This window comes from Mycolicibacterium canariasense (genome assembly GCF_002101555.1).
GTDB classification, from domain to species: domain Bacteria; phylum Actinomycetota; class Actinomycetes; order Mycobacteriales; family Mycobacteriaceae; genus Mycobacterium; species Mycobacterium canariasense.
The window spans coordinates 1-113,156 of record NZ_LQOL01000079.1; the positions used below are offsets into that span (position 1 = coordinate 1).

A 113,156-nucleotide genomic window follows, 5' to 3' on the forward strand; every position below is an offset into this window, starting at 1 on the left:
CACTCACCCCAAGCCCACCAGCTCAGATGAGGACATTTAGAACCCCGAACTGGTTAGTTATCTCAGAAACGGCGCGACCATTACGGGTGTTCAACCCTAAACGGTAGGGGAAAACACCCCCAACAAACCCACCCCCCGGTGAATGCTAGGCCGCCAATCTGTCAGAGCACCGCAGTAAAATCGGGGGATGGTCCCGACAGTTGTTCGCAGTCACGCGCAGGCGTTTCGGACGGCGGTGAAGTTCTACAAGATGAGCCTTATGGCGCAGCGGCAGCGCGCAGCGTGGCGCGCGAAACACGGTGACGTCAGCATCGTTTATCACGAGTCTGAAAGCGCTGTCTTGGAAGACCGCGAGCTGTACAACGCGACCCTAACCGGCCTGGCTGAGTTCGCCGCCGGACAGCGCGTTTCCAGCGACTGGTTGTTCGACGAAGACGAGGGGAGCGAACCAATGTTCGACGAAGAGGAGGAATGAAACGCTACCCCGACCCGCTGAACCCAATGCGTGGACCGCTCGCCAACTCGGGGTTAGGATCTAAGCAATTACCGGATCTATCCATCCGGTAAGCCCGATAAGGGGTCAGGTCTCCCAGATAGGTTTGTTGGCCGGATGGTCGACTACCGCGGGGTCGGACAGGACACCCATAGGGCACGAAGATGAACCGCCCCCGGTCTCGCGGCTGGGGGCGGTTCGGCGCTTCATGGTTCCAACAATTCGCTGACCGTCGCCCACTTACCGGACACCTGACAGCCGTACGTCACCCGAACCGGTGCATTGAACCCATTCACCGTCTTCACAACACCACGCACCTCAGCCGCCGAATCCCCCGACGAACGCCGATACAAAACGTGGTCGAAGTCGGCGACATCGGGATGCTTGAGCCGCGCCTTGACCGCATCCTCACACGCCATCTCGGCCTCGGTCTGCTGCGAAATGTCGTCCCAGCTTCTGCCGCTTGAACCGAAGAGAAGCCCCATGCATCCGCCGACGAGAAGCACGGGTGCCGCGACGATCAGGATCTTCTGCCATGTCGGGCGCGGCGGTGCCGGTTTTACTTCTAGCCACTGGTTGCCGTCCCAGTAGCGTTTGTCTGGTCCCCCGGAGGGGTCTGGGTACCATCCAGCTGGTGCGACCCCGTTACCACCCATGGATTGATGGTAATTGCCGCAGACGGAAGTCGGCAGGCGCTTCACAGATGGTGCACGGCCATGTACTCCGAACAAACGATAGAGGCGGTGCCAGCGGTTTGTGTACAGTTATGTGTACACCTGAACCGCCGGTACCGCCTCTGACCAGTGCGCCGTCAGGGTTTCGAACCCCGGACCCGCTGATTAAGAGTCAGCTGCTCTACCAACTGAGCTAACGGCGCGCGTGTGGAACAATAACAGGCCCCACCGCGCGAGGTGAAATCCGCATGAAGGACGGGGTGCGCACGCCGTCTGAGCGCCGGTCTCAGCGGGTGCGCCGACGTTCCCCAATTCCCCTAGAATGCTGGCAAGTTGCTGCGAACGTGTGGCGGTGATGGGTGGAGTGAGGGTAATGGTGCAGGTCACACCGTGGGGCGGGGTGCGTCGGGGCGCGACCTTGGCGGCCGTGCTGGCCGTGGCTGCCGCCGCCGTGCTGGCGGGCTGCTCCAGCAACCAACCGCCGGCGGCGCCGCAGACCATCACCGACAAGGGCACCCCGTTCGGCGACCTGCTGGTGCCCAAGCTCAACGCGTCGGTGACCGACGGCGCGGTCGGGGTGACCGTCGATGCCCCGGTGACCGTCAGCGCCGAGGGCGGAGTGCTGGGCGCGGTCAGCATGGTCGATTCGTCGGGCGCGGCGGTGGCGGGCAAGTTCACCCCTGACGGCTTGACGTGGGCGACGACGGACCCGCTCGACTACAACACCCGCTACACTCTGACCGCGCGGTCCCTGGGCCTCGGTGGTGAGACGAGCCGGGAGATGACCTTCGAGACGCATTCGCCCGAGAACCTGACCATGCCGTACGTGCTGCCCAACGACGGCGAGGTCGTCGGGATCGGGCAGCCGGTGGCCGTCCGGTTCGACGAGAACATCCCCGACCGCCTCGCGGCGCAGAAGGCGATCAAGGTCACCACCAAACCGCATGTCGAGGGCGCCTTCTACTGGCTGAGCAATCGCGAAGTTCGTTGGCGCCCAGCCGAATACTGGAAGCCCGGAACCGATGTCAAGGTCGAGGTCAACACCTACGGGGTGGACTTGGGCGGCGGTCTGATGGGGCAGGAGAACGTATCCACCCACTTCACCATCGGTGATCAGGTCATCGCCACCGCCGACGACGCGACCAAGACGCTGACGGTGCGCCGCAACGGTGAGGTGGTCAAGACCATGCCGATCTCGATGGGCAAGAACAGTACGCCCACCAACAACGGCACCTACATCATCGGCGACCGGTACTCACACCTGATCATGGATTCGTCGACCTACGGCGTTCCGGTCAACTCGCCCAACGGTTATCGCACCGAGGTGGATTACGCCACGCAGATGTCCTACAGCGGCATCTACGTGCACGCCGCGCCGTGGTCGGTGGGCAGCCAGGGCTACAGCAACGTCAGCCACGGCTGCCTCAACGTCAGCACCAGCAATGCGCAGTGGTTCTACGAGAACACCAGGCGCGGTGACATCGTGGAAGTTGTCGGCACCGTCGGGTCGCCGCTGCCGGGTACCGACGGTCTGGGGGACTGGAACATCCCGTGGCCGCAGTGGAAGGCCGGCAACGCCAACGACTGAGCGGTTACCTCCCGGGTAATCGACAATGCGCGGCCGTGCAGTGAATCTGGTTGTGTCCAGCTTCATTCCACGACAGAAAGCGCCGACCATGACCGATATCGTGTCCGCCTACCTCGACACCTGGAACGCCACCGATGCGCCGACGCGCAAGGCCCTGCTGGACCAGCACTGGGCCACGGATGCCACCTACGTCGATCCGCTCGCCGAGGTCGGCGGTCACGACGGGATCTTCGCCGCGATCGACGCCGTGCACGGCCAGTTCCCCGGATTTGTCTTCACCTTGGTCAGTGGACCGGACAGCCACCACGCGCACACCCGGTTCCAGTGGGGCCTCGGACCCCGCGACGCCGAGCCGGTGATCGTCGGGTTCGACGTGCTGTTCACCGACGAGGACGGCCGCATCCGGGCCGTGGTCGGCTTCCTGGACAAGGTGCCAGGCTAGGCCTGGGTGAGTGAACGTTCCAGGGTGGCAAGCGATTCGCCGATGAAGTCGACCGGGAACGGCGGCATGCCGCCGATCGCATCGGCGAACTCCTGCGGGGTGGCCGTCCAGTCGTAGGTGAGCGTGACGTCGGTGCCGTCGCCGTTGGGGGTCAGGTCATAGCGCCACCACCAGCCGCCCAGCGCCACCTCGCCGGACTCGTCGAGCTGACCGGGCTTCCAACCGATGGTGCGGTTCGGCACGAATTCGTCGACCACGTTGTGCATGACGTAATGGCCGCCGGCCTGCTCCAGGAACATGTTGATCGCGAACACCTGGCCCGCACCGGTGATCGGTTGCGGATCGACGGCATCGCGCACCCAGTCCCCGGGCTCGGTGTCGCGATGCCGTGCCGGATCGCTGAGTAGGGCGAACACTCTGGATGGCGGTGCCGGGATGGTGCGGGTGACGACGTAGCGCTGATCGGTCATGCGAGTTCCTCTCCATAGATGCGAGCGACGTCCGGGCTGTCCAGCCAGCCCGAATAGGTGGGCCGGGACGGCCAGCCGTCCGGGGAGTCCTGCCATTCCTCCTGACGGCCGTAGGGCAGCAGGTCGATGAGCGCGAAGCTGTGGCTGAGTTGTTCGGTGCCGCGGCCGTTGGTGTGCCAAGTCCGGTACACCGTTTCCCCTTCCCGCAGAAAGACATTCACCGCGAAGCCGCCACCGGGTGGCGCATCGATGTCGGCGCCGAAGGTGGAGCCCGCCGACGAGTACCAGGTCATCTTGTTGCCCACCTTCTTCCGGTAGGCCAGTGCCTCGTCGATGGGCCCGTTGGTGACGACGACGAAACGGGCGTCGTAGTTGTCCAGGAAGTCCAGTCTGGTGAACTGCGACGTGAAGCCGGTGCAGCCGCCGCATTGCCACTCCGCGCCGTCGGTCCACATGTGGTGGTAGGTGATCAACTGGGAGCGGCCGCCGAACACCTCGGCCAGGCACACCGGCCCGTCCGCCCCGGTGAGCACGTACTTGGGCATCTCGACCATCGGCAGCCGCCGGCGGGCGGCCGCGATGGCATCCAGTTCGCGGGTGGCCGCCTTTTCCCGGACGCGCAGATCGTCGAGGGCGGCGCGCCAGGTGTGGTGGTCGACCACCGGAGGTTTGGCTGAAGTCGTCATGATGGTGTTGACTCCGAGCGTTCCCGAAAGTCATCGCGCGGGGTGCTGGCCGCGCCTCGGTGAAAGCAGGCGTCGACGGCTAACTGAGGCTGTCGTCCGGAGCGAGCATCACTTACGGATGTAAGTGATGCTGACCGGGAGCGCACCTTCGGGTCTGCGCTTCGGCTTCGTCGTCGCCCCGGATGCCCATCGCGATGTGGTGATCCGGGCGTTGCGCCCGGCGTTGCGGGAGGTCCGGGATCTGGTGACGTGGTGACGAAAAAGGTCAGGGGCCCTGAACGGGCCCCTGACCTATCGGGGTGGCTGACGGGACTCGAACCCGCGACAGCCAGGATCACAACCTGGTGCTCTACCAACTGAACTACAGCCACCATTGCCGCGCGAGCGGCGTTGTAGATACTAGCGGCTCACTGCTCCACAACCGAATCGGTTTCTCCGGTGTCGGCCTGCGGCGGACCCAGCTCGGCCGCCACCGCGGCGATCTCGCTGGTAGACGGACCGGGGGCGGGCACGAAGGCGGTGCTGCGGTAGTACTTCAGCTCGCGGATGGACTCGTGGATGTCGGCCAGCGCGCGGTGTGCCAGGCCCTTGGCCGGCTGCCCGAAGTAGATCCGCGGGTACCAGCGCCGGCACAGTTCCTTGATGGAGCTGACGTCGATCATCCGGTAATGCAGGTACTCGTCGAGCAAGGGCATGTCGCGCGCGATGAAACCGCGGTCGGTGGCGATCGAGTTGCCGCACAGCGGTGCCGTTTTGGCCTGTTTGACGTGGCTGCGGATGTAGTCGAGCACCATCTTCTCGGCGGTCGCGAGGTCGATGTCCGACGCCAGCACCTCTTTGTCGAGGCCGGAGCTGGCGTGCATCCGGGCGACCACGTCGACCATGCCGGACAAGGCCTCCTCGTCGGCATGGATCACCACGTCGATGCCGTCGCCGAGGATGTTCAGGTCGGCGTCGGTCACCAGGGCCGCAATCTCGATGAGCCGGTCGGACTTGAGGTCCAGCCCGGTCATCTCACAGTCGATCCAGACCAGTTCTTCACGCACAGCGATCCACAGTATTCGCACCCTCGCTAATTAGCTGCCCGCACCCACCCAAATAGGTGGTCGTTCAGTAGGGTCTGGCCATGACCTCAGAATCGACCGCGACCCCCGCTCAGCAGATCGCCGCAGGTTACGCCGTTGAGGGACAGGCCTTGGAGCTGGGCACCGTGGTGGTCGACGGTGTCGTCGACCCCGGCGCGTCGGTGCGTATCCCGCTGGCCACCGTCAATCGCCACGGTCTGATCGCGGGCGCCACCGGCACCGGCAAGACGAAGTCACTGCAGGTGATGGCCGAGCAACTGTCGGCGGCCGGGGTGCCGGTGCTGATGGCCGACGTGAAGGGCGATCTGTCCGGTCTGTCGCGGCCCGGGGAGCCGGGGGACAAGACCGCCCAGCGCGCCAAGGACACCGGTGACGACTGGACACCGACGGCGTTCCCGGTGGAGTTCCTGTCGCTGGGTACCGAGGGCATCGGTGTGCCGGTGCGGGCCACCATCACCAGTTTCGGGCCCATTCTGTTGTCGAAAGTCTTGGGACTCAATGCTACTCAGGAATCCACCCTCGGCCTGATCTTCCACTGGGCCGACCAGAAGGGGCTGTCGCTGCTGGACCTGAAGGACCTGCGAGCCGTCATCCAGTACCTGACCAGCGACGAGGGCAAGCCCGAACTCAAGAACCTGGGCGCGGTGTCGCCGACCACCGCCGGGGTGATCCTGCGGGCCCTGGTGAATCTGGAGGCCGAAGGGGCCGACACCTTCTTCGGTGAACCCGAGCTGGAACCCAAGGACCTGATCCGCTTCGACGCACAGGGTCGCGGCGTCATCTCGCTGCTGGAACTGGGTGCCCAGGCGGCGCGGCCGGTGATGTTCTCCACCTTCCTGATGTGGGTGCTGGCCGACCTGTTCACCACGCTGCCCGAGGTCGGGGACGTCGACAAGCCCAAGTTGGTGTTCTTCTTCGACGAGGCGCACCTGCTGTTCGCCGACGCGTCCAAGGCGTTCCTGGAGCAGGTCGAGCAGACGGTCAAGCTGATCCGCTCCAAGGGGGTCGGCGTATTTTTCTGCACCCAGTTGCCCACCGACGTACCCAACGACGTGCTGTCCCAGCTGGGTGCGCGGGTGCAGCACGCGCTGCGGGCCTTCACCCCCGATGACCAGAAGGCGCTCACCAAGACGGTGCGGACGTACCCGAAGACGACGGTGTACGACCTGGAGTCGGCGCTGACGTCGCTGGGCATCGGCGAGGCGATCGTCACGGTGCTGTCCGAGCGTGGGGCTCCGACGCCGGTCGCCTGGACCCGAATGCGGGCGCCGCGATCGCTGATGGACACCATCGGCCCGGACGCGATCAAGGCGGCCGCGGCGGCCAGTCCGCTGCAGGCCACCTACGGGCAGACCATCGACCGGGAATCGGCCTACGAGAAGCTCAACGCCAAGCTGGCGCCACCGCCGGCTCCTGTCGATCAGCTGCCTCCGCCGGTGAGCACCGGTGGCGCCGAGATCGAGGGCACGGCGACAGCGCGCAACGCCGCCGAGCCCGGGTTCTTGGAGAAGATGGTGGAGAGCCCGGCGTTCAAGAGCGCGATGCGCTCGGCCGGCACGGTGATCGGCCGCGAGATCACCCGCAGCATCTTCGGGACGGGCCGCCGACGCCGGTAGACGTCGAATGTCCACTCAGGGCACGCGTCTGCTGGAAGACCGTGTCCCAAGCGGACAATCGGAGCCGAATCAGTCGCCGCCGAGCTTCTTGTACACCGCACCGACGATCGGCGTGACGATGGCGCGCGGCGCGTACCCGCTGGCCACCGACATCGCCTTGGACGTCAGCCCGGGCACGATGCGCATCTTGTTGTGCTCCAACCCGTCCAGCGACAGCTTCGCGGTGTACTCGGTGTTGATCCACAGGAAGTCCGGGATCAGCTTCTCCACCAGCGAGCGCTCATCCGCATCCGGCAGATCGGTGCGCACCGGGCCGGGCGCCAGCAACGTGACGTGCACGCCGGTGCCCTTGAGTTCGCCGCGCAGCGACTCACTGAAGGTGTTCGCGAAGGCCTTGGTGGCCGCGTAGGTGGCGTTGTTCGGGATCGGCGAATTGCCCGCCGCCGAGCCGGAGATCAGGATGCCACCGGCCTTGCGTTCGATCATCCCGGGCAGCACAGCCAGGCACAGATCATGCACGGCAATGGCATTCAGTTGGACCTGTGCCTTCTCGCCGGCCGGGTCCAGCTTGGCCACCGGACCGAAGGTGGCGGTGCCGGCGTTGGCGCACAGGATCGAGATGTTGCGGCCGGCCAGCTCCTGGCAGAGCACATCACGGGCGGCCGGATCGGCCAGGTCCACGGCGCGCACCTCCACGGTCACGCCGTACGTATCGGTGAGCCGGGTAGCGAGCTCGGTCAGCACCTCGCCCCGGCGGGCCGTGATGATCAGATGGTGGCCCCGGGAGGCCAGGTCCGCGGCGAGGGCTTCACCGATGCCCTGGGAGGCGCCGGTGACAACAGCGCGGGCGTCGGGGTGGGGTGCGGGTACAGGCATGCCGAAATCGTAAGGACTTATAGGGTGGCGGCCATGAGCAGCCCCGTGTCGGAGTCGCGCGGGGCGCGGCGTTCGCAAGTGTTGTCGTGGGTTCTGTACGACTGCGGTGCCACCGGCGTCAACGCCATCGTCGTGACCTTCGTCTTCTCCGTCTACCTGACCAGTGCCGTCGGAAAGGACCTGCCAGGGGACACGACGCCGGCGAGCTGGCTGGGCCGGGCGCTGACCGTCGCCGGCATCGTCGTCGCGGTGTTGGCACCGGTCACCGGCATCTGGGTGGACGCCGCGCACCGGCGCCGCCGGGCGCTGGTCACGCTCACCGTGGTCGCGGCGGCGCTGGTCGCGTCCACGACCCTGATCCGCTCCGACTACCACTACCTGTGGGCCGGGCTGGCCCTGCTGGCGATGATCGCGGCGTGCAATGACCTGGCGACCGTCCCGTACAACGCGATGCTGGCGCAGCTGACCACGCCGAAGAACTCCGGCCGGGTGTCCGGCGCGGGCCTGGCGGTCGGGTACGGCGGCAGCGTGGCGTTGCTGCTCATCGTCTACCTCGGCTTCATCGTCGGCGACGGCGGGCTGCTGGGCCTACCCACCGATGACGGCCAGAACGTCCGGGCCGCCATGGTGCTGACGTCGGTGTGGCTGCTGGTGTTCGCGCTGCCGCTGCTGCTCACCGCGCCGGCGCCACCCGCCGATCCCGCGCACCGCCCGGTCCGCATCGCGGCGGCCTACCGCACGCTGTGGGCCGAGGTGCAAGCGGAATGGCGACGCGACCGCAACGTCGTCTACTACCTGATCGCCAGTGCGGTGTTCCGCGACGGGCTGACCGGGGTGTTCACCTTCGGCGCGGTGCTCGGCGTCAACGTGTACGGCATCTCGCCGGCGACGGTGCTGTTGTTCGGTGTGGCGGCCTGCCTGGTGGCCGCCGCGGGCGCAGTGGCCGGCGGCTGGCTGGACGACCGCATCGGCGCCAAGCCGGTGATCATCGGGGCGCTGAGCCTGATGATCGTGGTGGGGCTGACGCTGATGACGCTGTCCGGTCCGCTCGCGTTCTGGGTGTGCGGGCTGCTGCTGTGCCTGTTCGTGGGGCCGACCCTGTCGGCGGCGCGCACGCAGATGCTGCGCATCTCCAACGAGGGCAAGGAAGGCGTGGCTTTCGGCCTGTACACCATGACCGGACGGGCAGCGACCTTCCTGGCACCGGCGCTGTTCGCGTTGTTCATCGACGTGTTCCACAGCGACCGCGCCGGGATGGGCGGGTTGTGCGTGGTGTTGATCCTCGGTCTGCTGCTGATGCTCGGGGTGAAGACCCCGCGCGGGTCAGCCGATCGGGCTGCAGATCGTCAGGCCTGACCCGCTGCGCTGCTGCACCTGCGCGCCGTCGATGGTGATCGAGCAGCTGACCTGCCGCCCGACATTGATGATGCTGACGCTGGCCGAACCCTTGGCCGGTTTGGTCAGGTCCACTTGCTTGCTCCACGGCAGCAGCACGTTGAACTCGGTCTGCAGCACGCCGCCGGTGTCGACGTAGGTGATGTTGATGGCGCGGCCGGTGCCCGAGACGTCGTACACCACGGTCTCGGTGGCGCTCGGATCGGCGCCGGGTACGCCCGGTGTGGTGGGGGTGGTGGGCGACGAGGACGGTACCGGCGCCGGGACGGTGGAGGTGGTCGGCCGGCGTGTGGTGGTCGGCGCGGTGGTGGTCGGTTCGGTCAGCGAGGGCACCGGGGCGACCACGGTGTCCTGCTGGGAGCTGTTGACGATCACCAGCGCGATGACCAACGCGAGCACCGCGACGATGGCGATGGCCGCCAGGAACCACAGCCAGCGGGGTGGGCGCGGGCCGTCCGGGGGCGCCGGGTCACCGGGCAGCGGCGGTTGCTGGGGCGGTGCCCCGTAGGGACCGGCCGCATAGGCCGGGTCGTAGGCCGGATAGGCGGGTAGCGGTTCGGTGGGCCGTGTGCCGTAGGGGCCCTGACCGGCGTACGCGGGGTCGGAGTAACCCGGATAGCCGGGATGGCCGGGATAAGCGTCGCCGTAGCCGCCGTCAAGGCGCTGGGTCGGCTCATCGCCGCGTGGTGAATTGGTCATGCCCACCTCATGGCTGCAGGGTACCCGCGCGGCCCGGCGATGCGGCGCCGTGCGGTCACACTGCCCTGCCCGCGGCAGCTACGGCGTGGCGGCCAGCGCGGCGACCGTCATCGCCCGCAGTACCGCCCGCGAGCTGTGGGTGAGCGTGGGTGCCTTGACGCTGTGCGGGGTCGAGTTGAGCAATCCGAACACGGCCTGAGATTTGAGCCGGGCGTCGGCCTCGTCCAGGGTGTCGTCGAGCCGGCGCAGCACGTCGACCCAGATCTCCACGTACTGCCGCTGTGCCTTGCGGACCTGGCGTTTGGCCTGCGCGGGCAGATGCGCGAGATCGCGGTCCTGGATGCGGATCAGGTCGGATTCGCCGAGCGCGAAGTCGAGGTGAAAGTCGATGAGCCCATCGAGTGCCTGGCGGGCATCGTCGGCGGCCGCGACGACCTCGGTGGCGCCGCTGAGCAGCCGCGTGCTGATCCCGACCAGGAGTTCGGTCAGCAACGCTTCTTTGTTGGGGAAGTGCCGGTAGATGGCGGGACCGCTGACACCCGCGGCCGACCCGATGTCCTCCAGCCGCACCGCCAGGTAGCCATGTTCGGCGATGAGGCGTTCGGCGGCGGCGATCAGTTGATCGCGGCGGTCGGATTTGGCCTTGCTGCGCGGGGTTTGCATCGTCATGCGCGGCCTCCGTCCGGCTGTAGACATTTCGGTTAGTCGTGATTAACATACCACGAGTTAGTCGTCATTAACTCAACTGAAATGGGTTCTGCGATGGCACATCGCGACGCACACGTCGCCCTGGTGGACGAGTTGCGCACCAAACTGGCCGAGGTCGCCCTCGGTGGACCGGAGAAGGCACGCGACCGCCACGTCAGCCGGGGCAAGCTGCTTCCGCGGGACCGGGTCGACGGGCTGCTCGACACCGGCAGCCCCTTCCTGGACATCGCGCCGCTGGCCGCCCACGGCATGTACGACGGGGACTGCCCGGGTGCGGGCCTGATCGCCGGTATCGGCCGGGTGTCCGGACGCGAATGCATGATCGTGGCCAACGACGCCACCGTCAAAGGCGGCACGTATTACCCGATCACCGTCAAGAAACACCTACGCGCACAAGAGATCGCCGCGCAGAACCGGCTGCCGTGCATCTACCTGGTGGACTCCGGTGGCGCCTTCCTGCCCCGTCAGGACGAGGTGTTCCCCGACCGCGAACACTTCGGCCGCATCTTCTACAACCAGGCGACCATGAGCGCGCAGGGCATCCCGCAGATCGCCGCGGTGCTCGGCTCGTGCACCGCCGGCGGCGCGTACGTACCCGCCATGAGCGACGAGGCCGTCATCGTGCGCAACCAGGGCACCATCTTCCTGGGCGGACCACCGCTGGTGAAGGCCGCCACCGGCGAGGTCGTCACGGCCGAGGAACTGGGCGGCGGCGACCTGCATTCCAAGATCTCCGGTGTGACAGACCATCTGGCCCGCGACGACCGCGACGCCCTGCGCATCGTGCGGCGCATCGTGTCCACCCTCGGCCCGCGGTGCGATCCGCCGTGGGAGGTGGTGCCCACCGTCGACCCGGTGGCCGACCAGACCGAGCTCTACGACGTCGTGCCGACCGACGCCCGCGTCCCCTACGACGTACACGAGGTGATCACCCGCATCGTCGATGGCCCTTCCCCCGTCGCTCCGCTCGCCCCCGGGGCTGGTGAGTTCGCGGAATTCAAGGCCGAATACGGCACCACACTGGTCACCGGTTTCGCGCGCATCCACGGCCACCCGGTGGGCATCATCGCCAACAACGGTGTGCTGTTCGGGGAATCCGCGGTCAAGGGCGCCCACTTCATCGAGCTGTGCGACAAGCGCAACACCCCGTTGTTGTTCCTGCAGAACATCTCCGGATTCATGGTCGGCCGTGACTACGAGGCCGGCGGCATCGCCAAACACGGCGCCAAGATGGTCACCGCCGTGGCCTGTGCACGGGTGCCCAAGCTCACCGTCGTGATCGGCGGCTCCTACGGTGCCGGCAACTACTCCATGTGCGGGCGCGCGTATTCGCCCCGGTTCCTGTGGATGTGGCCCAACGCGCGGATCTCGGTGATGGGCGGTGAGCAGGCCGCCTCGGTGCTGGCCACCGTGCGCGGTGAGATGACGTCCGAGGAGGAAGAGGCGTTCAAGGCGCCGATCCGGGCCCAGTACGAGGCGCAGGGCAATCCGTACTACTCCACCGCACGCCTGTGGGACGACGGCGTCATCGACCCCGCCGACACCAGAACCGTTGTCGGTTTGGCCCTTTCGGTTGTCGCACAGGCCCCGCTGGAGCCGGTGTCTTATGGCGTCTTCAGGATGTGATCAGATGACTGTCCGACGCTTCGATACCGTCCTCGTGGCCAACCGCGGCGAGATCGCCGTCCGGGTGATCCGCACGCTGCGCGCCATGGGCATCCGCGCGGTCGCCGTCTACAGCGACGCCGACGACGGGGCCCGCCATGTCGCCGAGGCCGACGTCGCGGTACGCATCGGTCCGGCCTCCGCCCGGCAGAGCTACCTCGACATCAAAGCCATCGTGGGAGCCGCGGCCCGCACCGGCGCGCAGGCCGTGCACCCCGGTTACGGCTTCTTGGCCGAGAACGCCGAATTCGCGGCCGCTCTGCACGCCGCGGGCATCGTGTTCATCGGCCCGCCGGTGCCCGCGATCGGCACCATGGGTGACAAGATCGCCGCCAAGGCCGCGGTATCGGCGTTCGGGGTGCCGGTGGTTCCCGGCATCTCCCGGCCCGGCCTGACCGACGACGACCTGATTGCCGGGGCCCCCGAGGTGGGCTTCCCCGTGCTGGTCAAACCGTCGGCGGGCGGTGGAGGCAAGGGCATGCGGGTGGTGCACTCGGCCGACGAACTGCCTGCGGCATTGGTTAGCGCCCGGCGCGAGGCGGCCTCGGCATTCGGCGACGACACTCTGTTCCTGGAACGATTCGTGTTGCGGCCCAGGCATATCGAGGTGCAGGTGCTCGCCGACGGGCACGGCAACGTCATCCACCTCGGTGAGCGGGAATGCAGCCTGCAACGGCGGCACCAGAAGGTCATCGAGGAGGCTCCGTCGCCGCTGCTGGACGCCGCGACCCGCGCCCGCATCGGTGAGGCGGCCTGCAACACCGCCCGCAGCGTGGACTACACCGGCGCGGGCACCGTCGAGTTCATCGTCTCCGCGGACAAGCCCGACGAGTTCTTCTTCATGGAGATGAACACGCGTCTGCAGGTGGAACATCCAGTCACCGAACTGGTCACCGGCGTCGACCTGGTGGAGTTGCAGGTGCGGGTCGCGGCGGGGGAGCCGCTGCCCATACGCCAGGAGGATGTCACGCTCGACGGGCACGCCATCGAGGCCCGGGTGTACGCCGAGGACCCGGCCAACGGCTTCCTGCCGACCGGCGGGACGGTACTCGACGTGGTCGAACCCGAACGGGTGCGCGTCGATTCGGGAATCTATCCGGGCACCGTCGTCGGCAGCGACTACGACCCGATGCTCGCCAAGATCATCGCGTACGCCGACAACCGGTCGGGCGCGCTGCGCGGTCTGGACCGAGCCCTGGCCCAGACCGCCGTGCTGGGTGTCACCACCAATATCGACTTCCTGCGGTTCCTGCTGGCCGACCCGGATGTCATTGCCGGCCAACTGGATACCGGCCTGCTCGATCGCCGGCTACCGGATTACACCACTGCACCGGTCGCCGACGAAGATCTCGTCGCCGCGGCCGCTTACCGGTGGCTGCAGTGCTGGGCCGCCGCCGACGACAACCTGTGGTCGGCACCGTCGGGCTGGCGCACCGGACAGCGGGCGCCGAGCACGTTCCGGCTGCAGGCCGGTGAGCGTGTCGACCACGTACGGATCACCGGCAGCCCCGACACTGCGGTCGCGACCGTAGAAGACGGCGGAACATATTCGCTGACAGCACGATTGGACGGCCGCGATCTCACCGTCGCCGTGGACGGCCTGCGCACCGACTACATCGTCGCGTCCGACGGTCCGCATATCTGGCTGGCCGGGCCGCACGGCACCGTCGCGGTACACGAGGTGCGCGAAGCGCCGGTGCGCCCCGACGACGAGCACTCCGGGGACGCCGAACTGGTCAGCCCCATGCCCGGGGCGGTGGTCGCCGTCGGCGTCACCGACGGCGCCACCGTCGCAACCGGTGCCGTTGTCGTCACCGTCGAGGCCATGAAGATGGAACACACGCTGTCCTCGCCGGTCGGCGGCGTGGTCGAACTTCTCGTCGCCGTCGGCGACCAGGTCAAGGTGGGTCAGCCGCTGGCCCGAATCACCGCCGCAACCAAGGAGACCCAACAATGAGCGACTTCCTGTCCACGGGCACGCTGCCCGACGACTACGCGCAGCTGGCCAAGACCGTCCGCGACTTCGCACAGAGCGTCGTAGCCCCGGTGGCCGCCAAACACGATGAGGAGCATTCGTTCCCGTACGAGGTTGTCTCCGGGATGGCCGATATGGGCCTGTTCGGTCTGCCGTTCCCCGAGGAGTACGGCGGCATGGGCGGGGACTATTTCGCGCTGTGCCTGGCTTTGGAGGAACTCGGCAAGGTCGACCAGAGCGTGGCGATCACCCTGGAAGCCGGTGTGTCACTGGGCGCGATGCCGGTGTACCGGTTCGGTAACGAGGCGCAGAAGCAGGAGTGGTTGCCCCTGCTGGCCAGCGGCAAGGCGCTGGGCGCCTTCGGATTGACCGAAGCCGGCGGCGGCAGCGACGCCGGGGCCACCAAGACCACCGCCAAACTCGACGGTGACACCTGGGTGATCAACGGCTCGAAGCAGTTCATCACCAATTCCGGCACCGATATCACCAAGCTGGTCACCGTCACCGCGGTGACGGGCGAAGGCCCCGACGGTAGGAAGGAGATCTCGTCGATCCTGGTGCCGGTGCCGACCGCGGGGTTCACCGCCGAACCCGCCTACAACAAGGTCGGCTGGAATGCCTCGGACACCCATCCGCTCAGCTTCGACGACGTCCGGGTGCCCGCCGAGAACCTGCTCGGTGACCGCGGCCGTGGCTACGCCAACTTCCTGCGCATCCTGGACGAGGGGCGCATCGCCATCGCCGCGCTGTCGGTCGGTGCGGCGCAGGGCTGCGTCGACGAATGCGTGAAGTACGCCAAGGAGCGCGAAGCGTTCGGCGCCAAGATCGGGACGTATCAGGCCATCGCCTTCAAGATCGCCCGGATGGAGGCCCGCGCACATGCCGCGCGGACCGCGTACTACGACGCAGCCGCGCTGATGTTGTCGGGCAAGCCGTTCAAGAAGGCGGCCTCGGTGGCCAAGCTGGTGTCCAGCGAGGCCGCGATGGACAACGCCCGGGACGCCACCCAGATCTTCGGCGGGTACGGCTTCATGAACGAGTATCCGGTGTCCCGGCATTACCGGGACAGTAAGATCCTCGAAATCGGCGAGGGCACAACCGAAGTGCAGCTGATGCTGATCGGGCGGGAACTGGGTCTATGACCAAGAGAACCGTCGAGCAGCGCGGGCTGTGGTACGAGGAGTTCGAGACCGGCGTGCTGTATCTGCACCGGCCCGGGCGCACCATCACCGAGGCCGACAACGTCCTGTTCACCACCTTGACGATGAACACCCAGGCGCTGCACCTGGACGCGGCATTCTCCGACGCGTTGCCGCCATTCCATCAGCGGCTGGTGAACTCGATGTTCACCCTGTCCACACTGGTCGGATTGTCGGTGGCTCAGCTCACCCAGGGCACCATCGTGGGCAACCTCGGATTCTCCGAGATCGCCTTCCCCAAGCCGTTGTTCCACGGCGACACGCTGTACGCCGAATCCGAGGTCATCGAGAAGCGCGAATCCAAGAGCCGGCCCGGGGAGGGCATCGTCACCTTCGCCCACACCGGCCGCAACCAGCACGGCGACATCGTGGCGACCGCCACCCGCAAGACCATGGTGCGCAAGAAACCCCAGGAGGCCTAGTGTCGCTCGCCAACCCCGGCCCCGGCTGGCTGTTCTGCCCGGCCGACCGTCCGGAGCGGTTCCAAAAGGCCGCTGCGGCAGCCGATATCGTGATCCTGGACCTGGAGGACGGGGTGGCCGCCCATGACCGCGAAGCCGCGCGGGAGGCGTTGATCGGCACCCCACTGGACCCCTCCCGCACGGTGGTGCGGGTCAATCCGGCGGGCACCCCCGATCACGAGCTCGATCTGCGGGCGCTGGCGCGCACCGAGTACACGACGGTGATGCTGGCCAAGACCGAACACGCCGACCAGGTGCGGGCGCTGGCACCGTTGCAGGTCGTGGTCCTGATCGAAACCCCGCTGGCCGCGCTCAACGTCGTCGAACTGGTGCGGCCCGACAACACCCTGGCCGTGATGTGGGGTGCCGAGGATCTGTTCGCGGTGCTCGGCGGCACCGCCAACCGCCGGCCGGACGGCAGCTACCGCGACGTCGCCCAGCACGTCCGGTCACAGACCCTGTTGGCGGCCAAGGCCTACGGGCGGATGGCGCTGGATTCGGTGTACCTGGACATCAAGAATCTCGACGGGCTGCGGGCGGAGTGCGATGACGCGGTCGCCGTCGGCTTCGACGCCAAGGTCGCCATCCATCCCACCCAGGTGGCCGTGATCCGCGACGCCTACGCGCCGAGCGAGCAAGAGGTGCGGTGGGCCCGGGCCGTGCTCGAGGAAGCCGGCAGGCAGCGCGGGGTGTTCCAGTACGAGGGTCTGATGGTCGACGCGCCGGTGTTGCGACGCGCGGAACGCATCGTGGCTCTCGCGCCCCGCTGACCCGGGCAGGGCGAGACCGTACGCCGGGTCAAGGCCGCCTGATCTGCGACACGCAGCCAACTCGTGACCACCGTTCACCATGGGCGCGCCCGATTCGAGGGCATACTGGGAAGTGCCCCAGTACTGCGACGGGCAGCACGGATCGTCGCGCTGGCTCCACACCCGGGTAGCCAGCCGGCACCCCCGCACCAGGGGATCGGGCCGACCGTCACGGCGCTGAGCACCTCGCGGACTGACGGCCGAACATGCCGTCACCTGAAGGAGGCGGTATGGCTGAGGTTTTCGAGCCCGTGCGGCTGGTGGCTGCCGATGGCTCACCCACCCCCGAGACCCGTTATCGGCGTGACCTGCCGCCGGAGACGCTGGCCTGGCTCTACGAACTGATGGTGCTGACGCGCGAGCTCGATATCGAGTTCGTGAACCTGCAGCGCCAAGGCGAGCTGGCCCTCTACGCGTCGTGCCGGGGCCAGGAGGCCGCCCAGGTGGGTGCCGCGGCCTGCCTGCGTAAGACCGACTGGCTGTTCCCGCAGTACCGCGAGCTGGGGGCGTTTCTCACCCGCGGCATCGCCCCCGCCCAAATGGGGGCGGTGTGGCGGGGATCGTGGCACGGCGGCCTGTCGTTCACCGAGAAATGCTGCGCGCCGATCTCCATCCAGATCGGCACCCACGGACTGCACGCCGTGGGTGCGGCGATGGCCGCGCAACGCCTCGGGGAGGACTCGGTGACCATCGCCTTCATGGGCGACGGTGCCACCTCCGAAGGTGACGCCCACGAGGCGCTCAACCTGGCCGCGGTGTTCGCGGTCCCGACCATCTTCTTCATCCAGAACAACCAGTTCGCCATCTCCACCCCGGTCAGCCATCAGCACGCCGCATCGTCGCTGGCCGAGCGGGCGGCCGGGTACGGCATGCCGGCCGTGCGGGTGGACGGCAACGACGTGTTGGCCTGTTTCGCGGTGGTGGCCGAGGCCGCGCAACGGGCCCGCAGCGGTGGCGGTCCGACGTTCGTCGAGGCCATCACCTACCGGATGGGCCCGCACACCACCTCCGACGACCCCACCCGGTATCGCGCCGCGGCGGACGTCGAGCGCTGGGCGGCACGTGATCCCATCGCCCGGTACACCGCGTACCTGCAGTCAACCGGGGTGCTCACCGAACGCCTGACCGAGCGGGTCGCGGCCAAGGCCGCGCGGCTGCGCGCGGAGTTGCGCGACGCCATCGTCGATGCACCCGACCCTGGTATCGCGGAGGTGTTCGACGCCGTCTATCACGACATCACCCCCGAACTCGCCCGGCAACGCGACGAGATGCTCATCGAACTGGGAAAGGAGGCCTGACATGACGCAGATCATCGAGCGCCCACCCGTGGGCGATTTCCCGGAGCCGCGACCCTCGTTGCTCACCATGACGATGGCGCAGGCCATCAACCAGGGGCTACACGACGCGATGGCGGCCGACGACCGCGTGTTGGTGTTCGGCGAGGACGTCGCCACCCTGGGCGGTGTGTTCCGGGTGACCGATGGCTTGGCCGAGACCTTCGGTGTACCAAGGTGTTTCGACACCCCGCTGGCCGAGTCGGCGATCATCGGCATCGCCATCGGGATGGCGGTGCGCGGGCTGGTGCCGGTTCCGGAGATCCAGTTCGACGGCTTCTCCGCGCCGGCATTCGACCAGATGGTCAGCCACCTGGCCAAATACCGCACCCGCACCCACGGTGATATCGACATGCCGGTCACCGTGCGCATCCCGTCGTTCGGCGGTATCGGTGCGGTGGAACACCATTCGGAATCCACCGAAAGTTACTGGTTGCACACCGCGGGTTTGAAGGTGGTGGTGCCGTCGACCCCTGCGGATGCGTATTGGTTGCTGCGGCAGTCCATCACGTGCCCTGACCCGGTGATCTACCTGGAACCAAAGCGGCGGTACTGGACCCGGGGCACCGTCGACACCGAGACGCCGGTGCTGCCGTTCGGGCGGGCGGCGGTGCGCCGCAACGGTACCGACATCACGGTGCTCACCTACGGCGGGCTGGTCGACACCGCGTGCAACGCTGCCGGCATCGTCGCCGACCAGGGCGTCAGCGTTGAGGTGGTGGACCTACGCACCCTGAATCCACTGGACTTCGAGACCGTGGCCGACTCGGTGCGGCGCACCGGCCGCTGCGTGGTGATGCATGAGGGACCGCGGACGCTCGGATTCGGAGCCGAACTGGCCGCCCGGATCTCCGAGGACCTGTTCTACGACCTGGAGGCGCCGGTGTTGCGGGCCACCGGTTTCGACACGCCGTATCCGCCGGCCCGGTTGGAGAAACTGTGGCTGCCCGGGGTGGACCGGCTGCTGGACTGTATCGAGAAGGCGATGGCGCAGTGACGAATTCACAGCTTCTCGAATTCCGGGTGCCCGACCTCGGCGAGGGGCTGGAGGACGCCACCATCACCGGCTGGTCGGTCGACGTGGGTGACACGGTGGAACTGAACCAGGTGGTGTGCACGCTGGAGACGAACAAGGCCGAGGTGGAGATTCCCAGTCCGTATGCCGGGCGTATCGCCGAACTCGGCGGGGCGGTGGGGGAGACGTTGGCGGTCGGGGCGGTGTTGGTGCGGGTCGAGGGACCGTCCAGCACCGAGGGATCGGGCACCGGCGAGCGCAGCGACGGGGGATCAGGCACCGACGAGCGCAGCGACGGGGGATCAGGCACGGGCGAGCGCAGCGACGGGGCGTCCGGCGCGGTGCTGGTGGGCTACGGCGCCGACGAGCGGATGGACGGATCGCGGCGCGCCAGGGCCAAGCCGTCGATCCGAAAGTTGGCTCGCGCCAACGGGGTGGACCTGACCGCGCTGACCCCGACGGGGCCGGACGGAATCGTCACCCGCGATGATGTATTGGCTGCCTCGGCGACGTCGGATCTGGTGCCGCTCACCGGCGTGCAAGCCGAGATGGCCAAGCGAATGTCGATGTCGCGCAGCAGAATTCCGGATGCTCATGCCTCCGTGATCGCCGACGGAACCAACCTGCAGGCGTTGGCGCACCGATTGCAGATGACGCCATTCGTGTTGACCTTGCGACTGTTGACGCTGGCCTTGCAGCATCACCCACTGTTGAACTCGACATGGGTGGACACCCCGGAAGGGCCACGAATACACCACCATTCGTCGATTCATCTGGGCATCGGCGTGGCCACGGCGCGCGGACTGTTGGTGCCGGTGGTGGTCGATGCGCACGCCCGCACCACCCGTGCGCTGGCGGACGAGGTGACACGGCTGGTCGAGGGTGCGCGTGGTGGCGGCTTGCGTCCGGCCGAGTTGATGGGCTCGACCTTCACGGTGTCGAACTTCGGTGCGCTCGGGCTGGACGACGGGGTGCCGGTGATCAACTATCCGGAGGCGGCCATCCTCGGGATGGGATCGTTGAAACCGCGCGCGGTGGTGGTCGACGGTGCCGTCGTGGCGCGCGCGACGATGTCGTTGACCTGCGCGTTCGACCACCGCATCGCCGATGGTGCCCAGGCTGCCGAGTTTCTCTGTGAACTGAGGGATCTGATCGAGACGCCGGAGCTGGCGTTGGCCGATCTCTAGTCACCTGTTCTTCGCCGCGGCGAGCCGGCTCTGGAATTCGGGTGACTCGATGGAGCGGGCCTGCGGGGTGATCTCGATGTCGACGGCGAGCGCGTGCTGTTCGTTGTCCAGGAAGCCGGGGTTGGCCGTGGCGCGCATCGACTTCTTGGTGGCCAACACCACATCCCGAGGTGCGCCCGCCGGCCCGGCCGCGAGTTCACGGGCGGCAGCCACCGGGTCGCCGGCCACGTCGAGTGCCAGGCCGTAACGCACTGCCTCCTGGGCGTCGAAGCGCTTGCCGAAAAGCAATGCGGCCCGGGCAACTTGGGGCCCGACGCCGCGCTGCAGCATCCACGTGGCGCCGCCGCCGGGATGGATACCCAGTTTCTGGAAGCGTGGATCGAACAGCGCCGCGGGGCCGGCGATGCGGACGTCGGCGGCCAGCGCGAGGTTGAGCCCGGCTCCGACCGCGGCGCCGTTGACCGCGGCGATGGTGGGCAGGGCGCAGTTCGCGACCGCGAGGAAGCCGTCGTAGATCACCCGCAGACCGTCCTCGGCAGCTTCGCCCAGGGCGGTCAGATCCGCGCCCGCGCAGAAGGCCTTGCCGGCACCGGTGACGATCACCGCATGCACTCCCGGATCGGCTTCGGTGGCCTCGACTGCGGCGCGTAGGGCGCGAGAGATGTCGGCGGTCACCGCGTTGCGGCGGTCCGGGTCGTTGACGGTGATGGTGGCGACGCGGTCGGCGATGTCGACGAGCACGAGATCGGTCATGGGCCCAGGCTACGACCGCGCTGACCGGCGATTTCCGTGGGGTTTCGGCGGTACTTGCCCAGCTCTGTCACAGCGTCGGCTCGCCTTCGTATCGGATCGATAACCGTCGAATCTGTCGAACGCGGAAATTACACAGATGGGACTTACCTTCAACCCTGACTCGGGCGTCAATAAGCACATGGGGAGAACATGCGTAGTAAGTCGAATCGGCTGGCCGTCAGCATCGTCGCGACGGCCGCGTTGTGCTCGCCCGCGCTGGCGCTCAGCGCGGCCGCGGAGGCGCAGCCGGTGTTCAAAGCCAGCCCGGGTGTGCCCTGTGTCGGCATGGTGCAGCAGGCGGCAGCGGCACCTCCTGCGGGAGGGCAGGGCGGCGGCGGATTGGCGGCGCCGTTCACCGGTGCCGCCGCTCAACCTGTGGTGATCCCGCCGGCCGGCGCCGCGAACGGCGTGGCGAGCACCGCGCCGATCGCCGGCGCCGCGGGCGGCAGTGGCGGTGGCGCTGCTGCCGGTGGTGGAGGTGGCGCGGGTGGCGGCGGTGCCGCGGGCGGTGGTGCTGCCGCGGCCGGAGGCGCGGGTGCCGGTGGTGCCGGCGGTGGAGCGGCCGGCGGTGCGGGCGCACCGGTCGGGTTGGCTGCGGGAGCCCCGGGTGCCGGTGGCGCACCGGTCGCCGCGCCGATTGCGGATGCCGCGGGCGGTGCACCGGCTGCCGCGCCGATTGCCGACGCCGCGGGCGGTGCGCCGGCGGGTGCTCCGATCGCTGATGCCGCGGGCGTTCCGGCGGGGGCGCCGTTCGGCGGTGCCGAGGGCGCCGGTGACGCGGCAGCGGGGGCCCTCCATGGTGAGGTTTTGCAGGCGGCCGCGGTTGCGGGTCCTGATCCGGTCGGTGCGCCGATCGCCGACGCCGGCGCAGTGGTGCCCCCGGCCGGTGCGGCCGGTGCGCCCGTCGCCGAAGCGATGGTGCCTGCCGCTGTGGGAGGCGACGCTGTCGCCCCGGCGGCGGCCGTCGTCGGTGGTGAGGGCGCCGGTGCTGGTGGCGCCGCACCCGTGGCCGCAGTCGGGGGTGGTGAAGGTGCCGGTGGCGGCGGTGGCGCGGCCGGTGGTGGCGGCGGAGGTGCTGGTGCCGGAGGTGGTGCCGCTGGAGCCGGTGGCGGCGGTGCGGCCGGCGGGGAAGCCGGTGGCGGCGGTGCCGGTGGTGGTGCCGCGGTGCCTGCGGCCGCCGTCGTCGAGGGCGATGCCGGCGGTGGTGGCGGTGCAGCAGGAGGCGGTGCGGCCGGCGGAGGTGGTGCCGGTGGTGGGACCGCGGGAGCCATTGCGGTTCCGGCCGAAGTTGCGGTGGCGGCCCCGCCCGTAGAGGTCGCGCTCCCACCGGTTGAGGTCGCGGCCCCGCCGATCGAGGTGGCCGCTCCTGCGGTCGAGGTCGGCGGCGGTGCACCGGGCGCTGCGGCTGCCGCTGTTCCGGCTGCGGTCGCCGCGGCCGTGCCGGGCGCCATTGCCGGCGGTGCCGCGGGCGGTGCGGTAGGGGCTGCCGGTGGTGCGGTGGCCGGCGGTGCTGCGGGCGCGGGCACGGGAGCGGCGATAGCGGCGGCACCCTTGGCTGCTGCGGCGGCCGGGGCTGCGGGTGCTGGAGCTCCTGCGGTGGCGGTCGGTGGGGAAAGCGTTGCGGCGCCGGCGGTTGTCGGCGCACCGATCGAAGCCGCGGCGGGGGTTCCCGCGGTCGGTGGAAGTGGTGGTGCTGCGGGCGGCGGTGCCGGCGGTGGTGGAGCCGCCGGTGGCGGCGGTACCGGTGCTGCCGGTGGTGGTGCCGGTGGAGCCGGAGCGGGTGCTGAAGGCGCGGCCGGTGGCGGTGGTGCAGGAGGTGCCGGCGCAGGTGGTGCCGGTGGAGCCGGTGGCGGTGCCGCGGGTGCTGAAGGCGCCGGCGGTGCGGGTGCGGGAGGCGCCGGTGGCGCTGGTGGAGCGGGCGGCGCTGGAGGTGCCGGTGGAGCCGGCGCGGGCGGTGGCGGCGGTGGCGGTGGTGCTGGTGCCGCACCGATCGTGGGCGAGATGCCGGCCGGGGCGGCCGCTCCGGCAGAGGCCGGTGCTCCGGTGTTGTTGGATTCCGGGTCGGTCGGCCCATTGATGGCGACGACCGGACTCAACTCGGCGGCGGTTCCGGAAGCCGCGGTCGGCGCGCCGGGTGCTGGTGCGGGTGCACCGGGAGCGGGCGCTCCCGCCGCGGGTGTCGTCGACGCGGCGGCAGCGGTGACGGATGCCGCCGGTGCGGGTGGCCCGGCAGCGGCAGCGGTACAGGATGCCGCCGCGGTGGCGATTCCCGGTGGAGCGCCGGCGGTCGGCGGCGGCGAGGCTGCCGTGCCTGCGGCCGCGATCGTCGGCGGTGAAGGTGCCGGCGGTGGCGGCGGCGCTGGGGGCGGCGGTGCCGGTGGCGGTGGCGCCGGCGGTGGTGCCGGCGGTGGCGGTGGTGCAGGTGCCGGTGGCGGTGGCGCGGCCGGTGGAGCCGAAGCCGGCGGTGCTGGTGGTGGCGGTGCAGGTGGTGCCGGAGCCGGTGGAGCGGGTGGCGGTGGCGCGGCCGGTGGTGGCGGTGGCGCGGCGGGTGCCGCCGGTGGCGGTGGTGCCGCGGGCGGTGCGGGCGGTGGCGGTGGCGCGGCATCGGGTGGTCTGACCACCGGTGCGGTGGGCCCGCTGATGGCCAGCACCGGGGCGCTCGGTGCCGTGCAGACGATCACGGCGCCCGCGGTCAACGCCGGCGCGGTGGGTGGTGGTGCTCCGGCCGGCGCCCTGGCAGCGCTGCCGGGAGCCATGATCGCCGGGGCGGTGCCCGGAGCCGTCGCGGGTGCCGTTCCCGGTGCGGTGGCGGGTGCGATTCCCGGTGCGATCGCAGGCGCGGTCCCCGGGTTGCTGATGGCTCCGATGGCCGGGGCCGCCGGTCTGGCGGCCGATTTCGTCCCGCAGCCGTCCCTGGCTCCGCCGACCGGAACCGGCGGCCTGACCGGTTTCCTGCCGACGCCGCAACTGAACATGCCGGCCCTCAGCGGTTTCGGGGTTCCGGTGCCGACGCAGGTTTCGATGCCGACCGACCTGGTGTGCGAGGGTCTCGGCTGGTCGGCTTCGACGCCGGGCACGACGGGCAACACGGGCTTGAGCCTGATGCCCGACGCGGCTGGAATCATCCGGCACGACCGGTGGTGAGCACCGGTCAGACGTTGCGCCAACGCAACAGGTAGCGGTAGTACACGCCGCGGCGGATGGATACGCCCGGCAGGATCTGCGTGGCGGTACGCCGGATCTCGCTCAACGACTCGCGGGGTTCGGCGACCACCACGCCGATGTCACGGGTCTCGCCGTGCAGCACGCCGGCGACCCGGGCAAACGGCATGCGCAGTCCGTCGGCGATCCAGTCACCGACGGTGCGGTTGGCGGCCACCCCGACAACGGCGAGGGTGCCGCCCGGTGTCAACAGATCCCGTGCCTTCGTCAGCGACGCGCGCAGGTCCATGTGATGCAGGGTGGCCACAAAGGTGATGAGCCCGAACCGTTGTGGGCCCGGATCGAAGGACGTGAACGATGCCTCGGCCACGGTGACATTCGGCAGCGCTGCGACGCGGGCACGGGCTCGGCGGACCGCGGCAGCGTCGGGATCGATCGCGGTCACGGTCCGCGACACGCGCGCCAGCCGCCGGGCCAGCAGGCCCTCACCGCAGCCGACGTCGAGCACATCCCCGGGGTGTTCGGCCGCGATGCCGAGCAGCCGGCGGTGGTACGCGGTGTTGTGATTCCAGTAGTCCTTTTCAGGCACGCGTCAACCGATCCGGCGGCACCGCCGCCAGCAAGTCGCGGGTGTACTGGTGTTCGGGAGCGGCGAACAGCTCTGCGGCGGGACGGTATTCGACCGACTCACCCGCCCGCAGCACCAGTACATCGTGGCTCAACCGCTCGATGATCGCCAGATCGTGTGCGATGAACAGGTAGGTCAACCCGAGCTCGCGCTGCAGGTCGCGCAGCAGGTCGAGCACCTTGGCCTGCACCGACACATCCAACGACGCGGTGGCCTCGTCGAGGATCAGCAGGTCGGGCTGCACGGCCAGCGCCCGCGCGATGTTCACCCGCTGGCGTTGTCCACCGGACAGCTCGTGCGGGTAGCGGGATGCGAACGACCCCGACAACCCGACCGCGTCGAGCAGCTCACCGACGCGGTCGGACCGTACTCCGCGATCGACCAGGCGATGCACCACCAACGGCTCGGATATCGAGACCCCCACCGGCATCCGCGGGTTCAGAGCGGCGAACGGGTCTTGCATCACCAGGCTGATTCGCCGGCGTACCGCCCGCTGCCGGTCACGCCGCACATGCAGCACATCGGTGCCGTCCAGCCGTGCAGCACCGGAGTCGGGCATCAGCTGGCCGGTGAGCGCCGCGGCAACCGTCGATTTGCCCGAACCGGATTCGCCCACCAGGCCCAGGGTGGTGCCGCGCCGGATCCGGAACGACAGATCCTTGACCGCATGCACCACCGACCGGCCGACGGGTGTGCTCACCGGAAACCGGACGTCGAGGCGGTCGACCTCCAACAACACCTCCGCGTCGGCGGGTGCCGGCGGGGGGCCGCCGGCACCCAATACCGGACGGGCACTGAGTAGTTCACGGGTGTACGGCTCGCGTGGATCGGTGAAGATCCCATCCACACTCGCCCGCTCGACCACCGCCCCATCCCGCAGCACGGTGACGGTGTCCGCCACCTCGCCGATGACGCCCAGGTCATGGCTGATCCACACCACCGCGGTACCGAAATCCCGCTGCAGGTCCCGCACCAACGCGATGATCTGGGCCTGTGTCGTGACATCCAGCGCGGTGGTCGGCTCGTCGGCGATCAGCAATTCCGGATCGCAGGCCAGCGCGATGGCGACCATCACACGCTGACGCTGCCCGCCGGAAAGCTGGTGCGGGTAGCTGCGCAACCGGTTCTGCGGTTCGGGCAGGCCGACCGCCTCCAGGAGCTCGAGCGCCCGCGCCCGGGCATGGCGGCGGGTGTGACGCTTATGGGTCTCCAGCGTCTCGGTGATCTGCCGTTCCACGGTCAGCAACGGATTCAGTGACGTCCCGGGGTCTTGGAAGACGAAACCGATCCGGCCGCCGTGGACTTGCCGCAGCGTCCGCGCCGACGCCCCGACCAATTCTTGTTGCCCGGCAAGGACACTGGAGCCGCTGACCACGGCGCCGGGCGCATCGAGCAGGCCGGTGGCCGCCAGCACGGTCATCGATTTGCCCGAGCCGGATTCGCCGACGATGCCGAGGGTCTGCTCCCGCTGCACCTCGAACGACACCCGGCGCACGATCTCGCGGCGGCCGATCCGCACCGCCAGGTCGTCGACGGCCAGCACTGGATCTGTCATCGTCGCCTCCGGGCCTCGATCATGGTGCGCTGTTTGGGATCGAGCACGTCGCGCAGGCCGTCGCCGAACAGGTTGAACGCCAACACGATCACGAAGATGGCCGCGCCGGGGAACACGGCCATCCACCACGCCAGCGTCACGAAGCCTTGTGAGTCGAAGATCATCCGGCCCAGTGACGGCCGCGGCGGCTGTAAGCCCAGCCCGAGGAAGGACAGCGCCGCCTCGGACAGGATCGCGAACGCCAACGACAACGAGGTCTGCACGATGAGCGGGCCGGTGATGTTCGGCAAGATGTGCCGGGCCAGGATGTAGCCCGAGCCGGTGCCCATGGTGCGCGATACCGCGACGTACGGTTCCACCCGCACCGACAGCGTGCTGGCCCGGGAAACCCGCGCGAAAATCGGCGTGTACACCACGCCGATCGCCAAAATCGTTGTGCCCAAACCCGGTCCGAGGATGGCGACGATGGCCAGCGCCAGGAGCAACACCGGGAACGCGAACAGCACGTCGACCACGCGCATCACCGCGGTGTCCAGCCATCCGCCGCGATACCCCGCCAGCACCCCCACGGTCACCCCGGCGACCGCGGCGAAGGCCACGCTGACCACCGCCACCGTCATCGAGGCCTGGACGGCAACCAGCACCCGCGACAAGACATCCCGGCCCAGCTCGTCGGTGCCCAACCAGTGAGAGCCACTGGGTGGGCGCAGCGCCTGCGGTACGTCGACGTCGTTGACGCCGTACGGCGCGATCCACGCGGCCGTCAGGGCGATGGCGACGACGCCGGCCAGCACGGCGGCGCTGACCACGGTCACGGGGTTGGCCGCCAGCAGGCGCCAGGACTTGACCCGTTGGTCGCTCATGACAGCCTGATCCGCGGGTCGGCGATCGCGTAGAGCAGATCGACCAGCAGGTTGACCGCCAGAAACAGCACCGCGATCAGCAGGACGGCGCCCTGGATGACCGGGTAGTCGCGGGCCGCCACCGAGTTGTACACCAGCCGGCCCAGTCCCGGCCAGGCGAACACCACTTCTACGACGATGACCCCACCCAGGATGGTGGCCAATTGGATACCGGTGATGGTCAGGATCGGTACCAGCGCGTTGCGGACGGTGTGACGCAGCGTCACCACGCGGGGCGGAAGGCCTTTCGAGCGGGCCGTGCGGACATAACCCATCGCGGTCACCTCCAGTACCGCCGACCGGACATAGCGCGTCATGATCGCCGCGGCCACCAACCCGACGGTGAGCCCCGGCAGGATGACATGACGCAACCAACCGCCCGGGTCGTCGAACAACGGTCGATACCCCGACGTCGGCAACCAGCCCAGCACCGACGAGAACAGCGAGATCAGCAGGATGCCCAGCCAGAAGTCGGGCACCGATACCCCGAATTGGCTTGTGGCCCGGACGATCGCGTCACTGATCCGGCCCTCCCGTAAGGCCGCGTAGATGCCGGCGGGCAGCGCGATCACCAGGGCCAGCACGATTCCGACGACGGCCAAGGACACCGTGGCCGGCAACCGCTCGAGCAGGACCTGCGTCACCGGGTCACCGTTGCGGAAGCTGACGCCGAGATTTCCGGTGGCAGCATGGCCGAGGTAACTGGCGAACTGGGCGGCCAGCGGTCGGTCCAAGCCGCTGGCCTGACGCAGTGCCTGGTAGGCCTCGGGGGTGTAGCGGGTGCCGAGCGCGATCCGGACCGGGTCTCCGGGTACCAGGTGCACCAACGCGAACACCACGATCAGCACACCGACCAGCACCACCAGCGAGTACGCCAGCCGGCGAGCCAGGAATTTGAGTACCGTCACCGATTCTCACCGCCGGCCTGCAATACCGCATCGCGGAACCGGATCGCCTTGTCGCGGCGCGCCTGATAGCCATCCAGGTTGGGCGACCAGGCCTGGATGACCGCCGGGTTGTAGAGATAGATGTAGCTCACCTCGTCGGCGATCAGGGTGGCAGCGCGCGCGTAATCGTCCTTGCGTGCTTGCTGACCGGTCTGCGTGCGGCCGGCGTCGAGCAGCGCGTCGACGCGCGGGTCGGAGAACTTCTGGGCATTGCTGGCACCACCGGTGTGATGCTGGGCGTAGTAGAAATCGTCGGGGTCGATGTTGCCCAGCCAGCCCATCATCAGCAGGTCGAAATGTCCGCTGTTCTGTTCGTCGAGCCAGGTGGCGAAGTCCACCGTGCGGATGTTGGCGGTGATACCCAGCGGCGCAAGGTTGTCCGCGATCACCTGTGCGGCGGTGACGGTCTGTGGGTACTCGGTGGTGACCAGCACGTCCATGGTCTTCGGCGCCGCGCCGGCCTGCTGCAACAGGTGCCGCGAGGTGTCGATGTCGCGGCGGTAGCGGTCATACGGCACGAACCACGGATTCCCTTCCGGGATGGCGAGCTGATTGGCTTGCGCCGTACCGTAACTGGTGGCCTGCACGATCGAGGGCCGGTCGATGGCGTAGGCGATCGCCTGGCGTACGCGCACGTCGTTCCACGGTGCGCGGGCCTGGTTGAGGGCCAGATACCAATAGTCGTTACTGGGTGTCACCGCCAGGTGCAGGGAGTCGTCGTTGCGCAACTGGGCGACGCGCTGTGCGGGAACCGCATCGGTCCAGTCGATTTCACCGGCCTGCAACGCCGACAGTGCCGTCGACGGTTCACTGATGAAGCGGAACGTCACCCCGGGGATCTTCGGGGCACCGGCCCAGTACCTGGCGTTGGCGCGCAGCGTGATCGAATCGCCGCTCTTGCGTGCGACGAAGGCGAACGGGCCGGTGCCGATCGGGTGGGTGGCGATCTGCCCGTCCTCGACGTTGCGGCGCTGCACGATCGCCATGCCTTTGAAACCGCCGAGATTGGTCAGCAGGTTCGGCGTCGGGTGCGCCACGGTGATCCGCACGGTGTACTCGTCTGGGGCGCTGACATCGGTGACGGCACTGAGTTTGTCGGCATTGGCCAGTTTTTCGTCGATGATGCGGCGGTAGGAGTACACGACGTCGGCCGCGGTCAGCGGGCTGCCGTCATGGAAGGTGACGCCACGGCGTAACCGGAACGTCCACACCAGTTGGTCCGGGGAGGTCTCCCAGGATTCGGCCAGCGCGGGACGCATGGTGAGGTCGGCGCCCGGTTCCACCAGGGTGTCGAACACGTTTTCCAGCACTTCGAAGGAGAAGTACGCGCTGGTCTTCTGCGGGTCGAGTTGGTCGGGCTCACCGGCGATGGCGGCGATCAGATTGCCGGCGTCCGACCCGAGGTCGACGCGTTCACCGGGCGAGCAGGCCGTGGAAGCCAGGACGACCACGGCGGTCAGCACGGCCGCAACCAGGCGCATATCCATCACTTTCCGGCAGGGCCGCGGCCCGGGCGGGCGTCGGCAGACTGGACACTGGCCTGTACCCACATCGCCGCCCGGCTACACCTGGTGATCTATTCGGCCAGATCGCAGGGCTGTCAACTGCGTCTGAAGGTGCTGTGCACCCGGTGACGCCGGTGCGGGCGGCACTAATCTGCAGGGGATGAGCACCCAGGCCGACCCGGTGGATATGCGGCGACGGCTCGAGGAGCGCTACCGGCGCCTGGCAGAGCTGCGCCAGCTGCGTCTGGTGGCCGCTGTCATCGCCCGGTTCACCGAGATCGACGGCGGCACCCTCGGGGCTGTTGTGTCGGTGCAGTTGTTCACCACCGTCATCCCGTTGATGATTCTCGGCTTCAGTTACCTGACCGGCTTCGCCGACAACGCGAGCCCGGGCACCGTCGTCAGCCGCCAGCTCGGCCTGGTGTCCCCGATGACAGAGCATGTGCGGGCCGTGTTCGGCGCGGCGTCGGGGTTGCGGTCGAGCTGGTCGTTCCTCGGCGTCGCCGGCTTCCTGGTGTGGGGCATCCCGATGTCGATGACCATCGCCGGCATCTTCGCGAAGGCTTGGCGTCGTGAGCAGTTCGGGTGGGTGGCCAAGTTGGGCCGCGGCGTTCTGTGGTTCGCGCTGTATCTGGCGGTGATCATCGTCCGGGAACGGATCGCGTTCGGCGGTCACCATCATCTGGGTTTGCGCACACTGCGGTTTCTCGCGTCGCTGGTGCCGGTGTGGATCTTCTGGACTGCAACCCCTGCGCTGTTGGTGCGTGATGGTGGCCGGGGTCGCAAGTATCTGATCCTGGCCGGTCTGGCCGGTGTGGTGATCGACGGCACGGTGGTGCCGCTGGCGGCGCGAATGTTCTTCCCGCCCTTGCTCGATGGCTGGGATGCGTTCGGTCCGATCGGGGTGGCGATGGCATTGCTCACCTGGTGTGGGGTGATCGGCACCGGCTGGGTGCTGACGGCGTGCGTGGGGGCGGTGCTGTGGGAGCGCAACGCCCCGCCGGAGACGGTGCTCGCGTCGGAGACCGAGGAACCCGCCGCCGCGCCCTGAGCCGGCTTACTTGCGGTGCGCGCCGGCGCCGTGGCCGTCCTTGGCGGCGGTCTGGTGCGGCGGTTTCGGTGTGAGGTTCTTGACCAGGTTGTGCACGGCGTTGCGCAGGTTCGACGCGGCGTCCTGCACCGGGTTGGGCCGTGCCGGTTTGGTGCCCGTGGACGGCGTGCTCGTGGACGGCGTGCTCGTGGACGGCGCGGTCGCGGACGTAGCCGACGTAGCAGTGGTGTCGGGCTTGTCGGTGTCGGACGTGGTGGAGTCGGGCTTGGTGGAGTCGGACTTGGTGGAGTCGGACTTGGCGGTGGGCGCGTCGTCGCGTTGTGAGGCCGTGGCGGTGACCGCTTTGGGCGTCGTGACCGCCACGGTCTTCGGCGTCGGCGCCGTCAATGCCTTCGAAGCCTTCGAAGTCGTTGTGGAAGTCGTCGCGGAAGTCATGGTCGCTGTCGTGCCGGGATCGGGCTTCGGTAATGACCGGCTGGTGCTGGCCGGCTGCCCGGCCGCGGCAGCGCGGACATCGTCGACCGCGGTCGCTACGGCCTGGGCGACCACCTTGCCTGCCGCCGCCGCCAACCCGGCCGCCGTTCTGATCCCCGCGGCCAGCGCACTGACCGGATTACCGGAGGCCGCGAGTTCCCGCGCCACTGCATCGGGTACCTGGAAGATGCCGGACAGGAAGTCGTTGAAGGCCGGAAAGATCACGGCCGCAGCCACATTGATGGCGCCGACCACGGCGACCTGAAACACACCGTGCGGCATCACCGTCGGGGTGGGGTTGGGCGTAAACGGCAGATTGAGCGCGTCGAAGGTGTCCTGCCGGGCCTTCTGCAGCGCCGCTGCGATCCCGGGCAAACCATCCTGGATGGCGGGCAGCACGTTCAGCAGGCCCACCACGCCGACCTCGAACGCGTTGAGCGCCCGCTGGGCCGGGATCTCGGCATCGGCATCGATGGCCTTCTGCGCGGCGGTCTCGGTCGGTCCGGTCACCGAAGCGGCCGCCGCCCCGATGGCCTTGAGCACATCACCGGCCGACAGCGCGGCGAGGAAAGTCCCCGGCGCCTGCAGGGCAGTGGTCGCCGCCGTCACGCCGGCCTGGGCGATCAAAGGACAGATGATCGAGCAGTAGACCGTCTGGTTGTGCAGGATGCTGGTGATCAGCCCGCCCGGTGGGACAGCTGCGGCCAGTCGGACCTCCCGCACCACCGCCGGCGGTGAGGACGCCACCGTGACCGGCACGAGTGGTGCGGCCACCACCGCGGCGGCGGTGACGGCGGCCATCCCGGCCATGGCGAAATCGGTTCGCATGCTGATGGTTCGCTGCATGGGCTTGCCCCCTACTGTGTCGCGTGGATGTAGGGGACACGGTGCGCGGTGCCGATCGGTTCAATGGGCGCCGGGATCGGTCAGCGGCCGGCTGCCCGGGGCAGCGATCGCTCAGATGTCGCTGGTGACGTACCGGGTCTTGACCGGTGGCGCCGCCACCAGCGCGGGCACCTCGGTCAACTTGCCTTCACCGGCGCGGAATGCGCGGTAGGCCTCGTCAGCCTCCACCGACTCCCACAGCTCGTAGATCACCCAGTGGCCTTCGTCGGCCTCGTCGATCAGCACATCGGTCCGCATGTTGCCGGGGAAGGCCCGGGTGTCCTTGAGCGCGCGGCTGAACACTTCCCGCGCGGTTGCCACGGATTCGGGCTTGAAGTGCATTTCGAGGATCACGGTGACCGCCATGGAGGTCAACATACTCGCGCCGTGCCGCGTCGGTCATGACCGGTACACGGTGACGACGGTGACGTCGTCCTCGGTGTCGTGCGGAGCCACCGCGGTCGAAATGCCCGCCGCCGAGTGCAAGGTGGCACCGCTCAACGCCTGGGCGAGTCGGCCCACACCGTCATCGATGGTCGCACCGCGGCGCTCCACCAAGCCGTCGGAGTACATCACCAGGCCCCGGCCGCGGTCGATGGTGAAGGTGCTCGCCGCGTAGGCGGCGCCGCGGACACCGATCGGTGGCGACAGTCGGATCGGAGCCATGCCGGTCACCGGACCGGTGTGAAAGGGCATCAGGTGTCCGGCGGAGGCGGCTTCGACCCGACCGGAATCGACTTCGATCCGGGCCACGACCACGGTTGCAAAGGCACGCGGCATCAAGTGCACACCGAACGCATTGAGCCGGCTCAATGCCTCGGCCGGGGTCGTCCCGCCGAACAGCTGCGAGCGCAAGGCGTTTCGCAGTTGGGCCATGGCGCCTGCCGCACTCAGGCCGTGCCCCGCGACGTCACCGACCAGTACCACCAGTCGTCCGTCCGGTAGTTGGAACGCGTCGTACCAGTCGCCACCCACCCGGCCGCCGGCGGCGGGCCGATAGTCGGCGGACAGCTCCCAGCCCGCGACGGTCGGGATCGACGCCGGAAGCAGGCTGCGCTGCATGACCTCGGCCAGAAGTAATGCGCCGCGCGTGCGCCGGTACAACTCCTCGACCAGAGTCCGCCGCAGCGCTTCGGCGGACTCGATCTGGATCGATGTCCACGGTTCGCTGCACTTGTCCACGATCTCGCGCCAGCGGTCGAAGGATTTGCGCGGGCTGAGCCGAATTCCGTCACCTTCCCGCACGGCGATGGCCTTGTTGTGCGGATCGCCGCCCCAATCCACCGACCGCACCGCCTCGTGCCGGAACCAGATGACGTGCTGACCGTCGGGCAGGTTCAGGGCCAGTACGCCGGCCGCCACCGCCGGATCCAGCTCCAGTGTCGGGAGTTCACCGGACAGACAGTCGGTGGCGGCCACTTCCGCGGCGCCGCCACGCGCCCAAGCGGCCACGGCGCTCACGACCTCGGGTGGCGGAACCGTCCCGAGCACACGGTATTTGCCGCCGACGCGGACGGCGACACCGGCGGCGGGTACCAGGTCGAGCAGGCTGGGCGAGCCGAGCAGGGTGGCCGCCACGGGTTCGCCGTCGTTACGCGATGCGTTGGTCAACGTCGTGAGCGTCGACTGTGCCGCCAACCGCTCACGCAGCTGATCCTCGTCGAAGCGGTCGACGAGCCGCAGGGAGAGGGTGGATCCCAGGAACTCTGCCGCCGCGCGAGCGCCGTACGGCGGCAGATGCGGGCCCGCGTAGTGATGACAGGCGATCAGGCCCCACAACTTGCCATGGCGCAGAAGGGAAATCGACATGGATGCCTGTACGCCCATGTTCTGCAGATACTCGATGTGAATGGGTGAGACGCTGCGCAGCGTGGCGTGCGTGAGATCGACCGGGGTGCCGCTGTCGGGGTCCAACGCAGGCACGAGCGGGGCCGGCGTATAGCTCACATCCGAGATCAGCCGCAGCCAGTTCTTCTCGTACATCGCCCTGGCCTGCGCGGGGATGTCGCTGGCCGGATAGTGCAGGCCCAGGAACGAATTCAGGTCGTCGCGTTTGCATTCGGCGACGACCTCGCCGTTGTAGTCCTGGTCGTAGCGGTAAACCATCACCCGGTCGAAGCCGGTCAGGTCGCGGACGGCGCGGGCAGTGGCGTCGTACAGTTCGGCGATCGAATGGGTCCGGTTGAGTTCTTCGACCGAGCTGCGCACCGCTTGATACGTGTTCGGGAAGGAGAACGGCCTCTCGCCGTAGGCGATTTCGAGTTCGACGAGCAACACCCCGCCCGGCTCGCGGTGCAGCAAGGCGTCGAACGCGCGTGGTCGGCCCGCCACCTCGATCTCGAGTTCCAACGGGTTGCGCTGACGGAGGTCACCGAACGCGGCGGCCGCCTGTTGGATCTGGGCCGCCTGGTCGGCGCCGATGAGGGTGGCCAGGTGGTGGCCGAGGACCTCCGGCACCGACTTGCCGAGCACGTCGGCGACGTTGGCGCTGACCTGACGGATCTGGAAGCCCGGCTCGAGGACCACCGCGAGCACCCCGCGCGGCTGAATGCTCCCGGGGATGTGGATGGGTTCGCGGGCACAGTTGTCCAGGTCGATCGGTGTTCCGACGGGCACCAGGCCGTCGGCGTCGGTGCCGCCGATGTTGGGATACGAGATGAGGAACCCCCAGGTTGTCTCCGTGCGAATGGGCTCGAGACTGCCAGGCTGCGGCCGGCCGATCGCATCGGGCACAGAAGTTGCGATAGGCTCGCAACGAGTCGGCGTTCAAGCTTGTTCGGTTCAGACAAAAGCCCGCGAGACATTGCGCCCCGAACCAACGCTTGGCGAGGTTTTCGATGCCCGACCTTACGTCCGACGTTTCGTCCGACCACTTCGAACGTAGCCCGTCGCCGTTCATGTGTGCCCAGACCTGGCACGACACGACGGTGGTGATCGGCTGCTCCGGTGTCGTCGACATGCTGACGGTGCCCGATTTCAACCAGGTCATCGCGACGGCCCTGGACAAGCAGCCGTCCGCGGTGATCATCGATCTGACCGAGATCACCTTCTTCGCCTCGTGCGGGATGGCCACCTTGGTGAACACGCAGGATCAGGTGCCGTCCGACGTCGCGCTCATCGTCGTCGCGGATGGACCGGTGACCCGCCGTCCGCTGGAGCTCGTGGGCCTGGCGGCCGTGCTGACGATCCGCCCGACCCTCGACGATGCGTTCGAGCAGCTGCCGGCCGGTCAGGCTTGAGCACGGCGGGGCGCGTTCACCAGTCGCTCGGCCGGTAATCCTTCAGGAAGCAGCCATACAGGTCTTCGCCGGCCTCGCCGCGCACGATCGGGTCGTAGACCCGGGCAGCGCCGTCGACCAGATCCAGCGGTGCGTGGAAGCCTTCGTCGGCAAGCCGCAACTTGGTGGGGTGCGGACGTTCGTCGGTGATCCAGCCGGTGTCGACGGCGGTCATCAGGATGCCGTCCTGCTCCAGCATCTCCTTGGCGCTGGTGCGGGTGAGCATGTTCAACGCGGCCTTGGCCATGTTGGTGTGCGGGTGACCCGGCCCCTTGTACTTGCGGCCGAACTGCCCCTCCATGGCCGACACGTTCACGACGTACTTGCGCCGGGCAGGGGAAGCGGCCATCGCCGGACGCAGTCGGCTCACCAGGATGAACGGGGCGGTCTGGTTGCACAGCTGCACCTCGAGCAGCTCCATCGCGTCGACCTCGTGCACGCGTTGGGTCCAGCTGTTGATCGATGCCGTGTCCGGCAGCAGGCCGCCGGCGTCGATCGCGACACCGGCCGCGATCCGTTCCGGGGAGGCGCTGCGGGCCGTCAAGGCCAGTTCGGCCAGCGCGTGCGGCGTCTGATGCTCGGCCAGGCTGCCGGCCAGCGCCGCCGGGTGGGCGTCGCTGACGCGGTCGAAGCTGACGACGTCCACCTGCGCCAGTTCGGCCGGCGGGGTGCGTTCGGCCTCGACCAGGGCGGAGTATGAGCCCGGGGCCCGGCGCACCGTCTGTGCCGCGTTGTTGATCAGGATGTCCAAGGGCCCCTGGGCGGCGACGGTGTCGGCAAGCGCCACCACCTGCGCGGGGTCGCGCAGGTCGATGCCGATGATCCGCAGCCGGTGCAGCCAGTCGGCGCTGTCGGGCATCGCGGCGAAACGCCGCACCGCGTCGTTGGGGAAGCGGGTGGTGATGGTGGTGTGCGCGCCGTCGCGCAGCAGCCGCAGCGCGATGTACATACCGATCTTGGCGCGGCCGCCGGTCAGCAGCGCCGTGCGGCCGGTGAGGTCGGTGCGGGCGTCCCGCTTGGCATGGCTGAACGCCGCGCAGTCGGGGCAGAGCTGGTGGTAGAAGGCGTCGACGACGGTGTGCTGCTTTTTACAGATGTAGCAGGCGCGCGAGCGGATCAGGGTGCCTGCGGTGGCCCCGGTGGCCGCCGATACCAGCGGTAGACCGGCGGTCTCGTCGTCGATCCGGCCCGGGGCGCCGGTGGCGGTAGCCGCGATGACGGCCTTGTCGGCGTCGGCGACGGCCTGGCGTGCGGCGGTGCGGCGGGCCTTGCGTACCGCCTTGAAGATGCCCGCGGTCGCGCGCCGCACGGCAACCGCGTCGGGGTGCTCGGGTGGCAACGATTCGACCTCGGCGAGCACCTGCAGGCAGGTGCGTAGTTTTTCCGGATCGATCGCGGTCACCGTGAAAGGGTGCCAGGCGGCCCGAATGCTCGGCAAATCGGCTCCGAGGGCCCGGGTCACACCCGAGCGGCAATGAAACCGGCAGCTTGACCGGGGTAAGGCGGCGCCTCGTAGTTGCTGTGGGCTGCGCGGTCCCTGGAACCGGACGAGCAGATCGGGTCACCGGCGCTGCACAGGTCGATCGCCCGGCCCGCAAACTGCCCGCTGCCGGACAGCGGGGTGCCGAACCGTGCGCCCGGATTGCCGAACACCGCGACCGCCGCCACGGTGCCGGCCAGCCCGGGATCGAGGGCGGGCGCCGAACCGATGCTGCCGATCCGGTCACCGACCGGCGGGACACCGGCGAGCATCGACACCGCCGCCGCACCTTGCGAGAAGCCGCCGAGCACGATTCGGGTGCCGGGGCATTGACCGGCCATCCAGGCGATGTGGCCGCGGGCGTCGTCGGCGCCCACACCGGTGGTCAGAAAGTTGTAGCTGGCAGGGTAATTCACCGCGTACGCGCCCAGGGTGCGGCCGCCGAGCATCGGCTGCAGTGCGGCGAACAGCGCGTCGCCCACCCGGCCCATCCCGGGTGGTTCGGCGGTGCCGCGCGCGAAGACGAGCTCGACGTCGGGGCAGTCGTCGGCGGCCGCCACGGGGATGGGGACCGCCGCGAGCATGGCGGCAGGGAGGGCCGCGGCAACGATCAGCTGAGCCGCCATGGCACGGGCATTCACGAAGTCAGGGTGACATATCGGGAATGGCAGTCTGCGCCGAAACGGATTTGTCGGACCCACGAGCTATGGTGCGGTCACTGGGAAACGGCACCGACATTGATCGAGATTGGTACCCCCGACAGGATTCGAACCTGCAACCTACCGGGTAGAAGCCGGCTGCGCTATCCGTTGCGCCACGGGGGCAGAACACGGACGCACCGTAATTTACACGCCGCGGACGCCGTATCTCACCACCCGCCGCCCGCTTTGCGGTCGCGCGCCGAATCCGACGGAAAGACACGGAAAGACGTGGATGGCTCGACACCACACCAAAGACAAAGGTGATCTCGGCGTCGCCAAAGCGCACGCCGACCTCGTCGCCAAGGGATTCGACGTGCTGTTCCCTGCCACCGAGCATGCGCCGTTCGACCTCGTCGCACACTCCGACGGGGTCTTCCACCGCATCCAGGTGAAATACCGGTCGGCGCGCTCTGGCGTCCTGAACGTCAACCTCCGGTCCACCTGGTCCGACCGCCACGGGGTACACAGCACACCGATCGACAAGGCCTCCATCGACACCATCTGCATCTACTGCCCGGAGACCGACCAGTGCTACTACCTCCGGCCGGCCGACCACAACGCGTCCGTCACACTCCGGATCACGCCGGTCAAGAATGGTCAGCAGAAGCGGATCCTGAACGCGGCGGATTACCGCGAGCTGCCGGGGACCGACGAACATCGCGCCTCGGCCTGACGCCGGTGCGGTGCCCCAGTTACAGCTACGAAAGCCCCGCCGCGCCACCGCGGCGCGGACTAGCGTGGACGCTGCATGGCGCCCGACGGGAGAGCGCCGTGCAGGAGGAGTGCGCGCGATGAGCAACGTGCCGTTGGATGCGGCGGGGCTGCCCCAGAAACTGAACGGCGTCGACACACTGCTGCACCGCGGCGAGGCCAATCCACGAACCCGCTCGGGAATCATGGGTGTCGAACTGCTTGACCTCACCCCCGATTGGGAGCAGTTCCGCGCGGTGTTCGAGCAGGCCTCGCGCAAGGTGCTGCGGCTACGCCAGAAAGTGGTCATGCCTACCTTGCCGACGGCATCACCGCGGTGGGTGGTGGACCCCGACTTCAACCTGGACTTCCACGTGCGTCGGGTCCGGGCCCCCGAGCCCGGCACCCTGCGCGAGGTTCTCGACCTGGCCGAGGTCGCGCTGCAGACACCGATGGACATCACCCGGCCGTTGTGGACCGCGACCCTCGTGGAGGGCTTGGCCGACGGCCGGGCCGCGACCATCTTGCACCTCAGCCATGCCGTCGCCGACGGGGTCGGCACCGTCGAGATGTTCGCCAACATCTACAGCCTGGAGCGGGATACCCCGATCGGCGAGCTTGCGCCCCTGCCGATTCCGCAGGATCTGTCGTCCAACGACCTGATGAAGATGGGTATCAACCGGCTACCCATGAAGATCACCAACAGCGTGCTGGGCCTGATCGGGGGTGCGGTACACGCGGTCACCAACGTCGTGCGCGACCCGGCCGCCACGGTCAGCGGCGTCGTCGACTATGCGCTGTCGACCGCCCGGGTATCGCGGTCGGTGGCCGATCACTCACCGTTGCTGCGGCGGCGCAGCCTGTCCTCCCGCAGCGAGGCCATCGACATCGTCTTCTCCGACTTCCACCGGGCGGCCAAGGCTGCCGGCGGTTCCATCAACGATGCCTACCTGGCCGGGTTGTGCGGCGCCCTGCGGCACTACCACGAGGCCAAGGGCATCCCGATCGACACGCTGCCGATGGCGGTCCCGGTGAACTTGCGCGCCGAGGACGACCCGGCCGGCGGAAACCGTTTTGCCGGAATCAATCTCGCGGCGCCGGTAGGTGTCGCCGACCCCGAGCGGCGGATCAAGGCGATCCGTTCGCAGATGACCGACAAGCGCGAGGAACGGGCCATGGACATGGTCGGTACGCTCGCGCCGTTCATCAGTTTCCTGCCCGACGCCGTCCTCGAGTCGGCGGCCGGGTCGGTGGTCAACTCCGACGTGCAGGCCAGCAATGTGCCGGTGTACCCCGGCGACACCTTCATCGCGGGGGCAAAGGTGTTGCGGCACTACGGACTCGGTCCGCTACCCGGCGTGGCGATGATGGCGGTGCTGGTGTCGCGCGGCGGTTTCATCACGGTCACCACCCGCTATGACCGGGCCGCCTTCGTCGACGACGAGTTGTGGGCCCGCTGCCTGCTGCGGGGTTTCGACGAGATCCTGGCCCTCGGTGGGGACGGACGCGCCGTGGCGGCATCCTTCACCGCGCCGGAAACCGTGTCGTCGAACGGAAGTGCCGATAAATGACCGAGGCACGCCTGCCCGGCACCGTCGCCGAGATCGAGGCCAGCCCGCCGGGGCCCGAGGTCGGCGCGTTCTTCGACCTGGACGGCACCCTGGTGGCTGGGTTCACCGGGGTATTGATGACCCAGGACCGACTGCGCCGCGGGCAGATGAGCGTCGGTGAGTTCATCGGCATGGTGCAGGCCGGGCTCAACCATCAACATGGCCGTTCGGAGTTCGAGGACCTGATCGGCAAGGGCGCGCGGATGTTGCGCGGCAACTCGCTCTCGGATCTGGACGAACTGGGCGAGCGGCTGTTCGTCCAGCACGTGCGTAACCGCATGTATCCCGAGATGCGGGCGATCATCAGGGCGCACATGGCACGCGGGCACACCGTGGTGCTGAGTTCCTCGGCGCTGACCGTGCAGGTGGAACCCGTCGCTCGCTTCCTCGGCATCGACAATGTGCTGTGCAACGAGTTCGAGGTGGACGACGACGGACTGATCACCGGCGAGGTGCGGCAGCCGATCATCTGGGGTCCGGGTAAAGCGCATGCGGTGCAACGCTTTTCGGCCGCCAACGGGGTGGATCTGACCAAGAGCTACTTCTATGCCGACGGCGACGAGGACGTCGCGCTGATGTACGTGGTCGGCAATCCGCGGCCGACCAACCCCGGCGGCAAACTGGCCGCCGTCGCCCTCAAGCGCGGCTGGCCGATCCTGCGATTCCGCAGCCGCAGCGGCAGCAGCCCGGTCGCGCAGTTGCGCACGCTGGCCGGCCTGGCCACCATCCCGACGGTGGCGGCCGGCGCGATCGGGTTGGGCCTGCTCAACCGCGACAAGCGCACCGGCGTCAACTTCTTCACCTCGAACTGGAGCAAGCTGCTGATGTTGACCATCGGCATCGAGCTCAACGTGCTGGGGGAGGAGAACCTCACCGCACAACGGCCGGCCGTGTTCATCTTCAACCACCGCAACCAGGCCGACCCGTTCATTGCCGGCAGGTTGGTCCGGGACAACTTCACCAGCGTGGGGAAAAAAGAGCTCGAGCGCAACCCGCTGATGGGGCCACTGGGCAAGGTGATGGATGCCGCGTTCATCGACCGTGACGACACCCAAGCCGCGGTCGAAGGCCTGCGCAAGGTCGAAGAGCTTGCACGTAAAGGGATTTCGATCATGATCGCCCCGGAGGGCACCCGGCTGGACACCACCGAGGTCGGCCCGTTCAAGAAGGGTCCGTTCCGCATCGCGATGGCGGCCGGCATCCCGATCGTGCCGATCGTGATCCGTAATGCGGAGGTCATCGCCGCGCGGGATTCCAGCATCTTCAACGCCGGCACGGTCGACGTCGCGGTGTTTCCGCCCATCTCCACCGCCGACTGGACCCAGGAAAACCTGACCGAGCGCATCGCCGAGGTCCGCCAGCTTTATCTCGACACCCTGTCGTCCTGGCCGCGTGATCAGCTGCCCGAGGTTCCGCTGTACAAGCGCGGTGCCGACGCCCCGGAAGACCGCTCATGACAAGGCTTTCGGCCGATATCGAGGGCTTCAGCCCGACGGGTGACACCTTGGTACTCGCCTCGGTCGGGTCGCCGGCCGAGCAGGAGTTGCTCAGGGACTGGGTGGCGCAGCAGCGCCGGGAGCGGCCGGAGGCCCGCGTCGAGGTGCTGCACCTACCGGACTCCGACGAGCCGCCACCGACGGTGCTGGCCCAGCTGGTCGACAAGTTGTCCGCCGACCCGGACCGATCGGTGGTGCCGGTGCGGGTGTTCTGGGTGCCGGGCGGACTGCCCACCCGATCCAAGGTGGTGGCGCTCATCTCCGGCCGGGACACCTACCGTCCGCCGGAAATGCTGCAGCGCCGCATCCTGCGCAAGGACGCGTCACGGGCTCGGGTGGTCGCCGGTGAACCGGCCAAGGTGTCCGAACTGCGTCAACAGTGGAACGACACCACCACCGCCGAGAACCCGCGTGAATTCGCCCGCTTCGTGATCCGGCGGGCCATCCTGGCCATCGAGCGGGTGGAGCTGCGGCTGCTGGGCCCGGAGTACAAGTCACCGCGGCTGGTCAAACCGGAGATGTTGGCATCGGCCCGTTTTCGCGAGGGGTTGGACAAGATCCCGGGGGCGACCGTGGACAGGGCCGGCGAGATGCTCGACGAACTGTCCACCGGGTGGAGCCGGTTCTCGGTGGACCTCATCCCGACCTTGGGCCGGGCCATCTTCAGCCGTGGCTTCGACCCGAACATCGACTACGACCGCGACGAGATCGAGGTCATGCGTCGCGCCCTCGAAGTCCACCCGGCCGTCCTGTTGTTCTCGCATCGCTCCTATCTGGACGGGGTGATCGTCCCGGTCGCCATGCAGGAGAACCGGCTACCACCGGTGCACACCTTCGCCGGGATCAACCTGTCGTTCGGGGTGATGGGCCCGCTGATGCGGCACTCGGGCGTGATCTTCCTGCGCCGCAAGCTCGACGACCCGTTGTACAAGTACGTGCTGCGACAGTACGTCGGCTACATCGTGGAGAAGCGTTTCAACCTGAACTGGTCCATCGAGGGCACCCGGTCGCGTACCGGGAAGATGTTGCCGCCCAAGCTCGGCCTGCTGTCCTATGTCGCCGACGCCTATCTGGACGGCCGCAGTGAGGACATCTTGCTGCAGCCGGTGTCCATCAGTTTCGACCAGCTGCACGAGACCCAGGAGTACGCGGCCTACGCCCGCGGCGGCGAGAAGACACCCGAGGGTCTGAGCTGGCTGTACAACTTCGTCAAGGCCCAGGGCGAGCGTAATTACGGCAAGATCTACGTGCGCTTCCCCGAGGCGGTTTCGATGCGCCAGTACCTGGGGGAGCCGGGCGGCGCGATGAACGCCCACCCGGACGCCAAACGTCTGGCGATGCAGAAGATGGCGTTCGAGGTGGCCTGGCGTATCCAGCAGGTCACGCCGGTGAACGCCACCGGTCTGGTATCGGCACTGCTGCTCACCACTCGCGGTGTTGCGCTGACCTTGGGGCAGCTGCACCGCACCTTCGGCGACTCGCTGGATTACCTTGAGCGCAAGGGTATTCCGATGACGAACAGTGCCCTGCGGTTGCGCACCGTCGACGGGGTCCGGGCCGCCGTCGACGCGTTGTCCGGCGGGCATCCGGTGACCCGGATCGACGGCGGCCGCGAGCCGGTGTGGCGGATCGCGCCGGAGAACGAACACGAGGCGGCCTTCTACCGCAACACCCTCATCGCGTCCTTCCTGGAAACCTCGATCATCGAACTGGCTCTGGCGCACGCGGCTCGCGCCGAATCCGATCACCTGGAGGTGTTCTGGGCGCAGACGGCACGGTTACGGGATCTGCTGAAGTTCGAGTTCTACTTCGCCGATTCGGCGACGTTCCGCGACAACCTGACCAAGGAGATGTCGTGGACGCAGGATTGGGAGGAGCAGATCGCCTCCGGCCGCGACGGTATCGAGGCGCTGCTGCGCGCCAAACGGCCGCTGCTCGGCTCGGCCATGTTGCGTCCGTTCGTGGAGGCCTACGAGATCGTCGCCGACGTGCTGCGCGACGCCCCGGCGGATATCTCGGAAAAGGAGCTGACGAAGTTGGCGCTCGGAGTCGGTCGCCAGCAGGTGGCCCAGGGCAGGGTGCGCAGCAACGAGTCGGTGTCGGCGTTGTTGTTCGCGACCGCTCGTCAGGTGGCGGCCGACCAGAACCTGCTCGGGCGGGCACCCGACCTGTCCCAGCGGCGCGCCGATTTCCTGCGGGAACTGCGGGACATCCTGACCGATATGGACACCGTCGAGGCCGGATCGCGTGCCCAGTTCTACGAGCGCGAGAAAGCGGCCCAGCACGCCGCTGAGGTCTGACGGCCACCCCATACCCTGGGGGGATGACGTCCATCCAGCGAGGAGCCGACAGCGGACCCCGCGCGAGGCCCGCGCCACCCGGCGCCGTATGGCCCGTTCTGTTCGGTGTCGCGATGCTGGCCGGTGCCGTGGCGGCCGGGCTGGGCGGGTTGTCGCTGGCCGATGCCCTGACCGCCACCGGTCTGCCTGATCCGGGTCCGGTCACCACCTACGGTCTGCCGTTCGTCCGGGCCGTGGGGGAGATCGCTGCCGCCGTCGCCGTCGGTTCGTTCCTGCTGGCCGCGTTCCTGGTGCCGCCGCAGGCCAGCGGCGTGCTCGACGTCGCGGGGTACCGCGCCCTGCGGGCGGGCACCCTGGCGTCGGGCATCTGGACGGTGTGCGCGGTGCTGCTGGTGCCCCTGACGGTGTCCGATATCACCGGCCAGCCGTTGCTCAGCAAGCTCGGTTTGGCCGACATCTGGTCGGTGGCCGGCCTGGTCGAGACCGCGGGCACCTGGCGGTGGACCGCCCTGTTCGCCGCGGTGGTTACCGTCGTGAGCATTCCGGTGCTGCGGTGGTCGTGGACGCCGGTGCTGTGCGCGGGGGCCGTGTTCACCCTGGTGCCGCTGGCGTTGTCGGGACATTCCTCGGCCGGTGGTTCCCACGACCTGGCCACCAACAGCCTGTTCATCCACCTGGTCGCCGGGGTGGTGTGGGCCGGCGGACTGATGGCGCTGTGGGCGCTGGCGATCCGTGGCGGCGCACACACCGATCTGGCCGCGCGCCGGTTCTCGGCGATCGCCCTGTGCTGTTTCGTGGCGATGGGGTTCTCCGGCGTCATCAACGCCTTCGTCCGGCTGCGCCCGGGCGACCTGCTGCACAGCAGCTACGGCTGGCTGATCATCGGCAAGGTGGTCGCCCTGCTCGTGCTCGGGGCGCTCGGGTTCTGGCAGCGGCGCACCGCGGTGCGGGCATTGGCCGTCGACCCGCAGAACCGACGACCCCTGATCAGGCTGGCCCTGGTCGAGTCGCTGGTGTTCGGTGTCACCTTCGGCATCGCCGTCGCGCTGGGCCGCACGCCGCCGCCACCGCCACCGGTGGCCAACCCGTCGGTCACCGCGGTGGAGATCGGCTACGACCTGGCCGGCCCGCCGACGGTGGCGCGAATCCTGTTCGACTGGCGTTTCGACCTGATCTTCGGCACCGCAGCCATCCTGTTCGCCGCCTTCTATGTGGCCGGGGTGATCCGGCTGCGCCGGCGCGGTGACGCCTGGCCCGTCGGCCGGACCATCGCCTGGCTGTGCGGCTGCGCGGTGCTGCTGTTCGCCACGTCGTCGGGGTTGGGCCGGTACATGCCGGCCATGTTCAGCATGCACATGGGTGCGCACATGCTGCTGTCGATGCTCTCACCCGTGCTCCTGGTGCTCGGGGCTCCGGTGACGCTGGCGCTGCGCGCGCTGCCGACGGCCGGCCGCGGCGCCCCGCCGGGCATGCGGGAATGGTTGCTGGCCGCGCTGCACAGCCGGGTATCGCAGGTGCTCACCAACCCGATCGTGGCCACGGCCTTGTTCGTCGGCGGCTTCTACGGCCTGTACTTCGGTGGCATCTTCGACGCGGTGGCCGGGATTCATGCCGCCCACGTGGCGATGAACCTGCACTTCCTGCTGTCCGGCTACCTGTTCTACTGGGTGGTCATCGGGATCGATCCGACCCCACGGCCCCTACCGGCGCTGGGCAAGCTGGCCATGGTGTTCGGCTCGCTGCCCCTGCACGCATTCTTCGGCGTCGTGTTGATGGGCACCCAGACCGTGATGGCCGAGGGCTTCTACAAATCACTGCAGCTGGACTGGCACACCGACCTGCTCGGCGACCAGCGTCTCGGCGGCGGAATCGCCTGGTCGGCCGGTGAGGTGCCGCTGGTGCTGGTCATGTTGGCGCTGTTGATCCAGTGGCGGCGCAGCGACGACCGCACCGCCAAGCGACTCGATCGGGCCGCCGACCGCGATGAGGACGCCGACCTGACCGCCTACAACGCGATGCTGGCAAAGCTGGCCGAGCAGGAGTCCGGTCGAGGTTAGCCGGGCAGGCCCTGCTCCTCGGTGGGCAGCGGCGCCGGGCCGGTGATCTGCGGTGCCGCGCTCATCATCGGCGGGCGCACCTCGGCCGGCGCACCCGGGGTGTTCGTAACGGTCACACCGGTCTCCATGCCCGCCGCCGAATGCATATCCGGCGAGGACAGCGCGGCGGTGCCGGCCAACGCGGCCAGCGCCACTGCGCTGGCGGCCGCACCGATCAAGGACGCGAGAGTCAGACCCTTCATATTCGTTCCCCTATGTATTTTTTGCGTCAATTCCCGTGGGCCGGGGCGGTCAAAACCGCCGTTTACTGGCCCTTTCTTATACAAGAAGTTATATAGGGTAACGATCAGAAAGTCCAACAGCGGGCTGCCGTTTCCTTTTGTGGGCCAAAGATCACTGCCGCAGGGCTTTTCGTCGCTCCGGTGACGGTGGCCTTTGTATGCGCAGGCCTATGCAAAGGTGGCCGACATCACGCCTGCGGACTCAGGAGCCGTAGTTCACCGTGATGGCGCCGTCGCGGTTCACCGGAACACCGGGCGCCGGGTCCTGCTGCACCACCTTGTTACGGTTCTGCGGGCCTGCGTCGATATCCGGTCCCTTGTCCAGCCGCCCGACGAACCCGAAGCTCGCCAGGTATGCGACCAGGTCGTTGTAGAAAAAGTTGGTCACGACGGGCATCGGGAACTGGTTGCCCCGCGAAACCTTGACGGTGATCGGCGCGTCCGAGGCCACCGAAGCGCCCGCGGGCGGATCGGTGCTCGCCACCTGCCCTACCGGCAGGGTGCTGTCGGCGTCGGTGCGCAAAATGGTGGTGAAGCCCGCGGTGCCCAGGTTCTGCCTGGCCTGGTCCTCGGTCTGGCCGGTCACGTCGGGCACCTGACGTGTCGCCGGGCCGGAACCGACGACGATGACGATCTCATTGCTGGTGGCCGAATCCTGCTGCGCCGCAGGGATGGTCTCGACCACGCGGTCCTTCTGCTCGGCTTTGGACGCCTGCGACGTGCGCCGGACGTTGTCGAATCCGGCATCGCGCAAGGTGCGTACCGCGTCGTCGTAGGTCAGCGTCGAGACGTCGGGGATGCGGCGCTGCTCGGGACCGGTCGATACGTTCACGGTCACATCGCTGCCCGAGGCCACCGGGGCGTCGGCGGCCGGATCGGTGTCGATCACCCGCCCGGCTTCCACCGACCCGTCCGGTTTGGTGTCCACCTGCGGGGTCAGGCCCCGGTCCTGCAACCGGCTCACCGCGTCCTGGCGGGTCAGCCCGTGCACGTCGGGCACCTGCACCCGGTTCATGGTGCCCACGACGTACACCCCGGCGAGCACCAGCAGCGTCACCGCCGCGAGCGCACCGGTGATCAGCCAGCGTCGCGATGAGCCGCGGCGCTCCTGCACCGGCAGCTGCAACGTGTGTGGGTGCGGATCGCCGATCGCGGGCGTCTCGTCGGTGTCGGCCGGCGGCTGCGCCGGCGCCTCCGGCGCCTTCCCGCTGCCGACCCGCAGCAGGTCGGCATGCATTTCGGCGGCGCTCTGGTAACGCTTGTCGGGTTTCTTCGCCAGCGCCTTGAGCACCACCGCATCGAGTTCGGGGGAGATGCCCGCGCGCCGTTGCGACGGCGGCACCGGCCGCTCTCGGACATGCTGGTAGGCCACCGCCAATGGGGTGTCGCCGGTGAAAAGCGCTTGACCGGTGAGCATTTCGTACAGCACGCAGCCGAGCGAGTAGACATCGGTGCGGGCGTCGACCTCCTGGCCGCGGGCCTGCTCCGGGGAGAAGTACTGGGCGGTGCCCACGACGGCCGACGTCGCGGTCAGCCGGTCGCCGGTGGTGGCGTTCATGGCGTGCGCGATCCCGAAGTCCATCACCTTCACCGCTCCGGTGGGGGTGATCATGATGTTCGCCGGCTTGATGTCGCGGTGGACGATTCCCCGGTTGTGGCTGAACTCCAGCGCCGTACACACCTCGGCGATGATCGAGATCGCCCGGTGCGGGGCCATCGCACCGTGCTGCTGGATCAGCTTGCCGACCGTCTGCCCCTCGACAAACTCCATGACCAGGAAAGGCAGCTTCCCGGTCGGGGTGTCTGCCTCCCCGGTGTCGAACACCGCCACGATCGACGGGTGGTTGAGCGCGGCGGTGTGCTTGGCCTCGCGGCGAAAGCGCTGAGAGAAACTCGGGTCGCGGACCAGGTCGGCACGCAAGATCTTGATGGCCACGTCACGGTGCAGCCGCACGTCGCGCGCCCGATGCACCTCCGACATTCCGCCGAAACCGAGGATTTCGCCCAGCTCGTAGCGGTCGGTCAACTGCTGCGGCACCGTCATCGCAGTGTCTCGCTCACGCTGTTGCCGTCACGTCCCACGCCCTTGATCATCTCTCAACATGGACGCGGCGGGTCCGACACCCCGGTCAGACCCGCCGCGACCTGTGCACTAGCCCTGAACGGGCAGCGTCTCGGTGTCGGCGTCGCGGGACGGTGGCCGCTTCGGCCGGTACGGCACGAACTGGTAGTCACCGCGCGGGTAGACCACCTGCGGCCACCAGAACCAGCGGCCCAGCATGGTGGCGATGGACGGCATGAGCAGCGACCGCACGATGAACGTGTCGATCAGCAGGCCGATGGCGATGGTCGACCCCATCTGGGCCAGCACGATCAACTTGCTGGCCATCATCCCGGCCATGGTGGCCGCGAACACCAGACCCGCCGAGGTCACCACCCCACCGGTGCCGGCCATCGATCGGATGATGCCCGTCTTCAAGCCGGCGTGGATCTCGTCCTTGAACCGCGAGACCAACAGCAGGTTGTAGTCCGAGCCCACCGCCAACAGGATGATCACCGACATCAGCATGACCAGCCACTGCACCTGGATCCCGAACAGGTCCTGCCACAACAGCACCGAGATGCCGAACGACGCCGCGATGGAGCTGCCCGCCGTCCCGACAATCACGAGTGCGGCCACCGCGCTGCGGGTCAGGATGAGCATGATCATGAAGATCAGCGTCAGCGACGACACCACGGCGATCATCAGGTCATAGCGTGCGCCGTCGGCCATGTCCTTATAGGTCGCCGCGACGCCACCGAGATAGATCCTGGCTTCCGACAGCGACGACATCTTCAGAGCTTCCTGCGCGGCCTTGCGCTCGGATTCCACCCGGGCGATACCCTCCACCGTGGCCGGATCGGTCTGGTGGGTGATGAACATCCGCGCCGACTTGCCGTCCGGCGACAGGAACATCTTCAGGCCGCGTTCGAAATCGGGATTCTGGAAGGCCTCCGGGGGCAGGTAGAACAGGTCGTCGTTCTTGGCGCCGTCGAAGGCCGCACCCATGGACAGTGCGGTGTCGTTCATCGCCTGCATCTGGTCGATCAGCGCCTTCTGCGAGTTGTAGGACGCCAGCGACAGATCCCGGCTGGTCTCCATCGACGCGATCGTCTGCGGCAACAACGCGGTCAGCTTCGGGGCGAGGTCGGCCAGTTTGTCGGTGTTGACCTGAACCTCTCCGGTCTTGTCCGTCAGTTGGTCGATCCCGTCGAGGGCGTCGAACACCGAACGGGCAGCGGCGCACATCGGGATGTCGAAACAGTGCGGTTCCCAGTAGAAGTAGTTACGCAGCGGGCGGAACTGGTCGTCGAAATTCGCGATGTTGTCGCGCACCTGCTCGGTGACCTGCAGCAGTTCCTGCGATTTGGCGGCCGAGGCCTGGGTGAGCTGGGTCTGCTCGAGCGACAGCGCGTACTGCTTCTTCAGGATGTCGATCGAGACGTTGGTCGCGTCGATCATCCTCCGCTGGTCTTCCAGCTGCTTGCGCTGGAACGGCAGATTCAGGTTACTGGTCTGCCCCGAGATGCTGGTCTGGAACGGAATCGAGCTGTGCTGGATGGGGATTCCCAGCGGCCGGGTGATGTTCTGCACCATGGCAATGCCTTCGACATGCATCACGTTGCTGGAAATCTTGTTCAGCACCAGCATGTCCGCGGGATTGCGCATATCGTGGTCGGCCTCCACCATCAGGATGTCCGGGTTCATCCTGGCTTGTGAGAAGTGCCGTTCGGCGGCCGCGAAGCCGATGTTCACCGGGGCGTCCTTGGGCAGGTAGTACTGGTCGTTGTACGCCGGCTTGTAGCCGGGGATGGCCACGATGCCGATCAGCACCACGAACAGGCTGGCGACGAAAATCGGTGCGGGCCAACGCACCACTGCCGTTCCGACCTTGCGCCAGAACGTGCTCTGTGGTGGCCGCTTGGACTCGTACAGCCCGACACGGCTGCCGAGGTAGAGCACGGCGGGCCCCAGCGTCGCCGCGATCACGACCACCACCACCATGCCGATCGCGACCGGGGCGCCCATGGTGGAGAAGTACGGCAGGCGGCAGAAGCTCAGGCAGTACGTCGCGCCCGCGATGGTCAGCCCGGAACCGACGATCACCGGCGCCACGGACTTGAAGGTGGCGTAGTAGGACTCGTCGCGGTCCAGGCCAAGGCCACGGTCTTCGCGATACCGGCCGAAGATGAAGATGCCGTAGTCGGTGGCTGCGGCGATCGCCAGCATGGTCAGGATGTTGCCCGCGAAGGTGGTCAGCCCGAACACGTTGTGGGTGGCCAACACCGACACCACACCGCGCGCGGTGAGCAGGGCCAGGAAGGTCAGGAACAACTGGACCAGCGTGGTCCTGATCGAGCGGTAGACCACCAGCAGCATGGCGGCGATCGCGACGAGGGTGATCAGGGTGATCTCGGCCAGGCTCGCGTTGCCGATGACGTGCAGGTCGTCGGTCAAGGCGGCCGGGCCGGCGACGTACGCCTGTACTCCCGGCGGGGCCTTGGTCTCCTCGATGACCTTGCGGACGGCGTCCACGCCCTCGTTGGCCAGGGTCATGCCCTGTTCGCCGGCGAGGTTGATCATCACGTAAGACGCCTTGCCGTCGGCGCTTTGGGCTCCGGCCGCCGTCAGCGTGTCACCCCAGAAGTCCTGGATGTGCTGGATGTGTTCGGGATCCTGCTCCAGTTTGTGGATGATCTCGTCGTAGTACTTGTGCGCATCCGGCCCCAGCGGCTGCTGGCCTTCGATGACGACCATGATGGTGCTGTTGGAATTGAACTCCTTGAAGTTCCCGCCCATCAGCTTCATCGCCTGCATGGACGGCGCGTCCTCGGGAGCCATTGGCGCGGCGTGCAATTCGCCGACCACCTCCAGCTGGGGTGCGATCACGTTCACCACGACGGCGATCACGATCCAGGCCAGCACGATCGGCCAGGCCAGGATGCGGATCAGGCGGGGAAAGGCGGCCCGCTTCGGCGTGCCGGTGGATTCGGTTGTGGTCGTGGTCATGCGGATTTCACCAAGCAGTAGGTCTGGGCGTTGACACCATTGGCGCTCTGCTCCTCACGGACAATGCCGTTGACGGTGACCCGGCAGCCGATCGCGTCGCTGCTGGACTCGCTGTCGCTGCGCGCCATCAGGTTGGCGCTGACGGTCGGCAGCGTGGTGGACAAGGTGACCGACCAGGGCAGTGGCGCACTGACCGAATGCACGTTGGCGTCCGGGTCGAAATAGCTGATCTCGGCCGAGCTTCCAGGTGGCCCGTACACCTCGTAGACCAGTATCTTCGGGTTGAACTGGACGATCTCGATACCCGCGCCGGCGTTTGCGTTCAGGTCCTGCGACCCGAACATCTTGTGCAGCCGCGAGACCACCAGGCCCGAGACGGCCAGCACGATGACCAGGACCACCGGGATCCACGCCTTCTTCAGCGCGCGACCAACTGGAACTTTCTTCACCCCAACCTCTTTCACCGTTCAACCGGTTACGCACCCCGCGGTCATGTCGTCGTCGCCTCAGTCGGGCGCGGCGTCCTCCGTGTCCGCCGCGGCGGCGAGCTTGGCCAGCAGCGGTGCGGCGACGCGCGCCGCGAGCCACAGTGTGTCCGCCTCGTCCGGGTCCAATGTCTGCAGAAGGTCGCGCAGCCGCTGGCGGCGTAGCCGCCGACGATCGTCGAGCAGAGCCTGGCCATGCTCGGTGATCCCGATGAGGCAGGCGCGTCCGTCCTCCGGATCGGGCACCCGGCCGACCAGATCGGCGCGCGCCAGGCGCTGCATCAACTGTGTCATCGACGGTTGGCTCACGCCTTCCTTGGCGGCCAGCACGGTCAGCCGGATCGGTCCTTCCCGGGAAACCCGATGCATGGCGTAGGCCGCGGAGGCGCTCAGCTCGGCCCGATCCGAGAGAAAACGCGCGGTCAGGTCCGTTGCATCGTCGAGCAACTGGCCGATGCTCTCCCGTGCATGGTCGTCGGGCCGGGGCGATTCCACACCGTATCTATATCACGAAGCTTATCTAATCGATAGCTGAGTCACAGGATCGAGCTGTGGACATGCTGTCAGTGTCGTCATCCGCGGGGAAACTTGATGCGGTGCGTGATGTAGTGCGTGCGGCCCGGCTCAGCGCACGAGGCGCTCGGCGATGTCTGCGTAGAGTTCGCCGAGCTTGACCGCGTCGTGGTGCTTCTTGGAGGGGAACCAGCGGCACACGTCGACGCACAGCGAGGAGATCGCCATGGCGATCTCGTCGACACTGTCGACGCCGAATTCGCCGGCGCGGACGCCGCCGGCGATGATGTCGGTCAGCACCGCGGTCACGTCGTGCCGCAGTGGCGCGATCTTGCGGTAGTGGGCGGTGGTCAGGCCGTGTAGTTCGTACTGCACGACGCGGGCCTGCTTGTGATTCTCCGCGTGCCAGCGCGCGAACGCGGCGACGACCGCACGGAGACGCTCGCTGAAGTTCGGGGTCGACGGGTCCGCCTGCTTGAGGGCGGCCAGCAGGCTGCTGTGGCCCTCCAGTGCGATGGCGAAGAGCAGCTCCTCTTTCGACCGGTAGTGCGGGTACATGGCCGTCGCGCTCATGTTGAGGCGTTTGGCGATCTGGCGGGTGGAGCTGCCCCCGTACCCCGACTCGGCGAACGCCTCGATGGCAGCCCGCCGCATGCGTTCTGCCGCAGCTGAATCCGAAGATCGGTCGATGGCCATGACGATGGGTGATCTTACACACAATTGACATCGGCGGCGCCGGCGGCGGAATATTAGCGAACGCTCATCAAATGAGCGATCGCTAATATCTGTCGATCCGAAAGGCGCCACCATGGCCGACTTTCTCTCTCGTCGCGACATCGACTTCCTGCTGCACGAGTGGCTCGATGTCACCGCGCTGACCAAGCGTGATCATTTCGCCGAACACTCCAGGGACACGTTCGACGCCGTACTCGATCTTTCTGCCGACATCGCAGCCAAACTCTTTGCTCCCCACAACAAAAAGGGCGACCAGATCCAGCCGGTCGTGGGGTCCGACGGTTCGGTTGTGCTGATCGACGAGATCAAGGAAGCGCTGGACGCGTTCAGTGCCGCGGGGTTGATGGCGGGTCCGTTCGACGAGGCGATCGGTGGGATGCAGCTGCCCACGGTGGTGTCGCAGGCGGCGCTGGCCTTTGCGCGTGCGGCCAACCCCAGCACCACCGCCTACGCCTTCTTGACGATGGGGAATGCCAACCTGCTCGCCGAATACGGTTCCCGGGAGCAGATCGACACCTGGGTGCGCCCCATGCTGGAGGGTCGCTACTTCGGCACGATGTGCCTGTCGGAACCCGAAGCCGGATCCTCCCTGGCGGACATCACCACGAAAGCGGTCCGCACACCCGACGGCACCTACCGGGTGACGGGCACCAAGATGTGGATCACCGGCGGTGACCACGAGTTGACCGAGAACATCGTGCATCTCGTGCTCGCCAAGGCGCCCGGCGGCGGTCCGGGTGTCAAGGGCATCTCGCTGTTCATCGTGCCGAAATTCCTTCCGGACGGCACACGTAACGACGTGGCGCTGGTGAGCCTGAACCACAAGATGGGCAACCACGCGACGACGAACGCGCTGCTGAACTTCGGCGACGGAACCTACCCGGTCGGTGGCGTCGAGGGCGCCGTCGGCTATTTGGTCGGCGAGGAGCACAAGGGCCTGGCCTACATGTTCCACATGATGAACGAGGCCCGGATGGCGGTCGGATTGCAGGCGACCGCAACCGGTTACGCCGGATATCTGGCATCACTGGAGTACGCCAAGCAGCGCACCCAAGGCCGACCCGTCGGCAACAAGGATGCGACCGTGCGACCGGTGGCTCTGATCGAACATGCCGACGTCAAGCGAATGCTGTTGGCGCAGAAGTCATATGTCGAAGGCGGATTGGCGCTGGGACTGTACTGCGCGCACCTGGTTGATGAAGCCCGAACCGGGGCCGACGGGGAGCGTGACCGCGCGCATCTGCTTCTTGAGGTCCTGACGCCCATCGCCAAGAGCTGGCCGTCGCAGTGGTGTCTGGAGGCCAACAGCCTGGCGATCCAGATTCATGGCGGCTACGGGTACACAACGGAATTCGACGTCGAGCAGTACTACCGGGACAACCGCCTGAACGCCATCCACGAAGGTACCCACGGCATCCACGGCCTGGACCTGCTCGGCCGAAAGGTCGTCATGCAGGACGGGGCGGGCCTGGCCCTGCTCGTCGCACGGATCGGCGAAACCATCGACAGGGCCGCGGCCACCGACTACGCCGCCACGCAGGCCGGTGCGCTCCGGCAGGCCGTCCAACGCCTCCAGGAAGTCACCGCGATCCTCTGGTCGGCCGATGACATCGCCACCACCCTCGCGAACGCGACGGTGTACATGGAAGCGGTGGGTCACGTCGTGGTGGCCTGGCTGTGGCTGGAGCAACTCCTCGCGGCCAGCGACAACCAAGGGAGCTTCTATGACGGGAAGCGCGCCGCGGCGCAGTATTTCTTCACCTACGAGCTGCCCAAGGTCGGTCCGCAGTTCGACCTGCTGGCATCGCTGGACCGCGTGACCGTCGAAGCCCGGCCCGACTGGTTCTGAGCCGGCTATACCGCTCCGGCCGCGATGGCTGGGTCAGACCGCTCCGGCCGCGATGGCTGGGTCAGACCGCTCCGGCCGCGATGGCCGAAGGCCAACTGCCGTAGCTGCTGATATCGGGCCCGGTCGCTGCCGAGGCGTCGGCGGCGAACGCGGTGCGCCAGCTGCCGTCGGCGAACTCGACCTTCCCCAGCTGCATCGGTGCCGGCAGCGCTGCCAGGAACCGGCCCAGCGCGGCGGGGGAGAGCAGCCAGCGATGGCCCAGCAGTGCCGCGCCGTCGGCACCGTCGGCGACGCGGGTGACGGCCGGTTTGGCCGGTGTGGTGGGCAGCACCGTCATCCGGTACCGCGGCGCCGTCGTCAGCTCGCCGTCCCAACGGGCGCCCAGATCGGTCAGCTGCGACACCAGGGCGCCGCCGCGCAGGTGCGCGCCGAACACCACCAGCTCGGTGTGGTCGGCCACCGCCAAGGGCCAAACCTGTTGCGGCGCTTCGAGTCCTGCGGCCATCGCGGCGATGTCCATCGCGATGGCGTCGTCGAATGCGCGGGCCAGCACGGTGACACCGAACTGTGCGTCCCCCGCGGTGCCGGCGGGCACCGCGACGCCGCACATGTCGAACAGATTGCAGAAATTGGTGTAGGTGCCCATCACCGAGTTCACCCCGATCGGGTCGGCGGCCACCTGGTCCAGGCTGGGATGCAGCGGCGCGGTGGGCACCAGCAGCGCATCGACCCCGTCCAGCGACCGCAACGCCACCGTGCGCAGCCGGGCCACCTCGCGACGGTCGGCGACCAGGCGGTGCGCCGGGATGTCACGGGCCTTGGTGATGATGTGGCGCACCGTCGGATCGAGGTCCGCATCCGGGTTGCTGTCGATGAACTCGCCCACCGCGGCGTATCTTTCGGCCACCAGCGCACCGTCGTACAGCAGCCGGGCCGCGGCCAGGAACGGGTCGATGTCGACCTGGACGATGCGGGCGCCGGCCCGCTCCAAGGTCTGCACCGCGGCCGCAAACGCGGCCTGCCAGGTGTCGTCGAGCGCGGGAAGCGATGATGGCACGGCGACAACGGGATTCGGCGGTGCTGCGAGCCGGGTGTCGGCCGGCCAGGCCCGGTCGCCGGCCGCCGCCATCGCCGCCATCGCGGTGTTGGCCTGCTCCAGGTCGCGGGCGAGAATCGTGACACAGTCATACGATTCGCAGGCCGGGACGACACCGTCGGTGCTGACCACGCCGAGCGTCGGTTTGATCCCGACGATGCCCTGCAGTCCCGCCGGGACCCGGCCGGACCCCGCGGTGTCGGTGCCGATCGCGATATCGGCCTGCCCGGAGGCCACCGCGGCCGCGGAGCCCGAACTCGAACCCCCACTGATGTAGTCGGGCCTGCGGGTGTCCGACACCGCGCCGTACGGTGAGCGTGTCCCGACCAGACCGGTGGCGAATTGGTCCAGGTTCGTCTTGCCGACCACGACCGCCCCCGCCGCGCGCAACGCCGCGACGGCCGGGGCGTCCGCCGCCGGCTGGTAGCTGAACTGCGGGCAGGCCGCGGTGGTCGGCAGACCGGCGGCGTCGACATTGTCCTTCACGGCCAGTCGCAGCCCGGCCAGTGCGCCGCCGGCCGCACGGCTGGCGGCCAGGTCGGTATCGATATCGGCATCGGGGCGTCGGCTGATCCACACGGTCATGGGTGCAAACCCTAGAGCCCGGTTATCCCCAGTGCCGGATTGATCCACAGGCGCCGCGCGACGGCCGGCTCGTGACGCGGCGCGTGTCGGTGCCGGGCGGGTCAATGGGCGCACAGGCCCGCAGTGTGAACGTCAGCGGCGGGCACCGAGGAAATGACTGAAAGGTAATGCCATGTTCGAGACACCGTTTTCCGTGGTCGGCACCGTCATCACCGACGTGGTTCCGCGTCGCGTCGGCGACCAGGACTTCATCCGGTTCCGGGTGGCCAGCAACTCCCGCCGCCGCACCCCCGAGGGCACCTGGGAGCCCGGCAACTCGCTCTACCTGACCGTCAACTGCTGGGGCCGGGTCGCCGACGGCGTGGCCGGCGTGCTGTTCAAGGGTGATCCGGTGGTCGTGGTCGGACACATCTACACCAACGAATACGAGGACAAAGAGGGCAACCGTCGATCCACCATCGAGGTACGGGCCACCGCGGTAGGTCCGGACCTGACCCGGTGCCGGGTCAAGATCGACCCCGCCCGGCGGGCCGCCGAGCAGGCCGATCGAACCGGGCCGGACGCTGATGACGGCGCCGAAGCCGCCGACGACGGCGCCGAGCAGCCAGGGGAGCTGCCGATCTCGGCGTAACCGCGATTTTCGCTCTTGCCTAGGATGGTTTGCGAGTTTCACCGAGATCCGCAGCCGGACGAAAGGCAAGACGACGGCAATGGCCGAATTCATCTACACGATGCGGAAGGTGCGCAAGGCGCACGGCGACAAGGTCATCCTCGACGACGTCACCTTGAACTTCCTTCCGGGTGCCAAGATCGGCGTCGTCGGTCCCAACGGGGCCGGTAAGTCGAGCGTTCTGAAGATCATGGCCGGTATCGACCAGCCCAACAACGGCGACGCCTTCCTGGCGCCGGGCGCGACGGTCGGCATCCTCATGCAGGAGCCGCATCTCGACGAGACCAAGACCGTCCGCGAGAACGTCGAAGAAGGCGTCGCCGTCAAGGCCAAGCTCAACCGGTACAACGAGGTGGCCGAGCTGATGGCCACCGACTACACCGATGAGCTCATGGAAGAGATGGGCCAGCTGCAGGAGGAGCTGGACGCCGCCGACGCCTGGGATATCGACTCCCAGCTGGAGCAGGCCATGGACGCGCTGCGCTGCCCGCCGCCGGACGAGCCGGTCACCCACCTGTCCGGCGGTGAGAAACGCCGCGTCGCGCTGTGCAAACTGCTGCTGTCCAAGCCCGACCTGCTGCTGCTCGACGAGCCCACCAACCACCTCGACGCCGAGAGCGTGCTGTGGCTCGAACAGCACCTGGCCGCCTACAAGGGCGCCATCCTGGCCGTCACCCACGACAGGTACTTCCTGGACAACGTGGCCGAGTGGATCCTCGAGCTCGACCGTGGCCGGGCCTACCCGTACGAGGGCAACTACTCCACCTACCTGGAGAAGAAGGCCGAACGCCTGGAGGTCCAGGGCAAGAAGGACCAGAAACTGCAGAAGCGCCTGAAGGAAGAGTTGGCCTGGGTCCGTTCGGGCGCCAAGGCCCGGCAGGCCAAGAACAAGGCCCGCCTGGGCCGCTACGAAGAGATGGCGGCCGAGGCGGAGAAGACCCGCAAGCTCGACTTCGAGGAAATCCAGATTCCGACCCCACCGCGACTGGGCAACCTGGTGGTCGAGGTCGAACACCTGGACAAGGGGTTCGACGGCCGCACCCTGATCAAGGACCTGTCCTTCACCCTGCCGCGCAACGGCATCGTCGGCGTGATCGGCCCCAACGGTGTCGGTAAGACCACCCTGTTCAAGACCATCGTCGGACTGGAATCGCCGGACAGCGGCACGGTGAAGATCGGTGAGACGGTCAAGCTGAGCTACGTCGACCAGAGCCGCGCCGGCATCGACCCGAAGAAGACGGTGTGGCAGGTGGTGTCCGACGGCCTGGACTACATCGAGGTCGGCCAGAACGAGATCCCGTCCCGGGCCTACGTCTCGGCGTTCGGGTTCAAGGGTCCCGACCAGCAGAAGCCCGCGGGCGTGCTGTCCGGCGGTGAGCGCAACCGGCTGAACCTCGCGCTCACCCTCAAGGAGGGCGGCAACCTGATCCTGCTCGACGAGCCCACCAACGACCTCGACGTCGAAACGCTGAGCTCGCTGGAGAACGCGTTGGAGCAGTTCCCCGGCTGCGCCGTGGTGATCTCCCACGACCGGTGGTTCCTGGACCGCACCTGCACGCACATCCTGGCGTGGGAGGGTGACGACGACAACGAGGCCAAGTGGTTCTGGTTCGAGGGCAACTTCGGCGCGTACGAGGAGAACAAGGTCCAGCGGCTCGGAGCCGACGCGGCGCGACCGCACCGGGTCACACACCGCAGGCTCACCCGCGACTGATCCCGCGGGCACGGGCTGGCGCGCCGGTCGGGGAGACTAGTGTCGCTCGTGCGTGCCGCCAACGACGGCGGCACGCCGGTGTTAGTGAGGAGCCTTCGGCATGACGGTGAATCCGGCAGCCCCACAGCAATTGCGTCTCAGCGAGGACGCCGTGGGGCGTCTGGCGACGGTGTACCTGGCCACTCATCACGGCCCGCACGGCGACGCGCCGTCGGGTGACGTCGCTGTCACCGTGCCGGTGGATCGGGCGATCACGGGCAAGGTGATGTCGCCGGAGCTGCTGGCCGCCCACATCGCACTGGGCCAACGCCGGGCACCGGGGGAGACCCTGGTCGCGGTGTACCCACCCGACGCCCCTCGGGCGAGCGAAGCGACGGGGGAAACGGTCCCTCGGGCGAGCGAAGCGACGGGGGAAACAGTCCCCGCGGCGAGCGAAACGTCACACGGGTTCGGGCCGGCGCTGCAGGTGGTCACCGATCCCAGCCCGATGATGATGGACTCGGTCACGGTGATGCTGCACCGGCTCGGCGTCAACTACGTGTCGATCATGAATCCGGTGCTGCGGGTGCACCGCGGACCCGACGGGGAGCTCCTCGACGTCGCCCCGTCCGCCGGTCCCGACGCGCCCGCCGACGGCATCGACGAGACGTGGATCCACGTCCGGCTCGCCCCGACGGCCGACCCCGCCGCGGTCGACGAGGCAGCCAGGCTGCTGCCGAGCGTGCTCGCCGACGCCCGGCAGGTCGCCGCCGACTCGTCGGCGCTCAACGCCACCCTCGTCGGCCTGGCCAACGCGCTCGACGCCGACCATGCCGGCCATTTCGCCGGACCCGACCGCCGCGATGTCGCGTCGCTGCTGCGTTGGCTGGCCGACGGACACTTCGTGCTGCTGGGCTATCAGCGCTGCGCCGTGCAGGGTGGCGCGGCCACCGTCGACCCGGCCAGCCGGCTCGGCGTGCTGCGCTCGCGCACCGACGTCTTCCCCGAGCTCACCGCACCCGGTGACCTGGTGGCGCTGGCGCAGGCCACCATGCCCAGCTTCCTGCGCTACGGCGCCTACCCGTACATGGTGGTCATCCGCGAGACTCCGGGCGGGGTGGTATCCAGCCAGGCCGTCGAGCATCGCTTCGTCGGGCTGTTCACGGTGGCCGCCATGAACGCCAACGTGCTGGAGATTCCGCTGATCGCCCGCCGCGTCGACGAGGTGCTGGCGCGCACCCAGAGCGATCCCAGCCATCCGGCCCAGCTGATGCTCGACATCATCCAGACCATCCCACGCTCGGAACTGTTCGCGCTGACCAGTGGGGAACTGTTGGACACCGCACGGGCGGTGGTCGACCTCGGTTCGCTGCGGCGTGCCCTGCTGTTCCTGCGGGCCGACCAGCTCGGCCACTTCGTGTCCGCGTTGGTGTATCTCCCGCGTGACCGCTACACCACCGCGGTGCGGCTGGCCATCCAGGACATCCTGGTCCGCGAACTCGGCGGTGTCAGCATCGAGTACGCCGCCCGGGTCAGCGAATCCCCATGGGCGGTAGTGCATTTCACCGTCAAGATGCCCGAGGGGGTGCGACGCGCCGATATCGACACCTCGCTGGAGAACGAGAACCGGATCCAGCAGCTGCTCACCGAGGCCTCCCGCACCTGGGCCGACCGGCTGATCGGATCGGTCAAGTCCGGTGCGATCGGCCAGAGCCTCGCCGAGCACTACGCCGCGGCGTTCCCGGAGGTGTACAAGCAGGCGTTCACCCCCGCCGAAGCCATCGCCGACATCGCGATCATCGAAGAGCTGCAAGACAATTCGGTGAAGCTGGTGTTCGCCGAAGGAACCGGTGAAGACCGGGTCGCCAAGCTGACGTGGTACCTGGGCGGTCGTTCGGCCTCGCTCTCGGAGCTGCTGCCCATGCTGCAGTGCATGGGCGTGGTGGTGCTCGAAGAGCGGCCCTTCACCGTCACCCGCCCCGACGGCCTGCCCGTGTGGATCTACCAGTTCAAGGTGTCCCCGCACCGGTCGATCCCGGTCGACGAGGATCCCGACACCACCGCGACGCTGTTCGCCGACGCCGTCACCGCCATCTGGCAGGGTCGGGCCGAGATCGACCGGTTCAACGAGCTGGTACTGCGTGCCGGCCTGACCTGGCAGCAGGTCACCATCCTGCGTGGCTACGCGAAATACCTGCGCCAGGCCGGATTCCCGTACAGCCAATCCCATATCGAGACGGTGCTCAACGACAACGCCGGCACCGCCCGATCGCTGGTGGAACTGTTCGAGGCCCTCTTCGATCCGGCCGTCGACCAGGCAGCGGAACCGCCGCGCGACGCCCAGGCCGCGGCCGCCGCCGTCGCCGCCGACATCGACGCTTTGACCAGCCTGGACACCGACCGGGTGCTGCGGGCTTTCGCCAGCCTGGTGCAGGCCACCCTGCGGACGAACTACTTCGTCACCGACCCGACCTCGGCGCGCGCCCAGGATGTGGTGTCCTTCAAGCTCAATCCCGGCCTGATCACCGAACTTCCGTTGCCGCGTCCGCGGTTCGAGATCTTCGTCTACTCGCCCCGGGTCGAGGGCGTGCACCTGCGGTTCGGCTTCGTGGCTCGCGGCGGCCTGCGGTGGTCGGACCGCCGGGAGGACTTCCGCACCGAGATCCTGGGCCTGGTGAAGGCGCAGGCGGTGAAGAACGCCGTCATCGTGCCGGTCGGCGCCAAGGGCGGATTCGTCGTCAAGCAGCCGCCGGTACCCACCGGTGACGCCGCGACCGACCGGGATGCCCAGCGCGCCGAGGGGGTGGCCTGCTACCGGCTGTTCATCTCCGGTCTGCTCGACCTCACCGACAACGTCGAGAAGTCCACCGGCGCCGTCGTCACCCCGGCGGGTGTGGTGCGCCGCGACGGCGACGACGCCTATCTGGTGGTCGCCGCCGACAAGGGCACCGCGACGTTCTCCGATATCGCCAACGACGTCGCCAAGTCCTACGGGTTCTGGCTGGGCGACGCGTTCGCCTCCGGCGGTTCGGTGGGCTATGACCACAAGGCGATGGGTATCACCGCCAAGGGTGCCTGGGAATCGGTCAAGCGGCACTTCCGCGAAATGGGTGTCGACACCCAGAGCCAGGACTTCACCGTGGTCGGCGTCGGCGATATGAGCGGCGATGTATTCGGCAATGGGATGTTGCTGTCCAAGCACATTCGGCTGGTCGCCGCCTTCGACCACCGGCACATCTTCCTGGACCCCAACCCGGATCCGGCCACCTCGTGGGTGGAACGGGAGCGCATGTTCGCGCTGCCGCGGTCCAGCTGGGACGACTACGACCGCTCCTTGATCAGTGAGGGCGGCGGCGTCTACAGCCGTGAGCAGAAATCCATCCCGATCAGCCCGCAGGTGCGAACCGCGCTGGGCTTGGCCGACGACGTCACCGAGATGACGCCGCCCGCCCTGATGAAGGCGGTGCTGCTGGCGCCGGTCGACCTGTTCTGGAACGGCGGTATCGGCACCTATGTCAAGGCCGAGACCGAATCCGATGCCGCGGTGGGTGACCGTGCCAACGACGCGCTGCGGGTCAACGGAAACCAGTTGCGGGTCAAGGTGGTCGGTGAGGGCGGCAACCTCGGCGTGACGCAGCGCGGCCGCATCGAATTCGACCTCAACGGCGGCCGGATCAACACCGACGCCATGGACAACTCGGCCGGGGTGGACTGCTCCGACCATGAGGTGAACATCAAGATCCTGGTCGACTCGCTGGTCACCACGGGCAAGGTCAGCGCCGACGAGCGCACCGAGCTGCTGATGTCGATGACCGACGAGGTGGGCCGGTTGGTGCTGGCCGACAACAAGGACCAGAACGACCTGATGGGCACCAGCCGGGCCAACGCCGCCAGTCTGCTGTCGGTGCACGCGCGGCAGATCAAGGAGCTGGTCGACGAGCGCGAGCTCAACCGCGAGCTGGAGGCGCTGCCCAACGAGAAAGAGATCCGTCGCCGCGCCGAGCTCGGATTGGGTTTGACCTCACCGGAATTGGCGACCCTGATGGCGCATGTGAAGCTGGCGCTCAAGGACCAGCTGCTGGCCAGCGACCTGCCCGACCAGGAGGTGTTCGCCTCGCGGCTGCCGTCCTACTTCCCGGCCCAGCTGCGGGACCGCTTCGGTGCCGACATCCGCAATCACCAGCTGCGCCGGGAGATCGTGACCACCATGCTGGTCAACGACCTCGTCGATACCAGCGGCATCAGCTACGCCTACCGGATCAGCGAGGACGTCGGCGTCGGCCCCGTCGACGCGGTCCGCGCCTATGTGGCCACCGACGCCATCTTCAAGGTCGGCGAGGTGTGGCACGCGATCCGCGCCGCCGGCGATGCCGGGGTGCCGATCGCGGTGACCGACCGGATGACGCTGGACCTGCGCCGGCTCATCGACCGGGCCGGTCGCTGGCTGCTGAACTACCGCCCGCAGCCGCTGGCCGTCGGCGCGGAGATCAACCGGTTCGCCCAGAAGGTGGCCACCCTGACCCCGCGGATGTCGGAATGGCTGCGCGGCGACGACAAGGCCATCGTGCAGAAGGACGCCGGTGAGTTCATGGCCCAGGGTGTGCCGGAGGACCTGGCGTACATGGTGGCCACCGGGCTGTACCAGTACAGCCTGCTCGATGTCATCGACATCGGTGATGTCCTGGAGCGCGACGCCGCGGAGGTGGCCGACGTCTACTTCGCCCTGATGGACCGCCTCGGCGCCGACGGCCTGCTCACCGCGGTGTCCCGGCTGCCCCGCGACGACCGGTGGCATTCGTTGGCGCGGTTGGCAATTCGTGACGACATCTACGGGTCGCTGCGCGCGTTGTGCTTCGACGTGATGGCCGTCGGCGAACCGGACGAGACCGGTGAGCAGAAGATCGAGGAGTGGGAGGTCACCAACACCTCCCGGGTGGCCCGGGCGCGCCGCACCCTCGACGAGATCTACGCCGAGGGCGAGCGGGATCTGGCCACCCTGTCGGTGGCCGCACGCCAGATCCGCAGCATGACACGTACGAGTGGAACGGGAACCAGTGGCTAACGGGTTCGTCACGCCGGTGCCGGTGCGCTGGTCGGATATCGACATGTACCAGCACGTCAATCACGCGACCATGGTCACCATCCTGGAGGAGGCCCGCGTCCCGTTCCTGCGCGAGCCGTTCGCCGGTGACGTCACGACCACTGGACTTTTGATCGCCGAGGTCAAGGTGTCCTACAAAGGCCAAGTGCGGCTGACGGATTCGCCACTGCAGGTGACCATCTGGGTGAACCGGTTGCGGGCGGTGGACTTCACGCTGGGCTACGAGGTGCGCTCGGTGCATGCCGACCCGGACTCCAAACCGGCCGTCATCGCCGAGACACAGTTGGCGGCCTTCAGCATCGAAGAGCAGAAGCTGGTGCGCCTGGCACCGCATCATCGGGAGTACCTCGAGCGCTGCCTCCGGCCATCGGCGTGACCGCCGCAGAGCGCGGCATCTGGCTGGACGGGCCGGTGCACCGCGACGACCTGCGGACCTTCGCCGAGCGGACCCTGCGCCTCGACGAAGCGGCGGTGATCCGGTTGCGGCAACGGGCCGGCGGCCACCTCGTCGCCTGGGTGGCAACGGGTTTCGACGTGCTGGCCAGCCGGGTGGTGGGCGGCCGGGTGAATCCCGCCGATCTGTGCGTGGGCGCCGACAGCCTGGTGACGGCGTTGCCCGCCATGGATGCGTCCGGCTTCGTCGAACCGGGCTTCGCGATGGACTCGGCCTGGCGCGGCGTGCTGCCGCCGGAGGGCGGGTTCGCGCATCTCGACGACGTGCCGGCCCGCGCCGTGCTGGACCTGGCCGACCGCGGGGCCGAGTTGGCCAAGGAACACGGCAGTGCGCACGGCCCGCCGGTGTCCCTGCTCGACCAGGAGGTGCTGGCCGTGAGTTCGGGCGGCACCGCGGTGGGCATCCCCATGCGTTGTGTATTCGCCTTGACCGCACTGGGTTTCCTGCCGCAGAGCGGCAGCCAGGTCAGCTCCGAGGAGATCGTGCGGGTGCGGGTGCACCCGGCGTGGCTGCGGATCGACGCGCGGTTCGGCTCGGTGTACCGGCGCATCGGCGACCCCGCGCTGGTCCTGCGCTGATCAGGGCTTTGTGGAGCCGCACCCGTAATCATTACGGGTGGCTCCACAAATCACACCAGCCAGGCGGCCGTGTCTGGCGGCAGCAGGCCACCGGTCAGCGGTCCGCTGGCCAGCAGCACCTCACCGGCCGGCAAAGTCACCGGCGCCGCACCGGTGTTGAGCACGCAGCGCAGTCCGCCGCCGCGGGCGAACACGCCGTCGTGCACCCACTGCACGCCGCCGTCGAATTCAGGTCGCTGCGACCGTAATTCGATCGCGCGGCGGTAGAAGTGCAGTGTCGAATCCGGATCGGCTTCCTGGTGCTGCACCGTCAACCCGGCCCAGTCCGCGGGCATCGGAAGCCAGGTGTCCGGGTTGGTCGAAAACCCGAACGGCGGTGCGTCACCGGACCACGGCAGCGGCACCCGGCAGCCGTCGCGGCCGCGCTCGGTGCGGCCGGAGCGCTCCCACACCGGATCCTGGAGTACCTCGTCGGGCAGATCCACCTGGGGCAGGCCGAGTTCCTCCCCGTTGTAGACGAACACCGCGCCGGGCAGCGCCAGCATCACCAGTGCCATCGCCCTGGCCCGGGCCAGGCCCCTCGCGCCACCGCCATAGCGGGTGACCTCGCGTTCGACGTCGTGATTGGACAGCGTCCAGGTCGGCACGGCACCCGCGAGGTCGGCGGCGGCCATGGCGTTGTCGATCGCCACCCGCACCTCGGCGGCATCGAAATCGGCTTGCACCAACCGGAAATTGAAGCCGAGGTGCAGTTCGTCGGGGCGCAGGTATTTGGCGAACCGCTCGTTGCCGTGCACCCACACCTCACCGACGGCCACCGACTCGGGGTAATCGTCGAGCACCCGCCGGATGAAGCGGTGGATCTCGTGCACGCTCTCGTTGTCGAAGCGCGGATCGTCTTCCTTGTTGCGCAGCAGCGCGTTGTCGGTCAGTGACATGTCCGGCAGTCCGGGAGGCTTGGCCATGCCGTGCGCCACGTCGATGCGGAAGCCGTCGACTCCGCGGTCCAGCCAGAACCGCAGCGTCTTCTCCACGTCCTCGAAAACCTCGGGGTGCTCCCAGTTCAGGTCGGGCTGGGCGCTGTCGAACAGGTGCAGGTACCACTGTCCGTCGGGCACCCGGGTCCAGGCCGGGCCGCCGAACACCGACACCCAGTTGTTGGGCGGTGCGTCACCGATCCCGTCGCGGAAGATGAACCGGTCCCGCCGCGACGGATCGGCCAGCGCCTCGAGGAACCAGGGGTGCGCGGAGCTGACGTGGTTGGGCACCAGATCCATGGTCACCCGGATATCGCGGGCGTGCGCCGCGGCCAGCAGCCGGTCCAGCGCGGTCAGGTCACCGAACAGGGGGTCGATATCGCGTGGGTCGGCGACGTCGTAACCGTGGTCGGCCATGGGGGACACCATCACGGGGTTCAGCCACAGGGCGTTCACCCCGAGGGCGGACAGATAGTCCAGCCGCTCGGTGATGCCGTCCAGGTCGCCCACGCCGTCGCCGTTGCTGTCGCGGAACGACCGGGGATAGAGCTGATAGAAGACGGCGTCGGCCCACCAGACCTGGCGAGGGGAGATTCGGTCCTGCGCCATCAGAACGCCGAGTTGACCATCGAGTCGGCGGCCATGGTCAAGTAGTTCAGCAGCATCTGGCGGTGCGCGTCGTCCAGCGTCTGCGCGTCGACCGACGCCACCGCGGTATGCATGCAGCGCAGCCAGGCGTCGCGCTCCAGGAAGCCGATCCGGAACGGCGCGTGCCGCATCCGCAGTCGCGGATGCCCGCGTTGGTCGGAGTAGGTACGCGGGCCGCCCCAGTACTGCTCCAGGAACATCCGCAATCGTTCCTCGGCCCCGTCGATATCGTCCTCGGGGTACAGCGGGAGCAGGATCTCGTCCTCGCGCACCAGCTCGTAGAACCGCGACACGATCTTGTCGAAGGTGTCGTGGCCGCCGATTTCGTCGTAGAACGAGCGCTCGGGTTGAGTCACGCTGACCATTGTCCAGGATCACCCGAGGTGCGCTGCCGATAGCCGGGCTAAGCGATCCGTCACCCGATGTTCATCGGACTGACCAGCGAACACCCGCCAAATTGCCGTGCGTTCGCCGCCGATCCATGGTGGACTGTGCAGCGGAGGACGAATGTCGCAGCGCAAGAAAAGCCCTGCTCGACGAGCGGGCTACCGTTACCCCACGGCCGCGGTCGCTCCTGTCGCTGCCCACTCATCGCAGTTCGCCGACGTGCCGCCGGCCGTCCACCCCGCATCCGTGTGGGGCCGGCGCCGGGTGTTGCTGCTGAACTCCACCTATGAACCGTTGACGGCGCTGCCGATGCGGCGTGCGGTGATCATGCTGATGTGCGGCAAGGCCGACGTCGTGCACGACGACCCGTCCGGGCCGGTCATCCATTCCGCGACCCGCACCATCGTGGTGCCCTCGGTGATCCGGCTACGCACCTTCGTGCGGGTGCCCTACCGGGCGCGCATCCCGATGACCCGCGCGGCGCTGATGCACCGGGACCGCTTCCGCTGCGCCTACTGCGGGCAGAAGGCCGACACCGTCGACCACGTCATCCCGCGCAGCCGTGGCGGTGAGCACTCCTGGGAGAACTGCGTCGCGGCCTGCTCGTCGTGCAACCACCGCAAGGCCGATCATTTGCTCAGTGAGTTGGGCTGGACATTGCGGGCGGCCCCGATGCCGCCCAAGGGCCAGCATTGGCGACTGCTGTCCACGGTGAAGGAACTCGACCCGGCCTGGGTCAGATACTTGGGTGAGGGCGCGGCGTGAAACGCCCTGCGCTACGGTTTGCGTCGTGAGCATTGCACTGACCCATTCCTTGCTCGGTGGGGTCCCGCTGGTGGTGTTCCTGCTGCTGGCCGTCGTGACCCTGTCCCGCAAGGGATCGCACCCGGCGACCTACGAATTGTCCGAGAAGTGGACGCACGACCCCATCCTGTGGGCGTCGGACGAGCCCGCCGACCACGGCCACGGTGGCCACGGTTCGCATGTGAACGTGGGAGGTTCCGCAAGTGGCAAGTGGTGATCTGGCCCATTCGGACGCGCCCACCAAGACCGACGTCGAGCTGCCCTACGGCTACGCGCTGACCTCCAGCGGCCGGATCTCGGGTGTCACCGAGCCGGGCGAACTGTCGGTGCACTACCCGTTCCCCACCAAGGACCTCGTCGTCCTCGACGACGCGATGAAGTACGGCGCGCGGGCGGCCAAGGCTCGGTTTGCGGTGTACCTGGGGCCGCTGGGTGAGGACACCGCCGCCACCGCGCGCGAGATCCTCGGCCGGGTGCCGAGCCCGGACAACGCCGTGCTGCTGGCCGTCTCGCCGGACCAGCATGTCGTCGAGGTGGTCTACGGCGCCGACCTGAAGGGCCGCGGCATCGAGACCGCCGCCCCGCTCGGGGTGTCGGCCGCCATCGCGTCGTTCAAGCAGGGCAACCTCATCGACGGCCTCATCAGCGCCGTCCGGGTCATCTCCGCCGGCGTCTCTCCGGCCTGAGTTCGTTTCGCGAGCGGCCGCGTTTGCACGCCGTCAAGGCCGTGCAAGCGCGGCCGCTCGCGCCGTCTCTAGGTCAGACCGGCGTTCCTGATCGCCACGTAGCGCTCCAGGAACGCGCGCTCGTCCAGGCGCTTGCGCCGCATCCAGCTGGTCACCTCGTCATTGCACTTGCTGGCATTGCAGGCCGCGCACGCGGGCACCACATTGTCGACGGTGTAGCGGCCCCCACGGGAGATCGCCATCACGCAGTCCCGTTGCAACGGCTTGCCCGTCGCGCCGCAGTAGGCGCAACCGTTCCACGCCGCCTTCAGCGCGGCCCACTGCTCCTCGGTGAGGTCGTTGACCGCCGCCTTGACCCGGCGGGTGCGCCGGCGCGCCGCGCGGGCTCTCCGACTGTTGGGGGCGGCCATGGCCAGCAGCGTAAGCACCCCCGGCGAGCGGCCCCGTCTGCACGCGATCTACGGCGTGTCGGGCGTGCAGACGCGGCCGCTCGCGGAAGCAGCTAGCTGATGTCGAACGAGCGGGCCCGCAGTGCCCGCTCGACGCCGGCCCGGCCTTCCAGCACCAGGCGGCGCAGGGCCGGCGGCAGCTCGGGATCGGCCAGGTAGGCATCGGCGGCATCCAGCCCGCCCTGGCTGACGTCCCACGACGGGTACAGGCCGATGACCACCGTCTGCGCCACCTCGCTGGAGCGCCGTTCCCACACCCCGCCGATGGCAGCGAAGTAGAGATCCCGGAACGGGGTCAGCAGTTCGGTCTGACCCGGCTGCACGATCCCGCCGACGACGGCCCGGGTGGTGATGTTGGGCAGTGTGTCGTCCTCGATGACCTGCTGCCAGGCGGCCTCCTTGACCGCTTTCTGCGGGCGGGCGGCGGCCGCCGCGGCGGCGTTGCGCCTCCCGGCGGCGGTCGGGTCGTTCTCGGCTTCCGCGTCGATGAACGGCGTGGCGGTCCCGTCGGCATCGATCGCCCCGGCCGCGGCCAACGCGGTGACGATGCGCCAGCGCAGGTCGGTGTCGACGACCAAGCCGGCCAGGTTCACCGCGGCCGGCTCGTTGTCCAGCAGGGTGGACAGCACCGCGATGTGGTTGGGCGCGAGCACCGAGGTGCACAGCGCATTGACGAAGGCCAGCTGATGGTCCGAGCCCGGCGCGGATTCCCGCGCCCGGTCCAGCAGCGCGTCACCGAAGGCGGGCCAGCCGATCTCCTTGGCCCACACCGGGTCGGCGTAGGCGTTCAGCGCGGTTTGGGCCTGCAACAGAAGCCGTTGCGCGACACCGACTTCGGTCTCGGCGTGGATGCCACTGATCACCAGCGCGACGAAGTCGCGGGCCTTCATCTCGGCCTCGCGGGTCATCTCCCAGGCCGCCGACCAGGCCAGCGTGCGGGGCAGCGGATCGGCGAAATCGGCGATCCGGCTCAGCACCGTGTGCAACGAGTCCGGGTCCAGCCGCACCGCGCAGTAGGTCAGGTCCTCGTCGTTGACCAGGATGAACTTGCCGCGTGCGGCACCGACCAGTTCGGGCACCTCGGTGCTCTCGCCCTCGACGTCCAACTCGACCCGGTTCACCCGGACCAGCTTTCCGGAGGCATCGTCGTCGTAGATGCCGACGCCCAGCCGGTGCACCCGGGTCTCGCCGGCACCGGGGGCGGCACCGGACTGCGTGATGGCGAACCGGGTGAACGTGCCGTCGGCGTCGACGTCGAAATCCGGGCGCAGCGTGTTCAGTCCGGTGGTCTTGAGCCACTGCCTGCCCCACTGCGACAGGTCACGGCCCGACGACTTCTCCAGGGCGCCCAGCAGATCCCCGAAGGTGGCGTTGCCGAAGGCATGGTCGCGGAAGTAGTCGCGCAGCCCGGCCAGGAAAGCTTCCAGGCCGACGTACGCCACCAGCTGCTTGAGCACGCTGGCGCCCTTGGCGTAGGTGATGCCGTCGAAGTTCACCTCGACGGCGGCCAGGTCCGGGATGTCGGCGGCGACGGGATGGGTGGACGGCAGCTGGTCCTGCCGGTATGCCCAGGATTTCTCGACGTTGGCGAACGTCGTCCACGCCTGCTTGTACTCGGTGGCCTCGGCCTGGCACAGCACGGAGGCGAAGGTCGCGAAGGACTCGTTGAGCCACAGGTCATCCCACCACTGCATGGTGACCAGGTCGCCGAACCACATGTGCGCCATCTCGTGCAGCACCGTCTCGGCACGGCGCTCGTAGCTGTAACGGGTCACCTTGGACCGGAAGACGTAGTCCTCCAGGAAGGTCACCGCGCCGGCGTTCTCCATGGCGCCCGCATTGAACTCCGGCACGAACAACTGGTCGTATTTGCCGAAGGCATAAGGGATTCCGAAGTTGCGGTGGTAGAAGCCGAAGCCCTGCTTGGTCTCGGTGAACAACCGCTCGGCGTCCATGTACTCGGCCAGCGAGGCGCGGCAGAAGATGCCCAGCGGGATCTCGCCGTGCTCGTCGGTGTAGACGTCGTCCCAGCGGGCGTACGGCCCGGCGATCAGGGCGGCCAGATAGGTGCTCATCTTCGGCGTGGTGGCGAAGGTGTGCACACCGTCTTGTACCGACACCGTCGCTCCGTTGGAGATCACCTGCCAGTGCTCGGGCGCCGTGACGGTGACGTCGAAGGTGGCCTTGAGGTCGGGCTGGTCGAAGCAGGCGAACATGCGCTTGGCGTCGGCCGTCTCGAACTGGGAGTACAGGTAGACCTCGTTGTCGACCGGGTCGACGAACCGGTGCAGGCCCTCGCCGGTGTTGGAGTACCGGCAGTCGGCCTCGACGACCAGGACGTTGGTGGCCTGCAGGCCGGTCAGTGCGATGCCGGTGGACTCGTCGTAGCCGGACACGTCCAGGGCGACGCCGTTGAGGGTGGCGCTGTGCACCGCGTCGGCGGCGATGTCGATGAACGTCTCGGCCCCGGGCAGCGCGTCGAACGTCACCGTGGTGACGGAGCGGAACACCTTGTCGCTTCCGCTACTTCCCGGGTCGCTGCGCTCCTGCCCTCCGGAGGTCAGGTCTAGGTCGATGCGGTAGTTGTCAACGGTCACCAGCGCGGCGCGCTCGGCGGCCTGGTCGCGTGTCAGATTGGGAAGTGCCACGCGACCAACCTAGTCGGAAGGGTGACGGCCCGGGGACCGAAGTCCGCCCCGGGAACATCGGCCGCACGCCCGAAGTTGTGTTGGGTGGATTGTCATGCCCACGTCGAGAGGACTCATTCCCATGGCGAAAAAAGATGTCGCAGATTTCTGGTTCGATCCGCTGTGCCCATGGGCCTGGATCACCTCCCGCTGGATCCTGGAAGTCCAGAAAGTGCGCGATATCGACGTCAACTTCCACGTGATGAGCTTGGCGGTGCTCAACGAGGGCCGTGATCTGCCCGAGGAGTACCTGGAGATGATGAAGAAGGCGTGGGGGCCGGTCCGCGTCGCCATCGCAGCCGAGGAGGCCAAGGGGTCCGACATCCTGGCGCCGCTCTATACGGCGTTCGGCATCCGGATCCACAACCAGGGCATCAAGGATTTCGAGGTGGTCATCCGCGAATCGCTGGAGGAGCTGGGCCTGCCCGCCGAACTGGCCGAGGCGGCCACCAGTGACAAGTTCGACGAGGCGCTGCGCAAGAGCCACCACGAGGGCATGGACCCGGTCGGGCCGGATGTCGGCACGCCGACCATCCACGTCAACAAGACCGCGTTCTTCGGGCCTGTGCTCTCCCGGATCCCGCGCGGCGAGGAGGCCGGCAAGCTGTGGGACGCCTCGGTGATCTTCGCCGGCTACCCGCACTTCTGGGAGCTCAAGCGCACCCGGACCGAGTCACCCGAATTCGACTAGGCGCTGCCCACCGTCCCACACCTTGTTCGACCGGACGGTGTCGAGCCGGTAGTCGGTGACACGGCTCTCGTAGAGCCGGGCCGCCAGGTCATGGGCCTGGCGGACCGGGTCGCTCGGGTCGTGCACGATTTCGCCGCGGCTGTTGGCGTTGCCGACGACCACGCCGACCAGATCCTGGTGCAGGTACCGGGTGAGTTCCTGGAACTGCGCGATCACGCCCTGGGTCGCCCCGAGGTAGCTCTCCTCGCAGGAGATCAGGACGCCGACCCGCTTGCCCATGATGCCGTCGATCACCTGTTCTTGTTGCGGTGCGCTGTTGGCGGTGTAGCAGAACAGCCGGTCGAAGACGGTCTTGAGCCGGCCGGGCATGCCGTAGAAGTACAGCGGCATCGCGAAGACGATGCCGTCAGCCGGCAGCATCCGCTCCAACAGCAACTGCTCGTACCGATCATCGAGTGAGCAGGTGCGGTCTTCCGGGCGCCGGCACTGCCGGCAGTTTCCCAGCAGGCGTTCGACGTAGTCGTGCAGGAAGACATGGTCGACGTCGTGCCCGGCGGAGCGGGTGCCCGCGACCGCTGCGCGCGCCAGCGCGTGGGAGTTGCCGTCCTCACGCGGGCTGGCACTGATCACCAGGGTCTGCATCGTGCGGTCTCCGTCCTGTCACAGGTCCTCCTACCGTCGGTCAACGCCGGCGACGGCGTATCTGTTTCGTCCCGGTGCGGCGCGGCGTCGTCGTCGGATGTTCATCCGAGGTTTCCTCGGCATGCCTGGCTGTGAACTCTTTTCCTCGAACTGCGCACTGCGGGCCGGGATGAGAAGGTACCTCTCATGACAGCGGCCGAACCCACCACCGACGGGTCCTATCGAGACAAGATCGCAGCAGTAGAACCCGGCGGGAACGAGTTCATCGCGGAGGCCGACCGGCACGGTAAGCCCAGTCAGCTGTTCTGGACCTGGACCTCTCCGAACCTCGAATTCGCCACCATCTTCGTCGGCGTGCTCGCGGTGGCCTACTACGGCATGACGTTCTGGCAGGCTGTCGCCGGCATCGTGTTGGGTACCGGACTGGGTGCCATCGCACACTACTTCCTGTCGGCGCGCGGACCGCTGCACGGGGTGCCGCAGATGGTGTTGGGCCGGTTGCCGTTCGGTTTCAAGGGCAACGTGGTTCCCGCGGCGTTGATGTCGGTGACCGCCGGGGTCGGTTGGTTCGCCACCAACAGCGTCAGCGGTGCCTTCGCGCTGTCCACCCTGTTCCATATCGGTCCGCTGCTGGCCCTGGTGATCATCGTGGTGCTGCAGACCGCGCTGGCCTTCTTCGGGCACAACCTGGTGCAGGCCTTCGAGCGGTGGGCGTTCCCGGTGCTCGCGGTCATCTTCGTGATTGCCTCGGTGGCCATCCTGGCCAAGTCCCACCCGGGTGCGCCGGCCGTGGAAGGCGGCGTGGGCGGCCTCGGTGGCTTCCTGCTCACCGTCGGTACCGCCTTCGGCTACGCCGCGGGCTGGACGCCGTACGCCGCCGACTACACCCGCTACCTGCCTTCCAGTGTGAACACCAAGCGCACCGGATGGTTCGCCGCGGCAGGTCTTTTCGTGTCGTGTGTGGTGCTGGAGGTGGTCGGTGCGGCGTCGGTCACCATCGGTCCGGCCCTGTCCGAGAATCCCACCGAGGCGTTCACCGCAGAGCTGGGCTCGTGGCTGGCCAAGCTGACGCTGCTGGCCATCGCGATCGGCGCGGTGGCCGCCAATGCGATCAATGTGTATTCGGGCGCCATGGCTTTCGTCACCATCGGATTCAAGCTGCCGCACCACGTGGCCCGCGCACTGGTCACCGTGTTCTTCGGGGTGGCCGGCTTCCTGATCGCCTGGTGGGCGCTGGCCGATGCCGCGGCCAGCTACGAGGCGTTCCTGTTGATCATCGCGTACTGGATCGGGCCGTGGCTGGGCGTGGTGTTCGCCGATCAGTACCTGCGCCGGGGGCAGTCGGTCGCCGGATTCCTCTATGACCGCTCGTATGCGAATTGGCCGGGGCTGTCGGCGTTCCTGCTCGGCCTGGTGGTCTCGGTGCTGCTGTTCTCCAACCAGGAGAAGTTCGTCGGCTTCATCGCCAAGGCGGCCCCACAGCTGGGTGATATCACCTTCTTCGTCGGCTTCCTCATCGCCGGCGCGAGCTACCTGGTGCTGTGCCGGTCCAAGGTCGCCGCGGAGCGTGCCCTGGTATGACCCCGCAGCAGATGCTCGACGTCGCGGTCGAGGAGGCCCGAAAAGGGTTGGCCGAGGGCGGGATCCCGATCGGTGCCGCGCTGTTCAGCGCCGACGGCGAGTTGCTGGGCGCCGGGCACAACCGCCGGGTGCAGAGCGACGATCCGTCGGTGCATGCCGAGACCGACGCGTTCCGGGCCGCGGGCCGCCAGCGCGGCTACCGGTCCACCGTGATGGTCACCACCCTGTCGCCGTGCTGGTACTGCAGCGGGCTGGTGCGGCAGTTCAACATCGGCGCGGTGGTGATCGGGGAAGCCCGCACCTTTCACGGCGGCCACGATTGGCTGGCCGAGCACGGGGTAGCGGTTACGCTGCTGGACGACGAACGATGCGTGGCGATGATGGAGGAGTTCATCGCCGCCAAGCCGGAACTGTGGGCGGAGGATATCGGCGAATGAGCGCCATTGCGACGGTGGATATTTCCCGGTGGTACGCGGGCGGCGCCGAGGCCGACGCGCTGGCGGCCGAGGTGGACGAGGGCTTGCAGCGGGCCGGGTTCATCGTGATCACCGGACACGGGGTGGACCCGGCCCTGGCTGCCGGTGTGCGGGCCGCGGCCAGGGAGTTCTTCGCCCTGCCCGACGAGGTGAAGCGGCGCTATTCGGTGCCGGTCGGCGGCCACGGCTGGATCGGCCCGGGTGCGGAGGCCAACGGTTACGCGGAGGGCACCGAGACCCCGCCGGATCTCAAGGAGAGCTACAGCCTGGGTGCGGAGACCGCGACCGGTGATCCCGAGGTGGACCGGATCTGGTTCGCGCCCAACGTGTGGCCCGCCGAGGTGCCGCACCTGCAGGGGCTGGTGGCCGACTACACCGCCCAGATGCGCAAGGTGTCCGACGACCTGCTGGCCCTGTTCGCCCACGCGCTCGGCCTGCCATCGAATCCCTTTGCCGCGCTGGCCGATCGGCCCACATGGACGATGAACATCAACCACTACCCGCCGGTGAGCGTGGTGGGCGAACCCGAGCCGGGACAGTTCCGGATCGGGCCGCACACCGATTTCGGCACCGTCACGGTGCTGGACCGCGAGCCAGGTGCCGGCGGCCTGCAGGTGTACTCCGAGGCCGAGGGCTGGGAGGACGCTCCGTGGCAGCCGGGCGCGTTGACCGTGAACATCGGTGACCTGCTGGAGTATTGGAGTGGGCGGCGGTGGCCGTCGGGCCGGCACCGGGTGCTGCCGCCGCAACCGGATGCCCCGGAAGAGGATCTGGTGTCGCTGATCTACTTCTACGAGGCCAACCACGACGCTCTGGTGACGCCGTTGGAGCCGCCGATCGGCCGGGTCGCGGGGCTGGATCCCGTGACGTCATCGGCTTTCATCAAGGAACGCCTCGACGCCATCACCATCGGGTGACTCGGCTTCGACGGCGTCCAGTGCCGAGAGCTGTTCGGCGCTGAACTCGATAGCGCCGGCGGCCAGGTTCTGCTCCAGGTGCGCCACCTTGGACGTGCCGGCGATCAGCAGGATGTTCGGCGAGTGCGCCAGCAGCCAGGCCAGGCCGACCTGAGCACCAGTGACGCCGAGCTCGCTCGCGATCCGTTGCACCGCAACGTTGTCCGCGACCTTGGGGAAACCGGGGAAACCCGATCCCAGCGGAAAGAACGGCACCCAGGCGATGTCCCGCTCGGCGCACAGTGTCAGTTCGTCCTCGTGCGTGCGGTTGAGCAGGTTGTAGGAGTTCTGCACGCACACGATGCCGGCGGGCAGTGCGCGACGCAGCGTGGCCAGGTCGACATTGCTGATCCCGATGGCGCCGATCTTGCCCTCGTCGCGCAGCGTGATCAGTTCGGCCAGTTGGTCATCCAGGTCGACGATCTGATCGCCCTCGGCGATCAGCCCCGGCCCCGAGTCGGCCCGGCGCAGGTTCACCACCGGGATCCGGTCCACGCCCAGGCCGGCCAGGTCCAGTTCGACGGCGGCGCGCAGGTCGGCCGGATGCTGGGCCAGCGCCAGCGGGAGCGGCCCGGAGGTGGCGGGCCGGGCGCCGACCTTGCTGACGATCACCAGGTCGTCGGGGTAGGGGGACAGGGCATCCCGGATGCGCCGGTTCACCACGCCGTCGTCGTAGAAGGACGCCGTGTCGATGTGGTTGACGCCCAGGTCGAGGGCCCGGCGCAACACCGCCACGGCGTCGTCCTGGGGGAGTTCGTGCCCGAGTCCCATGGCGCCGTAACCGATTCGCGCGACGGCGTGCTCGCCGAGGGTGCCGGTCCCGCCGGGGTGTGAGGTGGTCATGCCGATCTCCTGAACTGTCATACTGGGCAGCGATGCGGAGGAACCTCCGCTTTCACCGTAGCAAAACGGAGGTGCCTCCGCTATGGCGGAACGGGCCGATGCCCGGCGCAATCGCGCGCGGCTGCTGGCGGCCGCGGCCGCGGCCTTCGCCGCGTCCGACGGGCCGGTCTCGCTGGAGGCGATCGCCCGCGACGCCGGCGTCGGCATCGGGACGCTGTATCGGCACTTCCCCAACCGGGAGGCATTGATCGAGGCGGTCTATGCCGCCGAGCTCGCCGATGTCGCGGCGTCGGCCGACGAGCTGTTGCGCCGGCATCGCCCGGTGCCGGCGCTGCGGCACTGGATGGACCGGTACGCCTCCTTCGTCGCGGCCAAGCGTGGGATGGCCGAATCGCTGCAGGCGATGTTCGCCGCCGGTGTCGTGCAACCCAGCCAGACCAGGGACGCCATCGTGGGCGCGGCGTCGGCCCTGCTGAGTGCGGGTGCACGCGACGGCAGCCTGCGCGACGACGTCGACCCCGACGACGTCGTCACCAGCATGTTGGGCATCGTTCTGGCCAGCCAGTCCACCCAGCAGACGGCCCGTCTGCTCAACCTCCTGGTCGACGCTCTGGTGGTGAAACGCTGACAGGTTAGGGTTACCGCCATGCGCGTCTACCTCGGTGCCGATCACGCCGGATTCGAATTCAAGAAAACGATCATCGACCACCTGCTCAAGAGTGGCCATGAGCCCATCGACTGCGGCGCGTACACCTACGACGCCGACGACGACTACCCGGCGTTCTGCATCGCCGCCGCCGTCAAGACCGTCGCCGATCCGGAGAGCCTCGGCATCGTGCTCGGCGGCTCGGGCAACGGCGAACAGATCGCTGCCAACAAGGTGCCCGGCGCCCGGTGTGCCCTCGCCTGGAGTGTGGAGACCGCGCAGCTGGCGCGCCAGCACAACAACGCCCAGCTGATCGGCATCGGTGGCCGCATGCACACCACCGAGGAGGCGCTGGCCATCGTGGACGCCTTCCTGTCCACCCCGTGGTCGGAAGCCGAGCGGCACCAGCGCCGGATCGACATCCTGGCCCAGTACGAGAAGGACCACATCGCGCCGCCGGTCCCGGGCGCCCCTGCCTGATCCATGGCCTGATCGATGCCTGAGGGGCATACCCTGCACCGGCTGGCCCGGTTGCATCAGAAGCGGTTCGGGCGCGCACCGGTGACGGTGTCCAGCCCGCAGGGCAAGTTCGGCGACGCCGCCGCCGTGAACGGGCAGCTGCTGCGCAAGGCCGACGCCTGGGGCAAGCACCTGTTCCACCACTATGCCGGCGGTGCGGTGGTGCACGTGCACCTCGGGTTGTACGGCACCTTCACCGAGTGGCCGGTGCCCCCGGACAGCACTCAGCCGCTGCCGGTGGGCCAGGTCCGGATGCGGATGGTGGGCGCCGAGTACGGTACGGATCTGCGCGGGCCCACCGTCTGTGAGCTGATCGACGAGCCCGCCGTCGACGACGTGGTGGCCCGACTGGGCCCGGACCCGCTGCGTTCCGACGCCGATCCCGACCTCGCGTGGACGCGAATCACCAAGTCCCGCCGGACCATCGGCGGACTGCTGATGGACCAGACGGTGTTGGCCGGGGTCGGCAACGTGTATCGCAGCGAACTGCTGTTCCGGCACCGAATCGACCCCTACCGCCCCGGAACCCGGATCGACGCGAGCGAGTTCGGTGACATGTGGACCGATCTGGTGGCGCTGATGAAGGTCGGGGTACGGCGCGGGAAGATCATCGTCGTGCGCCCCGAGCACGACCACGGCGCTCCGTCGTACCGAGAGGGCCGCCCCCGCACCTACGTGTACCGCAGGGCCGGTGATCCGTGCCGGGTGTGCGGCACCACGATCCGCACCGCCGAGCTGGAGGCCCGCAACGTGTTCTGGTGCCCGAACTGCCAGTCCTGACCACCGGTCGGGCACGTCGGGGACTTTGACGGGACAATCAGTGCGTGGAATTGATCCTCGTCGTCGTCGGAGCCATCCTGGTCACCGCCATCGCCCACCGCCGCGGGTTCGAACCCGCGCTGATGATCGTGGTCGTCGGCATCGCCGTATCGTTCCTGCCCGGATTCGAGGCGCCCGAACTCGATTCCCACATCCTGCTGACGGTGGTGCTCCCGCCGCTGCTGTATTCGGCCGCGCTGGACTTCTCGTTCCCGACGTTCCTGCGCAACATCCGCCCGATCCTGGGTTTGGGAGTCGGGCTGGTGGTGATCAGCGCCTTCGCCGTCGCCGCGGTGTCCTCCGGACTGGCCTTGGTGCCGTTGACCTTCGGCACGGCGCTGGTGCTCGGCGCCATCGTGGCGCCGCCGGATGCCGTCACCGCCGTCGCGGTGGGCCGCAAACTCGGGCTGCCCAAACGCGTGATGGCCATCCTCACCGGTGAGAGCCTGATCAACGACGCTGCCGCGCTGGCGTTGTTCTCGGTCGCGGTCGCGCAAGTTGCCGGCAGCCACACCTTCATCGAAAATCCGTTCCTGCTCTTCGGGTACAGCGCGGTGGTCGGGCCGTTGGTCGGCGCGGCGCTCGGCTACGTCACGTTGTGGATCCGCCGCCGGCTGGCCAACCCGGGGCTGGAGACCGTGCAGGGCCTGGTGGTGCCGTTCGCGGCGTTCATCACCGCCGAGGAGCTGCACGCCTCCGGGGTTCTGGCCGTCGTCGTCGCCGGTTTCGTGGTGGGCAACGGGACCCTCGACGCGGGCTATCAGACCCGCTTGCAAGAGCGGTACGTGTGGAACTCCGTCGACGTCCTGCTGGAGGCGTTCGTGTTCGCCTACATCGGCCTGCATCTGCGGTTCGTGTTGGAGGATCTACGCGAAGCCCACGAGTCGCTGGTCGAGGTGGCGATCGCGTCCGGGATCGTGCTGGTGATCGTGCTGGTGATCCGGCCGTTGTCGGTGTTCGCGATGTTCGGCCGCAACAAGCTGTTCCGGCACGTGGAGACCCGGCTCAGTGTGCCGGCGCCCGCGCGGGCCCGTGGCGCGCTGGGTACCCGGCGCAAGCCGCCGGGCAAGTGGCGCTCACGCATCGACCGCCGCACGCTGTCCTGGCAGGAGAACGTGGTGGTGTCCTGGACGGGGATGCGCGGCGTGGTCACCCTCGCCGCGGCGGCCGCGATCCCGGCGACGACGATCGACGGTGACCCGTTCCCGGAGCGCGCCACCATCCAGGCCATCGCCTTCGTGGTGAGCGTCGGGACCCTGCTGATCCAGGGCTGGTCGCTGCCGTGGCTGATCCGGCGGCTGCAACTGTCCCGATTCAACGACGACCACGCCGCCGACCGGGAAGAGGAAGTGAAGGCCGAACGCGTGGTGCACGCGGCGGCCGACCGGGTGCTCGCCGAGTTCCGTGACAACCCGCCCGAGGGGATGGACCCCCGGGTGCTCGCCGAGATCCGCACGGCGATCGCCAGGCACTCCGAGGACGTCGAGGAAATGCCCGATCCCGAGGCGCCGACCAAACGCGCGAAGGTGTTCTCGGCGCTCTACCGTGACGTGCTCTCCGCCCAACGGGCGGCGCTCATCGCCGAGCGCGACGAGGGCCGGATCGAGGACGAGGCGGTGCGGGCCATGCTGGAGCGGCTGGACCTGCAGGAGGCAGGAGTGTCATCCCGGCTGGAGAGCCGGCTCTAACTGCCTCCGCAGCCGCCCCCGCAGCCCCCGCCACCGCAACTGGATCCGCTGCAACTCGACCCGCTGCAACCGGAGTTGCCGCCGTCCCAACTGCCGCTGCCGGTGTCCCAGACGCCGTCGGAGCCGTTGCTCTGGTCGAAGCCCTGCTGGAAGCCCTGGTCGAACCCGGCGCCGTAGCCGTTCTCGAAACCTTGTGCGCCGTAATCGACTCCGTGCATACCGTCGAACAGCGCATCGAACAGCAGCACCGAGCCCACGCCCCAGGCGCCGGCCACCAGGGCCGGTTTCCACCAGGGTTCGGAGTACCAGCCGGCGGGCACCGGGCGGCCGGCGACGCGGCCGCCGGGGTAGTAGTTCGGGGTGCGCGGCGACGGCGCGGGCGAGGCCTCGATCTGCCTGCCGTCCACCGTGACGCGCCGGTCCTCGGTCACCGCACCCGCCGTCCGCTGACCGCTCAGCGATTCCAATTCCGGTCCGGGATCCAGGCCCATTGCGGCCCGGGCGGCGCGGACGTAGTAGAGGCCTTCGATGGCGCTCTCCTTGGCCAGCGCGGCCTGCCGCGCCGTGGTGGCCTGATCGATCTGCGACGAGGCGGCGGTGTAGCGCTCGGAGGCGTCCGCCAGGGCCTGCTTGGAGGCCTCGTCGGTGCCGGTCAGGTTGAACACCTGCCCGCCCAGGCGCTCGATGACCCGGCGGGCGTCGGCCTTGGCATCGTCCAGTGCCGCGGCGCTGCGGGTCCCCGCCGCCTTCGAGGACGTGTACACCAGCAAGCCGATGCCCGCGACGACGAACAGAATGAGGATCAGCAGGATGCTGTTCATGGCGATCAGCGTAAGCCGATCAGAAGTCGAATCCGCCGAAGTCGCCGCCGCCGTCGAATCCGCCGAAGTCGCCGCCACTGTCGCCGCCGCCCCAGCTGTCACCGCCCCAACCACCGTCGGCGCCCATATCCTGGCCACCCTGGTCGAGCGCGGCCTGCTCGCCCTGGTCGAAGCCCTGCTGGAATCCGTCGCCGTAGCCGTTCTCGAAACCTTGTGCGCCGTAATCGACTCCGTGCATGCCGGAGAACAACGCGTCGAAAAGCAGCACCGAGCCCAAACCCCAGGCGCCGGCCACCAGGGCCGGTTTCCACCACGGTTCGGAGTACCAGCCGGCCGGTACAGGGCGGCCGGCCACGCGGCCGCCGGGGTAGTAGTTCGGGGTGCGCGGCGACGGCGTCGGGGAGGCCTCGATCTCCTTGCCGTCGAACTGGATCCGGCGATCCTCGGTGACCGCACCGGCCGCACGCTGGCCGGTGAGCGTCTCCAGTTCGGGACCCGGGTCCATGCCCATGGCGGTGCGGGCGGCCCGTACGTAGTAGAGCCCTTCGATGGCGCTTTCCTTGGCCAACAGCGCCTGCTTGGCGGTGGTGGCCTGGTCGATCTGCGAGGACGCCGCGGTGTAGCGCTCGGACGCGTCGGCCAATGCCTGCTTGGAGGCGTCGTCGGTGCCGGACAGGTTGAACACCTGGCCGCCCAGGCGTTCGATGACGCGGCGGGCGTCGGCCTTGGCATCGGCCAGCGAAGCGGCGCTGCGCTGCCCGGACGCCTTCTGCGAGAAGTACACCGCGACGCCGATGGCGCCGACGACCAGGATGATGAGCACGAGCAGGACGCCGTTCATGGTTTTCAGCGTACCGACAGAAATCGCCTGGTCCCCGGCCCCGGAGCCGGTTTGCTGAGAGCGAATCTAAGCTCGGCCGGCCCGGCCGGCGGACCCCTCATCGTTACGCCCCGGTTCGGGGACGGAAATGGATATTGAGCGATATCCGCTACCGGAGCAAATCCTGGCAAATTTCCGTGCGAAATGCCGGCGACATGACCTTTAGCGAAGCTCCGGCGCCGCCAGGACGGTCGTGACCATTCAGGCGGCCACTTTGTTCCAGCCGGTGTGGCAATGGGCGCGCTTGCGCCATGCCGTCACGACGCACTCCGGTGGTTATTTGCGCGTGAATTAATTAGCGGCAAACGCCCTGTTCAAGGCCATTTAGTGAGCCTGTCAACGATATCTCGAATGTAGCGAAGTTTGCCGGGATTTGATTGGACCACTCGAAGTCGGGGTAACGACTATCGCACGGCGCTGTGATTGAAGTCACCACAAGTAATGGGTCGGGAGAAGGGTTGGAGTGGGAGTCATGTGGGATTCATGGAAGCGTGTAGCAAAACCAATAGCGATAGGGACGACACCACTGTTGACGGCCGCCTTGATGGGCGCTGCGGCGCCGACCGCCCCGGCGCCGACCGCGTTGCGCCAGGCGTCCCATGACGTCGCGCTCGCGGCGGCGATCGACACCTCGTCCGATGCGGTGGGTATCGCCGAGTCTCAGCTGTATTTCATGACACCGGAAGAGGTGGACACCGCGCTGGACACCATGCAGTCACTCGGTGTCACGCAGTTCCGGATGTTCGTGCCCTGGCGTGCGGTGGAACCGGCGCCCGGGGTCTATGACTGGACCAACGTCGACAAGGTGATCGACGCTGCCGAAGCTCGCGGCATGGCTGTCCTTGCCGCGGTCACCAGCACGCCGACGTGGGCGTCGGACAACCAGACCTCGGCCTATGGAGCACCGAACGATCCCGCGGACTTCGGCACCTTCATGGGTGCCTTGGCCAGCCGCTACGGCGCGGGCACCGGCGACCCGGACACCGCGCGCATCTCGGCGTACGAGATCTGGAACGAACCGCAGAGTTCCGTGTTCTGGAATCCGAAGCCGGACCCCGCCGCGTACACCGAGTTGCTCAAGGCGGCGTACACGGCGATCAAAGCCGTCGACCCCAGCGGCACCGTTGTGGGTGGGGTGGTGACGGCCGGGCGGACGATCGGGGATATCAACATCAGCCCGGTGGAGTTCGTCCAGGACATGTATGCCGCCGGCGCGGCCGGGTATTTCGACGCGCTGTCGTACCACCCGTACAACTACGACTGGAAGTTCGGCGACGGGGTCGGCAACCCGATCTCGGCCGAAGGTCAGCTGCAGGCCATGCGCAACCTGATGGATGCCAACGGTGACGCGGCCAAGCTCATCTGGACCAGCGAGTACGGCCTGCCGACCTCGTACGTATCGGAGGCGCAGCAGGCCGACTTCATCGGCGACTTCATGGACACCTGGTCGGACCTGGACGGGGTGGGGCCGATGTTCATCTACTCGTTGGTGGACCAGAACTCGAACTCGACCGAGGTGGAGGACACCTGGGGACTGTTCCGCGACGACTGGACGCCCAAGCAGGCCGCGGCGGTGGTGCGGAACTGGATTGCCGATCACGGTGGACAGATTCCCGATGCGGCGCCGGCCGATCCGGTCGCGGCACCGGTGACCCCGGTGCCGACGACGCCGGCGACCGATCCGGTCCAGAGCTGGGCCGATTCCGTGGCGGCCGCCTGGGCCAGCTGGACGGCCTCGGTACAGCAGGCCCTCAACCCGGGCACCACTACAACGGCATCGACCGCTACGACGGCCACGCCGACGCTGCGGATGGCGCCCGCGGAGACGGCCACGGCCGCGGCCGAAACCGCCGTGGCGACAACGCAACCGACTGCAGCGAGCGCCGAAACCAGCCCGGTCACCGCGGATTCGCTGCGGGCTCCGCTGATCGCCGCCACCCAGGCCGGACCCGAACATGCTGCTGCACAGCAGGAGTCGTCCGGACCGACAGCGGCGTCGCAGCCGGAGCCCACCCGGGAGACACCCGCAAGCCCGGCAACTCCGGCGCGGCCCGCCACGCCGACCCGGGCCACACCCGCGACCCCGGCCACGCCGGCAAGCACGGCGCGGGATAGGTCATCCACCCGCTCGCAGCAGCGTGACTCTGCCCACCGTCCCAGTGACCACCGCGACCGTGCGACGAGTGACCGATCGGCGGGAACAGGCTCGAACGACCATGGTCCGCAGCGCAAACGGGCGGCGGCTCAGTCCTGATTTCCCCGCCCCTGCAGCCGCGCGATGCGTTTCGCATCGCGCGGCCGCAGCGCGGTCAGACTGACATCACCGCCGTACACGTCCAACACGCGCCGATCCATCACCCGCCGCCACAGCGGAGGGCACAGGGAGAGCACGAGCATGGCGACGTACCCGCCGGGTAGCTGCGGCGCCTGTTCGGTGTCGCGCACCGCCTGGAACCGGCGCAGCGGATGCAGATGGTGATCGGAATGACGCTGCAGATGTAACAGGAAGACATTGGTCATGACGGCGGTGCTGTTCCAGCAGTGCGCCGGGCGCAGCGGTTCGTATCGTCCGGACGCCAACCGACGTCGCCGTAAACCGTAGTGCGACACATAGTTCATCGCCTCCAGCAGGAAGATGCCCACGACGGCCTGACCGGCCAGCCAGGGCAGATCCACCGCGCCGAACCAGACTGTCAGCCCCGCCAGCATCGCGGCGCTCATCAGCCAGGCGTTGAGCACGTCGTTGCGCACGGACCACCGCGAATGCCCTTTGCGACCAAGGCGTTTGGCTTCCAGCCGCCACGCCGAACGGGTACTGCCGGTCACGGAGCGCACGGCGAACGCATACACGTTCTCCCGGAACCGGGCGCTGGCCGGATCCTCGGCGGTGGCCACCCTCACGTGGTGGCCGCGGTTGTGCTCGACGTAGAACTGCCCGTAGCAGGTCTGCGCCAGGGCCACCTTGCTCAGCCAGCGCTCGGCCTTGCCGCGCTTGTGGCCGAGTTCATGCGCGGCATTGTTGGCGACCCCGCCCACCACGCCGGTGGCCACCATCAAGCCGAGCTTGCCGACGGGGGAGATGTGCAGCCAGCCGCCGCCCGCCCACAACCAGCACGCGAAGATCAGCGACAGGTATTGGGCGGGCAGGTACAGGTGGGTGGCGGCCCGGTAGTACCGGTCGCCCTCCAGCGCTGCCAAGGCGTCGTCCGGTGCGCGGTGCCGGCTGTCCCGGCCGAGCACATGGTCGACGATCGGCATGACCACAAACGTCAGGACGGCGCCGGTCCACCAGAACGCGGTCCGCCCCGTCGTCCACACCAGAAGCCAGGACAGCGCGACCATGCCGGGGGTTGCCGGGACGAGCAGCCATAGATATCGCTTGGGGTCCCGCCAGTTCGTGTCAGCAATCTTTTTGGGAACGTCAATTTCGGGCGGCTCGTGTTCCGTCGTGGGCAGCGGATGCACGGTCATCGCATACTTATACCGTGCGGCAATTGCGTTCGCAATCGTTGCTGTGGCAGGCCGATTGGATGCAAAATCGATGGGATCTAGCTGATCAAACGCCGTGGGTCGTGAGCATTTGTTATTCGCTCTTCCGGACCAGGAGCAATTGCCCATACAGTCAATAGGCAGGATATTCCCAGAACCGCAAAGGCTCGTAGGGTGGCGGTGCAAATTGGCGCCTTGCCATTCTCTGGCAAATTCAACGAGCGGCTGGCGCGATGGTCGGTGCGCGGTGGAAAAACAGAAAACCGGCCGCGTGGGCCGGTTCTGTGGAGCGGGCGACGGGAATCGAACCCGCGTAGCTAGTTTGGAAGACTAGGGCTCTACCATTGAGCTACGCCCGCATGATCGTGCAACGCAAGACTGTACCGGCGAGGGCGCGGACAAAGCCAATTGACGGCCCAGCGTGTTGAACCCGTAGTATTCCGTCCGCAGCGAAACACGGGGTGTAGCGCAGCTTGGTAGCGCATCCGCTTTGGGAGCGGAAGGCCGCAGGTTCAAATCCTGTCACCCCGACTCAGCCGGTTCTACAGATCCAGCACCAGCCGTTCGCCGGCCTGCTTGGCCCGGGACACGCACACCAGCATCTGGCCGAGGTCGCGCTGCTCCGCGGTGAGCAGCCGGTCGCGATGGTCCACCGCGCCGGAGACCACGCGCTGCACGCAGGCGCCGCAATACCCTTGCTGGCACGAATAGGCCACGGTGGGAACGGTATTGCGCAGCGCGGCCAGGGCGCTCTGCCCCGCTCCCACACCGACCACCGCGCCACTGCGGGCCAGTTCCAGCTCGAACGGCGCACCGTCGACCACCGGCGCCGCGCCGAACCGCTCGCTGTGCACCTCCACGCCGGAGTTCACCGGAATGGCCCGCAGGACGGTGTCGATCATGGGCGGGGGCCCGCACACGTACACCGCGGTGCTCGGGTCGAAGTCGTCCAACAACGCCTCCGCGGTGGGCAACCCGTGCACGTCGTCGGTGCGCAGGTGCACCTTGTCGCCGTGGGGCAGCAGCTCGTCCAGGAAGGCCAGCGCGGCCCGGCTGCGCCCGGCGTAACACAACGTCCACGGCGTCCCCTGGCGTTCGGCCAGCCGCACCATCGGCAGGATCGGGGTGATGCCGATCCCGCCGGCGATGAACCGCAACCGCGTCGTGCGCGATGCCGATCCGGGCACCGGCATCATGAACGCATTGCGTGGATCGCTCACCTCGATATGCGCGCCGACCGGCAGGCCGTGCACCTCGATCGAGCCGCCGTCGCCTGCCGCGCTGTGCCGCACCGCAATTCGGTATTCGCCGCGCTTACGTGGATCACCGCACAACGAATACTGCCGGGTGCGGCCGGACGGGAGATGCACATCGATGTGGGCGCCCGGATTCCAGCGCGGCAACGGGTGCTCATCGAGCGGTGTCAGGGTCAGCGCGACCACCTGACCGTCGGCCGCGACGGTCCGCCGGTCGGCGATCCGCATCGTCGTGCGGTTCGTCGCGGCCGGCAGTTCCGGCAGTTCGGCATCGCCGCCGAGGCGGGTCACCACCGACAGGAAATGCGGCACCGCGGCACCCGCGACACGGATCAGCAGATCGGGAGCCTTGCCGCGATACAGCCCCGGCGGCGGATCGCCGACGTAAGGCTTGAGCAGTGCGCGCAGCGACAAGCGGGTCATTCGGCCATGGCGCGGGCGGCGGGGGAGGCGGACAGGTAGGCGACCGCCTGCGCGGTGCTGCCCTCGTCGACCGGCGAGTAGTCCCGGCGCAGTAATTTGAGCCCCGACCGGACCAGGAAGCCCGCCGTGGGGATGGACCCACGCTTGCCGGCGGCCCGCAGCTTCCAGGCCAGCCGCAGATAACCGAGGTTGGGCAGGGACGGATCCTCGTGCACCAGGAACTTGATCCCGCGCAGGCTCAGTCCGAAGAACGCGGCGCTGACCATGATGCCCGCCGCCGCCTGGGCGAAGTAGTCCATGCCGAAGTACTTGGCGACGTTGTAGGACACGTGCCGGTGTTCCACCTCTTCGGCGCCGTGCCAGCGCAGCAGGTCGGCCATGATCGGATCCACCCCGAGGCTGTCCCACGAGTTGTTCAGCGACCAGTGCCCGAGCACGCCGGTGAAGTGTTCGGCGGCGTTGAGCGCGTGGGTTCCCGAGGCCAGCGCCTTGCGCCGGCCCGAACCGGTGATCCGTTCCATCCGCTTGTCGTACTGACCGGCCACCCATTCCAGCTGCTCCAGGAACGGCGTCGGGTCGATGCCGTGCCGGCGCACAAACTGCGCCAGCACGTCGTCGTGGGTGCGGGCGTGGATCGCCTCCTGGCCGATGAAGCCGATGATCTGCTCGCGCAGTCGCTCGTCGCGCACGTACTCCAGCGCGTCGGTCAGCAGCTTGGCGAACCACCGCTCGGCCACCGGCAGGAACAGATTCAGCGTGGTGGCGGCGTGCGAACCGTACGGGTCACCACTCATCCAGTGCAGGGGCGTGTTCTGCCAGTCGAACCTGGCGTCCCGGGGCCGTAGCGCCACCTCCTCGGGGGCGAATTCGTCTATCGGGCTCATGCTGAGAAGCCGCTGCTGAGTCACGACTGACCTCCTTGGGGGGTGACTGTGGCACACGGTTTCCGCAGTCGAGGGCGTTTGAACATTCCGCTGGCTATTCGGTGCGCCTCGGGGCCCGGATGGGTCGTACTGAGGATCGCCGGGTCGTCGGCAGCCCTGCTCGGGGACGCCAAGTGTCGGGTGGCCAGACGGGTCAACTACCCTGTTCGCGAAGCGCGCGGGCCACCGGAGACGACCTGTTTCGTCCTGGCATGCCGTGCTGCCACCGAAGACGCAAACAGGAGTAACGCAGTGAAAAGCACGGTCGAGAAGCTGAGCCCCACCCGGGTTCGGATCAACGTCGAGGTTCCCTTCGCCGAGCTGGAGCCGGACTTCGACCGGGCCTTCAAGCAGCTGGCCCAGCAGATCCGGCTGCCCGGGTTCCGGCCCGGCAAGGCGCCGCGCAAGCTCCTGGAGGCTCGCATCGGCCGTGGCGCGGTGCTGGAACAGGTGGTCAACGATGCGCTGCCGAGCCGTTACAGCGAGGCGGTGACCACCGCCGAGGTGCAGCCCCTCGGGCAGCCCGAGATCGAGGTCACCAAGCTCGAGGACAACGCCGAGCTGGTGTTCACCGCCGAGGTGGACGTCCGTCCGGAGATCGAGCTGCCCGACCTCGGGGCGCTCACGTTCACCGTCGACCCGATCGAGGTCGGTGACGACGAGGTCGACACCGAACTGCAGAACCTGCGGGCCCGCTTCGGCACCCTGACCGGTGTCGACCGCCCGGCCGCCGAGGGGGACTTCGTCTCCATCGACCTGTCGGCCACCGTCGACGGCGAGGACGTGCCCGAGGCCAAGACCGAAGGGCTGTCCCACGAGGTCGGCTCGGGCCAGCTCATCGAGGGCCTGGACGAGGCGATCATCGGTCTCAAAGCCGACGAGAGCAAGGTCTTCACCACCACCCTGGTCGCCGGCCCGCACGCCGGTCAGGAGGCCGAGGTGACGGTCAAGGTGAACTCGGTCAAGCAGCGCGAACTGCCCGAGGCCGATGATGAATTCGCCCAGCTGGCAAGCGAATTCGACACCATCGACGAGCTCAAGGAGAACCTCGTCGAGCAGGTCCGCCGGGCCAAGCGCATCCAGCAGGCCGAGCAGATCCGCGACAAGGCGCTGGAGACCCTGCTCGCCGAGGTCGAGGTGCCGCTGCCCGAGGCGATCGTGCAGGCCCAGGTCGACGACACCCTGCACAACGCCATCCACGGACTGGACCACGACGAGAGCAAGTTCGAGGAGTCGCTGACCGAACAGGGAAGCAGCCGCGAGGAATTCGACGCGGACAACCGCAGCAACGCCGAGAAGGCCGTCAAGACGCAGCTACTCATGGACGCCATCGCCGACAAGCTCGACATCCAGGTCGGCCAGGCCGACCTGACCGAGCGGCTGGTGCTGATGTCGCGCCAGTACGGATTGGAGCCGCAGCAGCTACTGGGCTTCCTGCAGCAGAACAACCAGCTGCCGGCCATGTTCGCCGACGTGCGCCGCGGCCTGACCATCGCCGCGGTGGTGCACGGTGCCACCGTCACCGACACCGATGGAAACGTCGTCGACACCGCGGAGTTCTTCGGACCGTCCGGCGGTGCCGAGGTTGCCGACGCCGAGGTCGAGGGTGACGACGAGCCGGCCGTCGAGGAGGCCGACGAAGCCGAGAAGGCCGCGAAGGCAGAGAAGAAGGCGGCCAAGAAGGCCAAGAAGAAGGCTGAGGCCAAGGATGACGACAAGGGCGACGACGCCGACGCGTGACGCTGTGAGCGAACGCGCGCCCTCTCGGGCGTGCGCTTCGCCACGCGTTGGTTAATGTCGGTGAACGAGTACGACAACTCGAGAAAGCAGGTATCCAGCCGTGACTGACATGCGTTCTGGCGCGTCGGGGCTCAACCTCATCGACTCGGTGTATGAGCGGTTGCTCGCCGAGCGCATCATCTTCCTGGGCACCCAGGTCGATGACGACATCGCCAACCGGCTGTGCGCGCAGATTCTGCTGCTGGCCGCCGAGGACCCCACCAAGGACATCCACCTCTACATCAACTCGCCGGGTGGATCGGTGACCGCGGGGATGGCCATCTACGACACCATGGTGCTGGCGCCGTGCGATGTGGCGACCTATGCCATGGGCCTGGCCGCATCGATGGGCGAGTTCCTGCTCGCCGCCGGCACCAAGGGCAAGCGGTACGCCCTACCGCACGCGCGGATCATGATGCACCAGCCGTCCGCCGGCATCGGCGGTAGCGCGGCCGACATCGCGATCCAGGCCGAGCAGTTCGCGTTGACGAAGAAGGAGATGAACCGGCTCAACGCCGAGTTCACCGGCCAGACGCTGGAGCGGGTGGAAGCTGACGCCGACCGCGACCGCTGGTTCACCGCCAAGGAGGCCCTGGAGTACGGCTTCGTCGACCACATCATCACCAGCGTCAGCGTCAACGGCGACGGACCAGGAGCAGGTATCAAATGAACCCGATGCAATCGCGCTACATCCTGCCGTCGTTCATCGAGCACAGCAGCTTCGGCGTCAAAGAGTCCAACCCGTACAACAAGCTGTTCGAGGAACGCATCATCTTCCTCGGCGTGCAGGTCGACGACGCCTCGGCCAACGACATCATGGCCCAGTTGCTGGTGCTCGAGTCTCTGGATCCCGATCGCGACATCACCATGTACATCAACTCGCCCGGTGGCTCGTTCACCTCGCTGATGGCGATCTACGACACCATGCAGTACGTCCGCGCCGACATCCAGACCGTCTGCCTCGGGCAGGCCGCGTCGGCCGCGGCGGTACTGCTGGCCGCCGGCACCCCGGGCAAGCGGCTCGCGCTGCCCAACGCCCGCGTGCTCATCCACCAGCCCGCCGTCGGCGGGGCGATCCAGGGGCAGGTCTCCGATCTGGAGATCCAGGCCGCCGAGATCGAGCGCATGCGCAGCCTGATGGACAGCACGCTGGCCCGGCACACCGGCAAGGATCCGGCCGTCATCCGCAAGGACACCGACCGCGACAAGATCCTCACCGCCGAGGAAGCCAAGGAGTACGGCATCATCGACACCGTGCTGGCCTACCGGAAGCTGTCGGCGCAGAACGCCTAGCTCACGACGAGATTGCCGTTACGGCGCGATTGTTCGAGACGAACGCGCCGCAGCGGCAATTTCGCGTTTCAGCCCGCTGCCGGATCCGGCGACGAGCCGTCATCGGCAGGCGCTGGTGCCGGCGCGTCCGATGCGGCGACTTCGCTCTTCTTGGGGCGCTTCTTGGGTCCGGCGTCGGATTCCGACTCGTGCCGGGCCGGCCGTTCCGGGTTACCCAACGACGGCCGGACCTTGGGCCGAGTCTTGACCGGCTCGGCCGGCTTCGGTTCATCCGAGGGCGTCGCGTCATCCGGTTCGGCGTCCGTCGCCGTGGACTTCGGCACGGTGGGCGGCGGTGTCCCCGACAGGACCGCGTCGTCCCCCGTTGCGTCGGTGTCGACGGGCGTGACGGTGCCGGCGGTGTCGACGGGCGTGACGGTGCCCGCGGTGTCCGGTTCGGCCTTGTGGCGTCGAGGTGCGATGTCGGCGTCCGCGGCGGTGACTGTGCCGGGCAGGTCCGTGCGGACGCCGATTGCGGTCGGTAACGGCGGTGCGGGCGCGGCGCTGGCGGCGGTGACCGCGAGCGGTGCGGGCAGCCGGAAGACCTGGCCCAGGACGGCGCCGATGGAGGCCACGACACCGCTCACGGCATTTTCGATCCCGACGATCACCGAGTAGATGGTTCCCACCGCCAGCCCGGCCAGGATGCCGCCGAACAACACGGCGGGGCCGACGATCGGAGCCAGCACGGGATTGTTCATCGCGGGTGCCACGAGCGTCAGCACACCTTGGACGACGGCGTTCACAATCTGGGTGAAGGCATAGGAGACCGGACCCGCCGCGGCGGTAGCGAGCGGTATTGCCGTCGCGATCGCCTTGGTGGTGGTATTGGATTTCGGTGTCTGGAGATCGTCGGCCACCAGGGGATCGACGAGTGCGGCGAATGTACTCACTCGGTCGACGAGTTCGGGCACCGTGGTCGGGAATGGTTGGTGCAGGGCAGCCAACGCAACCGCGGGCGGCGCCGAGCGGGGTGGGCTGGGCACATCCGTCGCCAGCACCATGCTGGCGGCGAGCACGCACGTGCAGGCGGTGGCGCCGCCGGCACCGGCAAGGGGTCTTCTCATCGTCGTTCCTTCCCTGTGGCCATGCTGTGTGTCCGAAATTGTCGGCCACGTCGATTTCTCTGGCCTGAGTAGAACGACACCTGTTTCGAGCGACCGCCCCTCAGTAACTGAAGGTGGTGGCGCCGTCGCCGATCCATTCCCACAGCTGCACGGTGCCGCCCGCTTCGGCCCCGGCGATGAAGTTGCTCGCGTCCAGGTGCTTGGACTGGATACAGATGGGGCAGACCAGGTAGCGCCCGCCGGCCTTGCGATAGCGCTCCAGCAGGTCCGGCAGCGGCGGGCAGCCATCACAGGCGGTGCCCACGGCGACCCCGGGGACGACCAGGCGCACGGCCTCCTTGGTCAGGAACATCATGGTCGGGCGGCCCGATTCGGCGGCACCGACGGCGACCAGGAAGGCCACCGTCACCCGCTCCGCGTCCTCCAGGCCGGTGGTGAGGCTGATGGCGGCTTTGTTCGTGGTGTTTGTCATCACTCGATGGTGGCCCACCCGAGGCCCGCGCACATGGGGCTTTCGCCCCATTCATCCAGGCGTGGCCAGCCCGTGCCGCAGCGCGTACATGCTGGCGCCGACGCGGTTGGACACCCCGATCTTGGCGTAGGTGCGCTCGACGTGGTTGCGTGCGGTCTTCTCGCTGATCACCAGCGCCTTGGCGATATCCCTGTTCGATGCGCCGCGGGCGACCAACCCGAGCACGTCCACCTCGCGCGGGGTCAGCCCGTCCGGACGGGCACCGGGCCGTTCGGTGCTGTGCCCGGCCGCGTGCAGCACCGCCTCCACCGCGACGGTGTCCAGAGTCCCGGAGCGGACCCGTTCGCGCAGTCGATGCGCCGCCGATGCCGCGGTCATCGCCTCGCGGTAGGGCCGCGGCTCGCAACCCGACCGGTAGGCGACCGCGGCGGCCAGGATGCGGTCGGGCAGGCCCAGTGCGGCGGCCGGCAGGCCCCGCGGGTAGCCGGAGCCGTCCAGGCACTCGTGATGGTTCCCGGCCAGCTGGGCCACCTGGCTCAGGCCACGCACCTGGCTGAGGATGCGCACCGTCAGGTACGGATGCAGCCGGACCCGTTCGAACTCGCCGGCCGTCAGCGGGCCGGCTTTGGACCAGACCTGATTCGAGACACCGATGCGGCCGAGGTCGTGCACGTGCCCGGCCCGTCGGGTCAGCGCCGCGGCCGCTGCGTCCAGGCCGGTCGCCGCGGCCGCGTCACCGGCCAGCTGCGCCACTTCCCGGGAATGCCCGAGGGTGAACGGGCACTTCAGGTCGACGAAATCGCCGAGGGCCATCAACAGGGCGTCCAGGCCGGCATCGTCGAGGCGTTCGTGGCGGTCGGGTGCCTGCTGCAGCACGGCCTGCCAGGCGTCCCCGGTCGCCGGGCCGGCCAGGATGGCCTCGGCGTCCTGGATGAAAACGTCCACCACCGCAGGATCGAACTGCCCACCACGGCGCGCGGTGGCCATCGCGACCGCGCCGGCGACACCGCCGATCCGGTGGTGCACCTCGGCGAGATCGGCGAGCTGCGCCACCCGCATCTGGATCGGGATGCCGTCCGCGGACGCACCCGCCGGCATCCCGCCGCCGTCGAACCGCTCGAAGGCGTAGCCCAGCGCGGCCTGTACATCGGGTCCCAGGCCGAGCCGGTCGGCCAGCAGGGCGGCGGAGGTGCAGTGTGAGTGGATCATCCGGGACAGCTGCCCGCGGGCGTCGACGAAGAGCGCGGTCAGCACGTTCAGCCGGTGCAGCAGCGGTTCACCGCGGGCGACGTTGCCGATCAGGAAACGCATCAGTGGCAGCCCGGCGGTGTCCACCAGGTAGCTGTCGTGGCGCACCGCGATGTCGTCGCCGAACCAGCGCGCGTACTCGTGCGAGTCGGCGTGACATCCGATCCACATGATCAGCGTCGTGTAGTACACGCCGTCGCGTTGGGCGCCGTCGAGCCCCAACCGGTCGGCCAGTCGGGTCGCGATCAGGGCGGAGCGCAACATGTGTTCGCCGGGCTGCCCGAGTCCCAGGTCGACCGCGACCGACAGGGCGGCGAGCAGCTCGGCGCGGCTCGGGGACTCGGCCGGCACAGCCATGCGCCGATTATGCCGGGCGACGTGTACTCATGGGGCCACCGTGGACTATGGGAAAGCTGCTGCATATGAGGCTTCGATGGCACCGGGCAGGGCCGTCATCTCAGCCTTTGCCGGTGGTGGCGCACGGTATCGTGGAGCGCGGCGAAGGCACCTTCGAAGACTGCGTTTCCGTTACACCGGCGACACGCCAGGGACACAGTCCGCGCGCCGACGGGTGGCGAGCCGCGCGGAGGGATATGTTCTCCTCCACGCGAACAAATACCACCCACGCGATTCGGTGTTATCGGTCGCAACGGGATGGAGCGAACGGGTAGCGTCGGGTGAACACCCGGAGTTACCCGACGAACGGTGTGACAAGCGGTGTGACAACCGACGGCAACAGGAAGTAGGACGCACCCAGATGGCGCGTATCGGAGACGGCGGTGACCTGCTGAAGTGCTCGTTCTGTGGAAAGAGCCAAAAGCAGGTGAAGAAGCTCATCGCGGGTCCTGGCGTATACATCTGCGATGAGTGCATCGACCTGTGCAACGAGATCATCGAGGAGGAGCTGGCCGACGCCGACGACGTCAAACTCGACGAGCTGCCCAAGCCCGCGGAGATCCGTGAGTTCCTCGAGGGCTACGTCATCGGTCAGGACACCGCCAAGAAGACCCTCGCCGTGGCGGTCTACAACCACTACAAGCGCATCCAGGCACAGGAGAAGTCGCGCGATTCCCGCGCCGAGCCGGTCGAGCTGGCCAAATCGAACATCCTGATGCTCGGGCCCACCGGCTGCGGCAAGACCTACCTGGCGCAGACCCTGGCCAAGATGCTCAACGTCCCGTTCGCCATCGCCGACGCCACCGCGCTGACCGAGGCCGGCTATGTCGGTGAAGATGTCGAGAACATCCTGCTCAAGCTGATCCAGGCCGCCGATTACGACGTCAAGCGCGCCGAGACCGGCATCATCTATATCGACGAGGTCGACAAGATCGCCCGCAAGAGCGAGAACCCGTCGATCACCCGCGACGTGTCCGGTGAAGGCGTGCAGCAGGCCCTGCTGAAGATCCTGGAAGGCACGCAGGCGTCGGTGCCTCCGCAGGGCGGCCGCAAGCACCCGCACCAGGAGTTCATCCAAATCGACACCACCAACGTGCTGTTCATCGTCGCGGGTGCGTTCGCCGGGCTGGAGAAGATCGTCTCCGATCGCGTCGGCAAGCGCGGGCTGGGCTTCGGCGCCGAGGTGCACTCCAAGGCCGAGATCGACACCCAGGACCACTTCGCCGAGGTCATGCCCGAGGACCTGATCAAGTTCGGACTGATCCCGGAATTCATCGGCCGCCTGCCGGTCGTCGCCTCGGTGACCAACCTGGACAAGGAATCGCTGGTACAGATCCTGTCCAAGCCGAAGAACGCCCTCGTCAAGCAATACACCCGGCTGTTCGAGATGGACGGGGTCGAGCTGGAGATGACGCCGGAGGCGCTGGATGCCATCGCCGACCAGGCCATCCACCGCGGCACCGGCGCCCGCGGCCTGCGCGCCATCATGGAAGAGGTGCTGCAGCCGGCCATGTACGACATCCCCAGCCGCGACGATGTCGCCAAGGTGGTCGTCACCAAGGAGACCGTGCTGGACAACGTGCTGCCGACCATCGTGCCGCGCAAGCCGTCGCGGGCCGAGCGCCGGGACAAGACCGCCTGACGCCGGCTCAGCCCGCACGCCTCGACTCTGCCGACATGGCTGTGTTCCGCACCGGAACGCAGCCATGTCCTCGTCCAGGGCTCCGGTGCTCAGCGATCACCTCGTCCAGCAGTGCGGCGATCTCGGCCACCCCGTCCCGCTGGGCGAAGGCCGCCTCAAGCTCGCGAGCCCGGCGCCGATAGCGGTCGTCCCCCAAGATTTCCCGGACCGCCGCGCCGACGGCGGCGGCCGACGGCGTGCCGGTGCGCAGGTTGATGCCCGCCCCCGCCCACTCGACCCGGGCGGCGACCTCGGGCTTGTCCTCGGTGTTACCCGCGACCACCAGCGGCACGCCCGCCCCCAGCGCGCGCTGCACCGCGCCGTAGCCACCGTTGGTCACCATCGCGTCGACTTCCGGAAGTAGCACGTCATGCGGAATGTATTCGGTGACAACGGTATTGGCAGGCAACGTGATCCCGATCTGCTCCACCGGGCGCCCTCCGGTGCTCACCACCACCGTGACGTCCGCGTCGGCCAGCGCGGTGACGGCCGGCTCGATCAGGCGGGACAGATCGGCGTTGTCCACGGTGCCCTGGGTGACGTGCACCACCGGACGGTCTCGACCCAAGCGGTCCCACCAGACCGGCGGCCGGAACGCGGTCGCGGGTGTCGGTGTGACGGCGCCGACGAAGCGGACATTGCCGGGTAGATCGGAACGGGGATACTCGAACTCGGGCACGGTCGGCACGATCAGCCGGTCGGCGAGGACGCCGGAATCGAGCACGAAGGCGGGAGACTCGGGCAGACCCAGGACGTCGAGCATCGCGGTGAGCGAACGGTGCGCCGGCCGCAGCAGTACGCGCTGCGCCAGCAGGTTGAGCAGCCGGTTGCGGGCCCGGCCGGACAAGCCGGATCCAGGGAGCAGACCCATGCCGCTCGGGGCGGTATCACGACTGCTGAGAAGCAAGGGTGTCGTCGAGTAGGTCAGCACCGGCGGCCGATCCCGACGGCCACCGAGCAGCATCGGCAGGACGCCGAGGAAGAAGGCGTCGGTGAGCACCGCGTCGAACGTGTTGGCGGCCAGGGCATCTGCCAGTGCTGCGGCCTGATAGGGCAGTGGCCGCACGAAGACATGTTTGATGTCGAAGTTCACCCGTTCGATCCCCGACGTCTCGGCGCGGCCGGGCAGGTCGGCATCCAGTGCGCTGTCGTCGAAGTCGGCACCGGTGGGTAGCGGCAGCGGCTCGGCGCCGATGGCCCGGATCGCGTCGGCGTGCCGGGCCGAGGTCAGCACCGTGACGCGGTCACCACGCAGGACCAGGCCGCGAGCGACGTTGAGCAACGGGCCGATGTGGCCGATCGGCGGGCAAGAGGCGATGAGGATCGTTGGCATGTCCTCGATGTTCGCCGCCGGTGGTGCCCACCCGCTTGGAGATTGTCTGGAGAACGGCGGGAGATCGTGTTGTGGAGCGTTATCGGACCCGGTCGGGCCGGGTGTAGACGTTCATCGACTCACCGCGCAGGAACGCCACCAGGGTCAGTCCGGCCTGGGCCGCCAGGTCCACTGCCAGTGACGACGGCGCCGAGACGGCGGCCAGGATGGGAATGCCGGCCATCACCGCTTTTTGGGTCAGCTCGAACGATGCCCGCCCACTGACCAGAAGTACGGTGCCCGACAACGGGATTCGGCGGCTCTCCAACGCCCAGCCGATGGCCTTGTCGACGGCGTTGTGCCGGCCGATGTCCTCGCGGACCACCAGCTCGGTGCCGTCGGTGCCGAACAGAGCGGCCCCGTGCAGGCCTCCGGTGGTGGCGAACACCTTCTGCGCCTTGCGGAGCTTGGTGGGCAGCGCGCTGAGCACCTCCGGTGCGACGGTGGTCGGATCGTCACCGGGGGAGTGCCGGCTGATCAGCCGTACGGCCTCCAGCGAGGCCTTGCCGCACACCCCACACGACGAGGTCGCATAGAAGTTGCGGGTCAGGTCCACGTCGGGAGCGGGGACACCGGGGGCTAGGGTCACGTCCAGCACGTTGTAGGTGTTGACACCGTCGTCCGTCGCGCCTTGGCAGTACCGCACCGTGGCGATGTCGTCGCGGCCGGTGACGATGCCCTCGGTGAGCAGAAAGCCTTGGGCCAGTTCGATGTCCGAGCCCGGGGTGCGCATGGTGACGGTCAGCGGGGCGCCGTTGACCCGGATCTCCAGCGGCTCTTCGACGACGAGCGTGTCCGGCCTGGCCACCACCCCATCGGCGGTGCGGTGGCTGATCGGCCGGCGCGTGGTTACCCGACCCATGGTTCCAGCCTGACAACGACAGCCTTGGACACCGGCGTGTTGGATCTGACGGCCGTATGATCCAGTGGCACCAGGGGATTCGTCTCGGGGTAGTACGCGGCGGCGTTGCCGGCCGGGGTGGAGTACGCCACGATGCGGAAGTCCTCAGCCCGCCGCTCCCGGCCTTCGAACTCCGAGATGAGGTTCACCCGGTCCCCGTCATGGAAACCGAGCGCCGCGATATCGGCCGGGTTGACGAACACCACCCGTCGGCCGCCCTTCACCCCGCGATACCGGTCGTCCAAACCGTAGATGGTGGTGTTGTACTGGTCGTGGCTGCGCAGCGTCTGCAACACCAGCCGGCCGGGTGGCACCGGCACCCATTCCAACGGGTACAGCGAGAAGTTCGCCTTGCCGGTGTGGGTGGGGAATTCTCGGGAGTCGCGGGGCGGATGAGGGAGCTGGAATCCGTCCGGCTGGCGCACCCGGGCGTTGTAGTCGGCGCAGCCGGGCACCACGTCGGCGATGGCGTCGCGGATCAGGTCGTAGTCGGCGTTGAACGTCTCCCACGGCACCGGGTGATCGGGCCCCAGCAGCGTGCGGGCCAGCTGACAGACGATGGCCACCTCGCTGCGCACCTGATCGCTGGGCGGGTGCAGGTTACCGCGCGAGAGGTGCACCATCGACATCGAATCCTCCACCGAGACCAGCTGTTTGCCGGCACGTTGGAAGTCCTTGTCGGTGCGGCCCAGCGTCGGCAGGATCACCGCGGTGCGGCCGTGCACCAGGTGGCTGCGGTTCAGTTTGGTCGAAATCTGCACCGTCAGAGCGCAATTGCGCAGTGCTGCCTCGGTGACGGCGGTGTCGGGGGTGGCGGAGACGAAGTTGCCGCCCATCCCGATGAACGTCTTGGCGCGACCGTCGCGCATCGCCCGGATACCGTCGACGGTGTCATGGCCGTGCTTGCGCGGGCTGATGATGCCGAACCGGGCGTCCAGCGCGGCCAGGAAGGCCTCGGGCATCTTCTCCCAGATGCCCATGGTTCGGTCGCCCTGGACATTGGAATGCCCACGCACCGGACACACCCCGGCACCCGGCTTGCCGATCATGCCGCGCATCAGCAGCAGGTTGGTGGCCTCGCCGATCGTCGCAACCGCGTGCCGCTGCTGGGTCAGGCCCATGGCCCAGCAGATCACCGTGCGTTGCGATTGGGCGAACATCGCTGCCACCCGCCGCATTTGGGTGTCGTCGACGCCGGTGGCCTCGGTCACCGCCTGCAGGTCGACGGCCCGGGTCTGGGTCTCATAGGCATCGAAACCGGCGCAGTGCGCGTCGACGAACGCGCGGTCGACAACGGTGCCCGGTGCGGCGTCCTCGGCTTCCAGCAGCAGCCGGCCCAACCCCGCGAACAGCGCCATATCCCCGCCGATGCGGATCTGCACGAACTCGTCGGCGATCGCGATGCCATGCCCGACGACGCCGCGCACCTTCTGCGGATCCTTGAACCGCATCAACCCGGCCTCCGGCAGCGGGTTGATGGCAATGATCCTGGCGCCGTTGCCTTTCGCCTTCTCCAGCACCGACAACATGCGGGGATGGTTGGTGCCGGGGTTCTGGCCGGCGATGACGATCAGGTCGGCATGCTCGATATCGTCGACGGTGACCGACCCCTTGCCGATGCCGATCGAGTCGACCAGGGCGGTGCCCGAGGACTCGTGGCACATGTTCGAGCAGTCCGGCAGGTTGTTGGTGCCGAAGCTGCGCACCAGCAGCTGGTACAGGAAGGCGGCCTCGTTGCTGGTTCGCCCCGAGGTGTAGAACAGCGCCTCGTCGGGGGAGTCCAGCGCGGTCAGCTCGTCGGCGATCAGCCGGTAGGCCGCGTCCCAGTCGATGGGTTCGTAGTGGCTGGCGCCGGGCCGCAACACCATGGGCTCGGTCAACCGGCCCTGCTGCGACAGCCAGTACTCGGGCTTCTCGGCCAGCTCGGCCACCGAATGCCTGGCGAAGAAGTCCGCCGTGACACGTCGTCTGGTGGCTTCCTCGGCGACGGCCTTGGCGCCGTTCTCGCAGAATTCGGCCAGCTTGCGTCCGCCGTGTTCCTCGGGCCACGCACAGCCGGGACAGTCGAAACCGTGCCGCTGGTTCAGCCGGGAAAGCGCGGCCAGCGTGCGGGCCGGACCCATCTGCTCCAGGCCGCGCTGCATGCTGACCATGACGGCTTTCACCCCGGCGGCCTCGTGCTTGGCGCCGGTGACCGAGACGTCGCGTTCGTCGTAGCTTGCGTCGACGTCCTCGGTGCTGGTCATGCTCTCCAATCTAATCCTGCGAACCGGCCGCGAGCCCATGATGCCGGCGGTCGGTATTCGGTATTTGACATGCAGTGATAGCCGGCGTCTATCGTCAGACGATGGCCGGCGATGTGTTGCTGCAACACCTGGACTATCTGCTGGCGCTGGCCGCCGAGCGGCACTTCGGGCGGGCCGCCGCCCGCAGCCACATCAGCCAGCCGACGCTGTCGGTGGCGATCCGCCGGCTGGAGCGCGATCTGGGCATCGTGATCGTGCAACGCGGCCGTCGTTTCGAGGGATTCACCGAGGAAGGGCAGCGGGTCGTCGTCTGGGCGCAGCGGATCATCGCCGAGCGCGACGAGATGCTGGCCGACCTGGAGCGGATGCGCGGCCGGCTGACCGTCACCGCGCGGCTGGGCGCGATCCCGACGGCGGTGCCGGCCAGTCCGTTCATCACCGCGGAGTTCCTGCACCGTAATCCGGCCGCCTCGGTGCGCATCGAGGCGTTGTCGTCACGTGAGATCGCCCGGCGGCTGGCCGATTTCGAGATCGACGCCGGGTTGACCTACCTCGACGACGAGGCGCCGCCCGGGACCCGGTCGGTCGAGTTGTACCGCGAGCAGTACGTCTTGATTGCGTCGGTGGACAATCCGCTGGCCGGCCGGCCGGAGGTGAGCTGGGCCGACGCGGCCGGTTTGGAGCTGTGCGTGCTGACCACCACGATGCGTAATCGGCGCATCCTGGACGCGAACATGGCCGCCGAGGGTGTGCACTACCGTCCGGTCGTGGAGGCGGATTCGGTGGATGCGCTGTACGCGCACCTGACGCATGCCCGGCGGGCCACCATCGCGTCCACCGCGTGGCTGCCGCGGTTGGGTGTGCCACCGGGTTTTGCGGCGCGGCCGATGGTCAAACACGGCCCGAGTCCGGCGATCGGGTTGGTGGTGCTGGACCGTGCCCCGGCATCCATCGTGGCGGCTGCCCTCGTTGCCGTGGCCGAGGGAATCGATCTCGGCGCACGGATCGACACCGCGACCCGCTCTTTGTGAGTCGCGGCCCGGGGGACCGGGCGGGCCGCCGGTCATGGCCCGCGCATTCCCGTGCCGCCGTGGGCGTGGTCGGTGCCGGCGCCGTGGTCGGCAAGCCATGGCTGGACGCCGTCCCGTGCGGGCGCGGCGCTCGGGCTGCGCGGAGATTGCGGCTCCTCGTCGACCGGTCGCAGGAGCAGCTCGGGCCGGTGCAGATAGTTGACTCGCTGTTGGCCATGGTCGAGCCACGGTGGCGGCTGCCATTCGACCTCGCCGCGACCGTTGATCGTGGTGGTGTAGCCCCCGTCGCGGTGCACCATGCGGTTGTCGGGCCCGCACGCCAATGCCATCTCGTCCACGTTGGTGTTGCCGCCGCGCGCCCAATCCGCCACCGCATGATGCACTTCGCTGCCGTAGGCACCGACGGTGCAACCCGGTTTGGTACAGCCGCCGTCGCGCGCGATGAGCATGATCCGTTGTGCGTGTGACGCGGTACGGCGCGCCCGGAACAGCGCGAGGGCCGACCCGGTGGCCTTGTCGAACACGGCCAGATGATGGTTGGCATGGGCCGCCATCCGGATGACGTCCCGGATGGGCACCTTGGTGCCGCCGCCGGTGACGCCGATCCCGGCGCGGGATTCCAGATCCTGCAAGGTGGTCCGGATGATCACCGAGACGGGCAATCCGTTGAGCTGACCGAGTTCACCGCTCATCAGAGCGATCCGGCCGATGGCGATCAACGCGTCGTGCCGGCGCTGGGCCGGGGTGCGGTGGTCGTTGTCGATCTGCGCTTGCGTCGGGGTGCCGGAGGTGCACGGTTCGTCGTCCGCCGGGTTGCACATCCCCGGCGCCGCGAATCTGGCGAAGAGCACCTCGAAGACCGCCGTCGCTTCCGGGGTGAAGTTCGCGCTGGCCGGCGTCATCGCATCACGGCCCTGCTTGCCCATCGTGAGCCCGCGCTTGCGTTCGCGCTCGGCGTCCTCGGGTACGGGTCCGTCCTGATCGAGCAGGAACAAGCGCAGCTCGGCCGTGTCCTTGAGTTCTTTGGGTCCCACGCCGGTGGCGATGCGCACCAGGTCGATCTCGAACTGCTCCCGGGTGGTGGTGTCGACGAATCCCGGCAGGCGGTCGATGACATCCCGCAGGACGTCGACGTGGCCGCCGTTGATGAGCCCGGCGGCTTGCGCGGCGGCGACGGCGGCCAAGGCCGGCCGCAGTGGCTCACCCGTCAATGACCGGCGCGGCGCCAGATCGGCGGTCTCCGCCAGACGGCGGCCGGCCTCGGCGGTGGACAGCCGCCAACGAATGCGCAGCAGCGCGTTCCAGGACTTCGCACCCAGCTGCTGCGGGGTGCCGTCGGCTTGTAGTTGCGCCAGCATCCGGTGCGACTGGGCGGGCAGGCGGCAGGTGAGGGCCTCGTACTCGTCCATCAGGGTCAGCAACTCGGCCCGCGTGAGTGCTTGGAGTTCGCAGGCCGCCAAGGCCTCGTAGGCGGCGCGTAAGGCCGCCATCGCGTCGGACGCGGTTGTCGACATGATTCGAACATATATTCGACCACCGACAGATTCGGCGTGCGTGGGACGGGTGAAACGCAAGTGACGGCAAAGCGCAGCGTCTTTGCCAAAGAAAGGATCGCGTATGCCCTGTTACAACCGAATCGTGTCCTTGACGCGCACGTAACAGGTTTGCCATCGAAGGTTCCTACCGTGGGTCGGTCAAGCACGCGCAGCGATAGGAACTCCATTGAGTGGTAATGCCGTCCGCCTCCAGGCGATCACCAACGTCGAGGGCTACGTGCCGCCGGCCATCAGCTTCGACCCGACCGAAGCCCCGGGCGAGATCTTCGGGTCCAACGTCTTCACCAAGGCCGAGATGCAGTCCCGGCTGCCGAAATCCATCTACAAGTCCGTCGTGGCGACCATCGAGAAGGGCGCCAAGCTGGACCCGGCGATCGCCGATGCCGTCGCCGCCGCCATGAAGGACTGGGCGTTGGAGAAGGGCGCCACCCATTACGCACACGTGTTCTACCCGATGACCGGATTGACCGCCGAGAAGCATGACAGCTTCCTGGAGCCGATCTCCGATGGTCAGACGCTGGCCGAGTTTGCCGGCAAGACCCTGATCCAGGGTGAGCCGGACGCCTCCAGCTTCCCGTCGGGCGGCCTGCGCTCCACTTTCGAGGCCCGCGGCTACACCGGTTGGGACGTCACCAGCCCGGCCTACATCCTGGAGAACCCGAACGGCAACACGCTGTGCATCCCCACGGTGTTCGTGTCGATGACGGGTGAGGCGCTGGACTACAAGACGCCGCTGCTGCGCAGCCAGCAGGCGATGGGTACGCATGCCGAGCGGATCCTGAAGCTGTTCGGGCACAAGGACTTCGACCACATCGTGTCGTTCTGCGGTCCCGAGCAGGAGTACTTCCTGGTCGACCGGCACTTCTTTCTGGCCCGTCCCGACCTGATCAACGCCGGCCGCACGCTGTTCGGCGCCAAGCCGCCCAAGGGGCAGGAGTTCGACGACCACTACTTCGGCGCCGTCCCCGAGCGGGTGCTCGGTTTCATGATGGACACCGAGCGTGAGCTGTTCAAGCTCGGCATCCCGGCCAAGACCCGGCACAACGAGGTCGCACCAGGCCAGTTCGAGATCGCGCCGATGTTCGAGCGGGCCAATATCGCCGCCGACCACCAGCAGCTGCTGATGACCATCTTCCGCAACATCGCCAAGAAGCACGGCATGGAGTGCCTGTTCCACGAGAAGCCGTTCGCCGGCGTCAACGGCTCGGGTAAGCATGTGAACTTCTCGGTCGGCAACGCCCAGTTCGGCAGCCTGCTGGTACCGGGTGACACGCCGCACGAGAACGCCCAGTTCCTGGTCTTCTGCGCCGCCGTCATCCGCGCCGTGCACAAGTACGCCGGGCTGCTGCGGGTATCGGTCGCCTCGGCCACCAACGACCACCGTCTCGGCGCCAACGAGGCCCCGCCCGCCATCATCTCGATCTTCCTGGGTGCTCAGCTGGCCGACGTGTTCGAGCAGATCGCCAAAGGTGCTGCCACCTCGTCGAAGGGCAAAGGCAGCATGATCATCGGCGTCGACACCCTGCCCGAGCTGCCGACCGACCCGGGCGACCGCAACCGCACCAGCCCGTTCGCGTTCACCGGCAACCGGTTCGAGTTCCGGGCGCCGGGTTCGGGGCAGACCATCAACGTCCCGATGATCATCCTGAACACGATCATGGCCGATTCCCTGGACTACATGGCCACCGTGCTGGAGAAGGCCGTCGCCGACGGCACCGAGTTCGACGCGGCGGTGCAGCAGCTGCTCACCGACATCATCACCGAGCACGGCGCCGTCGTGTTCAACGGTGACGGCTACTCCGACAACTGGCAGATCGAGGCCGCCGAGCGTGGCCTGCCCAACCTCAAGACCACGCTGGATGCGATCCCCGAGCTGATCAAGCCCGAGGCCGTCGCGGTGTTCGAGAAGTACGGCGTGTTCAACGAGCGCGAGTTGCACAGCCGCTACGAGGTGCGCCTGGAGCAGTACGCGCTGACCATCGGTGTGGAGGCCAAACTCGCCCTGGAACTGGGGACGACGGTCATCCTGCCGGCCGCGATCCGTTATCAGACCGAGTTGGCGCAGAACGCCGCGACGCTCAAGGCCGCCGGGATCGAGCCGGACCTGTCTCTGCTGGAAGGGGTTTCGAAGCCGATCGCCGAGTTGTCGTCGGCGCTGGCGACCTTGAAGGCGGCGCTGGCCGACCATTCCGCGGAGTCCGCCCTCGACGAGGCCAAGCATGCCCAGTCGGCACTGCTGCCCGCGATGGACGCCGTGCGTGCCGCCGCGGACACCCTGGAAGGCGTGGTGGCCGACGACCTGTGGCCGCTGCCGACGTACCAGGAGATGCTCTACATCCTCTGACGATTACCGGTTTGTGCGGTTTCATCCGCGGCGCGCCGGCGTCCGCGGATGGAACCGCACAAACGCGTCAGGGCGGGGTAAACGGGTATAACGCTTTTTGTTAAGACATTAAGATGTAATACTCGGCTCATGACCGTACGCGTAGGTGTGATCGGGGTCGGCGTCATGGGCGCCGACCATGCCCGCAAGCTCGCCCGGGTGATCTCGGGCTCGGACCTGGTCGCCGTCACCGATTTCAACGGCGAGGTCGCCGGTGCGGTGGCTGCCGAACTCGGTGCCCGGGTGCAGCCGGACGGGCAGGCGCTGATCGCCGACACCGACGTGGACGCCGTGGTCATCGCGACCCGCGACGACACCCACGCCGATCTGGTGCGTGCCGCGCTGCGGGCGGGCAAGCCCGTCATGTGCGAAAAGCCTTTGGCCCCAACGGCGGCGGAGTGCCGCGAACTCGTCTCAGCCCAGCGGGAACTGGCCCCGACGGTCGATCTGGTGACGGTCGGTTTCATGCGCCGGTTCGACCCGCCGTACGTGGCGCTGCGGGAACGCGTGCGCGACGGTGCTCTCGGCGCGCCGTTGATGGTGCACGGCATCAGCCGCAATGTGTCCAGCGCCCCCGGTGGTGATTCGGCCTCGTCGATCACCAACTCGGCGATCCACGAGCTCGACATCATGCCCTGGCTGCTGGACTCCCCGATCGTGGAGGTCAGCTATCAGCACGGCCGCTCCTGCGAGCACTCCGGCACCCGGCAGGACCCTCAGTTCTACCTCCTGCGTACGGCGTCCGGAGTGCTGGTGACCGTCGAACTGTTCCTCAATGCACGCTACGGGTACGAAACCCGCTGCGAGGTCGTCATGGAGACCGGTACTGCCGCCCTGGCGCTGCCCGCGCACGTCGTCACCGATGCCGAAAGCCGTCGGGCCGTTGATTATCCGGCCGACTGGATCCCACGGTACGGCGATGCCTACCGCATCGAACTGCAGGAGTGGGTGGACTCCGTCGCGGCCGGCCGGCCCTCGTCGTTGGCCACCGCCGAGGACGGCTTGCGGGCGGCGCTTGTCGCCGACGCCCTCATCGAGTCGATGAATTCCGGCGGCCGTTGGGTCGAGGTCGTGGACTGAGCGCGGTCAGGCGAGCGCGAGAAACAGCTTCTCCAGTTCGGCTTCGGTCATCGGGTCCGAACCGTCGGCCGTCTCGCCGGCGATGCACTCGCGCAGCCCGGTCGCGACGATCTTGAAGCCGGCCCGGTCCAACGCCCGGGACACCGCGGCCAGCTGCGTCACCACGTCCTTGCAGTCTCGACCCTGCTCGATCATCGAGATCACGCCGGCAAGCTGACCCTGCGCGCGACGCAGCCGGTTCAGCACCGCCGTGATGTTTTCCTGGTCACCGCTCATGGTTCACGTCCTTCACTGTCGCTCCACCGCAACATCGTACCCACGGGGGTATATTCCCGGCGGAAGCTGCGCCCCGTGTCAGATGATGGCACCGGCCGTGCCGTCGTCGCGGATGACGCGCAGCCCGGCTTGCTGCCACGCTGTCATGCCGCCGTGGACGTTGTAGACCGTCACGCCGACGGCCGCGAGCCGAGTTGCCGCGGCACCGGATCTGCGTCCCGACTTGCAGACGGCGACGACGGGAACCCCGCTGTCGAAGGTGCGTACATCCAGATCGCCCAACCGCAGGTGTACCGCGCCTGGCGCGTGACCGGCCGCCCATTCGTCGTCTTCGCGAACGTCGAGCAGGATGGCACCCGAGTCGGCGACGACGGCGTCCGCCGCGACCGGATCGATGTCGATGACGCTCATCTCGGGCCCGGGGTTCTCGTGTTCTGTCATGCCGAAACCTCCTCGTGTTGTTGATCGTTACCGTCGGCCTCCGATGCCGGTGGTGGTGTGTTGCGGACCGCCGGGCGCCAGCGGACTCTGAGCGGCCACCAGAACCAGGGGCCCAGGAGCGCCGCGATGGACGGAGTCATCAGCGAGCGCACGATCAAGGTGTCGAGCAGCAGCCCGATGCCGATGGTGGTGCCACCCTGTCCCACATTCAGCAGGTCGCCGGACGCCATGGCGCCCATGGTGAACGCGAAGACAAGACCCGCGGCGGTCACGACGCTGCCGGTGCTGCCCATCGACCGGATGATCCCGGTCTTGATGCCGGCGCCGATCTCTTCCTTGAACCGTGAGACCAGCAGGAGGTTGTAGTCGCTGCCGACGGCCATCAGGATGATGACGGCGAACGCGAGCACGATCCAGTTCAGTTCGATGCCGATCACCCGTTCCCAGACCAGCACCGAGAGACCGAATGCGGCCCCGAGCGACAACACCACGGTGCCGACGATCACCAGTGATGCGACCAGTGCCCGGGTGATCACGATCATGACCAGAAAGATCAACGTCAGCGCCGCGAACGCGGCGATCATGGTGTCGTATTTGGCGCCGGCCTGGATGTCTCGGTAGGTCGCGGCGGTCCCGGTCAGGGTGATCTCCGAACCGGCCAGCGAGGTGCCCTTCACCGCTTCGTGGGCGGCGACGAGTTCGTCGCCGACGGTCGAAATCCCTTCTTCGGTGGCGGGATCGACGTCGTGGGTGATGATCAGACGTGCGGCCTTGCCGTCGGGGGACAGGAACAGTGCGAGTCCCTTCTGGAAGTCCGGGTTGGCGAAGACTTCTGGTGGGAGGTAGAAGTAGTCGTCGCTCTTGGAGGCGTCGAAGGCCTCGCCCATCGCGGTGGCGGTGTCGGTCATCTGCTGCATCTGGTCGATCAGCCCGGCGAAGCTGCTGTGGATCGTCTGCAGCGTCTGCTGCATCGCCGTTGCCGTCGAGATGATCGGTGGGAGTTGGCTGACCAGCTGCGGGACCAATGCGTCGATGTCGCCCATCCCGTTCGTCATGGCGTCCATGTCCTTCAGCAGTACGCCCATGTTGTCACTGAGGGTGGCTACACCGTCGATGGCATCGAATGCCGACCGCACGCCCCAGCACGCCGGGATGTTGAAGCAGTTTGGCTCCCAGTAGAAGTAATTGCGGATCGGCCGGACTTCGTCGTCGAAATCGGCCAGGTGGTCCCGCATCGTGTCGACCGACGCCTTGAGGGTGTTCGCGTCCTCGACCGTGTTGTCGGCCGCGGCGCTGGTGCGGTGCATGGCTTCGGAGAACGTGACCATCAGGTTCTGTATCCGGGTCATCGAGTCGATCATCGAGCCCAGGTTGGCCGACATCGATTCGATGTCGCCCACGCGTTGCTTCAGGAATTGCAGATTCTGGGTGATGGGTACCGACTGCATGCTGACCTGATAGGGAATGGAGCTGTGCGCGATCGGTGATCCCAGCGGCCGGGTGATGCTCTGGACCATGGCGATGCCACGAACTCTGAACAGCGCCTTGGCTATTCGGTCCAGCACGATCATGTCGGTGGAATTGCGCATGTCGTGGTCGGATTCGACCATGAGGATGTCGGGGTTCAGCCGTGCTGCGCTGAAATGCTTCTCGGCCGCGGTGTAGCCGATGTTGGCCGGCACGTCGGCGGGAATGTAGTGCCGGTCGTTGTAACTTGTCCGGTACCCGATGACGGCGAGGACGCCGAGAATGGTGATGGCCGTCGCCACCGCGAGAATCGGTTTGGGCCAGCGGACGGTAGCGGTGCCGATCCGGCGCCATCCCTTGGTCTTCATCTTCCGCTTCGGGTCCAGCAAGCCGAATCTGCTTGCCACCACCAGGATGGCCGGGGCGACGGTGAGTGACGCCGCGACGGCGACGATCAGCGCGATTGCCGACGGATAGGCCAGCGACTTGAAGTAGGCCAAGCGGGTCAGACGCAGACACAACATCGCACCCGCGATGGTCAGGCCCGAGCCGAGAATCACATGAGCGACGCCGTGGAAGGCGGTGTAATAGGCCGATTCCGGGTCTTCGTCCTTCTGGCGGGCCTCCTGGTAGCGGCCGATCAGGAAGATCGCGTAATCGGTCCCGGCCGCGATGGCCAGGGCCGTCAGCAGCGGGACGGAGAAGGTCGAGAAGTCGATCACCCGGAAGTGGCCCAACAGGGCGACGGCCCCTCGCGCGGAGCCCATCTCGATGCCGACGATGGCGAGAATGAGCAGAACCGTGCCGATCGAACGGTAGACGATCAGCAGCATGATCGTGATCACGACCATGGTGACCACGGTCATCTTGACCATGCTCTTGTCGCCGGTCTCCAGCGAGTCGGTGGTCAAAGGGGCGGGGCCGGTGACATAGACGTGCAGTCCGGCCGGCGGCGGGGTGCGGTCGACGATGTTGCGCACGGCCTCGACTGATTCGTTGCCCAAGGTACTGCCCTGGTCCCCGGCGAGGTTCAGCTGAACGTAGGCCGCCTTTCCGTCGGCGCTCTGCACCCCGGCCGCCGTGATCAGATCACCCCAGAAGTTCTGCACGTGCTCGACATGCACGCTGTCGCGTTCGAAGCCGGCGATCAGTTCGTCGTAGTAGCGGTGTGCCGCATCGCCGAGCCGGTCGTCGCCGGTGAGCACCACCATCGCGATGCTGTCTGAGGTGGATTCGGCGAACTTCGCCCCCATTTTCTTGGCCGCGATCACCGAGGGGGCGTCCTGTGGGGACATCGATACCGCATTGTGCTTACTGACCGACTCGACCTGGGGGAGAAGCAGATTGAGCCCTGCGGTGATCGCCACCCACGCCAGGATGATGGGGATGGCGCCGGCGCGGATCGTGCGGGCGATCAGCGGGCGTGCGGCGTGGTCGCTCATGCGGCTTTGTCCAGACAGAACGCCTGCGCGTCGCGGCCCGCGGCATGGTGCTCGGCGACCACCTTGTCATTGACCAGGATGCGGCAACTCAGTGAGGTGCTGTCGCCCTGAGCGACCACATTCGCCAAGATCCCGGGAGCTGTGGTGACGACGTCGACCGACCATGGCAAGGCCGTGAAGGTCGCTTCATGGGTCTTTCCGTCGGCGTCGAGGAAGCTCACCTGGCCGTTCGTGGTCGGAGGGCCGACGACCTCATAGGTGACGCGCTTGGTGTTGAACGGCACGATGGCGTCGACGCGCTCGGACCCGGCGACGAACGGCAGATCGGAGTCGAAGAACGTGCGCAGCCGGCTCACCACCGCCACGGCGGCCATGAGGGTCAGCACCACCACGGCGACCACCCAAAACCGTTGTAACCAGCCGAACAACGACGGCATCTTCATTACTTCGCCCTATCGCAGATGTGTGCACCGGTCCTCGCCGACGCGCAGGATCACCATACGGGTTTATACCCCCTACGGTATATACGCTCAGATCGTAACCTAGTGCGATCTTTCCATAGATACCATAGGGGGTATGGTATGTTGGCGACATGACCACAGAGAACGAGGCGGATATGGCCGCCGTGCTCAATCGCCTGCGTCGCGCGCAAGGGCAACTCGGCGGCGTGATTTCGATGATCGAACAGGGTCGCGGCTGCAAGGACGTCGTCACCCAGCTCGCCGCCGCATCCAAGGCATTGGACCGGGTCGGCTTCGCGATCATCGCGTCGGGCCTGCGCAACTGCGTGGATTCCGTCCAGGGTTCGGATGGCCGTCCGGACGCCCTCACCGCCGAAGAGCTGGAGAAGCTCTTCTTGAGTCTGGCCTGAGTTCGACTCGCCAGGGAAAGGAGCACGCGATGTGTCGTGCTGTCACATGCCGGGTATGCGGAAAGACCACCTGGGCCGGTTGCGGGATGCACGTCGACGCGGTTCGGCGTGGTGTGCCCGCCGGGCAGTGGTGCGCCGGGCACTCGGCTGGTGATGCCGCCGGTCCGGCCCGACGGGGGTGGTTCGGCAGGCGCAAGGCTGGGCAAGGCAAGCCGTAGCGCGGATCTCATGGCGGGTTGCCCCTTTCTAGGTGACCAAAGCCTCTAGCGAAATATACGGGAGGGGGTATCGTTCAGAACATGGGCGATACCCCCTCTCCGTTGTTCCGAAGCTCGGGATTAATTACCCCCGGGGGTACGTTAGAATACCCGTAGGGGTATTACCATCCACGAGAAAGAGAACGGCAATGATCCTGCAGCAGTACTACCTGGATTGTCTTTCCCACGCGTCCTATCTGATCGGCGACGAGACCACCGGTCGGGCGGTCGTCGTCGATCCGCAACGCGATGTGGCCGAGTACGTGGCCGATGCCGGACAACAGGGACTGACCATCGAGTTGGTCATCGAGACCCACTTCCACGCCGACTTTCTGTCCGGCCACCTCGAGCTCGCCAAGGCCACCGGCGCGAAGATTGTCTACTCCTCGGTCGCCGAGACCGAGTTCGAATCCATGGGCGTCGAAGACGGCGAACGTTATTCACTCGGCGATGTCACGCTGGAGTTTCGGCACACCCCGGGACACACCCCCGAGTCGATGAGCGTGGTCGTCTACGAGCACGCCGACGATCAGGTGCCCTACGGGGTGATGACCGGCGACACGCTGTTCATCGGAGATGTCGGCCGCCCCGACCTGTTGGCCTCGATCGGTTTCACCCGCGAGGAACTGGCGGACAAGCTCTACGACTCGTTGCACAACAAGTTGATGACGTTGCCCGATGCAACCCGGGTGTACCCGGCGCACGGTGCGGGCTCGGCCTGCGGCAAGAATCTGTCGACGGACCTGTGGTCGACGATCGGCGATCAGAAGGCGACCAACTACGCACTGCGGGCGGCCGACAAGGCGACCTTCATGAAGCTCGTCACTGAGGGACAGCCCCCCGCGCCGGGATACTTCGTCTACGACGCGATCCTCAACCGCAAGGACCGCGAGCTGCTGGACGAGACCAAGATGCCGACCGCGATGACCTACGAGCAGGCACGCCAGGCGATCGATCGGGGAGCCGTCCTGGTCGACGGGCGCACGCCCGAGGAATTTGCGCAGGGCCACCTGCGCCAGGCCATCAATATCGGGCTCGAAGGGCGCTACGCCGAGTTCGCCGGTTCGGTGCTCCGGTCCGATGTCGACATCGTCTTGTTCACCGAACCCGGCCAGGAGTTGGAGGGTAAGAATCGGCTGGGCCGGATCGGCTTCGACCGCGTCGTCGGTTACCTGGCCGACCCATACCGGACGATGTTCACCCATCAGAACGATGTCGTCGTCGCCTCGCGCCTGACGGCAAAGGCGTTCAACGAGCGGGCGGCCCGGATCAAGGACCTGCAGATCGTCGACGTGCGTAATCCTGGCGAGGTCGAGGCCGGGGCCATCCCGAACGCGATCTCGATTCCGGTGGGTCAGTTGCCTGCGCGCCTGGGTGAGTTGGATCCTGCCAAGCCGACAGTCGTGTACTGCGCGGGTGGCTACCGGTCATCGGTCGCGGCCAGCCTGTTGCGCCACAACGGATTCATCGACGTGAGCGACATCCTGGGCGGATACGGCGCCTGGGAAGAGACCGTCCAGAACGCCTGAGAACGAGGACATACCATGACCATCTCCGCCAAACACCAGATCGTGATCGTCGGCGGCG

100 protein-coding genes and 5 tRNA genes (1 of these 105 running past the window's edge) are annotated in these 113,156 nt (G+C 67.9%); 54 read left to right on the forward strand and 51 right to left on the reverse strand.

The features are described from left to right. Positions 1-187 precede the first annotated feature (187 nt). Positions 188-475 carry a hypothetical protein gene (locus AWB94_RS26495; RefSeq protein WP_062657975.1) on the forward strand — a complete coding sequence of 96 codons (288 nt, stop codon included), beginning with the start codon at positions 188-190 and terminating at the stop codon, positions 473-475. 224 nt (positions 476-699) lie between these two features. On the opposite strand, the gene AWB94_RS26500 is transcribed toward AWB94_RS26495, so the two are convergent. Together AWB94_RS26500 and AWB94_RS26505 are read right to left on the reverse strand one after the other, a co-directional pair. Beyond that, complete coding sequence (locus AWB94_RS26500) at positions 700-1,149, reverse strand: DUF2510 domain-containing protein (RefSeq protein ID WP_084395304.1); 450 nt, start codon at positions 1,147-1,149, stop codon at positions 700-702. A 148-nt stretch (positions 1,150-1,297) separates the two neighbouring features. Then, positions 1,298-1,370 (reverse strand) — tRNA-Lys (locus tag AWB94_RS26505). 170 nt (positions 1,371-1,540) lie between these two features. On the opposite strand from AWB94_RS26505, the gene AWB94_RS26510 reads away from it, so the two are divergent. Continuing rightward, positions 1,541-2,755 (forward strand): L,D-transpeptidase, encoded by a 1,215-nt coding sequence (locus AWB94_RS26510; protein ID WP_062657973.1) that lies wholly within the window; start codon positions 1,541-1,543, stop codon positions 2,753-2,755. A gap of 88 nt (positions 2,756-2,843) precedes the next feature. Then, positions 2,844-3,197 carry a nuclear transport factor 2 family protein gene (locus tag AWB94_RS26515; RefSeq protein WP_062657988.1) on the forward strand — a complete coding sequence of 118 codons (354 nt, stop codon included), beginning with the start codon at positions 2,844-2,846 and terminating at the stop codon, positions 3,195-3,197. Here AWB94_RS26515 and AWB94_RS26520 read toward each other — a convergent pair. Next, the gene (locus tag AWB94_RS26520) at positions 3,194-3,667 is read right to left on the reverse strand and encodes an SRPBCC family protein (protein WP_062657972.1); all 474 of its coding nucleotides are present in this window, start codon (positions 3,665-3,667) and stop codon (positions 3,194-3,196) included. The two genes, AWB94_RS26515 and AWB94_RS26520, sit on opposite strands and share 4 nt — an antisense overlap. Beyond that, on the reverse strand, positions 3,664-4,353 hold the full coding sequence (locus AWB94_RS26525; protein WP_062657971.1) for a DUF899 domain-containing protein: 690 nt from the start codon (positions 4,351-4,353) through the stop codon (positions 3,664-3,666). The genes AWB94_RS26520 and AWB94_RS26525 overlap by 4 nt, the downstream gene beginning before the upstream one ends. 127 nt (positions 4,354-4,480) lie before the next feature. Between AWB94_RS26525 and AWB94_RS36150 the strand changes: the two genes are divergently transcribed. Further along, positions 4,481-4,609 carry a hypothetical protein gene (locus AWB94_RS36150; RefSeq protein ID WP_264021540.1) on the forward strand — a complete coding sequence of 43 codons (129 nt, stop codon included), beginning with the start codon at positions 4,481-4,483 and terminating at the stop codon, positions 4,607-4,609. 42 nt (positions 4,610-4,651) lie between these two features. Here the strand turns inward: AWB94_RS36150 and AWB94_RS26530 are convergent. Beyond that, positions 4,652-4,724 (reverse strand) — tRNA-His (locus tag AWB94_RS26530). Positions 4,725-4,760: 36 nt separating this feature from the next. Then, positions 4,761-5,399: an oligoribonuclease gene (gene orn, locus AWB94_RS26535; RefSeq protein WP_062657970.1), complete on the reverse strand. Its 639-nt coding sequence runs from the start codon at positions 5,397-5,399 to the stop codon at positions 4,761-4,763. A gap of 80 nt (positions 5,400-5,479) precedes the next feature. On the opposite strand from orn, the gene AWB94_RS26540 reads away from it, so the two are divergent. Then, positions 5,480-7,054, forward strand: a complete 1,575-nt coding sequence (locus tag AWB94_RS26540) for a helicase HerA-like domain-containing protein (protein WP_062657969.1) — start codon at positions 5,480-5,482, stop codon at positions 7,052-7,054. A gap of 69 nt (positions 7,055-7,123) precedes the next feature. On the opposite strand, the gene cmrA is transcribed toward AWB94_RS26540, so the two are convergent. After that, positions 7,124-7,930: a mycolate reductase gene (gene cmrA, locus AWB94_RS26545; protein ID WP_062657968.1), complete on the reverse strand. Its 807-nt coding sequence runs from the start codon at positions 7,928-7,930 to the stop codon at positions 7,124-7,126. A gap of 33 nt (positions 7,931-7,963) precedes the next feature. Between cmrA and AWB94_RS26550 the strand changes: the two genes are divergently transcribed. After that, the gene (locus AWB94_RS26550) at positions 7,964-9,286 is read left to right on the forward strand and encodes an MFS transporter (RefSeq protein WP_062657967.1); all 1,323 of its coding nucleotides are present in this window, start codon (positions 7,964-7,966) and stop codon (positions 9,284-9,286) included. Here the strand turns inward: AWB94_RS26550 and AWB94_RS26555 are convergent. After that, positions 9,254-10,024 carry an MmpS family transport accessory protein gene (locus AWB94_RS26555; RefSeq protein WP_109762396.1) on the reverse strand — a complete coding sequence of 257 codons (771 nt, stop codon included), beginning with the start codon at positions 10,022-10,024 and terminating at the stop codon, positions 9,254-9,256. The two genes, AWB94_RS26550 and AWB94_RS26555, sit on opposite strands and share 33 nt — an antisense overlap. Positions 10,025-10,102: 78 nt before the next feature. Continuing rightward, complete coding sequence (locus AWB94_RS26560) at positions 10,103-10,693, reverse strand: SACE_7040 family transcriptional regulator (RefSeq protein ID WP_062657965.1); 591 nt, start codon at positions 10,691-10,693, stop codon at positions 10,103-10,105. A 93-nt stretch (positions 10,694-10,786) separates the two neighbouring features. Here AWB94_RS26560 and AWB94_RS26565 point away from each other — a divergent pair, with 93 nt between their 5' ends. From AWB94_RS26565 to AWB94_RS26600, 8 genes are all read left to right on the forward strand, one after another. Then, entirely contained in the window at positions 10,787-12,358 is a 1,572-nt protein-coding gene (locus tag AWB94_RS26565) for a carboxyl transferase domain-containing protein (protein ID WP_409365978.1), read from the forward strand. A 4-nt stretch (positions 12,359-12,362) separates the two neighbouring features. Further along, positions 12,363-14,354, forward strand: coding sequence for an ATP-binding protein (locus AWB94_RS26570; RefSeq protein WP_062657963.1), 1,992 nt, complete (start codon positions 12,363-12,365; stop codon positions 14,352-14,354). Continuing rightward, a complete protein-coding gene (locus AWB94_RS26575; protein ID WP_062657962.1) occupies positions 14,351-15,514 on the forward strand; it encodes an acyl-CoA dehydrogenase family protein in 1,164 nt (387 codons plus the stop codon). Before AWB94_RS26570 ends, AWB94_RS26575 begins: the two co-directional genes overlap by 4 nt. Beyond that, positions 15,511-15,993 carry a MaoC family dehydratase gene (locus AWB94_RS26580; RefSeq protein ID WP_062657961.1) on the forward strand — a complete coding sequence of 161 codons (483 nt, stop codon included), beginning with the start codon at positions 15,511-15,513 and terminating at the stop codon, positions 15,991-15,993. The genes AWB94_RS26575 and AWB94_RS26580 overlap by 4 nt, the downstream gene beginning before the upstream one ends. Beyond that, positions 15,993-16,802, forward strand: coding sequence for an HpcH/HpaI aldolase/citrate lyase family protein (locus AWB94_RS26585; protein WP_062657960.1), 810 nt, complete (start codon positions 15,993-15,995; stop codon positions 16,800-16,802). The genes AWB94_RS26580 and AWB94_RS26585 overlap by 1 nt, the downstream gene beginning before the upstream one ends. A 269-nt stretch (positions 16,803-17,071) precedes the next feature. Further along, a complete protein-coding gene (gene pdhA / locus AWB94_RS26590) occupies positions 17,072-18,139 on the forward strand; it encodes a pyruvate dehydrogenase (acetyl-transferring) E1 component subunit alpha (protein WP_062657959.1) in 1,068 nt (355 codons plus the stop codon). Position 18,140: 1 nt separating this feature from the next. Next, positions 18,141-19,172: an alpha-ketoacid dehydrogenase subunit beta gene (locus AWB94_RS26595; protein ID WP_062657958.1), complete on the forward strand. Its 1,032-nt coding sequence runs from the start codon at positions 18,141-18,143 to the stop codon at positions 19,170-19,172. Then, the gene (locus tag AWB94_RS26600; RefSeq protein WP_062657957.1) at positions 19,169-20,377 is read left to right on the forward strand and encodes a dihydrolipoamide acetyltransferase family protein; all 1,209 of its coding nucleotides are present in this window, start codon (positions 19,169-19,171) and stop codon (positions 20,375-20,377) included. Before AWB94_RS26595 ends, AWB94_RS26600 begins: the two co-directional genes overlap by 4 nt. Here the strand turns inward: AWB94_RS26600 and AWB94_RS26605 are convergent, their stop codons facing one another. Further along, positions 20,378-21,130 (reverse strand): enoyl-CoA hydratase, encoded by a 753-nt coding sequence (locus AWB94_RS26605; protein ID WP_062657956.1) that lies wholly within the window; start codon positions 21,128-21,130, stop codon positions 20,378-20,380. A 493-nt stretch (positions 21,131-21,623) separates the two neighbouring features. On the opposite strand from AWB94_RS26605, the gene AWB94_RS34755 reads away from it, so the two are divergent. From AWB94_RS34755 to AWB94_RS34770, 4 genes are all read left to right on the forward strand, one after another. Beyond that, on the forward strand, positions 21,624-22,481 hold the full coding sequence (locus AWB94_RS34755) for a hypothetical protein (protein WP_131805344.1): 858 nt from the start codon (positions 21,624-21,626) through the stop codon (positions 22,479-22,481). 294 nt (positions 22,482-22,775) lie between these two features. Beyond that, positions 22,776-23,246: a hypothetical protein gene (locus AWB94_RS34760; RefSeq protein WP_131805343.1), complete on the forward strand. Its 471-nt coding sequence runs from the start codon at positions 22,776-22,778 to the stop codon at positions 23,244-23,246. A 129-nt stretch (positions 23,247-23,375) separates the two neighbouring features. After that, positions 23,376-23,786: a hypothetical protein gene (locus AWB94_RS34765; RefSeq protein ID WP_131805342.1), complete on the forward strand. Its 411-nt coding sequence runs from the start codon at positions 23,376-23,378 to the stop codon at positions 23,784-23,786. Positions 23,787-23,809: 23 nt separating this feature from the next. Beyond that, positions 23,810-24,313: a hypothetical protein gene (locus AWB94_RS34770; RefSeq protein ID WP_131805341.1), complete on the forward strand. Its 504-nt coding sequence runs from the start codon at positions 23,810-23,812 to the stop codon at positions 24,311-24,313. Positions 24,314-24,320: 7 nt separating this feature from the next. Here the strand turns inward: AWB94_RS34770 and AWB94_RS26620 are convergent, their stop codons facing one another. Genes AWB94_RS26620 through AWB94_RS26640 form a run of 5 tightly spaced genes read right to left on the reverse strand, consistent with a single transcriptional unit; the run spans position 24,321 to position 29,844 of the window. Then, on the reverse strand, positions 24,321-24,920 hold the full coding sequence (locus AWB94_RS26620; protein WP_062657953.1) for a class I SAM-dependent methyltransferase: 600 nt from the start codon (positions 24,918-24,920) through the stop codon (positions 24,321-24,323). Then, positions 24,913-26,514 carry a dipeptide ABC transporter ATP-binding protein gene (locus AWB94_RS26625; RefSeq protein ID WP_062657952.1) on the reverse strand — a complete coding sequence of 534 codons (1,602 nt, stop codon included), beginning with the start codon at positions 26,512-26,514 and terminating at the stop codon, positions 24,913-24,915. The genes AWB94_RS26620 and AWB94_RS26625 overlap by 8 nt, the downstream gene beginning before the upstream one ends. After that, positions 26,511-27,377, reverse strand: a complete 867-nt coding sequence (locus AWB94_RS26630; protein ID WP_062657951.1) for an ABC transporter permease — start codon at positions 27,375-27,377, stop codon at positions 26,511-26,513. Before AWB94_RS26630 ends, AWB94_RS26625 begins: the two co-directional genes overlap by 4 nt. Then, positions 27,374-28,324 carry an ABC transporter permease gene (locus tag AWB94_RS26635; protein WP_062657950.1) on the reverse strand — a complete coding sequence of 317 codons (951 nt, stop codon included), beginning with the start codon at positions 28,322-28,324 and terminating at the stop codon, positions 27,374-27,376. Before AWB94_RS26635 ends, AWB94_RS26630 begins: the two co-directional genes overlap by 4 nt. Next, the gene (locus AWB94_RS26640) at positions 28,321-29,844 is read right to left on the reverse strand and encodes an ABC transporter substrate-binding protein (protein ID WP_062657987.1); all 1,524 of its coding nucleotides are present in this window, start codon (positions 29,842-29,844) and stop codon (positions 28,321-28,323) included. Before AWB94_RS26640 ends, AWB94_RS26635 begins: the two co-directional genes overlap by 4 nt. A gap of 184 nt (positions 29,845-30,028) precedes the next feature. Between AWB94_RS26640 and AWB94_RS26645 the strand changes: the two genes are divergently transcribed. After that, positions 30,029-30,919, forward strand: coding sequence for a hypothetical protein (locus tag AWB94_RS26645; RefSeq protein ID WP_062657949.1), 891 nt, complete (start codon positions 30,029-30,031; stop codon positions 30,917-30,919). A 6-nt stretch (positions 30,920-30,925) separates the two neighbouring features. Here the strand turns inward: AWB94_RS26645 and AWB94_RS26650 are convergent, their stop codons facing one another. From AWB94_RS26650 to AWB94_RS26660, 3 genes are all read right to left on the reverse strand, one after another. Continuing rightward, on the reverse strand, positions 30,926-32,239 hold the full coding sequence (locus tag AWB94_RS26650) for a hypothetical protein (RefSeq protein ID WP_062657948.1): 1,314 nt from the start codon (positions 32,237-32,239) through the stop codon (positions 30,926-30,928). Positions 32,240-32,350: 111 nt separating this feature from the next. Further along, on the reverse strand, positions 32,351-32,644 hold the full coding sequence (locus tag AWB94_RS26655; RefSeq protein WP_062657986.1) for a putative quinol monooxygenase: 294 nt from the start codon (positions 32,642-32,644) through the stop codon (positions 32,351-32,353). Between the two features lie 33 nt (positions 32,645-32,677). Further along, a complete protein-coding gene (locus AWB94_RS26660; protein WP_062657985.1) occupies positions 32,678-34,936 on the reverse strand; it encodes a SpoIIE family protein phosphatase in 2,259 nt (752 codons plus the stop codon). A gap of 179 nt (positions 34,937-35,115) precedes the next feature. On the opposite strand from AWB94_RS26660, the gene AWB94_RS26665 reads away from it, so the two are divergent. Further along, positions 35,116-35,517, forward strand: coding sequence for an STAS domain-containing protein (locus AWB94_RS26665; protein ID WP_062657947.1), 402 nt, complete (start codon positions 35,116-35,118; stop codon positions 35,515-35,517). A gap of 16 nt (positions 35,518-35,533) precedes the next feature. Here the strand turns inward: AWB94_RS26665 and AWB94_RS26670 are convergent, their stop codons facing one another. The 3 genes from AWB94_RS26670 to AWB94_RS26680 form a co-directional block, all read right to left on the reverse strand. Further along, positions 35,534-36,958, reverse strand: coding sequence for an SDR family NAD(P)-dependent oxidoreductase (locus tag AWB94_RS26670; RefSeq protein ID WP_062657984.1), 1,425 nt, complete (start codon positions 36,956-36,958; stop codon positions 35,534-35,536). 56 nt (positions 36,959-37,014) lie between these two features. After that, the gene (locus tag AWB94_RS26675; RefSeq protein WP_062657983.1) at positions 37,015-37,620 is read right to left on the reverse strand and encodes a cutinase family protein; all 606 of its coding nucleotides are present in this window, start codon (positions 37,618-37,620) and stop codon (positions 37,015-37,017) included. Between the two features lie 164 nt (positions 37,621-37,784). Further along, positions 37,785-37,860: transfer RNA gene (locus AWB94_RS26680), tRNA-Arg, on the reverse strand. Positions 37,861-37,969: 109 nt separating this feature from the next. Between AWB94_RS26680 and AWB94_RS26685 the strand changes: the two genes are divergently transcribed. From AWB94_RS26685 to AWB94_RS26705, 5 genes are all read left to right on the forward strand, one after another. Continuing rightward, positions 37,970-38,410, forward strand: coding sequence for a group I intron-associated PD-(D/E)XK endonuclease (locus AWB94_RS26685; protein ID WP_062657946.1), 441 nt, complete (start codon positions 37,970-37,972; stop codon positions 38,408-38,410). A gap of 118 nt (positions 38,411-38,528) precedes the next feature. Next, positions 38,529-39,998, forward strand: coding sequence for a wax ester/triacylglycerol synthase family O-acyltransferase (locus AWB94_RS26690; protein ID WP_062657945.1), 1,470 nt, complete (start codon positions 38,529-38,531; stop codon positions 39,996-39,998). Beyond that, on the forward strand, positions 39,995-41,494 hold the full coding sequence (locus tag AWB94_RS26695) for an HAD-IB family hydrolase/lysophospholipid acyltransferase family protein (protein WP_062657944.1): 1,500 nt from the start codon (positions 39,995-39,997) through the stop codon (positions 41,492-41,494). The genes AWB94_RS26690 and AWB94_RS26695 overlap by 4 nt, the downstream gene beginning before the upstream one ends. Then, positions 41,491-43,833: a glycerol-3-phosphate 1-O-acyltransferase gene (locus tag AWB94_RS26700; protein WP_062657943.1), complete on the forward strand. Its 2,343-nt coding sequence runs from the start codon at positions 41,491-41,493 to the stop codon at positions 43,831-43,833. The genes AWB94_RS26695 and AWB94_RS26700 overlap by 4 nt, the downstream gene beginning before the upstream one ends. A 23-nt stretch (positions 43,834-43,856) precedes the next feature. Further along, entirely contained in the window at positions 43,857-45,890 is a 2,034-nt protein-coding gene (locus tag AWB94_RS26705) for a bifunctional copper resistance protein CopD/cytochrome c oxidase assembly protein (protein WP_062657942.1), read from the forward strand. Here the strand turns inward: AWB94_RS26705 and AWB94_RS26710 are convergent. The 6 genes from AWB94_RS26710 to AWB94_RS26735 form a co-directional block, all read right to left on the reverse strand. Beyond that, complete coding sequence (locus AWB94_RS26710) at positions 45,887-46,132, reverse strand: hypothetical protein (RefSeq protein ID WP_062657941.1); 246 nt, start codon at positions 46,130-46,132, stop codon at positions 45,887-45,889. The genes AWB94_RS26705 and AWB94_RS26710 overlap by 4 nt on opposite strands. A gap of 241 nt (positions 46,133-46,373) precedes the next feature. After that, entirely contained in the window at positions 46,374-48,215 is a 1,842-nt protein-coding gene (gene pknB, locus AWB94_RS26715; RefSeq protein WP_062657940.1) for a Stk1 family PASTA domain-containing Ser/Thr kinase, read from the reverse strand. A gap of 108 nt (positions 48,216-48,323) precedes the next feature. Continuing rightward, positions 48,324-51,221 carry an MMPL/RND family transporter gene (locus AWB94_RS26720; RefSeq protein ID WP_062657939.1) on the reverse strand — a complete coding sequence of 966 codons (2,898 nt, stop codon included), beginning with the start codon at positions 51,219-51,221 and terminating at the stop codon, positions 48,324-48,326. Next, positions 51,218-51,670, reverse strand: coding sequence for an MmpS family transport accessory protein (locus AWB94_RS26725; RefSeq protein ID WP_062657938.1), 453 nt, complete (start codon positions 51,668-51,670; stop codon positions 51,218-51,220). Before AWB94_RS26725 ends, AWB94_RS26720 begins: the two co-directional genes overlap by 4 nt. Positions 51,671-51,727: 57 nt before the next feature. Continuing rightward, positions 51,728-52,201 (reverse strand): MarR family winged helix-turn-helix transcriptional regulator, encoded by a 474-nt coding sequence (locus AWB94_RS26730; RefSeq protein ID WP_064961334.1) that lies wholly within the window; start codon positions 52,199-52,201, stop codon positions 51,728-51,730. A gap of 129 nt (positions 52,202-52,330) precedes the next feature. Beyond that, on the reverse strand, positions 52,331-52,915 hold the full coding sequence (locus AWB94_RS26735; RefSeq protein ID WP_062657937.1) for a TetR/AcrR family transcriptional regulator: 585 nt from the start codon (positions 52,913-52,915) through the stop codon (positions 52,331-52,333). Positions 52,916-53,027: 112 nt separating this feature from the next. On the opposite strand from AWB94_RS26735, the gene AWB94_RS26740 reads away from it, so the two are divergent. After that, positions 53,028-54,803, forward strand: a complete 1,776-nt coding sequence (locus AWB94_RS26740) for an acyl-CoA dehydrogenase (protein WP_062657936.1) — start codon at positions 53,028-53,030, stop codon at positions 54,801-54,803. A gap of 61 nt (positions 54,804-54,864) precedes the next feature. On the opposite strand, the gene atzF is transcribed toward AWB94_RS26740, so the two are convergent. Further along, positions 54,865-56,484, reverse strand: coding sequence for an allophanate hydrolase (gene atzF / locus AWB94_RS26745; protein WP_062657935.1), 1,620 nt, complete (start codon positions 56,482-56,484; stop codon positions 54,865-54,867). A gap of 172 nt (positions 56,485-56,656) precedes the next feature. On the opposite strand from atzF, the gene AWB94_RS26750 reads away from it, so the two are divergent. The 5 genes from AWB94_RS26750 (at position 56,657) to AWB94_RS26770 (ending at position 64,980) form a co-directional block, all read left to right on the forward strand. Continuing rightward, the gene (locus AWB94_RS26750; RefSeq protein ID WP_062657934.1) at positions 56,657-57,115 is read left to right on the forward strand and encodes a single-stranded DNA-binding protein; all 459 of its coding nucleotides are present in this window, start codon (positions 56,657-56,659) and stop codon (positions 57,113-57,115) included. A 79-nt stretch (positions 57,116-57,194) separates the two neighbouring features. After that, on the forward strand, positions 57,195-58,868 hold the full coding sequence (gene ettA / locus AWB94_RS26755; protein ID WP_062657933.1) for an energy-dependent translational throttle protein EttA: 1,674 nt from the start codon (positions 57,195-57,197) through the stop codon (positions 58,866-58,868). A gap of 100 nt (positions 58,869-58,968) precedes the next feature. Next, positions 58,969-63,909: an NAD-glutamate dehydrogenase gene (locus AWB94_RS26760; protein ID WP_062657932.1), complete on the forward strand. Its 4,941-nt coding sequence runs from the start codon at positions 58,969-58,971 to the stop codon at positions 63,907-63,909. Further along, a complete protein-coding gene (locus AWB94_RS26765) occupies positions 63,902-64,324 on the forward strand; it encodes an acyl-CoA thioesterase (RefSeq protein ID WP_062657931.1) in 423 nt (140 codons plus the stop codon). The genes AWB94_RS26760 and AWB94_RS26765 overlap by 8 nt, the downstream gene beginning before the upstream one ends. Beyond that, positions 64,321-64,980 (forward strand): DUF8010 domain-containing protein, encoded by a 660-nt coding sequence (locus AWB94_RS26770; protein WP_062657930.1) that lies wholly within the window; start codon positions 64,321-64,323, stop codon positions 64,978-64,980. The genes AWB94_RS26765 and AWB94_RS26770 overlap by 4 nt, the downstream gene beginning before the upstream one ends. Before the next feature lie 50 nt (positions 64,981-65,030). Here AWB94_RS26770 and AWB94_RS26775 read toward each other — a convergent pair whose 3' ends face one another. Then, positions 65,031-66,566 (reverse strand): glycoside hydrolase family 13 protein, encoded by a 1,536-nt coding sequence (locus AWB94_RS26775; protein WP_062657929.1) that lies wholly within the window; start codon positions 66,564-66,566, stop codon positions 65,031-65,033. Continuing rightward, positions 66,566-66,970, reverse strand: a complete 405-nt coding sequence (locus tag AWB94_RS26780) for a globin (RefSeq protein WP_062657928.1) — start codon at positions 66,968-66,970, stop codon at positions 66,566-66,568. Before AWB94_RS26780 ends, AWB94_RS26775 begins: the two co-directional genes overlap by 1 nt. Before the next feature lie 142 nt (positions 66,971-67,112). Between AWB94_RS26780 and AWB94_RS26785 the strand changes: the two genes are divergently transcribed. Genes AWB94_RS26785 through AWB94_RS26795 form a run of 3 tightly spaced genes read left to right on the forward strand, consistent with a single transcriptional unit; the run spans position 67,113 to position 68,482 of the window. Then, positions 67,113-67,757 carry an HNH endonuclease gene (locus AWB94_RS26785; protein ID WP_062657927.1) on the forward strand — a complete coding sequence of 215 codons (645 nt, stop codon included), beginning with the start codon at positions 67,113-67,115 and terminating at the stop codon, positions 67,755-67,757. A 25-nt stretch (positions 67,758-67,782) separates the two neighbouring features. Next, entirely contained in the window at positions 67,783-68,013 is a 231-nt protein-coding gene (gene ctaJ / locus AWB94_RS26790; protein WP_084395303.1) for an aa3-type cytochrome oxidase subunit CtaJ, read from the forward strand. Beyond that, positions 68,000-68,482: a DUF5130 domain-containing protein gene (locus AWB94_RS26795; RefSeq protein WP_062657926.1), complete on the forward strand. Its 483-nt coding sequence runs from the start codon at positions 68,000-68,002 to the stop codon at positions 68,480-68,482. The genes ctaJ and AWB94_RS26795 overlap by 14 nt, the downstream gene beginning before the upstream one ends. A 68-nt stretch (positions 68,483-68,550) precedes the next feature. Here the strand turns inward: AWB94_RS26795 and AWB94_RS26800 are convergent, their stop codons facing one another. Both AWB94_RS26800 and pepN read right to left on the reverse strand, forming a co-directional pair. Next, positions 68,551-68,892: an HNH endonuclease gene (locus AWB94_RS26800; RefSeq protein WP_062657980.1), complete on the reverse strand. Its 342-nt coding sequence runs from the start codon at positions 68,890-68,892 to the stop codon at positions 68,551-68,553. 92 nt (positions 68,893-68,984) lie between these two features. Then, positions 68,985-71,579, reverse strand: a complete 2,595-nt coding sequence (pepN, locus tag AWB94_RS26805; protein ID WP_085122534.1) for an aminopeptidase N — start codon at positions 71,577-71,579, stop codon at positions 68,985-68,987. Positions 71,580-71,700: 121 nt separating this feature from the next. Here pepN and AWB94_RS26810 point away from each other — a divergent pair, with 121 nt between their 5' ends. After that, the gene (locus tag AWB94_RS26810; RefSeq protein ID WP_062657924.1) at positions 71,701-72,309 is read left to right on the forward strand and encodes a mycothiol-dependent nitroreductase Rv2466c family protein; all 609 of its coding nucleotides are present in this window, start codon (positions 71,701-71,703) and stop codon (positions 72,307-72,309) included. On the opposite strand, the gene AWB94_RS26815 is transcribed toward AWB94_RS26810, so the two are convergent. Further along, the gene (locus AWB94_RS26815; protein ID WP_062657923.1) at positions 72,292-72,951 is read right to left on the reverse strand and encodes a flavodoxin family protein; all 660 of its coding nucleotides are present in this window, start codon (positions 72,949-72,951) and stop codon (positions 72,292-72,294) included. The genes AWB94_RS26810 and AWB94_RS26815 overlap by 18 nt on opposite strands. Positions 72,952-73,137: 186 nt before the next feature. Between AWB94_RS26815 and AWB94_RS26820 the strand changes: the two genes are divergently transcribed. From AWB94_RS26820 to AWB94_RS26830, 3 genes are read left to right on the forward strand one after another with little or no spacing between them, the layout of a single operon-like run. Then, positions 73,138-74,532 (forward strand): purine-cytosine permease family protein, encoded by a 1,395-nt coding sequence (locus tag AWB94_RS26820; RefSeq protein ID WP_062657922.1) that lies wholly within the window; start codon positions 73,138-73,140, stop codon positions 74,530-74,532. Continuing rightward, positions 74,529-74,969 carry a nucleoside deaminase gene (locus tag AWB94_RS26825; RefSeq protein WP_062657921.1) on the forward strand — a complete coding sequence of 147 codons (441 nt, stop codon included), beginning with the start codon at positions 74,529-74,531 and terminating at the stop codon, positions 74,967-74,969. Before AWB94_RS26820 ends, AWB94_RS26825 begins: the two co-directional genes overlap by 4 nt. Further along, positions 74,966-75,925 carry an isopenicillin N synthase family dioxygenase gene (locus tag AWB94_RS26830; RefSeq protein WP_062657920.1) on the forward strand — a complete coding sequence of 320 codons (960 nt, stop codon included), beginning with the start codon at positions 74,966-74,968 and terminating at the stop codon, positions 75,923-75,925. Before AWB94_RS26825 ends, AWB94_RS26830 begins: the two co-directional genes overlap by 4 nt. Here AWB94_RS26830 and AWB94_RS26835 read toward each other — a convergent pair. After that, positions 75,878-76,807: an aldo/keto reductase gene (locus AWB94_RS26835; RefSeq protein WP_062657919.1), complete on the reverse strand. Its 930-nt coding sequence runs from the start codon at positions 76,805-76,807 to the stop codon at positions 75,878-75,880. The two genes, AWB94_RS26830 and AWB94_RS26835, sit on opposite strands and share 48 nt — an antisense overlap. 82 nt (positions 76,808-76,889) lie before the next feature. On the opposite strand from AWB94_RS26835, the gene AWB94_RS26840 reads away from it, so the two are divergent. From AWB94_RS26840 to AWB94_RS26855, 4 genes are read left to right on the forward strand one after another with little or no spacing between them, the layout of a single operon-like run. Beyond that, the gene (locus AWB94_RS26840) at positions 76,890-77,435 is read left to right on the forward strand and encodes a TetR/AcrR family transcriptional regulator (protein WP_062657918.1); all 546 of its coding nucleotides are present in this window, start codon (positions 76,890-76,892) and stop codon (positions 77,433-77,435) included. A gap of 18 nt (positions 77,436-77,453) precedes the next feature. Continuing rightward, entirely contained in the window at positions 77,454-77,933 is a 480-nt protein-coding gene (locus tag AWB94_RS26845; protein WP_024452307.1) for a ribose-5-phosphate isomerase, read from the forward strand. A 15-nt stretch (positions 77,934-77,948) separates the two neighbouring features. After that, positions 77,949-78,752: an Fpg/Nei family DNA glycosylase gene (locus tag AWB94_RS26850; protein ID WP_062657917.1), complete on the forward strand. Its 804-nt coding sequence runs from the start codon at positions 77,949-77,951 to the stop codon at positions 78,750-78,752. Positions 78,753-78,796: 44 nt separating this feature from the next. Further along, entirely contained in the window at positions 78,797-80,479 is a 1,683-nt protein-coding gene (locus tag AWB94_RS26855) for a cation:proton antiporter (protein WP_062657916.1), read from the forward strand. Here the strand turns inward: AWB94_RS26855 and AWB94_RS26860 are convergent. Together AWB94_RS26860 and AWB94_RS26865 are read right to left on the reverse strand one after the other, a co-directional pair. After that, positions 80,476-81,300 (reverse strand): hypothetical protein, encoded by an 825-nt coding sequence (locus AWB94_RS26860; RefSeq protein WP_062657915.1) that lies wholly within the window; start codon positions 81,298-81,300, stop codon positions 80,476-80,478. The two genes, AWB94_RS26855 and AWB94_RS26860, sit on opposite strands and share 4 nt — an antisense overlap. Before the next feature lie 19 nt (positions 81,301-81,319). After that, entirely contained in the window at positions 81,320-82,141 is an 822-nt protein-coding gene (locus tag AWB94_RS26865) for a hypothetical protein (RefSeq protein ID WP_062657914.1), read from the reverse strand. Positions 82,142-82,709: 568 nt separating this feature from the next. Here AWB94_RS26865 and AWB94_RS26870 point away from each other — a divergent pair. Beyond that, a complete protein-coding gene (locus AWB94_RS26870; RefSeq protein ID WP_165605354.1) occupies positions 82,710-84,434 on the forward strand; it encodes a cellulase family glycosylhydrolase in 1,725 nt (574 codons plus the stop codon). Here the strand turns inward: AWB94_RS26870 and AWB94_RS26875 are convergent. Both AWB94_RS26875 and AWB94_RS26880 read right to left on the reverse strand, forming a co-directional pair. After that, positions 84,425-85,651, reverse strand: a complete 1,227-nt coding sequence (locus AWB94_RS26875; protein ID WP_084395301.1) for an alkane 1-monooxygenase — start codon at positions 85,649-85,651, stop codon at positions 84,425-84,427. The two genes, AWB94_RS26870 and AWB94_RS26875, sit on opposite strands and share 10 nt — an antisense overlap. 303 nt (positions 85,652-85,954) lie before the next feature. Beyond that, positions 85,955-86,028, reverse strand: a tRNA-Gly gene (locus AWB94_RS26880). 98 nt (positions 86,029-86,126) lie between these two features. Here AWB94_RS26880 and AWB94_RS26885 point away from each other — a divergent pair. After that, positions 86,127-86,200: transfer RNA gene (locus AWB94_RS26885), tRNA-Pro, on the forward strand. An 11-nt stretch (positions 86,201-86,211) separates the two neighbouring features. On the opposite strand, the gene AWB94_RS26890 is transcribed toward AWB94_RS26885, so the two are convergent. Both AWB94_RS26890 and AWB94_RS26895 read right to left on the reverse strand, forming a co-directional pair. Further along, positions 86,212-87,348, reverse strand: a complete 1,137-nt coding sequence (locus tag AWB94_RS26890) for a PDR/VanB family oxidoreductase (RefSeq protein ID WP_084395300.1) — start codon at positions 87,346-87,348, stop codon at positions 86,212-86,214. Continuing rightward, positions 87,345-88,256 (reverse strand): metal-dependent hydrolase, encoded by a 912-nt coding sequence (locus AWB94_RS26895; RefSeq protein WP_234811894.1) that lies wholly within the window; start codon positions 88,254-88,256, stop codon positions 87,345-87,347. The genes AWB94_RS26890 and AWB94_RS26895 overlap by 4 nt, the downstream gene beginning before the upstream one ends. A gap of 267 nt (positions 88,257-88,523) precedes the next feature. Between AWB94_RS26895 and tig the strand changes: the two genes are divergently transcribed. The 3 genes from tig to AWB94_RS26910 all read left to right on the forward strand — a co-directional run bounded on the left by tig (position 88,524) and on the right by AWB94_RS26910 (position 91,343). Beyond that, positions 88,524-90,011 carry a trigger factor gene (gene tig, locus AWB94_RS26900; RefSeq protein WP_062657911.1) on the forward strand — a complete coding sequence of 496 codons (1,488 nt, stop codon included), beginning with the start codon at positions 88,524-88,526 and terminating at the stop codon, positions 90,009-90,011. Positions 90,012-90,120: 109 nt separating this feature from the next. Next, a complete protein-coding gene (locus tag AWB94_RS26905) occupies positions 90,121-90,720 on the forward strand; it encodes an ATP-dependent Clp protease proteolytic subunit (RefSeq protein ID WP_024452297.1) in 600 nt (199 codons plus the stop codon). Further along, complete coding sequence (locus tag AWB94_RS26910; RefSeq protein WP_024452296.1) at positions 90,717-91,343, forward strand: ATP-dependent Clp protease proteolytic subunit; 627 nt, start codon at positions 90,717-90,719, stop codon at positions 91,341-91,343. The genes AWB94_RS26905 and AWB94_RS26910 overlap by 4 nt, the downstream gene beginning before the upstream one ends. A gap of 68 nt (positions 91,344-91,411) precedes the next feature. Here the strand turns inward: AWB94_RS26910 and AWB94_RS26915 are convergent, their stop codons facing one another. The 3 genes from AWB94_RS26915 to AWB94_RS26925 form a co-directional block, all read right to left on the reverse strand. Then, positions 91,412-92,449 (reverse strand): hypothetical protein, encoded by a 1,038-nt coding sequence (locus tag AWB94_RS26915; protein WP_131805340.1) that lies wholly within the window; start codon positions 92,447-92,449, stop codon positions 91,412-91,414. Positions 92,450-92,549: 100 nt separating this feature from the next. Further along, complete coding sequence (locus AWB94_RS26920; protein WP_062657909.1) at positions 92,550-92,921, reverse strand: DsrE family protein; 372 nt, start codon at positions 92,919-92,921, stop codon at positions 92,550-92,552. Positions 92,922-92,972: 51 nt separating this feature from the next. Continuing rightward, the gene (locus AWB94_RS26925; protein WP_062657908.1) at positions 92,973-94,526 is read right to left on the reverse strand and encodes an HD domain-containing phosphohydrolase; all 1,554 of its coding nucleotides are present in this window, start codon (positions 94,524-94,526) and stop codon (positions 92,973-92,975) included. Positions 94,527-94,926: 400 nt separating this feature from the next. Here AWB94_RS26925 and clpX point away from each other — a divergent pair, with 400 nt between their 5' ends. Beyond that, on the forward strand, positions 94,927-96,207 hold the full coding sequence (gene clpX / locus AWB94_RS26930; RefSeq protein ID WP_062657907.1) for an ATP-dependent Clp protease ATP-binding subunit ClpX: 1,281 nt from the start codon (positions 94,927-94,929) through the stop codon (positions 96,205-96,207). Between the two features lie 7 nt (positions 96,208-96,214). Here the strand turns inward: clpX and AWB94_RS26935 are convergent, their stop codons facing one another. The 3 genes from AWB94_RS26935 to AWB94_RS26945 all read right to left on the reverse strand — a co-directional run bounded on the left by AWB94_RS26935 (position 96,215) and on the right by AWB94_RS26945 (position 100,765). Further along, positions 96,215-97,579, reverse strand: coding sequence for a nucleotide disphospho-sugar-binding domain-containing protein (locus AWB94_RS26935; RefSeq protein WP_064961333.1), 1,365 nt, complete (start codon positions 97,577-97,579; stop codon positions 96,215-96,217). Positions 97,580-97,658: 79 nt separating this feature from the next. Continuing rightward, complete coding sequence (gene fdhD, locus AWB94_RS26940) at positions 97,659-98,480, reverse strand: formate dehydrogenase accessory sulfurtransferase FdhD (protein ID WP_062657906.1); 822 nt, start codon at positions 98,478-98,480, stop codon at positions 97,659-97,661. Further along, the gene (locus tag AWB94_RS26945; RefSeq protein WP_062657905.1) at positions 98,468-100,765 is read right to left on the reverse strand and encodes an FdhF/YdeP family oxidoreductase; all 2,298 of its coding nucleotides are present in this window, start codon (positions 100,763-100,765) and stop codon (positions 98,468-98,470) included. Before AWB94_RS26945 ends, fdhD begins: the two co-directional genes overlap by 13 nt. A gap of 101 nt (positions 100,766-100,866) precedes the next feature. Here AWB94_RS26945 and AWB94_RS26950 point away from each other — a divergent pair, with 101 nt between their 5' ends. Beyond that, positions 100,867-101,796, forward strand: coding sequence for a LysR family transcriptional regulator (locus tag AWB94_RS26950; protein ID WP_062657904.1), 930 nt, complete (start codon positions 100,867-100,869; stop codon positions 101,794-101,796). A 32-nt stretch (positions 101,797-101,828) separates the two neighbouring features. On the opposite strand, the gene AWB94_RS26955 is transcribed toward AWB94_RS26950, so the two are convergent. Further along, positions 101,829-103,325, reverse strand: coding sequence for an HNH endonuclease signature motif containing protein (locus AWB94_RS26955; RefSeq protein ID WP_084395305.1), 1,497 nt, complete (start codon positions 103,323-103,325; stop codon positions 101,829-101,831). A 193-nt stretch (positions 103,326-103,518) separates the two neighbouring features. On the opposite strand from AWB94_RS26955, the gene AWB94_RS26960 reads away from it, so the two are divergent. Beyond that, on the forward strand, positions 103,519-105,696 hold the full coding sequence (locus tag AWB94_RS26960) for a glutamine synthetase III family protein (RefSeq protein WP_062657903.1): 2,178 nt from the start codon (positions 103,519-103,521) through the stop codon (positions 105,694-105,696). Positions 105,697-105,825: 129 nt separating this feature from the next. Next, entirely contained in the window at positions 105,826-106,815 is a 990-nt protein-coding gene (locus tag AWB94_RS26965; RefSeq protein WP_062657902.1) for a Gfo/Idh/MocA family oxidoreductase, read from the forward strand. A 6-nt stretch (positions 106,816-106,821) separates the two neighbouring features. Here the strand turns inward: AWB94_RS26965 and AWB94_RS26970 are convergent, their stop codons facing one another. From AWB94_RS26970 to AWB94_RS26985, 4 genes are all read right to left on the reverse strand, one after another. Then, positions 106,822-107,091, reverse strand: coding sequence for a metal-sensitive transcriptional regulator (locus AWB94_RS26970; protein WP_062657901.1), 270 nt, complete (start codon positions 107,089-107,091; stop codon positions 106,822-106,824). A gap of 78 nt (positions 107,092-107,169) precedes the next feature. Further along, positions 107,170-107,532, reverse strand: a complete 363-nt coding sequence (locus AWB94_RS26975) for a rhodanese-like domain-containing protein (protein WP_234811895.1) — start codon at positions 107,530-107,532, stop codon at positions 107,170-107,172. After that, entirely contained in the window at positions 107,529-110,441 is a 2,913-nt protein-coding gene (locus tag AWB94_RS26980) for an MMPL/RND family transporter (protein ID WP_062657900.1), read from the reverse strand. The genes AWB94_RS26975 and AWB94_RS26980 overlap by 4 nt, the downstream gene beginning before the upstream one ends. Continuing rightward, positions 110,438-110,884: an MmpS family transport accessory protein gene (locus tag AWB94_RS26985; protein ID WP_062657899.1), complete on the reverse strand. Its 447-nt coding sequence runs from the start codon at positions 110,882-110,884 to the stop codon at positions 110,438-110,440. Before AWB94_RS26985 ends, AWB94_RS26980 begins: the two co-directional genes overlap by 4 nt. Positions 110,885-111,033: 149 nt before the next feature. Between AWB94_RS26985 and AWB94_RS26990 the strand changes: the two genes are divergently transcribed. From AWB94_RS26990 to AWB94_RS27005, 3 genes are all read left to right on the forward strand, one after another. After that, entirely contained in the window at positions 111,034-111,312 is a 279-nt protein-coding gene (locus tag AWB94_RS26990) for a metal-sensitive transcriptional regulator (RefSeq protein ID WP_062657898.1), read from the forward strand. A gap of 406 nt (positions 111,313-111,718) precedes the next feature. Then, positions 111,719-113,098 (forward strand): MBL fold metallo-hydrolase, encoded by a 1,380-nt coding sequence (locus AWB94_RS27000; RefSeq protein ID WP_062657897.1) that lies wholly within the window; start codon positions 111,719-111,721, stop codon positions 113,096-113,098. Positions 113,099-113,113: 15 nt separating this feature from the next. Further along, on the forward strand, positions 113,114-113,156 hold the 5' portion of the coding sequence (locus tag AWB94_RS27005; protein WP_062657896.1) for an NAD(P)/FAD-dependent oxidoreductase. 1,160 nt of this gene lie beyond the right edge of the window; only the first 43 of its 1,203 coding nucleotides appear in the window; its start codon is at positions 113,114-113,116; its stop codon lies off the right edge, out of view.

What these genes read in the sequence shown, in the direction of transcription:
- AWB94_RS26495 (WP_062657975.1), top strand. Translation starts at nt 188, where the DNA reads ATGGTCCCGACAGTTGTTCGCAGTCACGCGCAGGCGTTTCGGACGGCG.
- AWB94_RS26500 (WP_084395304.1), bottom strand. Translation starts at nt 1,149, where the DNA reads ATGGGTGGTAACGGGGTCGCACCAGCTGGATGGTACCCAGACCCCTCC.
- AWB94_RS26510 (WP_062657973.1), top strand. Translation starts at nt 1,541, where the DNA reads ATGGTGCAGGTCACACCGTGGGGCGGGGTGCGTCGGGGCGCGACCTTG.
- AWB94_RS26515 (WP_062657988.1), top strand. Translation starts at nt 2,844, where the DNA reads ATGACCGATATCGTGTCCGCCTACCTCGACACCTGGAACGCCACCGAT.
- AWB94_RS26520 (WP_062657972.1), bottom strand. Translation starts at nt 3,667, where the DNA reads ATGACCGATCAGCGCTACGTCGTCACCCGCACCATCCCGGCACCGCCA.
- AWB94_RS26525 (WP_062657971.1), bottom strand. Translation starts at nt 4,353, where the DNA reads ATGACGACTTCAGCCAAACCTCCGGTGGTCGACCACCACACCTGGCGC.
- AWB94_RS36150 (WP_264021540.1), top strand. Translation starts at nt 4,481, where the DNA reads ATGCTGACCGGGAGCGCACCTTCGGGTCTGCGCTTCGGCTTCGTCGTC.
- AWB94_RS26540 (WP_062657969.1), top strand. Translation starts at nt 5,480, where the DNA reads ATGACCTCAGAATCGACCGCGACCCCCGCTCAGCAGATCGCCGCAGGT.
- cmrA (WP_062657968.1), bottom strand. Translation starts at nt 7,930, where the DNA reads ATGCCTGTACCCGCACCCCACCCCGACGCCCGCGCTGTTGTCACCGGC.
- AWB94_RS26550 (WP_062657967.1), top strand. Translation starts at nt 7,964, where the DNA reads ATGAGCAGCCCCGTGTCGGAGTCGCGCGGGGCGCGGCGTTCGCAAGTG.
- AWB94_RS26555 (WP_109762396.1), bottom strand. Translation starts at nt 10,024, where the DNA reads ATGACCAATTCACCACGCGGCGATGAGCCGACCCAGCGCCTTGACGGC.
- AWB94_RS26560 (WP_062657965.1), bottom strand. Translation starts at nt 10,693, where the DNA reads ATGACGATGCAAACCCCGCGCAGCAAGGCCAAATCCGACCGCCGCGAT.
- AWB94_RS26565 (WP_409365978.1), top strand. Translation starts at nt 10,787, where the DNA reads ATGGCACATCGCGACGCACACGTCGCCCTGGTGGACGAGTTGCGCACC.
- AWB94_RS26570 (WP_062657963.1), top strand. Translation starts at nt 12,363, where the DNA reads ATGACTGTCCGACGCTTCGATACCGTCCTCGTGGCCAACCGCGGCGAG.
- AWB94_RS26575 (WP_062657962.1), top strand. Translation starts at nt 14,351, where the DNA reads ATGAGCGACTTCCTGTCCACGGGCACGCTGCCCGACGACTACGCGCAG.
- AWB94_RS26580 (WP_062657961.1), top strand. Translation starts at nt 15,511, where the DNA reads ATGACCAAGAGAACCGTCGAGCAGCGCGGGCTGTGGTACGAGGAGTTC.
- pdhA (WP_062657959.1), top strand. Translation starts at nt 17,072, where the DNA reads ATGGCTGAGGTTTTCGAGCCCGTGCGGCTGGTGGCTGCCGATGGCTCA.
- AWB94_RS26595 (WP_062657958.1), top strand. Translation starts at nt 18,141, where the DNA reads ATGACGCAGATCATCGAGCGCCCACCCGTGGGCGATTTCCCGGAGCCG.
- AWB94_RS26605 (WP_062657956.1), bottom strand. Translation starts at nt 21,130, where the DNA reads ATGACCGATCTCGTGCTCGTCGACATCGCCGACCGCGTCGCCACCATC.
- AWB94_RS34765 (WP_131805342.1), top strand. Translation starts at nt 23,376, where the DNA reads ATGCCGCCGGTGCGGGTGGCCCGGCAGCGGCAGCGGTACAGGATGCCG.
- AWB94_RS34770 (WP_131805341.1), top strand. Translation starts at nt 23,810, where the DNA reads ATGGCCAGCACCGGGGCGCTCGGTGCCGTGCAGACGATCACGGCGCCC.
- AWB94_RS26625 (WP_062657952.1), bottom strand. Translation starts at nt 26,514, where the DNA reads ATGACAGATCCAGTGCTGGCCGTCGACGACCTGGCGGTGCGGATCGGC.
- AWB94_RS26630 (WP_062657951.1), bottom strand. Translation starts at nt 27,377, where the DNA reads ATGAGCGACCAACGGGTCAAGTCCTGGCGCCTGCTGGCGGCCAACCCC.
- AWB94_RS26640 (WP_062657987.1), bottom strand. Translation starts at nt 29,844, where the DNA reads ATGCGCCTGGTTGCGGCCGTGCTGACCGCCGTGGTCGTCCTGGCTTCC.
- AWB94_RS26645 (WP_062657949.1), top strand. Translation starts at nt 30,029, where the DNA reads ATGAGCACCCAGGCCGACCCGGTGGATATGCGGCGACGGCTCGAGGAG.
- AWB94_RS26650 (WP_062657948.1), bottom strand. Translation starts at nt 32,239, where the DNA reads ATGCAGCGAACCATCAGCATGCGAACCGATTTCGCCATGGCCGGGATG.
- AWB94_RS26655 (WP_062657986.1), bottom strand. Translation starts at nt 32,644, where the DNA reads ATGGCGGTCACCGTGATCCTCGAAATGCACTTCAAGCCCGAATCCGTG.
- AWB94_RS26665 (WP_062657947.1), top strand. Translation starts at nt 35,116, where the DNA reads ATGCCCGACCTTACGTCCGACGTTTCGTCCGACCACTTCGAACGTAGC.
- AWB94_RS26675 (WP_062657983.1), bottom strand. Translation starts at nt 37,620, where the DNA reads ATGCTCGCGGCGGTCCCCATCCCCGTGGCGGCCGCCGACGACTGCCCC.
- AWB94_RS26685 (WP_062657946.1), top strand. Translation starts at nt 37,970, where the DNA reads ATGGCTCGACACCACACCAAAGACAAAGGTGATCTCGGCGTCGCCAAA.
- AWB94_RS26690 (WP_062657945.1), top strand. Translation starts at nt 38,529, where the DNA reads ATGAGCAACGTGCCGTTGGATGCGGCGGGGCTGCCCCAGAAACTGAAC.
- AWB94_RS26695 (WP_062657944.1), top strand. Translation starts at nt 39,995, where the DNA reads ATGACCGAGGCACGCCTGCCCGGCACCGTCGCCGAGATCGAGGCCAGC.
- AWB94_RS26700 (WP_062657943.1), top strand. Translation starts at nt 41,491, where the DNA reads ATGACAAGGCTTTCGGCCGATATCGAGGGCTTCAGCCCGACGGGTGAC.
- AWB94_RS26705 (WP_062657942.1), top strand. Translation starts at nt 43,857, where the DNA reads ATGACGTCCATCCAGCGAGGAGCCGACAGCGGACCCCGCGCGAGGCCC.
- AWB94_RS26710 (WP_062657941.1), bottom strand. Translation starts at nt 46,132, where the DNA reads ATGAAGGGTCTGACTCTCGCGTCCTTGATCGGTGCGGCCGCCAGCGCA.
- pknB (WP_062657940.1), bottom strand. Translation starts at nt 48,215, where the DNA reads ATGACGGTGCCGCAGCAGTTGACCGACCGCTACGAGCTGGGCGAAATC.
- AWB94_RS26720 (WP_062657939.1), bottom strand. Translation starts at nt 51,221, where the DNA reads ATGACCACGACCACAACCGAATCCACCGGCACGCCGAAGCGGGCCGCC.
- AWB94_RS26735 (WP_062657937.1), bottom strand. Translation starts at nt 52,915, where the DNA reads ATGGCCATCGACCGATCTTCGGATTCAGCTGCGGCAGAACGCATGCGG.
- AWB94_RS26740 (WP_062657936.1), top strand. Translation starts at nt 53,028, where the DNA reads ATGGCCGACTTTCTCTCTCGTCGCGACATCGACTTCCTGCTGCACGAG.
- atzF (WP_062657935.1), bottom strand. Translation starts at nt 56,484, where the DNA reads ATGACCGTGTGGATCAGCCGACGCCCCGATGCCGATATCGATACCGAC.
- AWB94_RS26750 (WP_062657934.1), top strand. Translation starts at nt 56,657, where the DNA reads ATGTTCGAGACACCGTTTTCCGTGGTCGGCACCGTCATCACCGACGTG.
- ettA (WP_062657933.1), top strand. Translation starts at nt 57,195, where the DNA reads ATGGCCGAATTCATCTACACGATGCGGAAGGTGCGCAAGGCGCACGGC.
- AWB94_RS26760 (WP_062657932.1), top strand. Translation starts at nt 58,969, where the DNA reads ATGACGGTGAATCCGGCAGCCCCACAGCAATTGCGTCTCAGCGAGGAC.
- AWB94_RS26775 (WP_062657929.1), bottom strand. Translation starts at nt 66,566, where the DNA reads ATGGCGCAGGACCGAATCTCCCCTCGCCAGGTCTGGTGGGCCGACGCC.
- AWB94_RS26780 (WP_062657928.1), bottom strand. Translation starts at nt 66,970, where the DNA reads ATGGTCAGCGTGACTCAACCCGAGCGCTCGTTCTACGACGAAATCGGC.
- AWB94_RS26785 (WP_062657927.1), top strand. Translation starts at nt 67,113, where the DNA reads ATGTCGCAGCGCAAGAAAAGCCCTGCTCGACGAGCGGGCTACCGTTAC.
- AWB94_RS26800 (WP_062657980.1), bottom strand. Translation starts at nt 68,892, where the DNA reads ATGGCCGCCCCCAACAGTCGGAGAGCCCGCGCGGCGCGCCGGCGCACC.
- AWB94_RS26810 (WP_062657924.1), top strand. Translation starts at nt 71,701, where the DNA reads ATGGCGAAAAAAGATGTCGCAGATTTCTGGTTCGATCCGCTGTGCCCA.
- AWB94_RS26815 (WP_062657923.1), bottom strand. Translation starts at nt 72,951, where the DNA reads ATGCAGACCCTGGTGATCAGTGCCAGCCCGCGTGAGGACGGCAACTCC.
- AWB94_RS26820 (WP_062657922.1), top strand. Translation starts at nt 73,138, where the DNA reads ATGACAGCGGCCGAACCCACCACCGACGGGTCCTATCGAGACAAGATC.
- AWB94_RS26825 (WP_062657921.1), top strand. Translation starts at nt 74,529, where the DNA reads ATGACCCCGCAGCAGATGCTCGACGTCGCGGTCGAGGAGGCCCGAAAA.
- AWB94_RS26830 (WP_062657920.1), top strand. Translation starts at nt 74,966, where the DNA reads ATGAGCGCCATTGCGACGGTGGATATTTCCCGGTGGTACGCGGGCGGC.
- AWB94_RS26835 (WP_062657919.1), bottom strand. Translation starts at nt 76,807, where the DNA reads ATGACCACCTCACACCCCGGCGGGACCGGCACCCTCGGCGAGCACGCC.
- AWB94_RS26840 (WP_062657918.1), top strand. Translation starts at nt 76,890, where the DNA reads ATGGCGGAACGGGCCGATGCCCGGCGCAATCGCGCGCGGCTGCTGGCG.
- AWB94_RS26845 (WP_024452307.1), top strand. Translation starts at nt 77,454, where the DNA reads ATGCGCGTCTACCTCGGTGCCGATCACGCCGGATTCGAATTCAAGAAA.
- AWB94_RS26850 (WP_062657917.1), top strand. Translation starts at nt 77,949, where the DNA reads ATGCCTGAGGGGCATACCCTGCACCGGCTGGCCCGGTTGCATCAGAAG.
- AWB94_RS26860 (WP_062657915.1), bottom strand. Translation starts at nt 81,300, where the DNA reads ATGAACAGCATCCTGCTGATCCTCATTCTGTTCGTCGTCGCGGGCATC.
- AWB94_RS26865 (WP_062657914.1), bottom strand. Translation starts at nt 82,141, where the DNA reads ATGAACGGCGTCCTGCTCGTGCTCATCATCCTGGTCGTCGGCGCCATC.
- AWB94_RS26875 (WP_084395301.1), bottom strand. Translation starts at nt 85,651, where the DNA reads ATGACCGTGCATCCGCTGCCCACGACGGAACACGAGCCGCCCGAAATT.
- AWB94_RS26890 (WP_084395300.1), bottom strand. Translation starts at nt 87,348, where the DNA reads ATGACCCGCTTGTCGCTGCGCGCACTGCTCAAGCCTTACGTCGGCGAT.
- AWB94_RS26905 (WP_024452297.1), top strand. Translation starts at nt 90,121, where the DNA reads ATGCGTTCTGGCGCGTCGGGGCTCAACCTCATCGACTCGGTGTATGAG.
- AWB94_RS26910 (WP_024452296.1), top strand. Translation starts at nt 90,717, where the DNA reads ATGAACCCGATGCAATCGCGCTACATCCTGCCGTCGTTCATCGAGCAC.
- AWB94_RS26915 (WP_131805340.1), bottom strand. Translation starts at nt 92,449, where the DNA reads ATGAGAAGACCCCTTGCCGGTGCCGGCGGCGCCACCGCCTGCACGTGC.
- AWB94_RS26920 (WP_062657909.1), bottom strand. Translation starts at nt 92,921, where the DNA reads ATGACAAACACCACGAACAAAGCCGCCATCAGCCTCACCACCGGCCTG.
- AWB94_RS26925 (WP_062657908.1), bottom strand. Translation starts at nt 94,526, where the DNA reads ATGGCTGTGCCGGCCGAGTCCCCGAGCCGCGCCGAGCTGCTCGCCGCC.
- clpX (WP_062657907.1), top strand. Translation starts at nt 94,927, where the DNA reads ATGGCGCGTATCGGAGACGGCGGTGACCTGCTGAAGTGCTCGTTCTGT.
- AWB94_RS26935 (WP_064961333.1), bottom strand. Translation starts at nt 97,579, where the DNA reads ATGCCAACGATCCTCATCGCCTCTTGCCCGCCGATCGGCCACATCGGC.
- fdhD (WP_062657906.1), bottom strand. Translation starts at nt 98,480, where the DNA reads ATGGGTCGGGTAACCACGCGCCGGCCGATCAGCCACCGCACCGCCGAT.
- AWB94_RS26945 (WP_062657905.1), bottom strand. Translation starts at nt 100,765, where the DNA reads ATGACCAGCACCGAGGACGTCGACGCAAGCTACGACGAACGCGACGTC.
- AWB94_RS26950 (WP_062657904.1), top strand. Translation starts at nt 100,867, where the DNA reads ATGGCCGGCGATGTGTTGCTGCAACACCTGGACTATCTGCTGGCGCTG.
- AWB94_RS26965 (WP_062657902.1), top strand. Translation starts at nt 105,826, where the DNA reads ATGACCGTACGCGTAGGTGTGATCGGGGTCGGCGTCATGGGCGCCGAC.
- AWB94_RS26970 (WP_062657901.1), bottom strand. Translation starts at nt 107,091, where the DNA reads ATGAGCGGTGACCAGGAAAACATCACGGCGGTGCTGAACCGGCTGCGT.
- AWB94_RS26975 (WP_234811895.1), bottom strand. Translation starts at nt 107,532, where the DNA reads ATGACAGAACACGAGAACCCCGGGCCCGAGATGAGCGTCATCGACATC.
- AWB94_RS26980 (WP_062657900.1), bottom strand. Translation starts at nt 110,441, where the DNA reads ATGAGCGACCACGCCGCACGCCCGCTGATCGCCCGCACGATCCGCGCC.
- AWB94_RS26985 (WP_062657899.1), bottom strand. Translation starts at nt 110,884, where the DNA reads ATGAAGATGCCGTCGTTGTTCGGCTGGTTACAACGGTTTTGGGTGGTC.
- AWB94_RS26990 (WP_062657898.1), top strand. Translation starts at nt 111,034, where the DNA reads ATGACCACAGAGAACGAGGCGGATATGGCCGCCGTGCTCAATCGCCTG.
- AWB94_RS27000 (WP_062657897.1), top strand. Translation starts at nt 111,719, where the DNA reads ATGATCCTGCAGCAGTACTACCTGGATTGTCTTTCCCACGCGTCCTAT.